Origin of the sequence: Vibrio pomeroyi (assembly GCA_041879425.1) — a bacterium.
GTDB lineage: Bacteria > Pseudomonadota > Gammaproteobacteria > Enterobacterales > Vibrionaceae > Vibrio > Vibrio pomeroyi_A.
This window is the reverse complement of sequence record CP090855.1, coordinates 1,787,812-1,903,154: the sequence shown is the minus strand read 5'-3', so window position 1 is coordinate 1,903,154 and position 115,343 is coordinate 1,787,812. Positions and strand designations below refer to the sequence as shown.

98 protein-coding genes and 4 pseudogenes (2 of these 102 only partly in view) are annotated in these 115,343 nt (G+C 42.7%); 44 read left to right on the top strand and 58 right to left on the bottom strand.

The genetic code is table 11. From position 1 onward, the window contains the following. The 3 genes in view from fruB to fruA are tightly spaced (at most 15 nt apart) and all read left to right on the top strand, a layout consistent with a single transcriptional unit that may run on beyond the window. On the top strand, nt 1-312 hold the 3' portion of the coding sequence (gene fruB, locus L0992_24345) for a fused PTS fructose transporter subunit IIA/HPr protein (protein XGB69503.1). Its footprint begins 822 nt before the window's first position; the window shows 312 of its 1,134 coding nt (coding positions 823-1,134); its start codon lies beyond the left edge, outside the window; the stop codon is at nt 310-312. 9 nt (nt 313-321) lie between these two features. Then, entirely contained in the window at nt 322-1,299 is a 978-nt protein-coding gene (pfkB, locus tag L0992_24340; GenBank protein ID XGB69502.1) for a 1-phosphofructokinase, read from the top strand. 15 nt (nt 1,300-1,314) lie between these two features. Then, on the top strand, nt 1,315-3,075 hold the full coding sequence (fruA, locus tag L0992_24335; protein ID XGB69501.1) for a PTS fructose transporter subunit IIBC: 1,761 nt from the start codon (nt 1,315-1,317) through the stop codon (nt 3,073-3,075). Nucleotides 3,076-3,192: 117 nt separating this feature from the next. On the opposite strand, the gene L0992_24330 is transcribed toward fruA, so the two are convergent. From L0992_24330 to L0992_24315, 4 genes are read right to left on the bottom strand one after another with little or no spacing between them, the layout of a single operon-like run. Further along, nucleotides 3,193-4,227 carry an AraC family transcriptional regulator gene (locus L0992_24330; GenBank protein ID XGB69500.1) on the bottom strand — a complete coding sequence of 345 codons (1,035 nt, stop codon included), beginning with the start codon at nt 4,225-4,227 and terminating at the stop codon, nt 3,193-3,195. Then, entirely contained in the window at nt 4,224-7,415 is a 3,192-nt protein-coding gene (locus L0992_24325) for an efflux RND transporter permease subunit (GenBank protein ID XGB69499.1), read from the bottom strand. Before L0992_24325 ends, L0992_24330 begins: the two co-directional genes overlap by 4 nt. Next, a complete protein-coding gene (locus L0992_24320; protein XGB69498.1) occupies nt 7,412-8,587 on the bottom strand; it encodes an efflux RND transporter periplasmic adaptor subunit in 1,176 nt (391 codons plus the stop codon). The genes L0992_24325 and L0992_24320 overlap by 4 nt, the downstream gene beginning before the upstream one ends. After that, nucleotides 8,577-9,464 carry an ABC transporter six-transmembrane domain-containing protein gene (locus L0992_24315; protein XGB69497.1) on the bottom strand — a complete coding sequence of 296 codons (888 nt, stop codon included), beginning with the start codon at nt 9,462-9,464 and terminating at the stop codon, nt 8,577-8,579. The genes L0992_24320 and L0992_24315 overlap by 11 nt, the downstream gene beginning before the upstream one ends. Before the next feature lie 195 nt (nt 9,465-9,659). Here L0992_24315 and L0992_24310 point away from each other — a divergent pair. Next, nucleotides 9,660-10,046 (top strand): annotated as a pseudogene (locus L0992_24310) (hypothetical protein). A gap of 60 nt (nt 10,047-10,106) precedes the next feature. Here the strand turns inward: L0992_24310 and tnpA (L0992_24305) are convergent. Continuing rightward, the gene (tnpA, locus tag L0992_24305) at nt 10,107-10,544 is read right to left on the bottom strand and encodes an IS200/IS605 family transposase (GenBank protein ID XGB70425.1); all 438 of its coding nucleotides are present in this window, start codon (nt 10,542-10,544) and stop codon (nt 10,107-10,109) included. A gap of 116 nt (nt 10,545-10,660) precedes the next feature. On the opposite strand from tnpA (L0992_24305), the pseudogene L0992_24300 reads away from it, so the two are divergent. From L0992_24300 to L0992_24280, 5 genes and pseudogenes are all read left to right on the top strand, one after another. Then, nucleotides 10,661-10,873, top strand: a pseudogene (locus tag L0992_24300) (hypothetical protein). Between the two features lie 11 nt (nt 10,874-10,884). Continuing rightward, nucleotides 10,885-11,796 (top strand): sterol desaturase family protein, encoded by a 912-nt coding sequence (locus L0992_24295; GenBank protein XGB69496.1) that lies wholly within the window; start codon nt 10,885-10,887, stop codon nt 11,794-11,796. 8 nt (nt 11,797-11,804) lie between these two features. Then, entirely contained in the window at nt 11,805-12,479 is a 675-nt protein-coding gene (locus L0992_24290) for a response regulator transcription factor (GenBank protein ID XGB69495.1), read from the top strand. Beyond that, nucleotides 12,476-13,768, top strand: a complete 1,293-nt coding sequence (locus L0992_24285; GenBank protein ID XGB69494.1) for a HAMP domain-containing histidine kinase — start codon at nt 12,476-12,478, stop codon at nt 13,766-13,768. Before L0992_24290 ends, L0992_24285 begins: the two co-directional genes overlap by 4 nt. 87 nt (nt 13,769-13,855) lie before the next feature. Further along, nucleotides 13,856-14,008, top strand: a complete 153-nt coding sequence (locus tag L0992_24280) for a hypothetical protein (GenBank protein XGB69493.1) — start codon at nt 13,856-13,858, stop codon at nt 14,006-14,008. A gap of 108 nt (nt 14,009-14,116) precedes the next feature. On the opposite strand, the gene L0992_24275 is transcribed toward L0992_24280, so the two are convergent. Next, on the bottom strand, nt 14,117-14,440 hold the full coding sequence (locus tag L0992_24275; protein XGB69492.1) for a DOPA 4,5-dioxygenase family protein: 324 nt from the start codon (nt 14,438-14,440) through the stop codon (nt 14,117-14,119). Between the two features lie 178 nt (nt 14,441-14,618). Continuing rightward, nucleotides 14,619-15,476 (bottom strand): glutathione-dependent disulfide-bond oxidoreductase, encoded by an 858-nt coding sequence (gene yghU, locus L0992_24270; GenBank protein ID XGB69491.1) that lies wholly within the window; start codon nt 15,474-15,476, stop codon nt 14,619-14,621. 286 nt (nt 15,477-15,762) lie between these two features. Here yghU and L0992_24265 point away from each other — a divergent pair, with 286 nt between their 5' ends. Then, nucleotides 15,763-16,107, top strand: coding sequence for a YajD family HNH nuclease (locus L0992_24265; GenBank protein XGB69490.1), 345 nt, complete (start codon nt 15,763-15,765; stop codon nt 16,105-16,107). Between the two features lie 145 nt (nt 16,108-16,252). Here the strand turns inward: L0992_24265 and L0992_24260 are convergent, their stop codons facing one another. Beyond that, nucleotides 16,253-16,633 carry an NADH:ubiquinone oxidoreductase gene (locus tag L0992_24260; protein XGB69489.1) on the bottom strand — a complete coding sequence of 127 codons (381 nt, stop codon included), beginning with the start codon at nt 16,631-16,633 and terminating at the stop codon, nt 16,253-16,255. A gap of 594 nt (nt 16,634-17,227) precedes the next feature. Between L0992_24260 and L0992_24255 the strand changes: the two genes are divergently transcribed. The 3 genes from L0992_24255 (at nt 17,228) to L0992_24245 (ending at nt 22,698) form a co-directional block, all read left to right on the top strand. Next, nucleotides 17,228-18,466 carry an OFA family MFS transporter gene (locus L0992_24255; protein ID XGB69488.1) on the top strand — a complete coding sequence of 413 codons (1,239 nt, stop codon included), beginning with the start codon at nt 17,228-17,230 and terminating at the stop codon, nt 18,464-18,466. Between the two features lie 57 nt (nt 18,467-18,523). Then, on the top strand, nt 18,524-20,188 hold the full coding sequence (locus L0992_24250; protein ID XGB69487.1) for a VRR-NUC domain-containing protein: 1,665 nt from the start codon (nt 18,524-18,526) through the stop codon (nt 20,186-20,188). Nucleotides 20,189-20,343: 155 nt separating this feature from the next. Beyond that, on the top strand, nt 20,344-22,698 hold the full coding sequence (locus L0992_24245; GenBank protein ID XGB69486.1) for a fatty acid cis/trans isomerase: 2,355 nt from the start codon (nt 20,344-20,346) through the stop codon (nt 22,696-22,698). 103 nt (nt 22,699-22,801) lie between these two features. Here the strand turns inward: L0992_24245 and L0992_24240 are convergent. Next, a pseudogene (locus L0992_24240) lies at nt 22,802-22,930 on the bottom strand (LysR family transcriptional regulator). A gap of 27 nt (nt 22,931-22,957) precedes the next feature. After that, complete coding sequence (torS, locus tag L0992_24235; GenBank protein XGB69485.1) at nt 22,958-25,957, bottom strand: TMAO reductase system sensor histidine kinase/response regulator TorS; 3,000 nt, start codon at nt 25,955-25,957, stop codon at nt 22,958-22,960. Between the two features lie 92 nt (nt 25,958-26,049). On the opposite strand from torS, the gene torT reads away from it, so the two are divergent. Further along, nucleotides 26,050-27,183: a TMAO reductase system periplasmic protein TorT gene (gene torT / locus L0992_24230; protein ID XGB69484.1), complete on the top strand. Its 1,134-nt coding sequence runs from the start codon at nt 26,050-26,052 to the stop codon at nt 27,181-27,183. A 61-nt stretch (nt 27,184-27,244) separates the two neighbouring features. Continuing rightward, nucleotides 27,245-27,700, top strand: coding sequence for a methylglyoxal synthase (locus tag L0992_24225; protein ID XGB69483.1), 456 nt, complete (start codon nt 27,245-27,247; stop codon nt 27,698-27,700). 85 nt (nt 27,701-27,785) lie between these two features. Here L0992_24225 and L0992_24220 read toward each other — a convergent pair whose 3' ends face one another. Both L0992_24220 and helD read right to left on the bottom strand, forming a co-directional pair. Beyond that, complete coding sequence (locus L0992_24220; protein XGB69482.1) at nt 27,786-28,136, bottom strand: VOC family protein; 351 nt, start codon at nt 28,134-28,136, stop codon at nt 27,786-27,788. Nucleotides 28,137-28,228: 92 nt separating this feature from the next. Continuing rightward, nucleotides 28,229-30,304, bottom strand: a complete 2,076-nt coding sequence (gene helD / locus L0992_24215; GenBank protein ID XGB69481.1) for a DNA helicase IV — start codon at nt 30,302-30,304, stop codon at nt 28,229-28,231. 177 nt (nt 30,305-30,481) lie between these two features. Here helD and yccS point away from each other — a divergent pair, with 177 nt between their 5' ends. The 5 genes from yccS (at nt 30,482) to L0992_24190 (ending at nt 36,060) form a co-directional block, all read left to right on the top strand. Next, on the top strand, nt 30,482-32,665 hold the full coding sequence (yccS, locus tag L0992_24210) for a YccS family putative transporter (GenBank protein XGB69480.1): 2,184 nt from the start codon (nt 30,482-30,484) through the stop codon (nt 32,663-32,665). 332 nt (nt 32,666-32,997) lie between these two features. Further along, nucleotides 32,998-33,183 (top strand): hypothetical protein, encoded by a 186-nt coding sequence (locus L0992_24205; protein ID XGB69479.1) that lies wholly within the window; start codon nt 32,998-33,000, stop codon nt 33,181-33,183. A 121-nt stretch (nt 33,184-33,304) separates the two neighbouring features. Further along, a complete protein-coding gene (locus L0992_24200) occupies nt 33,305-33,625 on the top strand; it encodes a hypothetical protein (protein XGB69478.1) in 321 nt (106 codons plus the stop codon). Nucleotides 33,626-33,810: 185 nt separating this feature from the next. Further along, nucleotides 33,811-35,073, top strand: a complete 1,263-nt coding sequence (locus L0992_24195; GenBank protein XGB69477.1) for a hydroxymethylglutaryl-CoA reductase — start codon at nt 33,811-33,813, stop codon at nt 35,071-35,073. A 75-nt stretch (nt 35,074-35,148) separates the two neighbouring features. Beyond that, complete coding sequence (locus L0992_24190) at nt 35,149-36,060, top strand: LysR family transcriptional regulator (GenBank protein XGB69476.1); 912 nt, start codon at nt 35,149-35,151, stop codon at nt 36,058-36,060. 58 nt (nt 36,061-36,118) lie between these two features. On the opposite strand, the gene L0992_24185 is transcribed toward L0992_24190, so the two are convergent. The 3 genes from L0992_24185 to L0992_24175 form a co-directional block, all read right to left on the bottom strand. Beyond that, entirely contained in the window at nt 36,119-37,033 is a 915-nt protein-coding gene (locus L0992_24185) for a YjjW family glycine radical enzyme activase (GenBank protein XGB69475.1), read from the bottom strand. A 24-nt stretch (nt 37,034-37,057) separates the two neighbouring features. Further along, on the bottom strand, nt 37,058-38,614 hold the full coding sequence (locus L0992_24180) for a YjjI family glycine radical enzyme (protein XGB69474.1): 1,557 nt from the start codon (nt 38,612-38,614) through the stop codon (nt 37,058-37,060). 274 nt (nt 38,615-38,888) lie between these two features. Beyond that, nucleotides 38,889-39,488: a methyltransferase gene (locus L0992_24175; protein ID XGB69473.1), complete on the bottom strand. Its 600-nt coding sequence runs from the start codon at nt 39,486-39,488 to the stop codon at nt 38,889-38,891. Nucleotides 39,489-39,649: 161 nt separating this feature from the next. Here L0992_24175 and L0992_24170 point away from each other — a divergent pair, with 161 nt between their 5' ends. Next, entirely contained in the window at nt 39,650-40,528 is an 879-nt protein-coding gene (locus L0992_24170; GenBank protein XGB69472.1) for a LysR family transcriptional regulator, read from the top strand. A gap of 141 nt (nt 40,529-40,669) precedes the next feature. Here L0992_24170 and L0992_24165 read toward each other — a convergent pair whose 3' ends face one another. Further along, nucleotides 40,670-41,020 carry a hypothetical protein gene (locus tag L0992_24165; GenBank protein XGB69471.1) on the bottom strand — a complete coding sequence of 117 codons (351 nt, stop codon included), beginning with the start codon at nt 41,018-41,020 and terminating at the stop codon, nt 40,670-40,672. Nucleotides 41,021-41,384: 364 nt separating this feature from the next. On the opposite strand from L0992_24165, the gene L0992_24160 reads away from it, so the two are divergent. Next, entirely contained in the window at nt 41,385-42,281 is an 897-nt protein-coding gene (locus tag L0992_24160) for a cation diffusion facilitator family transporter (protein XGB69470.1), read from the top strand. A 23-nt stretch (nt 42,282-42,304) separates the two neighbouring features. Here the strand turns inward: L0992_24160 and yddG are convergent, their stop codons facing one another. Together yddG and yjjG are read right to left on the bottom strand one after the other, a co-directional pair. Further along, the gene (gene yddG / locus L0992_24155) at nt 42,305-43,237 is read right to left on the bottom strand and encodes an aromatic amino acid DMT transporter YddG (GenBank protein ID XGB69469.1); all 933 of its coding nucleotides are present in this window, start codon (nt 43,235-43,237) and stop codon (nt 42,305-42,307) included. A gap of 180 nt (nt 43,238-43,417) precedes the next feature. After that, nucleotides 43,418-44,092 (bottom strand): pyrimidine 5'-nucleotidase, encoded by a 675-nt coding sequence (gene yjjG / locus L0992_24150; GenBank protein ID XGB69468.1) that lies wholly within the window; start codon nt 44,090-44,092, stop codon nt 43,418-43,420. 234 nt (nt 44,093-44,326) lie between these two features. On the opposite strand from yjjG, the gene L0992_24145 reads away from it, so the two are divergent. The 3 genes from L0992_24145 to L0992_24135 all read left to right on the top strand — a co-directional run bounded on the left by L0992_24145 (nt 44,327) and on the right by L0992_24135 (nt 47,025). Then, nucleotides 44,327-44,512 carry a hypothetical protein gene (locus L0992_24145; protein ID XGB69467.1) on the top strand — a complete coding sequence of 62 codons (186 nt, stop codon included), beginning with the start codon at nt 44,327-44,329 and terminating at the stop codon, nt 44,510-44,512. Between the two features lie 238 nt (nt 44,513-44,750). Beyond that, on the top strand, nt 44,751-45,899 hold the full coding sequence (gene yiaY, locus L0992_24140) for an L-threonine dehydrogenase (GenBank protein ID XGB69466.1): 1,149 nt from the start codon (nt 44,751-44,753) through the stop codon (nt 45,897-45,899). A gap of 202 nt (nt 45,900-46,101) precedes the next feature. Further along, nucleotides 46,102-47,025 carry a hypothetical protein gene (locus tag L0992_24135; protein XGB69465.1) on the top strand — a complete coding sequence of 308 codons (924 nt, stop codon included), beginning with the start codon at nt 46,102-46,104 and terminating at the stop codon, nt 47,023-47,025. A 105-nt stretch (nt 47,026-47,130) separates the two neighbouring features. On the opposite strand, the gene L0992_24130 is transcribed toward L0992_24135, so the two are convergent. Beyond that, the gene (locus L0992_24130; protein XGB69464.1) at nt 47,131-47,565 is read right to left on the bottom strand and encodes a YccF domain-containing protein; all 435 of its coding nucleotides are present in this window, start codon (nt 47,563-47,565) and stop codon (nt 47,131-47,133) included. Nucleotides 47,566-48,059: 494 nt separating this feature from the next. Further along, nucleotides 48,060-49,136, bottom strand: a complete 1,077-nt coding sequence (locus L0992_24125) for a beta-eliminating lyase-related protein (protein ID XGB69463.1) — start codon at nt 49,134-49,136, stop codon at nt 48,060-48,062. A gap of 318 nt (nt 49,137-49,454) precedes the next feature. Between L0992_24125 and L0992_24120 the strand changes: the two genes are divergently transcribed. From L0992_24120 to L0992_24110, 3 genes are all read left to right on the top strand, one after another. Further along, on the top strand, nt 49,455-50,072 hold the full coding sequence (locus L0992_24120) for an NAD(P)H-dependent oxidoreductase (protein ID XGB69462.1): 618 nt from the start codon (nt 49,455-49,457) through the stop codon (nt 50,070-50,072). Next, nucleotides 50,072-51,994 (top strand): monovalent cation:proton antiporter-2 (CPA2) family protein, encoded by a 1,923-nt coding sequence (locus L0992_24115; GenBank protein ID XGB69461.1) that lies wholly within the window; start codon nt 50,072-50,074, stop codon nt 51,992-51,994. Before L0992_24120 ends, L0992_24115 begins: the two co-directional genes overlap by 1 nt. Nucleotides 51,995-52,507: 513 nt before the next feature. Next, on the top strand, nt 52,508-53,731 hold the full coding sequence (locus L0992_24110; GenBank protein ID XGB69460.1) for a DUF819 family protein: 1,224 nt from the start codon (nt 52,508-52,510) through the stop codon (nt 53,729-53,731). A 493-nt stretch (nt 53,732-54,224) separates the two neighbouring features. Here L0992_24110 and tnpA (L0992_24105) read toward each other — a convergent pair whose 3' ends face one another. Next, on the bottom strand, nt 54,225-54,662 hold the full coding sequence (gene tnpA, locus L0992_24105; GenBank protein XGB70424.1) for an IS200/IS605 family transposase: 438 nt from the start codon (nt 54,660-54,662) through the stop codon (nt 54,225-54,227). 191 nt (nt 54,663-54,853) lie between these two features. Between tnpA (L0992_24105) and L0992_24100 the strand changes: the two genes are divergently transcribed. Together L0992_24100 and L0992_24095 are read left to right on the top strand one after the other, a co-directional pair. Then, nucleotides 54,854-55,009 carry a hypothetical protein gene (locus tag L0992_24100; protein ID XGB69459.1) on the top strand — a complete coding sequence of 52 codons (156 nt, stop codon included), beginning with the start codon at nt 54,854-54,856 and terminating at the stop codon, nt 55,007-55,009. 570 nt (nt 55,010-55,579) lie between these two features. Beyond that, nucleotides 55,580-55,741 carry a hypothetical protein gene (locus L0992_24095; GenBank protein ID XGB69458.1) on the top strand — a complete coding sequence of 54 codons (162 nt, stop codon included), beginning with the start codon at nt 55,580-55,582 and terminating at the stop codon, nt 55,739-55,741. Between the two features lie 294 nt (nt 55,742-56,035). Here the strand turns inward: L0992_24095 and L0992_24090 are convergent, their stop codons facing one another. The 8 genes from L0992_24090 to L0992_24055 form a co-directional block, all read right to left on the bottom strand. Then, nucleotides 56,036-56,959: a carbohydrate kinase family protein gene (locus tag L0992_24090; protein XGB69457.1), complete on the bottom strand. Its 924-nt coding sequence runs from the start codon at nt 56,957-56,959 to the stop codon at nt 56,036-56,038. Nucleotides 56,960-56,967: 8 nt separating this feature from the next. After that, nucleotides 56,968-58,032 carry an SIS domain-containing protein gene (locus tag L0992_24085; GenBank protein XGB69456.1) on the bottom strand — a complete coding sequence of 355 codons (1,065 nt, stop codon included), beginning with the start codon at nt 58,030-58,032 and terminating at the stop codon, nt 56,968-56,970. After that, nucleotides 58,019-59,110 carry an ADP-ribosylglycohydrolase family protein gene (locus L0992_24080; protein XGB69455.1) on the bottom strand — a complete coding sequence of 364 codons (1,092 nt, stop codon included), beginning with the start codon at nt 59,108-59,110 and terminating at the stop codon, nt 58,019-58,021. The genes L0992_24085 and L0992_24080 overlap by 14 nt, the downstream gene beginning before the upstream one ends. Beyond that, nucleotides 59,110-60,090 (bottom strand): ABC transporter permease, encoded by a 981-nt coding sequence (locus L0992_24075; protein XGB69454.1) that lies wholly within the window; start codon nt 60,088-60,090, stop codon nt 59,110-59,112. Before L0992_24075 ends, L0992_24080 begins: the two co-directional genes overlap by 1 nt. 7 nt (nt 60,091-60,097) lie before the next feature. Beyond that, nucleotides 60,098-61,243, bottom strand: coding sequence for an ABC transporter permease (locus L0992_24070; GenBank protein ID XGB69453.1), 1,146 nt, complete (start codon nt 61,241-61,243; stop codon nt 60,098-60,100). Between the two features lies 1 nt (nt 61,244). Continuing rightward, a complete protein-coding gene (locus L0992_24065; GenBank protein XGB69452.1) occupies nt 61,245-62,765 on the bottom strand; it encodes an ABC transporter ATP-binding protein in 1,521 nt (506 codons plus the stop codon). 64 nt (nt 62,766-62,829) lie between these two features. Further along, nucleotides 62,830-63,888, bottom strand: coding sequence for a BMP family ABC transporter substrate-binding protein (locus tag L0992_24060; protein ID XGB69451.1), 1,059 nt, complete (start codon nt 63,886-63,888; stop codon nt 62,830-62,832). Nucleotides 63,889-64,432: 544 nt separating this feature from the next. Continuing rightward, nucleotides 64,433-64,630 carry a GntR family transcriptional regulator gene (locus L0992_24055; protein ID XGB69450.1) on the bottom strand — a complete coding sequence of 66 codons (198 nt, stop codon included), beginning with the start codon at nt 64,628-64,630 and terminating at the stop codon, nt 64,433-64,435. Between the two features lie 402 nt (nt 64,631-65,032). Here L0992_24055 and L0992_24050 point away from each other — a divergent pair, with 402 nt between their 5' ends. Beyond that, nucleotides 65,033-65,767 carry a GntR family transcriptional regulator gene (locus L0992_24050; protein ID XGB69449.1) on the top strand — a complete coding sequence of 245 codons (735 nt, stop codon included), beginning with the start codon at nt 65,033-65,035 and terminating at the stop codon, nt 65,765-65,767. 42 nt (nt 65,768-65,809) lie between these two features. Here the strand turns inward: L0992_24050 and L0992_24045 are convergent, their stop codons facing one another. The 11 genes from L0992_24045 to L0992_23995 form a co-directional block, all read right to left on the bottom strand. Further along, complete coding sequence (locus L0992_24045) at nt 65,810-66,616, bottom strand: outer membrane protein OmpK (protein ID XGB69448.1); 807 nt, start codon at nt 66,614-66,616, stop codon at nt 65,810-65,812. Between the two features lie 544 nt (nt 66,617-67,160). Next, on the bottom strand, nt 67,161-68,735 hold the full coding sequence (gene ushA / locus L0992_24040; protein XGB69447.1) for a bifunctional UDP-sugar hydrolase/5'-nucleotidase UshA: 1,575 nt from the start codon (nt 68,733-68,735) through the stop codon (nt 67,161-67,163). Nucleotide 68,736: 1 nt separating this feature from the next. Further along, on the bottom strand, nt 68,737-69,867 hold the full coding sequence (locus tag L0992_24035; protein XGB69446.1) for an esterase-like activity of phytase family protein: 1,131 nt from the start codon (nt 69,865-69,867) through the stop codon (nt 68,737-68,739). A 13-nt stretch (nt 69,868-69,880) separates the two neighbouring features. After that, nucleotides 69,881-70,633: an oligogalacturonate-specific porin KdgM family protein gene (locus L0992_24030; GenBank protein XGB69445.1), complete on the bottom strand. Its 753-nt coding sequence runs from the start codon at nt 70,631-70,633 to the stop codon at nt 69,881-69,883. An 811-nt stretch (nt 70,634-71,444) separates the two neighbouring features. Next, a complete protein-coding gene (tpx, locus tag L0992_24025) occupies nt 71,445-71,957 on the bottom strand; it encodes a thiol peroxidase (protein ID XGB69444.1) in 513 nt (170 codons plus the stop codon). A 656-nt stretch (nt 71,958-72,613) separates the two neighbouring features. Continuing rightward, nucleotides 72,614-73,207: a helix-turn-helix domain-containing protein gene (locus tag L0992_24020; GenBank protein XGB69443.1), complete on the bottom strand. Its 594-nt coding sequence runs from the start codon at nt 73,205-73,207 to the stop codon at nt 72,614-72,616. A gap of 619 nt (nt 73,208-73,826) precedes the next feature. After that, nucleotides 73,827-74,591, bottom strand: coding sequence for an EAL domain-containing protein (locus tag L0992_24015; GenBank protein XGB69442.1), 765 nt, complete (start codon nt 74,589-74,591; stop codon nt 73,827-73,829). Between the two features lie 44 nt (nt 74,592-74,635). Then, entirely contained in the window at nt 74,636-75,748 is a 1,113-nt protein-coding gene (locus L0992_24010; protein XGB69441.1) for a hypothetical protein, read from the bottom strand. Then, nucleotides 75,723-78,359 (bottom strand): TcfC E-set like domain-containing protein, encoded by a 2,637-nt coding sequence (locus L0992_24005; protein ID XGB69440.1) that lies wholly within the window; start codon nt 78,357-78,359, stop codon nt 75,723-75,725. The genes L0992_24010 and L0992_24005 overlap by 26 nt, the downstream gene beginning before the upstream one ends. A 25-nt stretch (nt 78,360-78,384) precedes the next feature. Continuing rightward, the gene (locus L0992_24000; GenBank protein XGB69439.1) at nt 78,385-79,110 is read right to left on the bottom strand and encodes a hypothetical protein; all 726 of its coding nucleotides are present in this window, start codon (nt 79,108-79,110) and stop codon (nt 78,385-78,387) included. Between the two features lie 164 nt (nt 79,111-79,274). Beyond that, on the bottom strand, nt 79,275-79,781 hold the full coding sequence (locus tag L0992_23995) for a fimbrial protein (protein XGB69438.1): 507 nt from the start codon (nt 79,779-79,781) through the stop codon (nt 79,275-79,277). A gap of 2,334 nt (nt 79,782-82,115) precedes the next feature. On the opposite strand from L0992_23995, the gene L0992_23990 reads away from it, so the two are divergent. Both L0992_23990 and L0992_23985 read left to right on the top strand, forming a co-directional pair. Continuing rightward, nucleotides 82,116-82,418 (top strand): hypothetical protein, encoded by a 303-nt coding sequence (locus tag L0992_23990; GenBank protein ID XGB69437.1) that lies wholly within the window; start codon nt 82,116-82,118, stop codon nt 82,416-82,418. Nucleotides 82,419-82,669: 251 nt separating this feature from the next. After that, nucleotides 82,670-83,368, top strand: coding sequence for a hypothetical protein (locus tag L0992_23985; GenBank protein ID XGB69436.1), 699 nt, complete (start codon nt 82,670-82,672; stop codon nt 83,366-83,368). A 358-nt stretch (nt 83,369-83,726) separates the two neighbouring features. Here L0992_23985 and L0992_23980 read toward each other — a convergent pair whose 3' ends face one another. Both L0992_23980 and L0992_23975 read right to left on the bottom strand, forming a co-directional pair. Continuing rightward, nucleotides 83,727-86,204: a helix-turn-helix domain-containing protein gene (locus L0992_23980; protein XGB69435.1), complete on the bottom strand. Its 2,478-nt coding sequence runs from the start codon at nt 86,202-86,204 to the stop codon at nt 83,727-83,729. Nucleotides 86,205-86,302: 98 nt separating this feature from the next. Next, entirely contained in the window at nt 86,303-87,652 is a 1,350-nt protein-coding gene (locus tag L0992_23975; protein ID XGB69434.1) for an MFS transporter, read from the bottom strand. Between the two features lie 401 nt (nt 87,653-88,053). Between L0992_23975 and L0992_23970 the strand changes: the two genes are divergently transcribed. The 4 genes from L0992_23970 (at nt 88,054) to L0992_23955 (ending at nt 92,062) form a co-directional block, all read left to right on the top strand. Next, nucleotides 88,054-89,739 carry a hypothetical protein gene (locus L0992_23970; GenBank protein XGB69433.1) on the top strand — a complete coding sequence of 562 codons (1,686 nt, stop codon included), beginning with the start codon at nt 88,054-88,056 and terminating at the stop codon, nt 89,737-89,739. Between the two features lie 9 nt (nt 89,740-89,748). Next, nucleotides 89,749-90,390: a beta-phosphoglucomutase gene (gene pgmB / locus L0992_23965; GenBank protein XGB69432.1), complete on the top strand. Its 642-nt coding sequence runs from the start codon at nt 89,749-89,751 to the stop codon at nt 90,388-90,390. Between the two features lie 69 nt (nt 90,391-90,459). Next, nucleotides 90,460-91,563, top strand: coding sequence for a hypothetical protein (locus tag L0992_23960; protein ID XGB69431.1), 1,104 nt, complete (start codon nt 90,460-90,462; stop codon nt 91,561-91,563). A 238-nt stretch (nt 91,564-91,801) separates the two neighbouring features. Beyond that, nucleotides 91,802-92,062: a tyrosine-type recombinase/integrase gene (locus tag L0992_23955; protein XGB69430.1), complete on the top strand. Its 261-nt coding sequence runs from the start codon at nt 91,802-91,804 to the stop codon at nt 92,060-92,062. A 102-nt stretch (nt 92,063-92,164) separates the two neighbouring features. On the opposite strand, the pseudogene tdh (L0992_23950) reads toward L0992_23955, so the two are convergent. From tdh (L0992_23950) to L0992_23935, 4 genes and pseudogenes are all read right to left on the bottom strand, one after another. Further along, nucleotides 92,165-92,299 (bottom strand): annotated as a pseudogene (gene tdh, locus L0992_23950) (L-threonine 3-dehydrogenase). 111 nt (nt 92,300-92,410) lie between these two features. Continuing rightward, nucleotides 92,411-92,845 carry an IS200/IS605 family transposase gene (tnpA, locus tag L0992_23945; GenBank protein ID XGB69429.1) on the bottom strand — a complete coding sequence of 145 codons (435 nt, stop codon included), beginning with the start codon at nt 92,843-92,845 and terminating at the stop codon, nt 92,411-92,413. Nucleotides 92,846-93,041: 196 nt separating this feature from the next. Then, entirely contained in the window at nt 93,042-94,073 is a 1,032-nt protein-coding gene (tdh, locus tag L0992_23940; protein ID XGB69428.1) for an L-threonine 3-dehydrogenase, read from the bottom strand. A 110-nt stretch (nt 94,074-94,183) separates the two neighbouring features. Then, nucleotides 94,184-95,377 (bottom strand): glycine C-acetyltransferase, encoded by a 1,194-nt coding sequence (locus L0992_23935; GenBank protein ID XGB69427.1) that lies wholly within the window; start codon nt 95,375-95,377, stop codon nt 94,184-94,186. 378 nt (nt 95,378-95,755) lie between these two features. On the opposite strand from L0992_23935, the gene L0992_23930 reads away from it, so the two are divergent. Continuing rightward, complete coding sequence (locus L0992_23930; GenBank protein ID XGB69426.1) at nt 95,756-96,463, top strand: EAL domain-containing protein; 708 nt, start codon at nt 95,756-95,758, stop codon at nt 96,461-96,463. Between the two features lie 39 nt (nt 96,464-96,502). Here L0992_23930 and L0992_23925 read toward each other — a convergent pair whose 3' ends face one another. After that, entirely contained in the window at nt 96,503-97,315 is an 813-nt protein-coding gene (locus L0992_23925) for a helix-turn-helix domain-containing protein (GenBank protein XGB69425.1), read from the bottom strand. Between the two features lie 174 nt (nt 97,316-97,489). Here L0992_23925 and L0992_23920 point away from each other — a divergent pair, with 174 nt between their 5' ends. Further along, nucleotides 97,490-98,422 (top strand): LysR family transcriptional regulator, encoded by a 933-nt coding sequence (locus L0992_23920; GenBank protein ID XGB69424.1) that lies wholly within the window; start codon nt 97,490-97,492, stop codon nt 98,420-98,422. Continuing rightward, nucleotides 98,422-98,805, top strand: a complete 384-nt coding sequence (locus tag L0992_23915; GenBank protein ID XGB69423.1) for a VOC family protein — start codon at nt 98,422-98,424, stop codon at nt 98,803-98,805. The genes L0992_23920 and L0992_23915 overlap by 1 nt, the downstream gene beginning before the upstream one ends. 89 nt (nt 98,806-98,894) lie before the next feature. On the opposite strand, the gene L0992_23910 is transcribed toward L0992_23915, so the two are convergent. From L0992_23910 to L0992_23895, 4 genes are all read right to left on the bottom strand, one after another. After that, complete coding sequence (locus L0992_23910) at nt 98,895-100,430, bottom strand: PepSY domain-containing protein (GenBank protein ID XGB69422.1); 1,536 nt, start codon at nt 100,428-100,430, stop codon at nt 98,895-98,897. A gap of 104 nt (nt 100,431-100,534) precedes the next feature. Next, a complete protein-coding gene (locus tag L0992_23905) occupies nt 100,535-100,891 on the bottom strand; it encodes a hypothetical protein (protein XGB69421.1) in 357 nt (118 codons plus the stop codon). Nucleotides 100,892-101,171: 280 nt separating this feature from the next. Beyond that, a complete protein-coding gene (locus L0992_23900) occupies nt 101,172-101,567 on the bottom strand; it encodes a cytochrome b562 (protein XGB69420.1) in 396 nt (131 codons plus the stop codon). Nucleotides 101,568-101,711: 144 nt separating this feature from the next. After that, nucleotides 101,712-102,458: a phosphatase gene (locus L0992_23895; GenBank protein ID XGB69419.1), complete on the bottom strand. Its 747-nt coding sequence runs from the start codon at nt 102,456-102,458 to the stop codon at nt 101,712-101,714. 286 nt (nt 102,459-102,744) lie between these two features. Between L0992_23895 and L0992_23890 the strand changes: the two genes are divergently transcribed. Then, nucleotides 102,745-105,759 (top strand): HD domain-containing protein, encoded by a 3,015-nt coding sequence (locus L0992_23890; GenBank protein ID XGB69418.1) that lies wholly within the window; start codon nt 102,745-102,747, stop codon nt 105,757-105,759. Between the two features lie 65 nt (nt 105,760-105,824). Here L0992_23890 and L0992_23885 read toward each other — a convergent pair whose 3' ends face one another. After that, nucleotides 105,825-106,835 (bottom strand): DMT family transporter, encoded by a 1,011-nt coding sequence (locus L0992_23885; protein ID XGB69417.1) that lies wholly within the window; start codon nt 106,833-106,835, stop codon nt 105,825-105,827. 91 nt (nt 106,836-106,926) lie between these two features. On the opposite strand from L0992_23885, the gene L0992_23880 reads away from it, so the two are divergent. Next, nucleotides 106,927-107,853: a LysR substrate-binding domain-containing protein gene (locus L0992_23880; protein ID XGB69416.1), complete on the top strand. Its 927-nt coding sequence runs from the start codon at nt 106,927-106,929 to the stop codon at nt 107,851-107,853. A 72-nt stretch (nt 107,854-107,925) separates the two neighbouring features. Next, nucleotides 107,926-108,246 carry a heavy metal-binding domain-containing protein gene (locus L0992_23875; GenBank protein XGB69415.1) on the top strand — a complete coding sequence of 107 codons (321 nt, stop codon included), beginning with the start codon at nt 107,926-107,928 and terminating at the stop codon, nt 108,244-108,246. A gap of 151 nt (nt 108,247-108,397) precedes the next feature. Here the strand turns inward: L0992_23875 and L0992_23870 are convergent, their stop codons facing one another. Together L0992_23870 and L0992_23865 are read right to left on the bottom strand one after the other, a co-directional pair. Beyond that, on the bottom strand, nt 108,398-109,654 hold the full coding sequence (locus L0992_23870; GenBank protein XGB69414.1) for a peptidoglycan DD-metalloendopeptidase family protein: 1,257 nt from the start codon (nt 109,652-109,654) through the stop codon (nt 108,398-108,400). A gap of 144 nt (nt 109,655-109,798) precedes the next feature. Further along, entirely contained in the window at nt 109,799-110,638 is an 840-nt protein-coding gene (locus L0992_23865; GenBank protein XGB69413.1) for a hypothetical protein, read from the bottom strand. A gap of 325 nt (nt 110,639-110,963) precedes the next feature. Between L0992_23865 and L0992_23860 the strand changes: the two genes are divergently transcribed. Further along, entirely contained in the window at nt 110,964-111,431 is a 468-nt protein-coding gene (locus L0992_23860; protein XGB70423.1) for a cytochrome b/b6 domain-containing protein, read from the top strand. Between the two features lie 105 nt (nt 111,432-111,536). Here L0992_23860 and L0992_23855 read toward each other — a convergent pair whose 3' ends face one another. The 4 genes from L0992_23855 to L0992_23840 form a co-directional block, all read right to left on the bottom strand. Further along, nucleotides 111,537-111,971 (bottom strand): hypothetical protein, encoded by a 435-nt coding sequence (locus L0992_23855; GenBank protein XGB69412.1) that lies wholly within the window; start codon nt 111,969-111,971, stop codon nt 111,537-111,539. Nucleotides 111,972-112,087: 116 nt separating this feature from the next. Beyond that, nucleotides 112,088-112,354, bottom strand: a complete 267-nt coding sequence (locus L0992_23850; GenBank protein XGB69411.1) for a hypothetical protein — start codon at nt 112,352-112,354, stop codon at nt 112,088-112,090. A gap of 235 nt (nt 112,355-112,589) precedes the next feature. Beyond that, nucleotides 112,590-114,374, bottom strand: a complete 1,785-nt coding sequence (locus L0992_23845) for an ABC transporter ATP-binding protein/permease (GenBank protein ID XGB69410.1) — start codon at nt 114,372-114,374, stop codon at nt 112,590-112,592. Then, nucleotides 114,368-115,343, bottom strand: the 3' portion of a protein-coding gene (locus L0992_23840; GenBank protein ID XGB69409.1) for an ABC transporter ATP-binding protein/permease. The gene runs 788 nt beyond the window's last position; the window shows 976 of its 1,764 coding nt (coding positions 789-1,764); its start codon lies beyond the right edge, outside the window; its stop codon occupies nt 114,368-114,370. The genes L0992_23845 and L0992_23840 overlap by 7 nt, the downstream gene beginning before the upstream one ends.

Here is a 115,343-nt window from a genome sequence, read left to right as displayed (position 1 = left end):
AAAGGTGAAGCGGTTTCTACAGCCTCTCAAGACGATGACAACTGCGCCGTATTCAAAATCAAAAACGCACACGGCCTACACGCTCGTCCAGGTGCAATGCTGGTTGCTGAAGCGAAGAAATTCGAATCAACAATCCGCGTTTCAAACCTAGATGGCGACGGAAAAGAAGTGAACGCGAAGAGCTTGATGAAAGTCATCGCACTTGGCGTTAAACACGGCCACCAACTTCAGTTTGTTGCTGAAGGTGACGATGCAGCACAAGCACTTGAATCGATTGGCAAAGCTATCGCTTCAGGCCTTGGTGAAGGTTAAGGAATCGATATGTCTGATAAACAAATCAAAGCCGTTACCGTTACGCTAAACCCTGCTCTCGACCTGACAGGTGCTATCGACGCACTCAATGTAGGTTCAGTTAGCCTTGTAAACAAAGGTTCTCTGCATGCAGCAGGCAAAGGCGTAAACGTAGCAAAAGTGCTTTCAGAGCTTGGCGCTAAAGTAACCGTGACAGGCTTCCTTGGTCGCAATAACGAAGAAGCCTTCTGTCAACTGTTCGAACAAATGGGTGCAACTGACCGCTTTATCCGTGTTGATGGCGCGACTCGTATTAACGTGAAATTGGTAGAGAACTCAGGCCAAGTAAGCGACATCAACTTCCCAGGCGTTCCTGTTGATGCTGACGCTATCAAAGCGTTTGAAGAAACCTTATTAGAGCTTGCAGAAACGCACGATTACTTCGTGATTGCAGGCAGCTTGCCGCAAGGCGTATCACCAGAGCTTTGCGCTTCTTGGGTACAACGCCTGCGTGACCTAGGTAAAAAGGTCTTGTTCGACAGCAGCCGTGACGCACTTAAAGCCGGTATCAATGCACAGCCTTGGTTGATCAAACCAAACGATGAAGAGCTATCTCAGCTGTTCAATGCAGAGCTGACAACTCGTGACCAATGCCAACACGCAGGCCAAGCCCTGAGTGAAAAAGGCATCGATAACATCGTGGTATCACTAGGAGCTGAAGGCGTGATGTGGCTTAACCAAGGTGAGTGGTTACATGCTCAACCGCCGCGTATGCAAGTGGTGAGCACAGTAGGCGCAGGCGACACCTTGGTTGCTGGCCTATGTTGGGGTCACATGCAACAGATGCCAAAACCAGAACTTATTAAATTCGCAACCGCCCTATCTGCTCTAGCAGTTTCACAGGTAGGCGTGGGCATCACCAGCCAACAAGAGCTGGATTCAGTACTACAAAATATCCAATTACAGGCGCTTAGTGCTCCAACTAGCCAGTTAGACACAAGCAAATAGGACAAAAGGTTTATTATGAATATTACCATTATCACAGCTTGCCCAAGTGGCGTAGCAAACAGCATCATCGCCGCAGGCTTGTTAGAGCAAGCGACAAATGCACTGGGTTGGAACGCTACTATTGAATGTCAATCAAGCGTGCTACCTGAATCGCCAGTATCACAAGACGCTATCGACAGCAGCGACGTTGTGGTTATTGCAGCTAACACAAACGTTGATAAAACACGTTTTATCGGTAAGAAAGTGTACCAAGCGGCTATCTCTGAATGCACTGCAGATGCAAAAGCATTCCTAGAGAAAGCGGTAGCAGAAGCAACGGTATTAGACGCTTCTCAAGTTGAGACTGCAGTGGAAGTTACTGGTACATCAGTAAACTCTTCTACAACAGCAAGCACAGGCAGCAAAAAGATCGTAGCGATTACCGCTTGCCCAACGGGTGTTGCACACACCTTTATGGCGGCTGAAGCGCTTGAAGCAGAAGGCAAACGCCTAGGTCACAAAATCAAAGTGGAAACTCGCGGCTCTGTAGGTGCGAAGAACCAACTGACAGACCAAGAAATCGCAGACGCTGACCTTGTTATCATCGCAGCAGACATCGATGTTCCACTGGATCGTTTTAACGGCAAAGCGCTGTACAAAACAACGACAAGTCCTGCTTTGAAGAAAACAAAGCAAGAGATGGAAAAAGCGTTCGCAGAAGCTAAACCATACCAACACACAGCTTCTTCAAATTCAGCACCTGCTGACGAGAAGAAAGGCGTGTACAAGCACCTAATGACAGGTGTATCTCACATGCTTCCTGTGGTGGTTGCGGGTGGTTTGATCATCGCTCTTTCTTTCGTATTCGGTATTGAAGCGTTTAAAGAAGAAGGCACACTGGCAGCAGCACTGATGACTATCGGTGGTGGTTCTGCATTCGCACTGATGATTCCTGTTCTTGCTGGTTTCATCGCATTCTCAATTGCTGACCGTCCGGGTCTGGCTCCAGGCCTAATCGGCGGTATGCTGGCTAGTTCTACAGGTGCTGGTTTCCTAGGTGGTATCGCAGCAGGTTTCATTGCGGGTTACTCTGCTAAGTTCATTGCCGACAAAGTTCAACTTCCACAATCTATGGAAGCGCTTAAGCCAATCCTAATCATTCCGTTTATTGCGAGTTTGTTCACAGGCCTTGTGATGGTTTACATCGTTGGTGGTCCTGTTTCTGGCGTGATGAGCGCGATGACCACTTTCCTAAACAACATGGGCACGTCTAACGCGATTCTTCTGGGTGTAATTCTAGGCGCAATGATGTGTTTCGACCTTGGTGGCCCAGTAAACAAAGCGGCTTACACATTCGGTGTTGGTCTACTGGCTTCGCAAACTTACGCACCAATGGCAGCTATCATGGCAGCAGGTATGGTTCCAGCTCTCGGTATGGGCCTTGCGACTTTCCTAGTGAAAGACAAGTTTGAAGCAGGCGAGCGTGAAGCAGGTAAAGCATCATTCGTTCTTGGCCTATGTTTCATCTCTGAAGGTGCAATTCCATTCGCAGCGAAAGACCCAATGCGTGTTATCCCAGCTTGTATGGCAGGTGGTGCACTAACGGGTGCTCTATCAATGATGTTTGGTGCACAGCTAATGGCTCCACACGGCGGCTTGTTCGTACTACTGATTCCTGGTGCTATCTCACCAGTACTTATGTACCTAGTGGCGATTGCAGCTGGTACAGCGGTAACAGGCTTTGGCTACGCAGCACTTAAAAAGATGAGCAGCTCTAAAGTAACTGCAGAGGCTTAATCCCCCCTGCTCTTTTAACAGCTAAGCCTGATGAACAGAAGCTCTTGGTAAACAAAGGCTCTTGATAAACTGTTCCTTGAAACAGAACAAAGGCTCCTCATTTGAGGAGCCTTTTTATTATTCGTTGTCTTGCGTGGTTAAAACCGGCAACTGAAAGGAGAATGTTACTCCTTCTACATCGTCATCATCTATGTGGCGAATCATCTCCACCAAATAGCCGTTCACGTCTAACTGCAAGCCTTGTTGCTTAACCGCATTAAACAACGCTTCTAAGGCCGTGCTGTAGGCGACATCCGACACCAGATAAACATCGCTACACAAGTAGTATCCTTCTGGAATGGTCATATCGTAACGCTCTTTGGCGACTTGCCAGTTGCCGATTTCAGCGTCTATGTCGTCCCACTTGTTTCTCATCTGCTTTATCGGTGTGGTGCCCATGAGTTGTGTCGATTTCTGACCATACATCTCAAACACCGTATCCCAATCAGGATCGTCCAGTTTAAGCTTCTGCATACCGCGTTCTGGATACCAAACCAGCTCGGTCGGCATCGACTTAACCAGTTCTTTTTCCATGGAAGACTGCACACCCGGATGCGCCAATCTCTGAATGAAATCCGCCGTCTCCTTAGGTGTCGCGTTATAGCCCATTTCTCGAATATGCTTTGCCGTAACCCCTAATTCACGCTTAAGTGCCTTACCTAAAGACTGTGACGATGAAAAGCCACAATACTGAGCTATCTCAATCACGCTCCACGGTTCATCATTAATCAGTAAGCCCACTGCAATTTGCAGCCGAACTCGACTTAGATACTGTCCCGGCGTTTCATTGAACAGCTCAGTAAACTGACGATGAAAGTGATACGGAGAAATTGCGCTTTCGGTCGCTATCTCTTCCCATGTACGACGTTCCCCCCACTCTTCATGCATTAAAGTGAGCGCATGACTAAAACGCTTTTGAAGGTGCTCTGGCAAAGATTCAATCAATGCAATCTCAGGCACCAGTTTAAAACCGGGCACCAATTGATAATCAGGTTTGTTCTCTTGCGTCATACGGTCTTTGTTCTCAGGCATAGAAGATCTTGTCTTTGTCGACTTGATTGAATTTGATCGCTTGGCTTCACTATCATCCTTGTCCTTTATAAAATCAATCACGAGCGCTCCAAAGTGAGCTGTGCCGGTACATGTGGTTCTTGTTCGACCACTCCATTTTCGATTAGATCTTCAACTTGAGGCGCTTTTCGGCAAAACAAACCAAGTAATACAGGTATCAAAATCAGCGTGACCGCAGTGGCGAACAGTTCACCAAACACCAACGACACCGCCGCAGGCTTTAAGTATTGTGCTTGCTCCGCAGTTTCACTTAGCAATGGTAACAAGCCACACACAGTAGTTATCGTGGTTAAGAAAATCGCTCTCAAACGGCTGGTGCCAGCAATCACTAGCGCTTGCTGTAATGGCACACCTTGGCGATATTCAGCATTAAAACGCGTGATCAGCACCAACGAATCGTTGATCACGATCCCCGTCATGGCCATCATTCCGAACATCGAAAGAATGCTGATCGGCAAGTCCATCAAGTAGTGACCAAAAATCGCGCCTGCGAATCCAAACGGGATGACTGCCATGATGATCATTGGCTGCCAGTAGGATTTCAAAGGCACTGCCAACAAGATGTAGATCATCAGCAAGGTAATAATCATCGCTGATTTAAAGCCATCCGACACTTCCCCTATCTCTTCAAACTCACCGCCCGCTTTAATGGTTACACTTGGATATTGTAACTGCAGAGACTCAATCGTATCTTCAAGTTGCTCACGTGTTTTCTCTGGTGATTGCAAGTCGCGATTCTGCTTCCAATACAGGTTAATCACTTGTTCTCGGTCTCGACGGTAAACCACTTGCGGCTCTTGCTCGTGGCGGAACTCAGCAATATCGCCCAACATCACACTGCCACCGTTCGGCAACATAATGATGGCTTGTTCTAGCTGAGCTAAGGTTCTACGCTCATCTCTCGGATATTGAAGCAGTACCTTGGTCTCTTGCCCATTTTCTAACAAGCGATGTACTTCCCTTTCGCCAAACGCTTCTCCGGCAAGTTGAGCCAACGTGGCTTGAGTTAGCCCTAGTTGCTGACCATATTGGTTCAATACCAAGCGAACTTGCGGTAAGCCATCCTGACCATCATCGTAAACATCCGAAACACCTTTTAGCGAAGCGAGAATGTCTGCTAGCTGTTCACTCACTCTTGATGCAAGCTCACGATCGTTAGAAGAGATCGTTAAGAATGTGCCACCAGCAGGTTCCTCTGCTGCGCTGAATTTCACCGAGTAAGCACCTTCAATTTGCCCTGTACTTTCTCGCCATCGCTTCAGCAGTAAGTTACCCGGCAATAAGCTTAAAGATTCATTGGTCAGCTCGGCAGTGACTTCAATTTCACCATAACCATCAGACCACGCGAGTAGATTCACCACGGGCTTTTCTTGTAACGGATAATCGTCCATTAAGCCTTTTTCTACCTGCGTCATTGCTTGCTCAACTTGCAACAAGGCTTGGCGCTGCAGTGGCAACGGCGCACCGTCTTCTAACTCAATCACCGCAGTGATGTAACGCCCCGGAATTTCAGGGAACAGCGCACTGCGAATCGCACCATTCGACCACATGCCATAAGCCAATGAGATAACCGCGACAAACCCAAATAAGGACGCCACTTTGTAGCCAAGTGCAAACTCCAATACCGGCTTGTAGACGTTTAGGTTGAACCACTGCAAACCACCTTGAGCGGTATTCTGAAGCTTGGCAAAAATACTGGTAGATGGCTTTTTCACAGAAAGCTGAGCCAAGTGTGACGGTAGAATAAATTTGCTTTCAATCAACGATAAGATCAAAGCGAAGATCACCACTGCCGAAAACCCAGCAAGCACCTTAGCCAGTTCATTGTTAATCCATAACATGGGAGAAAATGCAGCAATAGTTGTCAGCACACCAAACACGGTTGCCACCGACACGGAATGCACGCCCTGCCACGCAGCTGTCTTTCCGTTTATATTAGAAAGGCCACTTATACTTGAGGAGCCATTTAGCTTTGAGGCACCGGAATGACTAGGATTTCCCGTCCGTTTTTCGTGTATCGCTTCCCCGACGACAACCGCATCATCGACCAACACACCAAGTACCAAGATAAAACCAAACAAGGTGATGTCGTTGATGCTGTAGTTAAAAAACTGCATTGCGGCGAGTGTTCCAGTGAGCGCAATCGGGATCCCCATCGCGACCCAAAAAGCGAGCCTAATCTCAAGAAATATCCCAAGTAGGATCAGTACAATTAGCAAGCCTTGCCATGCATTTTCGCTCAAACGAAATAGCTGCTCTTCAATGTAAGGTGCCATATCAGCCATGGTATTCAGCTCAATATCCGAAGGCAGAATCGCACGTTGCGCATCCAGAGTTTCACTGATCGCTTCGCTGACTTTAAGCAGATTGTCGGTTTGGCTAGTACTCACCAATAAAGCAATGGCGTTAGAGCCATTGTTACGCACGATAGAGCCGCTGTATTGGTAGCCTCGGCTAAGCTTGGCGATGTCTCCCAAGTGTATCTTTCCGTTGCTCCCTGAAATCACAACAAGCTGATTGAGCTTCTGTAGATCATCGGCATAACCGTCACCACGAATCACCATTCGGCCTTTGTCACTAATTAGCTCACCGCTACGAGACTCTAGAGAACGCTGCTCAACTAAACCTGCCAGCTCTTCCAAGCTCAACCCTAACGCTTTCAATTGATCAGGGTCTGGCTCAATCACCAACTGAGGCGTTCGAGCTCCCCAGTTTGAGACCTTGGAAATTTGAGGGTTCTTCTTCAGCGCTTGTTCAAGTTGCTTAGCGATAGGTTGTAATTCGTCATCGGTTCTTGGCCCAGACACCACAACAAACGCAGCTAAGTTGGTAAATTCATTGCGCACCACTTGCGGTCTTTCTGCTTGCACGGGAAAGCCGTTGATGGCGTTAACTTGATTACGAATGTCATCCAACAGCTTGTCTAAATCTGTACTGCTGGCTTTACGTACCACGACTCGTGACACGCCAGCACTCGATTGGCTGGTGATCTGTTTGATGCCTGCAATACCGCTGATCGACTCTTCGATTCGTTGAGTCACACTCTCATCGATCTGTTGTGCGGTACCGCCAGGATAAGCCACAGTAATGCTGATTGAGGATGGTGCAATTTGCGGAAACGACTCGACACGCAGCTGCCCAAACGCCAGTACGCCACTGATCACAATCGCCATCATCAACAAATTGGCAGCGACTGGATTGTTAATGAACCATCTTGTCATCCAACTCATTGGTTTGCTTCCTTAATCTGTGCGGCATCAGATTTACCCGCGAGCATGGCTTCAGAATGGATTCCATTGAATCTAGGCGCGACTTGTTTACCGACAAGCATGGAAGAAAGTGGATACTGCACCACACGACGAGCCTTATCACTTCGATCATTGAAGCGAATATCAAGCTCTTGACTGCCTTGCCCAATAAGCGTTACCGACTCTTTTCGTAAGCGATCTTCTGAGTCTAACGTCCACACATACCCGTCTCTCGTCATCGCGCTCAGAGGTACGCTAACTACTTCACCTTGTAGACCGAGGTTAACCACTGCTTGAACCTGCTGGTTAGGGAAAAGCCTTGGTTTGTTTTGATAAGGTTTTTCAACCGAGAGCACTACTTGCCTTTGACGGGTCACCGAATCCACTTCAGGCGACACATAGCGCACCTTCGCCGGCCATTGGCTCCCAGAACGACTCACGACACGAATGCTCGGCTTAACCAAGGCAGCTTGTACTTGTTGCCAATGCATTTCAGATATTGGAAGCTCGACATCAATCGAATCACTGGCGGCTAACTCAAAGGTCACTTGCCCCGCCTCTACCCACTCTCTCGGGCTAATGTGGCGCTTCATGACGACCGCATCAAAAGGCGCCGTAATCACTGACTCTTCGACTAGCTTCTTCGCACTGATATAAGCTTGTTGGGCTTGTTGCAGGTTGGCTTTTGCAGCAAGCACTTGGGGTTCTCTGCGCGCAAAGGGCGAACTTGTTTTGGGATTGAGCATTTTAAGAGCGACAGTTTGTTCATGTTTAGCCTGTTTCAATTCCAACTCAGCTTGCTTTAACGCACTTAACGCTTGCGCCAAGTTCGCATCAACGGCGCTGGTATCTAACCTCGCCAACACATCGCCCTTAGTCACTAGCTGTCCCGGTTCAATGTTTTCATTCAGCCACTTAAGTTGCGCACTACTCGACGCTTTAAGTTGAATTGGCCAACGAGCAGTGGTTAAGCCAAGTACCGTTAACGTCGATTCGTGCTGCGAAGGTGTCACCTCCAATACAGAAACCGGTGCCAGTACTGCTTGCTTCTTCACAGGTTCCGCTGCCTCAGGTTCCAATTCATCGACAACAATCAAGGCAGCAAAGATAGCCGCACAACCGACTAATACCGAAAGTGGCTTTTTAAACTTCATAAGGCATCTCCTTGGTAGCCTGTTGGACAGAGGTATGATTGAGTCGCTGACTGATTTCAGTAAGACGAGAAAGGGTTTGCAGCGTAATTGGTAGCATCACTGCGGTTTCAACAAACTCCAGTGAATAGGTAACGATAGAGAACACTTGCCCTGCAGTCGGCTGAATAAGCTGGCTCACCATCCACAAATTGCCCACGACTGCGCCAAACAGCACGGTAAAGATCAATCCATAAACAATCGCCTCAGTGTCTGATAGCTTGATTTCACACTGTTTAAGTCGCTCAAAGTGCCAACGAAGCGCAGACAAGCGAACACCGCTCAACAGTTGAACCTGCTGTTCGACTTGATCGTTAAATTGGCCATTAAGCCGCGTGAAGGTCTGGTGGAACAAACCATAAATGACCAGCATCGACAGCCCAGCAAACAACATGCAAAGCGCCAATGAGAAATGGAATGTGGAGAGAATCACCACAGTCGCAACGAGCTGTACCACTGCCGTCATCAGAGCAGGTAAATCGTCTTCTAAGAAATCAACCAGCTCACGCGACATGGTGAGTCGAGCATCTTTGGTTGATACCGATAAGCCACGTAGGTTTCGCTCCACGATATTCGCCAGTTTTACACGAATCGCCCCATAAACACGGGTATCGTAGAAACGGCGAACCACGCCGAGAATGACCAACACAAAGAGGATCAGTGCCAGCATCATCAAAGGCTGGAAGCTTTGGTTTAACACACCGTCGATGGCGTAACCAATAAACAGCGGCAGCAGAATAAGCATCACGTTTTCAGCCAAAACCATTAACCAAGTCGCAGCGATCTTTAATGGGTTAAGCCGAATAATCGTTAGCAGAGAGATGGGATGTTTGAATAGCATTATTGAGCCCATAAATGAATATGGCGTCAGTATTACCAATTCGGCATGGGAAAAAGTGTCCCAAATTGCTGTATTAGAAAATTAGGCAATCTCCCGATTCGCTTTTAACCAACTAAAAGGTCCATTCGGTTACCTTTTGTTTACCTCGGCTCCTTTACTGTCCTTGATAAGAAAAATGAACAACAAGGAAAGAGCATGAAATTATTCGCTTCATTACTCACGACAATTGGTATTACTGGCGTTGTCTGGGGGCTATTACATATTCAACCTGCGATTGCAGATGCATCAACCGAGCAACCAATAGCTCAGTCACCAACGAATAACTCCACAAAGAAACAGTCATCAAAGGAAAAACCACTGACGACTGCAAATACGACTTACCTACAAGGTTTGAGCAAGACTATCCCTTTAGAGGATGTGCCTGAGCTGTGGGTCGACTTCTACCAAAACCTAGAAGCCAATGATGAGGAGATCGCGCAGCAACAGAAAGTCATCGTGATCTATCAGGACATAAGTTCCGACTTCAGCAAGGCTACTGTCACCATTGGCTTCCCGATTCAGCAATCAACATCAAAAAAAAATATCCGCCTTCTTAGAAGGCGGTTTTGCTTTATAACCCCCTAAAAGGGGGCGTCCGCGCTATCAGTTCTTCAATAACTGTAATTGTTGTTCATACTCTATGTCCTGCTTATATTGGTGTCGTACATATCGCCGAATGACTTCTTCATTCACACCGACCGTATCTACAAAATACCCTCTAGCCCAAAAGTGATTTCCCCATAATTTCTTACGTATATGTGGGAATCTATTGAAAAGTCGAATTGCTGTTCGGCCTTTTAAAACTCCTAACAAACTCGATACTGATAACTTGGGAGGAATAATGACAACAAGATGAACATGATCTGGTTGAACGTTTAATTCTAAAACTTCGCAGTCTTTCATATTGCACAAAATATAGATTGAACGATAAAGCTCCTTTCCTACCTTATCTTTCAAAATCTTATATCTGTACTTTGGAGTCCAAACTATATGGTATTTGCAACGCCAATAGACATGTGATGAACTTCTGTAATCGCCCATGTGGTTGTTTCCTCTTACTTGTGGTGAATAAGAGGTTACTTCTAACATGGGCACTTCTTCAGGCTATAGCCTCAAGGAACAATCACCACCGCCCTAGGCGGTGGTTTTGAGGAGCCAATAAAAACAACACCTTAATTAAGGTTCCAAGCAAGCCTGAAGGCACTTTGTTACTAAGCCAAGGTGAGCATACTGAACAGGAACTGGCGTTGGCTTGGGAAGGTATAGCTGTCTTAAAAGAGGTGGATATGGTCATCGAGCACCACCAATTGAATCAGCATGGGTTGCCAGATTCTAGCGAGTTATACGTCTATTATAAGAATGATCAGTAAAGGATTTAGTTATGGATTTCACTATGGGTAGCATTGGGAACTTTCTCTCTCAAACATTCACAGAAACAAGCGTCATCCTGACCGAGACTTGGGTTGATGATAACTTTCTATTGCTTGCTCTGGCTCTGTTTATCTTTGAGCTTATACGCTATGCCTTTAAGAAAAAGCTAAGTTGGAACATGTTGGGAGACAGCGCAACTAACTTAGTCACCTTGTTCTTCTTATTGGTTACCGTTTTCTTTGTCGGGTTAGCTTATGTTGGCGCGTTTGTTTACGCCTACGAGAACTTCAGCCTAACTCAACTGCCGATATCTGGTTGGACAATTCTTGTTTGCTTGATCTTGGCGGATCTCGCTTATTACTGGGAACACAGATTCTTGCACAGCAACGGTTTAGCTTGGGGAACGCATTCGGTTCACCATAGCTCGCCTTACTTTAATATCTCGGTGGCTTACAGGTTTGGGCCTTTGGATTGGTTCTTCCCATTCTTTTTCCATTTACCGTTGATTCTGCTCGGCTTTAATCCGTTTGTTGTGCTGATGTGTGAAACCTTTGTGCAGCTATACCAAACGTTATTGCACACAGAAACGGTTAAGCGGTTGCCACGCCCTATTGAAGCTGTGTTCAATACGCCCTCTCACCACAGAGTGCATCACGCAACCAACAAACAGTATCTTGATAAGAACTACGCTGGGATATTGATCATTTGGGATCGTATGTTCAGTACGTTTGCCAAAGAAGAGGAAGAAATCAAATACGGTGTGTTCCCTAGAATCAACTCTGTGAACCCATTTAAGGTATATTTCCACGGCTACGTTAAACTGTGCCAGCAGTTATGGCACGCGCCAAATTGGAACTACCGACTACAACTTCTTATTCAGCCTCCTATCTGGGCTTGGAAAAGAGAACGAGAAACAAAGTAAGGACACTTATGAGCATTAACGCCCTGTTGATTGAAGACGACAGTGACTTGGCTGAAGCCATTGCAGACTATATGGAACTCGACGGTTTCGAATTCGATTTTGCTTACAATGGCAGCGCTGGGCTCAATCTTGCGTTAGAGGGGCGTTATGACATCATCTTAACGGACATCAACATGCCCAAAATGGACGGACTTAATGTCTGCCAATCTCTTCGCCAGCAAGGCGTGACCACTCCGATTCTCATGCTGACGGCAAGAGACACATTACAAGACAAGATCGCAGGGTTCGAGGTCGGTTCGGATGACTACCTAGTGAAGCCTTTTGCGATGGAAGAACTCAAAGTACGACTAATGGCGCTGATACGTCGCTCTCAAGGTTCGGTGACGTCTCTGTCTGTCGCAGATCTCAAACTGGACTTAGACAAACACCAAGCTGTTAGAAGCGACAAGCTATTGAAGCTCTCTCCGGTCTGTTGGCGAATGCTCGTGATGTTAGTGCGAAACAGCCCTAACGTGGTGAGCAAAGCCAAGCTTGAAGAAGCATGGGAAGATGAAATGCCAAGTTCGGATAGCATGAAAGCGCATTTGTTTAAGCTTCGACAAGTGGTTGATGCGCCCTTTGACTCAAAGCTAATTCACACGGTTCATGGTATTGGTGTGGTCTTGCATGAGGAGCCATCATGAAACACGCGGACATAAATCGAGTCAGTATTAAGCGCGACATCTACCTCTATTTATTTGGCATCGTCGTGCTACTGACTGCCATCTACAGTTTGATGGTTTCACAGAGCTACCACATTGGCCTTAATGAATCGGCAAAATATGGATTCTTGTATGAATTGGAAGTCGCAGAGCAACGTTACATCGAAACCGGGCAATTGCCAGACTATCAAAAACCGACATTCCAAGCCTTTCTAACCTATTCGGAACTGCCCGCTAAATTTCAACAAGCCTTTGATTGGAATGCGTTTGATAACGACGCTATTTATGACCATTATCAGCCTTCGCCTGACAATGAATCAGGGCAATACCTCTACGCAGCCAAGCATCAAATTTCTGGTAAAGACGAAGCCTTGTACATCATTTCTGAGTACGATGAAGCAATCTACTTGAATCTATTCGAGCTCAACCCACCCGATTCCGTGAACCAAATTAACAATGCTTTCATTGCCATCGGCGCCCTTTTACTCTTGGTGTTTTTGATCATTCGCCTGCTGATACACCGAGTCACCAAACCGATTATTACGCTATCAAAATGGTCGGAATCTCTGGATGTAGACAACACTGAAGGGCTTGCTCAGTTTCGATACAAAGAAATCGATCAACTGGCTTCACAACTGGTTAAAAGCGTACAAGGCGAACGCCAAGCCAATGAGCGTGAGAGCTTCTTCTTAAAAACCGCAAGCCACGAACTAAGAACACCGATTGCCACCATTTCAGCCAGTGGCGATATGTTGGTTCGATTGTCTGATAGCATTCCTAATAGTGGTCAACGTGCCGTCGCACGAATCCAGCGCTCAGCCACCAGCATGAAAGCCTTAGTGACGACTCTGCTGTGGATGAGCCGCAATAACGAGATAGAGACCAACTATGAGCAAATCAAGATCGCTCCCCTACTCGACAGCATTATTGAAAGCCAACGTTACCTTTTGAAAAACAAAGAAGTCGATATTCAAATCAAGGTCACTCAAGAAGAACATAACCTTCCCCGAGAACTCACAGAAGTTGTACTCACCAATTTAGTCAGAAACGCATTTCAACACGGCGGTAGCGGAGATATCAGAATCATACTGACAGAACATCAGTTTGAGGTGACCAACCGCTTGGAAGATGAAAACATGGCAAACAACTCTGAACAACAAACCTCTTTTGGTATCGGCCTAGAGCTCATTGAACGCATTTGTCAGAACCAAGGTTGGCAGTTTACTCATGAAACCAACAACAATAAGTTCAACGTTAAAGTCATTCTGTAGCGGTTTTCTAGATGCTTAATTGATGGTGACCAAAAGTTTACCTTGGCTTGGTTATGCTAGTCGCACAATCTAGTTAGGAGTTATGTTATGGGCACTTGGATTTTAGAAACACTATTGTGGGTTGTGGTAACCGTGGCGGTTTGTGTCGCGATTTGGGGACTTTACCTACCCAATATCTTAATCGCATTAGGTGTGTCGGTAGCGGTATCTTTGTTGCTGGGAAACAGCTGGAGAAGCTAGGTATTTAAAAAGGAAATAGTTCGAAAATTAGTGAGCTTTGATACACCCGACAGCAACTATATTTATCAAGTACATTGATTAGATACAAACTGTCGGGCGCGAATTAAATTAGCTACTTAATGTCTCTTCAAAAACACCTAGCTCACGACCAAGCCAAATCGCACGTACTGTGTGATCCAGTGTCTCTTCACCACCCGTTATTGGGTGAATCAGCACCGACATATCACCGCGCTCTTGTTCAAGCCACTCAACAATGCCCGACTCTTTGTTCGCAAAGTGAATCTCAAACATCGGCATTTTATGCGGACCAACCAAACGCTGGATTAGCGGAAAAACCTCTAATACATCTTTACGTTCCGATAGAATTTTCTGACGCAGTGTTTCTGCCTGCTCTGCAAAGCGCAGAGGGAAATAGATATGACCGTGGTACATAGCACCATCCTTTAGAATTATGATGTCGCAAGTTTATACCTAAACCGCATTCAATAGCTAAGTCTTAATGGATGAACTTGATTGGTGAGGGTCGATAAGAAGAAAAAACTAGAGTCTGTTATTCGAGGTAATCAAAAACAAACTCTAGTTATGTACAGTGAGTTAGTGTTTGAAGCGACTAAGGCTTGAGCTTCAACACCGAATCGATATCTTCTGCAGAGTGGCGCTCAGGAAGTTGCTCCCACGCTTCGCCCCATGAGCGGTTGATAATGCGGCCACGTTGAACGCCTTCGCGTGCTTCTAATTGCTTCGCCCAGCGAACTACGTTGGTGTAAGACTCAACTTGTAAGAACTCTGCCGCATCATATAGGTTGCCCAGCACAAGGTTGCCATACCAAGGCCAGATTGCGATATCAGCAATGCTGAACTCTTCGCCCGCAACAAAAGTGCTGTTTGCAAGTTGCTTGTCTAACACGTCTAGCTGACGCTTAGCTTCCATCGCAAAGCGGTTAATTGGGTATTCTTGCTTTTCATCCGCATAAGCGTAGAAGTGACCGAAACCACCGCCTAGGAATGGGGCTGAACCTTGTGCCCAAAACAACCAGTTGATGGTTTGCGTTCGTGCTGCCCCTTCTTTCGGCAAGAAGTGACCAAATTTTTCAGCTAGATGCATCAAGATAGAAGCCGATTCGAATACATTCACATCTTCGTTGCCTGATTTATCAAGCAAAGCTGGGATCTTCGAGTTTGGGTTTACACCAACAAAACCAGAAGAGAATTGGTCTGACTCACCAATATTGATCAAGTACGCATCATATTCAGCTTCTTTAACACCCGCCGCTAACAGCTCTTCTAGCATGATAGTGACTTTCTGACCGTTAGGCGTACCAAGAGAATACAGTTGCAAGGCGTGGTCACCAACAGGAAGCTCTTTATCAAATCGAGCGCCAGATTCAGGACTATTAATGTTTGCCCACTTGTTACCACCAGCAGCATCGTTAACCCAAACTTTTGGCGGTGTGTATTGTTGTGACATGATATTTCCTTATTAATATAGGGTCTCACAAACTGATATTAGGTCACATGTCCTTGGTTAAAACCCCCGAATACGATTTATTTTCAAACTGTTAAGCATGGCTTATTCCAGAAAGACATAACCCGTTTGACGAGATGGTTCATATAAAAGGTAGGCATCTATTCGTGTTCTATTTCGAACCTCATTCAATGTTGGTTAATCTACTGCACCATTTAGCAACGACAGCCCTACCCGTTCCAGAAAGCTGTGATAAAATCGGGGGATTATAATTGATAAGGATTTGGCAATGTCTTCTGATTACACAGGCTCGAGTGCAGCGTACGCTCGCCAAGAGAAAGGCTACCGCGAAAAAGCACTAAAACTGTACCCATGGGTTTGTGGTAAGTGTGCACGTGAATTCGTTTACTCGAACTTAAGAGAGCTGACCGTTCACCACGTGGATCACGACCATACAAATAACCCTGAAGACGGCAGTAACTGGGAACTATTGTGCCTATACTGTCACGATCATGAGCACTCAAAATACACAGACCATGAGCGTTATGGTGTGGATGCGAAAGCACGTTTAGACGATCACCAAACGGCTACGCATAACCCGTTTGCTGATCTCGCGAAGATGATGAAAAAATAGAACGCTTTTCATAGAGACTCAAAAACAAGAAACCCCAGTATGTCGCCATACTGGGGTTTCTTTTATCTACCGTCATAACTAAATAATAGAGTTCAGGTAGACAGGATCAAAAAAGCCTTCCGAAGAAGGCTTTTTAAGAATCAAATTATGCTGCCGCTTGTTTGCGAGATTCTTCTACCTGTTTAGCACGCTTTTTTAGCGTCAATTTATCGCGGTATGCAAACCAAACGTAAGACACAACCACTAAGAAGAACAGGTATGACAATGAGAAAATGAACGGCGATTGAATAATATCGTTCGAGATACCCCAAGAAACACCGATAACAGTCACTGCAATTTTCGCAAAAAAGCCACACATCAATAGCACTAATGCCAATTGTGGGAAACGCGTACTGCGGAATGCAAGCCAGTAGCAACTACCAACAGCTAGAGCCGCAACATAGAAGCCGAATAGGAAAGAGTGAATATGGTCAGCTGCCGCTACACCACCAGAAATTGACATCAATAGAATTAAAAACAGTTTCATAATACTCGCCTCGCAATAGACTGGAAACGCATCCTTTCAAATTTGGAATCTCATTTTGCATACTATTTTCCTTGTTTTTGAGGAGAACACAAGCCCAAAACATGACCAGTTTGTGTGCAAATATTAACCACAAAACCATATTTAACACTGCGTTAACAAGTTGATTTTTGAGAAAGTCCGTTATCACTTGTCCTACATAGAAAAAGTCCCATTTCAATTTATTTTGTTACACAAAATTAACCTTAGAAATTATTTAAAATAATTTGTAACTCTGTGATATCCGCACGGAATACGTGGCTATTAAAAAACCAATACCCAAAAACCCCTGAAATAATAAGGCGACACGTCTAAAAAGAACAAAATAGAAAGGTGTTGAGAACAATTTAAAAACTTACAAAAAACAACTTGTTAACAAAGTGAATTTAATTTACCAAAAATGGAAAAAGAGATTCCAATCACATTTTTATTGGTTATAATCCGCGCTCTTTTGCGGTATCTGTTGATAAACGCAAACTAATTTTGAAGAAACAATGACAATAACCCGTCTTTCGTTGAGTGACTGTTACTAAACAAAAGACAGAACCGAGAATAAAAATGAGCAAGATTGATAAAGCAACACGTATCCTGCTAGCAGGCTTCTGTATCAACCTTTGTCTTGGCATCCTGTATGCTTGGAGTGTATTTAACAAAGCGCTAGTAACTGAAGCTGGTTGGAGTGCTGCTGAAGCATCTTCTCCTTACGCTATTGCAACTATCACATTCTCTGTTTGTCTTCTTGTTGCAGGCATCCTACAAGACCGTATGGGTCCACGTAAGATCCTAATCCTAGGTACAGCTCTAACAGGCCTAGGCATGATTGCTTCTGGTTTCGCTACAACGCCTATGATGCTGAACATCACGTTCGGTATTATGACAGGTGCTGGTATCGGCTTCGGTTACGCATGTCTTTCTCCATCAGCAATGAAGTGGTTCCACTCTTCTAAGAAAGGTATGGTTAACGGTCTAATCGCAGCAGGCTTCGGTCTTGCAGCTATCTACCTAGCACCAGTAACTTCTGCGCTAATCGACAGCATGGGTATCCAAACTAGCTTTATGATTCTTGGTGTTGGTGTACTTGCAATCGCAGTACCTCTAGCAGCAACAATCAACAACCCACCAACGGATTACACGCCAGCTGAGCCTAAAGTAAAAGCAGGCCAAGCACCTAAAGCGGTTAAGAAAACTGAAGACCTAACTTGGAAAGTAATGCTGAAGACTCCTCAGTTCTACTCTCTATGGATCATGTACGCGTTCGCTGCATCTGTTGGTCTAATGATCATTGGTAACATCACTACGATTGCTAGCGTTCAAGCTAACCTGCCAAACGCAGTTTACCTAGCGTCTATCCTTGCAGTATTCAACTCAGGCGGCCGTGTTGCTGCGGGTATGCTTGCAGATAAAATCGGTGGTGTACGTACTCTACTTCTAGCGTTCATCCTTCAAGGCGCGAACATGGCTCTATTTGCTACGTTCAACTCTGAATTCACGCTAATCATTGGTACGGCAATCGCAGCTGTTGGTTACGGTACGCTTCTAGCAGTATTCCCAACACTAACTGCTGAATTCTACGGCCTGAAAAACTACGGTACTAACTACGGCGTGCTTTACACGGCATGGGGTATCGGCGGCGCTATCGGTGCAGCAGTTGTTGGTTTCTCAATGGCAAACGGCGAAGGGTACGGCCTAGCTTACACAATCTCTGCAGTTATGATGGCTGTGTGTATTGTTCTAGCAATCATCACTAAGCCAATCTCTGAAGCGAAAGTTGCTGAACTAAAAGCATCACAAGCTTAATCATCAGAAAAGATTGAATTTGTTACTGAAGAGCTTAACCTTAGGGTTAGGCTCTTTTTGTATCAAGCGACTTCTCCATTGACGATAGAAACCACTCCTCAGCTCTCCCCTACTTATTATCTCGACAACTTCAATCGACTGATTGAACACGCTCAAACGTACTACCCTGACTTGCTGAGCGCCGATGAAACTCGTTGGCTGCAAAATTACAAACTCCTCTCTAAACCTAGCCAGTGTTTAATGGTTCGTTTGCTGTCTCGTAAGGGGTGCTGGTTTCGTAGTGACAAGCTCGCTTATGTTGAGATCGCAGATATCGACACTGCATTACAAGAGCTAAACTCATCACGCTTCATTACGTTAAGTCACCCAACTGACAAGCATGACTTGGAAATCACTCGGTTCGAACTTGGATTGCATCTGCTTACCAAGCCTGAACTGCTGAAAGTATTTCCATCTCTTAAGAGCGACAAAGCTGCTAAAAAAGACCAACTGTTAGCGTTGCTTGAACCACAAGCTTTTGATCAATTCCAAAGCCTATCGTTCGATTGCATTTACGTGGTCGAATCCGAAGTAATTGATGTATTGCTGTTGCTGTTTTTTGCCAATACTTACCAAGACCTAAGCCAGTTCGTATTGAGTGACCTTGGACTCCACACCTTCGAAAACTACCCGTTAAGTAAACAGCGTCGGTTCTTCACCTCTAGAGAGCAGATCAATCAATTGCTTCAGATCCGTGAAATTCAACACCAATATTACGAAGGTGATCGTAAAGACCCTGAGTTTATTGAACACCTTTTACAAGCTATACCCGAAGAATCAGAACACCGAAGCATTGCTAGAAAACGATCGCGATTGATCAACGACCTCGCACGCGATCTAGAAAGGCTTAACCAAAACGACCAAGCTGTCTTTTGGTTCAAGCAATCAGTACTTCCTCCCAGCAGAGAACGACTTGCGCGCATCTATGACAAGCAAGACGAGTTAGACTTGATGTGTGACATTGTCACGAAAATGAAGGCAACACCATCGGATATATCTGAGTTAGAGGTTGCAGCTAAGCTTGAACAGAAGCTACTAAGAAAAGAGGGCAACAAGGTTCTCCGCCCTTCAAAGCCAAATTGTACGCAGATAAAGCTGGAGTTAGACCTTAGCCAAACCAGAGTTGAGCTTGCAGTCAAACAGCACTTTGAAAGCCAAGATTGGGATGTCTATTTCTCTGAGAACAGCTTTCTGTGTGGTTTATTCGGTTTGGCCTTCTGGGATGTCATTTTCTCTGATGTTGAAGGCGCTTTTATCAATCGTTACCAACATCGACCACTGGATTTGTATCACTCAGACTTCGTAGACAAACGAGCCGAGCAAATTGAAGCTGTGTTCCAAACCCTATCCGAGCACGGGCTCAGCCACTTGCTTGATACTTACGATAACAAGCAAGGCATCGCTAATCCTTTTGTTCATTGGAATCATTTCCCTAAGGCACTTATTGAGCACAGTATGGCTTCGATTCCAAACACTTTACTTGTTGATCTCTTCAAGGTGATATTGAGTGACCTAAAGCTATTCCGAACTGGGATGCCAGATTTGATTGCTTTCAAGGGAGATGAGTTTCACTGGATAGAAGTGAAAGGACCGGGAGACAAATTGCAAGACAACCAGTGGCGTTGGATCAAAGAGTTTGAACGCTTGTCTGTTCCTTTTTCGGTGTGTTACGTCAATCAATAAGCCTTAGTTAAGCTTTCCAAACCTTTGTTTAATTATGGATCTGACGCGATAAGTGACTCAGTTCCATCAATATCTTGTCTACAAAATTGTTAGAACATGAGCATTTTCAATCATTTTCGATATAATTAGAAAAAATGCCTAATATCTAAATACGTATGAATTTGAAAAAACTCTTCATCTTAGCTTTTGTTAGCGTCTTCTCAGGTTGTGCCGTCTACGCGGGTTTAAACTTTGACGAACTGTTTGGTGAACAGCAAGTACGCGATCGCCAAGCCCCTATTCTTTCGGCTCAATCACAACACTTCATCAACGAAGTGAAGCCGATCATTGATAACCGATGTGTGGTTTGTCACGCTTGTTATGATGCGCCTTGCCAACTCAAAATGTCTTCCGTTGAAGGCATCGATCGTGGCGCAAGTAAGGCTCTCGTTTATCAAGGTACGCGTTTAACGGCATCCGCCCCTACTCGCCTATTTGAAGATGCATTGACCACTCAAGAGTGGCGTGAAGCCGACTTCCACCCCGTGCTCAACGAGCGTATGCAAAACTCAACCGCTAACCTCGATGCGGGTCTTGTCTCTCGAATGCTGATTCAAAAAGAGAACCATCCGCTTCCAGACCAAAAGCAATTGGAAGGTTTCGACTTTTCGATTGATCGCGACCAACAGTGTCCGACCATCGAAGAGTACGCTCAATACGAAAGAGATTACCCTACTTGGGGCATGCCTTATGGGATGCCTAACCTAGACAAGACCGAGTATGCGACGTTAATGAGCTGGTTGGAAAATGGCGCGTTAATGAATGAACATATTCCGTTGAGCGAAGCCGAGCAAGAGCTGGTTAATGTCTATGAAAGATTCCTGAATAAGAGTTCGAGAAAGAGCCAACTTTCAGCACGTTACATCTACGAACACCTATTTCTATCTCACGTTTATTTTTCTGATTTAGGGCAGCCAACACGCTTCTTCTCGATCGTTCGTTCTGCTACACCTCCTGGCGAAGCAGTACAGCGCATTACGACTCGTCGCCCTTACGACGATCCAAAAGTCTCTCGTGTTTACTACCGATTAATTCCAGAGCAAGGCACTATTGTCGACAAAACACACATGCCTTTCGCGCTCAATGAAGAGCGTCTACAAAAATGGAATACGTGGTTTGTTGATACTGATTACGTGGTAAATAAGCTGCCTAGCTACGACGTTGATGTTGCCGCTAACCCAATGACTTCGTTTGAAGCTCTGCCTGTTAACTCTCGTTTTAACTTCATGTTGGATAACGCGCAGAACACCATCATGGCGTACATTAAAGGGCCAGTGTGTCGTGGGCAACTTGCACTCAATGTAATTAATGACCGCTTCTGGGTGTTCTTTATTGACCCTGAGAAAGCTGATGTGCCTGAGATTAACGACTTCTATGCAAGCCAAAAGAAAAACTTAAAACTGCCAAGCGAATTGGAAAGTAACACTGTCCCTGCAACTAATTGGGTGCGTTACTCTAAGCAACAAGCACGATACCTAAACGCTAAATCAGACTTCACTAACAAATGGTTTGAAAGTGGCGTAAACCTGGATACAGGCATCATTTGGGACGGAAATGGCACCAATCCGAATGCCGCTTTAACGATATTCAGACATTTTGACAGCGCTTCCGTTGTTCAAGGCTTAGTGGGGCCACAACCTAAAACAGCGTGGATCCTAGATTACGCCCTACTCGAGCGTATTCACTACCTACTTGTTGCGGGTTTCGATGTATACGGAAACTTCGGCCACCAGCTGATTACCCGTATGTTCATGGACTTTTTACGACTTGAAGGCGAAAGTAACTTCTTAACCCTTCTGCCTAAAGACGTTCGCCACCTTGAACACTCAAGCTGGTATCAAAACCAGAGTGTACAATTGAGCGATTTCTTGCAGCGCAATATCGCCCCTTTCGATCAACCGACCAGTGTGGTGTACAAAACAGCCGATCCTAAGCGTGAATTGCTGGATATGATCAAACAGAAACTCGAACCAGTTCTGAATAACCGTTTTGATATTGTCGAAACAGGTTTTAGTAAGAAAAATGAAGCGCTACTTAGTCAAGTGAGTTTGATTAAAGGAGAAGGCCTGCGCCACGTTCCTCAGTTAGTAATGATCATGATTGAAGGCGAGAATGGCGAAGAGCAACTGTTTACCATGATTCACAACAACGCTCACAGCAACATTTCGAGCCTGTTTAATGAAGAAGGTAACCGAGATTACGCCAACGATGACTTAACACTCGTCCGTGGCGTTGTAGGCAGCTACCCAGCGGCTTACCTATCACTAACCGAAAGCGACATTCCGGCTCTGGTCAAAACGCTACAGAACTTGAACACGGAAGAAGACTACGTGGCGTTGCTTGATAAGTTTGCTGTACGACGCAGCTCTCCGGAATTCTGGCCGTTCAGTGACCGTGTCCATCGCTGGTATCAAGAAGCGCAACCTATCGAGTTCGGCCTGTTGGATTACAACCGCTTTGAGAACCGCTAGTTTTCACACATAGCGATTAAAAACAAAAATCCTCTGTCTTGGCAGAGGATTTTTAGTATATGGGGGAAAGTATCTTAAGTACTATTGAGAAGCGAGAAGTTCGCTAGATTGAATCCTGACTTTCCTGTGAGTTTAACTCATCAAAAAACGCACGAGCGGCGGGAGAAAGAGAATCCAAAGGCTGCTTCAACACCAGATAAAACTGACTTTTCAGGCTCCACTTGTCCGGCTGTTAGTTTGCTAAATACGAGCGTCTTATCTACAGTTGTTCGCGCAGTGCCGCTAGCGAGTCTCTCACCAATTCAGAGAGTGAATCGGCATTGTCACGATATTGGATCAACGGCTCTTCACTCGCTTCAATGCTCTGGCACAAAGCAAACAAGGCAGATAAACCCAAGCTTCCCGCCGAGCCTTTCAATTTATGAGCCAGCGACTTAATTTCACGAGCGTTCTCAGCTTCGTCCGCTACAGCAAGTTCATCGAGAGTGGCTTGGCTGCTTTGGTCAAACAAACCAACAATCTGCACTATTTTGTCGTGGCCTAAAATGGCTAAGTCATCTTTAATGATTTTCGGATCAATAATCTGCACGATCTGATCTCCTTGGTTAATTTCTGTGTCTTGATTTGCCAGTTGTGCTGAACCTCCAAGTGCCAATGCAGATAAATCTAACTCGGCATCTTGAGGTTTCGAACTGACCTTACAACAAATAGCATCCGATGGATCGGGCTGAGGCAACAATAGAGTGTGACCGTCTAATTGCTCTACAATCAATTCTGACAAGGCTTCTTTCTCTAAAGGTTTAGGCAAGAAACCATCGAAACCCGACGACAAATAGCTTTCGACTTCTTCGTTGAACACGTGAGCCGATACAGCAATCATAGGTGGTAATTTACGTGTTGCAGCTTGTTCATGTTGGCTTGCATCGTCTTTCAGCTGTTGGATCAATTCAACGCCATCGCAATCCGGTAAGTTGATGTCCACCAGCGCAATATCGAACTCTTGTTCACTGAATATAGCTCGTGCTTCTTGCCCTGTTGTTGCGATGACCACATCGTGGCCTAAGTTATTCAAGAAGCCTTCCGCAACTATGCAGTTCACTGGGTTGTCTTCAATCAGAAGCACCTTAGCGCGAATGCAGGCTTCAACAATCGCAACTTTGTTTTCAATCTTCTCGCCCACTTCAAGAGGTAGTGAGAACCAAAACTGGCTACCCTCACCTTCTTCGGAATGAACACCAATATCACCGTTCATGGCATGCATCACGCTCTTACTGATCGCTAATCCAAGCCCCGTACCACCAGTTTTGTTACGACCACTTTCAGTTTGGCTAAACGCATCAAACAGACACTTCTGTTCACTGATATCGATACCGACACCGGTATCTGAAACCTCAAACATCACACGATTTTCATTTTCCAGATCAAGACTAACAAAAATATCTACTGAGCCGCTGTCTGTGAATTTTATGGCGTTACCGACCAAATTATTGAGGATCTGACTGATGCGAGTGACATCTCCGCGCCAGTAACGCTGAACGTCACTCTCAATGAAGTAATGAAAGTCGAGTTTCTTCTCGGATGCTCGCCCTTCCATCAATTGATAGGTGTCTTGAACCATTTGATGCAGATCGAACGACGCGACACGCACTTCTAAATGCCCCGCTTCAATTTTGGAATAATCCAACACATCGTTAAGGATAGCTAATAGGTTCTTACCACTGCGGTTAATGATATCGGCATAACCCGATTGCAGTTGATTCAAGCCGGTGTCTTTCAGTAGTCGAGCCGTACCCAGCACGCCGTTCATCGGCGTTCGGATTTCGTGGCTCATGGTTGCCAAGAAAGCGGATTTCGCTCGGCTTGCTTGTTCCGCAGCACTGCGCGCTTTGGCGTGGTTAGTTACTTCGACATTAAGCTTTTCATTGGTTTGTTGAAGCTGGTAGGTACGCTCGGTAATCAACTCTTCCAGTTGCTCTTTATGTTCTTCAAGCTCACGCTTGGCTTTTGCTTCACCTACCGCCACCACTTGCAGCGCTTGTGCAGTGTTTCTCGCGGTAATGATCGCCTCGCCCATATGAGCAATTTCATCATTACCTCTTACCGAAATATCGATATTCAAACGCCCTTGAGCGATAGACATCAATGCGGTCGAATATTCCGCAAGGCGTTTCACCACCGAGATATACACCACGCGCCACACGATAAACGCTACGATAATAAGACCAATAATCGAAATCACCGACAGTGACCACTGTGCAACACTTAGCGTTGACGTCAGCTCGTCCACCGCCTTCTTAGTGCTCAGGTTTGAATCATCGACCAATTGGTTAACAGTGGTGTTCAATTTGGAGAAAAGCTGCAGCGTATTCTGCATCAAGAATTCAGATTTCTTGGTGTTCTCATACTGCTCAAGCGAGATATCAAACACCACTTGGCGCTTGCGAAGCTCATCGAGCAACAATGACATTTGCTCTGAACGAGTCGGGTCTTCTACCGCTTTAACACGGCGATCCATGATTTTAAGGTTGGCTTCAAACTCTGATTGAATTTGATGAATGCGTTCTACGTTGGTAACGGTTTGCGTTTCTTCAATCTGGTTGAGGATTTTGAATGCAAGAAGATGAAGTTCGTGTAAGCGCTCAGAAAGGTCTAAATCGACTTCAACTAATGCATCAAGAGCTTGATAGGCTTTGTCGGTTTGTTTGGTTTCTAGCAGGTCGTAGATATGGGTTACGTTCGCAATCGCGATGGTTGCGGTGTTCAACACTTGCGTACGCGTGAGTTGTTCTAGCTCTTCAGCCAAGAACTTCATCTCTTCGACGCGTGCCGTCAGCTCTTTGTTGAGCCAAAGCTTACGTTCAACCGATACACCCAGCTCTGCCAGTGTATTGATGACACTTTCAACGTGGGTCTCAAGCTCGTGCAGCAGTTGGGAGTCAAAGCTATCAACACCCAGCTCTTTAATATGAGTAAGAAGAGCCTCAAGTTGGCCGAATAGCACAGTGCCCGCTTCTTTTCTCTCTTGCTCGTTCTTAGCATTGGAGAGAGTTTGAACGGAGGAAATAATGCGGTTACTGAGCTCAGAAACTTGTCGCGCTTCAATCATCGCAGGGAGCGCAGAATCTACGACGTTTCTTTCTGTTTTCGCCACAAAGCTAAATCCAGAGACACCGATCAATGCCGATACAAGAACCAAAAGCGCCATGACCAAAAACGAAGCAAGTAGCTTGCGTCCAATACTTGCTGTGGCTAACAACATATAACTTAAACCTTAAAACGATCTTCTTTACCCACCCAGAATACGCTATATTTTGTAGTGTTTCTTATCTAAAGCCAATAAAACACCAATTCATGCTATCTAAAACGCTCGCGACAACAATCATTTCCTCTTTACTTGGCTTATTTGCGAATTCAGCCTTTGCTGCGACTTCATCAGAAGAACAAATCGCGCCATTGAACTCACTGATGACGGAAAGCTCTGATGTCGTGCTAAGTTCAAAGAAAATATCCAAGCCAACTGATGAAAGCCATGTTGAGCTGCTCCCTGTACCTAAGGCAGAAACATCTGCGGGTGTAGAAAAGATCTGTGCGATCTACCCTCACCTGAAGGACTCTTACTGGCTGTCGGTAAACTACGGCATGATCTCCGAAGCGAAAAAGCAAAATGTAGAGCTTCGCGTACTAGAAGCTGGCGGTTACCCAAACATTTCAAAGCAAGCCTCTCAAATGCAGCTTTGTGTTAAATGGGGCGCAGATGCCATTATCCTAGGCACGGTATCACCGGATGCTTACTACGACACACTAACCAACTGGGTAGGCTCTACCCCGGTTTTTGCAACGGTTAACGAACTGACCTTAAGTGAAAAACAACAAAAAGTATTAAAAGGCGTGGTGGGCGTCGATTGGTATCAAATGGGCTATGACTCAGGAAAATTCCTAAGCGAGCTGCACCCGAAAGGAACCGGTAAAACAGACGTTGCTTTGCTATTAGGCCCTCAAGCAAGTGGCGGCACCAAACCTGTCGCACTTGGCTTCTACGACGCAATAAAATCGAGCGATATTAATATTGCTGTAAGTTACTGGGCAGATAATGACAAAGAGCTACAAAGAAACTTAGTCCAACAGGTCATTGAACAGCCTGAAATCAAATACATCGTTGGCAGTGCGGTCGCGATTGAAGCGGCGATCAGTGAGCTTAGAGCTGCTGATAAATCAGACGAGATTGGATTGGTTTCAGCTTATCTCAGCCATGGTGTGTACCGCGGGTTGCTTCGCCACAAGGTACTGTTTTCACCAACAGACAAAATGGTTGAACAAGGACGCTTGTCCGTAGAGCAAGCCACGAACTACTTGCGTTCAAAGCCTTACGATAAACATGCGGCGCCAGAAATTGAAATTCTGACGCCATCAACACTAAAAGATCAGGTTATTGCCGACTCGCTCTCACCTTCTGAGTTTCGACCTGTATTCAGTGTTCAACCTTAGTGATATATTCGAGAAAGAATTTAGAACAATAAGAATTAGACCAATAATTTAGGGAACATTCATGCAAAAAACAACACGTACAATGCCAACGCATAAGCATATCGCTCTAGTTGCTCACGACCACTTCAAGCCTGAGCTATTAAGATGGGTAACAGAAAACAAAGATAAGCTACAAAGCCACTTCCTTTATGCGACAGGCACAACGGGTTCTCTACTAAGCAAAGAGACAGGCTTAGCAATCAAGAGCATGATCAGTGGCCCTATGGGCGGCGACCAACAACTTGGCGCACTTATCTCTGAAGGCAAAATCGATATGCTGATTTTCTTCTGGGATCCACTAAATGCCGTTCCACACGACCCAGATGTGAAAGCACTGCTTCGTATTGCGAGTGTTTGGAACATTCCAGTAGCAACTAACCGCGCTACTGCAAACTTCCTGTTTAACTCTTCATTGCTTGAAGAAGAAGTGATCATCGAGATCCCAGATTACGAAGCGTACCTAGCTGAGCGTACTTAACGCTTACGTTTAATACGTTACATACTAAAAAGCCTGCTTAATCGCAGGCTTTTTCTTGTCTGAATATAGAAGTGTTGAGTAGAGGCTATTTGTCACTCCACACTGCCATCTCGTTGCCGCTTGGCTCTCGAAAGTGGAAGCGTCGACCACCAGGAAAACTGAATATCTCGCGGTTTACTTCCCCACCAGCCTCAATCACGTCACGTTCGGTCTGCTCAAGGTCTTCACTGTAGAAAACCATCAGCGCTGCACCTTTATCTGCATTGGAGGCCAGATCCGCCAAGTAGAACCCGCCCATTAAGCCTTTACCTTCAAAAGCAGAATACTCAGGCCCGTAATCTTCAAATTTCCAACCGAACACTTGGCTGAAAAACGCCTTGGTTGCCGCGATGTCACGCGCTGCAAATTCAATGTAGTTGATTGAGCCATGTTCCATATCTGCTTCCTTTTGCTTTCAGACTTCAGCCTAATGAGAATCAGGCAAAAATGGCCTGAGAATCTAATCTTAGACGATCACCTCACGTGACATCATTTTTTACGAACCACCGGATAATCCGAACCATGTAGCTCTTGAACGAAACCAGAACCATCTCCGCTGTGCGTGATCCACACCTTCTCTTTCGCACGAGTCATTGCCACGTAGAAAAGACGACGCTCTTCAGCATAAGGGAATACATCTGACGATTCCGTTAACGCACCATCAATATGCAGCTGCTTCTTCTTCGCCGGGAACTGCCCTTCATCGACACAAAGGATGATCACAAAATCGGCTTCTTTGCCTTTACTGGCGTGACAAGTCATGAAGTTGATGTCGATGGAGGTAAAGATCTTCTTCCAGTCTTCCAACAACTCTGGTTTGTGGTAATGGTTACGACCAAGCAACAGCACAGACTTGTTAGTTTTGCCCTTAGAGTGTCGGTTCAATTGGTCGAGGATCTTCTCAACTTCTTTACTTGGCGCACTGTACACCGACTTTTGTTTCTGTTGCTTGAAGCTGTTCAGTTCTTTCGGCAATTGAATCGGGTTTTCTTGTACGAAGCGATTAGCAACCGCACCTAACTGATTGTTAAATCGGTAAGTGGTATCTAGGTGGTGAATCGTCGAACTCTCGAAACGATCTTTAAATCCAGTCGTGAGATCGACATCAGCGCCTGCAAATTGGTAGATTGACTGCCAGTCATCACCCACCGCAAAGATAGAGGCTTGGTGCTGAGCTTTCGACTGATTACAAAGCGCTTCAACCAAAGCAAGACGATCTGGCGAGATATCTTGATACTCATCGATCATGATGAACTTCCAAGGCGAGATAAACTTACCCTTTTCGACGTATTGGGTCGCACGGCTGATCATGGTCGAGAAGTCGATGTGGTTCTCTTCTTTCAGCGCTTTCTGCCATGCCGTCACACAAGGCCAACACAGAGATAGTTCACTGTTAAGGCGCGTGTAATCTCGGTGATCGATAAGCTGCTGCTGAACTTCTTTCTTAGTTAGGCCTGATGCATTCAGCTGTTCAAGTTGCTTCTCTAGCCAGCCAATCAATTTAAGGTTTGAAACATGGCTGCCAAGTTCATCATCACCCGTTAGGTAAGCAATAGGCCATTTAGATAAGTGTTTTTGCCAGCGCTTGAAGTTGGTTGGCGTCATCCAGTGCTTCTTCAACCAATCAATGCACCAAGCTTGGCGTTGATTGTCATCCAAGGCTAATGGAGAGATCACAACACGCTCGGTTTCAACCTGATTCAGGATTTTCAAACCTAATTGGTGAAAAGTACTCACTTGTACCTTCTCGGCGGACAAGCCAATTTTGCTATCCAAACGCTGCTTCATCTCTTCTGCGGCTTCACGGCCAAATGCGAGCAGTAGAAGCTCTTCAGCTTGCGCCTGATGGCTTTGCAGAAGATAAGCGACACGAGCGGTAAGAACACTGGTTTTACCCGAGCCAGCACCTGCAAGAATCAGGTTATGGTCATCGTTCATCAAAACCGCGTATTGCTGCGACAAGTTCAAAGGAGACGACTCACACTGAGCAAACAACACTTCCCAGTTCTTCCTTTCTGTATCTAGCCATTGCTGGTTTCGATCCGCTTGTTTGATCTCGGTTTCAGATAGCCAAGGCTGCATTCGCGCGATGCGATTCGGCATGCGCTGCGCGGCTTCTTCTAAAGTCATGGTCATGCTTTCTAAACCAGCGTTGACCATGTCGACCCAAGTGTTGACTTTAGAATGAGGTAAGAAGGCAGGAAGCTGCTCTAGACGCGTTAATTCAGCTTCCCATTTAGGAACGTGCTCAGCCAACTGTTCACACTGTGTGTCGTGCCATTTTTGATAAGCGGCAACCGATGTGCGTGCAAACTGACGACATTGATCCCATGGCAAACCTTGAACTAACCAACTGCGCTGTTTACCGTCTTGTTGGTTAGCAAAAAACTGTAACGATCCCCAAAACAATCCGCGCTTTATCGCGATCTTGCCACTCCAAATAGTAAACGGGATACGTTCTTCACTGCCTACTGAAGATAACAGCAGACGTGAACCATCAAGTTCAACCTGATGATATTCATTTTGAATAAAAAACTGTGCAGTCTTGTTAGCGCTTAGCTGCATTGGAGTGTGCTCTTAATTAGGAATATTGAATTTATATCATGATGCAATGAGAATTAATAATATCTCATATCTTATCGACGCTTTCATGACCACCTACGGGCAATTATGGATAAGTATCAAATTCTTGTGCTTGATTTCTGTTAGGATTATGGTTTTTAGTGTGTCAAGTGAGCGACTGTGGACTTTTCAGCCAAATTACGCCTCTATTGGGCGAATAAAACCATAAATTACAGCGTATTAATTCTCATCACTCTGCTCGGTGTTGTCGTTCCTGCTTGGTATTATGGGCAAAACACACTCATCACTCCATTGATCTTAGGTGTCATCGCCGCTGCACTAGCAGAAAGTGATGACAGCTTTACGGGACGCTTGAAAGCGCTCACCCTGACCTTTATCTGTTTTGCGATCGCCGCCTTTTCTATTGAACTGCTGTTCGACACACCTTGGCTATTCGCATTAGGTCTTTTCGCATCCACATTCTCGTTCATCATGCTCGGCGCAATTGGGCCGAAATACGCCAGTATCGCCTTTGGTTCTCTGCTGGTTGCTATCTACACCATGCTCGGCGCTCATGAGAGCATCAACTTATGGTTCCAACCTTTATTGCTCTTAACAGGCGCGGCTTGGTACTACTTCATGTCGATGATCTGGCAGATTGTGTGGCCGATGCAACCCGTCCAGCAGAACCTTGCTAACGTGTTTGATCAGATTGGCACCTACATGGGATCCAAGGCTGAGCTATTCTACCCAGTGTCTGATCTTATCCCTCAGCCACACCGCATTATTGAAGCGAAATTAAATGCGAGTACCGTCAATGCACTCAACATGTGTAAAGCAACCCTGCTTAACCGCTCTAAACGCGGACACATTGACGGACCCAGTGACCGATTCCTAAATACTTACTTCATCGCGCAAGACATTCACGAGCGTGTAAGTTCGACCCACTATCGTTATCAAGAACTGGCTAAACACTTTGAGCGTTCTGATGTGCTGTTCCGTTTTAAATATCTGCTGGAAGCGCAAGCAACCGCATGTAAAGAAGTAGCGAGCTCTCTAAAGGTTGGCGCAGAGTACCAACATGGTGACAAATCAGTATTGGCGCTTGATGAACTGATGTCTTCGCTGAATCATCTGCATCAGAAAAACAAACCAGAATGGAAGCCGTTGCTGAGCCAATTGGATTATCTATTCAATAACCTTGCAACGGTTGAAAAGCAACTATCGAACATCAGTAACCCAGATGCAGAAAAACTAGAAGAAGATGTCCTAGACGATACCAACCCACACACCTTGACTGCGATGTGGCAAAAGATAAAAGCCAACCTGCATACAGATTCGATGTTGTTTCGTCACGCGATTCGTATGGCGATCACGCTGACGCTCGGTTACGGCATTATTCAAGGTTTTGATATTGAACGCGGCTACTGGATTCTACTGACAACGCTATTTGTGTGTCAGCCAAACTACAGCGCCACTCGTCAAAAGCTGACTGCGCGTGTCATTGGCACCGTTGCAGGCTTATTAATTGGCGTTCCGCTACTGACCTTCTTCCCTTCTCAAGAGAGCCAGTTGGTCTTCATTGTGATAAGTGGCGTGATGTTCTTTGCGTTCCGTATCAACAACTACGGCTTCGCAACTGGCTTTATCACCCTATTGGTACTGTTCTGCTTTAACCAACTTGGCGAAGGCTACGCCGTGGTGTTACCAAGACTGGCAGATACCTTCATAGGCTGTGCTCTCGCTGTACTGGCGGTGGTTTATGTATTGCCTGACTGGCAATCAAAACGACTACACAAGGTGATGGCTGATGCTCTTGATTCAAACAAGAACTACCTCGCGCAGATCATTGGCCAATATCGTGTAGGTAAGAAAGACACGCTGAATTACCGCATTGCCCGCCGCAGCGCGCACAATAACGATGCGAACCTGACTGGTGCTATCAGTAGCATGTTGGTCGAGCCGGGCAAATATCGAACCTCTGAGGATGAGAGCTTTCGCTTTCTAACGTTGAATCACGCCCTACTTAGCTATATTTCGGCACTAGGCGCGCACAGAACGCGTATTGACGACGAATCCACACACAAGCTCGTTCTGGATGCACACCGTGTGATACACGAGCACCTTGATGCTCTGAATGATCAACTCTATTCACATCGTGAACAGTGTGAGGTTAAAAATGCATACGACCCTGAACTTGATAAACGTCTAAGTGAGTGGCGAGAAGAGGATGAAAGCTCTGTCAGAATGGTCTTACAACAGCTCCATTTGATTTATCGAATGCTTCCAGAACTGCATACTCTAGCGACCAAGTTTGCGGTTAAGGTGAAGATTGATAAACCGCTCGATAAAGCAGATTCTTAATAGACAAACAAAATACTGTAAAAACAAAAAGATAGCATTAACCGTACACCTTTTGATCATTTGTTACAGTTATATGTTGCTCTACCAATACCTCTAATTGAGTAGAGCAACTGCTTACCTACCCTTACCCCATAAGGGTTAAGACGATTTTTACACTGTAGGAATTTTCTGACTTTGATTGACCAAGCCTTAACTTTGCCTAACATTTCTCGGACAAAAAACGACCAGAGGAATTTATAGTTGTCTTAGTTCTAGGAAATTACAAATTTCGTTTAATATTCACTTAATCTTGTTTGATTTCCTGCACCAGTAGTCTATGCTCAATTGAGCATATGGATTTGCACCAAGGTCACATTATGAATACACAACAATTTGAAGCATTCAAACAACAGATTCAGCTTCTTAGCCCACAGCAATTAAAAGCGTTGCAGGGCGAGATTGACGGTAATCTTGAAACGGAACAACAAACTCTTCTTACTGATGAAGAGCTAAGTGCATTGAACGATCTGTTCAGTTAATAGACAGACGTCACTATTTTAGCTTAAGTATATTGTTTCACTGTAAATTTTACCCCTTCACCATTGCGCTCAAAATATCGTCCACCTAGACTTATTCAACACGTCAATTAAAGGTTCTGCTATGTCGATATCTGGTATTCAATCTGGTTACGCCATTATTCAGCAGTCAAACAACATGGCTGAAGAAGCCGCGCTCGAACTCAATCAAGCCTCTAAACATACTCCAGAATCCGATGATGCTTTCAAAAGCAGTGATCTCAGCTTCAATCAAGTAGAACCTGAACAATCCATTTCGTTTAAAGACAAAGATCCAGAACCTGTTTCATCCTCAACCGATTCACTATTAAAGCTAACCCAAAGTGCCAGTTATAACCGTGTGGGTGCGAGTGTGGTTGATCGTCAAAACGAAGCAATCGGTAGTCTTCTGGACATCCACATCTAAGCTATACTTACTGTTCGCACTTGTTTTCGATGTTCTAAATCAACTTGATTCAACCACTTTGGAAGCTTTTTGACGCAATAAGCACACAAACTGTAACTCATTATATCTGACGCTTGTTTCTGGTTTATTACTCGGTAGAATCAGCGCAAACCAATTTGCTGCACAAACTTTACTTCATACTATTTATGCCAAAACTAAATCTGCATCGCCGTGACTATGTTTCTATTTTAGGAGGCGACATCTCCGCAGACGAATTAGAAAAAAAGCTTCAACCTCACTTTGAAAAGCCAGTAAACAAGCTGACACCTAGCCCCTACCTGACAGAAAAGAATCTCACACGCCGTTGGACTGCTCTCGATAACGCAGAATCGCAAAAAGAGCTACTCGACTCGCATACCGAAAGTCAGATTCAAGCTTATGAGAAAAACATCGAACACTTCATTGGAACAGTGAAAGTGCCTGTCGGTGTCTCAGGCCCATTAAGAGTCAATGGTCTGTTTGCTGAGGGGGATTACTTAGTACCACTTGCTACCACAGAGGCAGCGCTTGTCGCGTCTTACAACCGTGGTTCAAAGCTCATTACAGCTTGTGGTGGCGCAAGTGCGATGTTGCTCAATGAAGGCGTAACACGTACTCCCGGTTTTGCATTCCAAGGTTTAGTAGAAGCAGGACAATTTGTGGCTTGGGCAGTAACCCAATATGAGCAATTTAAAGCGTTAGCTGAATCAACCACATCACACGGCAAGCTTACCGACATCAATATCAACATCGAAGGCAACCATGTCTACTTGGTATTTGAATTTCTAACTGGAGACGCTTCTGGTCAGAACATGGTAACCATCGCAACCAATGCCGTGTTTGAATACATTATCGAAAATACGCCAGTTAAGCCTGACCATGCTTTCCTTGATGGCAACTTATCGGGCGACAAAAAAGCCAATACACAAACCTTACGCAGTGTTCGTGGCAAAAAGGTAACAGCCGAAGTAAACATTCCTGCTGAGCTTGTTGCTAAGTACTTGCACACCACACCTGAGAAGATGGTGCAGTTTGGCCAGATGACAACCGTTGGTGGCGCTTTGAGTGGCACGATTGGTATCAATGCCCACTACGCAAATGCATTGGCTGCTCTTTACATTGCTTGCGGCCAAGACGCGGCGTGTGTAGCTGAGTCTGCGATTGGTATGACTCGCATGGAACTGAACAAAGAAGGCGGTTTGTACGCGAGCGTAACCCTACCTAATCTGATGCTAGGAACTGTCGGTGGCGGTACTGGGTTACCAAGCCAAAAAGCGTGTCTCGATTTGTTAGGACTGCACGGTAACGGTAAATCACAAGCCTTAGCTGAAGTCTGTGCGGCGCTGTGTTTGGCGGGCGAGTTATCGATTGTCGGCGCATTCTGTGCAGGGCACTTTTCGCGAGCTCACCACAAGCTGGCTCGTAAATAACCTTAATCCAATTTGGCTTGTTCGGTTTTGTCGTTCATGCAAAATCACAAGCCAATCTGAATACGTGAGTTACACATGGATTACTTACACTTATCGAGAGTGAGCCTTAAGCATCTCACTGCGCTGCATATTATGCTGAACACCCACAGCGTGACTCAAACGTCTGAACAACTTTGTGTGAGCCCTTCGAGTGTAAGTAAAACACTCTCGCAGCTGCGTGACATCCTAAACGATGAACTCTTCTATCGAGACGGCACCAAGCTAATCCCAACACCTTTCGCCTTAAAGATAGCTCCAACCGTTCACGCCATTCTTTCTAGTATGAATGGACTCCTTCATCAGAAGAGTTTTACTCCAGAGGAGTACCAAGGCAGCTTTTCGCTCTCTATGCGTGAAAGTACCTTTGAAGTGTTCGCCTCCAAGATCAGCAAAATCACCACAGAACTTGCGCCCAAAGCTAAACTCAATATCTATTCGAAACAGCAACTTGGCTTCGATGCTTTGCTTAGCGGCAAGGTGAATTTGATCTTATTGCCTCACGATATATCCCAACCACCGACCGATAACAAAGAGCTGGTATGGGAAACAATTCTTCCCGATGAGATGGTGTGTTTGATGGGTGCCCACCACCCGCTCGCTCAACAAGAGCTGACGGTCGAGGGCTATTTGGATTACAAGCACATTGGTATTTTAGATAATGAACTGTCTCAGCCTTACTTTGAGCAAAACTTAGTTCAGTGCCACCAGCCGCGAGAAATGGCGATATCGGTAGCGGACTTTGGTGCTGCAGCCGTGCTTTGTCATCACACGCCTTTCTTGTTCACCTGTTCTAAGCAATGGGCTGAGCATGCAAAACAAGCACAAGGTTTGGTGAGTAAGCCACTTCCCTTCGATTACGGTAAAGTGGCGTACAGCCTAGTGTGGAACAAGCCAAACATGAATGATCAAGCGATCAAATGGCTATGTGACTTGTTCTTAGAAGCTTAATCCTTTTAAAGACTTAACGTTCTTTGAAGCCTGACTGAGCATCTCAACAATTTAAAAGCTAGGTATAAACCTCTGGCGTTTGCATCGGTCTTTGAACTATCGCGTAGAGCTTGTCGTGAAAGCTCTGCATTTGTTGCTCTGTGCACTTTGGCCAATTTAGCGCTTCGCCGATCACACCGTGATGTTGAAACGCATTGAGCCGAATCCGGACGTCACTTGGCAATCCTTTCAAGTAATAGCTAACTTGCTCTATCTCGTCCTCAAGGTCACTTTTGTCCGGAATATGCAGTAACCGAACTTCATGTAACTTACCTTGTTCAGCCAAATAGTTAATGGTTTCAATCACTCGATGATTGCCTCTACCGACTAACCATTGGTGTGTTTCTGATTGCCACGATTTTAAGTCAATCATCGCGCCATCAAGGTAAGGCAATACTCTCTCCCAGCCTTGTCTAGACAGCGAACCGTTACTATCAATAAAACACGTTAAGTGTGCCAACTGCGAATCGCTTTTGATTGCTTGAAACAGTTCAATGATAAACGGCAGTTGCATGGTTGCTTCGCCACCCGAGACAGTAATACCGCTCAGGAAGAATTGGTTATGCCTAACGAGTTCAAGTACCTCCGAGACCGTCATAGATGTGATTTTCGGGCTCGATTTATGGTTACAGATGTCAATGCACTGATCGCAGTGGGTGCAAGCCACCGGATCCCACTTCACTTTGCCATCAACGGTGCTCAACGCACCGCTTAGACACCCGCTGACGCAGTCTCCGCAGTGGTTACAGTGATTAATGGTGTGTGGGTTGTGACAGGTTATACAATCGAAATTACACCCCTGCAGGAACAGCACTAGGCGATTTCCCGGTCCATCAACACAAGAAAAGGTCAGCACACGGCTGACCTTCGCTTGTTTTTCTGTCTTATTGTTATTAACCCTAGCCATTTGAGTTGTTAGATCAGAAATTTTCATAATTAATGTGATTCGATTGCAACGCTATTCGTACGTTGGCGACATTTCTAAGCTCGCGACGCGCGGTTTACGTTCTAAAATGCCCGTGTTCTTCGCAGCCTCGGCTCCCAAGAAAGTCGTGTTAGTACGCGAACCTTCCTCGTCGTATTTAGCAATGTCTGAAAGCTTAATCATGTAGCCCGTCACACGAACCAAGTCGTTCGATGCAACGTTAGCGGTAAACTCACGATAACCCGCTTGAATAGCACCTTTACATAGGTTAAACATCGCTTCAGGGTTAGATTTCACGGTTTCGTCTATGGTCAGAATGTCGCTGATACCTGAGGTATAGAACTTGTGATGACCCGCAGTAGCACGAACGTAAGAGACAGGATCTGGTTCTGTTCCGTAAGGAATACGCACACCTGGGGTTACGTCTTCATCTAAGCTGATGCCACCTTGAGCGTGTAATAGAGCCTTGCCTTGCAACCCATACTTCACACCAGAGCTTTCAACGATCTCAGCCAGCTTTTCAGAAATACGGTGCCCAAGTTGGTTGGCTTGTTCGTCATGACCATAACGCCCTGCTTTGCCCTCTTTTTCCATCAAGATGTTCACAGCTTCAGCCATGCCGTAAATGCCAAACATTGGCGCGAAGCGATCTTCTTCGATCAAACCTTCTTTGGTTAAGAAGCCTTCGAAGAAATTAGACTCTTCATGTAAGAAACGGCTACGCGCGTTCATCAGCTCGACCATGATACCGCTGTAGTTTGGTAGCACTTGTTGTAAGAAATCGGCACTGTCCTCAGACTTCAACGCCACTTGCTTCAGGTTCATACGTACTAGCGTATTTGAACCACCCGCTAAAGGTAGCGAGTTGTAGCAGCTCACGATACCAAAACGCTTGTCACCATACGCTGCAGCATGTGCAGGATAATTGGCAATATGTGGCTTGCTGCATTCACAGATGTTGCTCGCTGCATGACGCAACAGATCATCAGGTGTTACTGCTGGGTCGTACATAAAAGTTAGGTTAGGTGCGATCTGCTTAAGTTCAGCATCGACACGTAAAATAGTGCGACAGATGATGTTATCTGTTGGGCCGATATTCACATGCATGAAGGCATCTGGCAGCGTGCGATCCAACATAATCCAGAACAGCTTAAGCTTTTGATAAACCTGCTCTTCCGTTAAGTCGCCAACGAAAGGCATCAACACATCGTCCAGTTGACCTAGGTAAACCGGAATAGAAGTTACCGACGGAACGTGATGATAAAGGATAGTCAGCATGTTCAATGCTTCGTCGAAATTAGTTGCCGCGCTAAGCTCTAAATACTTTGAGCCTTGATGTAAGTATTTAGAATAATCGGGAAGCACATAGCGCGGCTTAAATGGGGCGTGACCTTCAAACATGTCACACAGCACACCTTGTTGTAAGGCTTGCTCTACTTCATTGCTTACCGGCATATACGGCAGGCTTGCTTCAGCTTCTAAGGCAAGATAGCTCGATTTCTGTTTTGGAGACAGATTGGCATCTGAAATGATATTGCTAAAGCGTTGTTGTTGCTCTGAAAGTTGTGGAGAAGCAGATTGGTGGCTCATGATTAAACCCTTAAAATTGTTATGGGCTTATTTTATCTCTCACCGTTAAATTTCCACTAATGAAATGTATGCAAGGCTATTTTTCCAAAATGGAAATTAGATATTGCGAATTAACCGTCAATAAGAAAATAGGGATAGTCCGTTTAAAACACGAAGCCGTAAAAATAGAAAAACCCACATAACTGGCTTTAAGGCCGTTGATGTGGGTTTCGTTATTTAGGTTCGCTCTGTCAGAGTTGGCTAAAAGCGATCTCTTTACAGATAAGGGAAGCAATTACAGATGAGGAAGCACTTGTTTACGTCCAACGCCCATCAGTACTTTTAACTCACCTTGTGGTGTATCAACCGAGAACGGTGTCGACACTTCAACAACTGAGAAACCTGCTGCACTCAACACATTCTCCGAGCGCTGCTGGCTTACGCCATAATCTTCACTGTCGTTTTCTAGGTACCAATCCCAGTGGACAAACGTGCCGTCGTTTTCAAGCAATGTGTAAATCAGACTGACTGTGTCTTGTAGGTTCGGGATAAAACCACACACCGAAGAAGCGACCACTAGGTCAAACTGGTTTCTGAATGCTGGATGCTGCGCTGCTAGTCCGCGCGATAAAATATCAACAACCGGTTCAACGTTTGGTAACTCTTTCTTATCTAACTCTTCAATCATCCCTTCGGAGATGTCGAGTGCGATGATCTCTTTTGCTAAAGGAGATATTTTCTGGCTGAGTAGTCCTGTACCACAACCAAAATCAAGGACACGGGTTCCGTTTAAATCAACGAGCTGTGTCAACTGGTCAAATACGGACTGTGCGAATACTGCGGTCGCGGGATCTTTATCCCAATCAACGGCGTACTCGTCCCATTGTTTCGCCATCATGGCCTCCATCTTTACTTCTTGTAGGTTCGGAACTTCCCCAGAGTAAACCAAATTAGTCAATTCGTCATAGAGTTATCATGCAAAGATGGACTATTTCTAAGATAGTCAGCACAATATTCAGATAATATGCACCGACACCCGCTCAATATGGAAATGAAATGAACCTTTCTCAAGTCCAAGCCTTTTGTTCTGTTGCTGATTTAGGATCAGTCTCTGAAGCTGCACGCCAGCTAGAATGCAACCGAACCAAACTCAGCATGTCGATTAAAGCCTTGGAAAAAGAGTTAGATGTAGAACTGTTCGTGCGTAGCGGAAATCACGTCGAGCTGTCTGAGGCAGGCAAAGCCATCTATAAAGACTGCGAAGGCATGTTGGTTACAGCAGCACGCATTAAACAAACTTGCTTGCATGTGTCTGGCGAATTCAACGCCGAGATATGGATTGCCCGCGACGACTCATTACCCGATGAGATGTGGCAGGATTTATCTCACGCCCTCAATAACAAGTACCCTTCTACCTCATTCAACTTTGTTCTCGCTTCGAGTGGCGACTTAGCCAACTTGGTTGAAACTCAGCAAGTGGATTTCGCTTTTGGTGTCGATTATGAACGTGTCGATGACCCACGCATTATCTACAACCCACTTGGCAAGATTCGAATGATGTCAGTGTGCAAGAAAGGACATGACCTGAGTGCGATGCGACGTGTTTCTGATGAGGTGTTAAGAAATTCGATGCAAGCGACCATGGTTTATCTCAATGAAAAGGATAACCCAGAGCTTGAGCCCTTCTCGCGCCGTTACATCGGCTTTTCTAGCTTTGACTTTATGTTGGATACGATTTTGCGTGAAGAAGCCTGGGGCGTAATGCCAGAACCACTGATTCGTCACTTGCTACGTGAACAAGAGTTAGCGGTGATCAAACACACTTATGGCCTGACTCAAGAAGATTACTGCATGTTTACCGCGGCAGGCATGGCGGAACACCCTGGTATGAACTGGCTCGCGGATCAGCTTAGCGATTACTTGTTCGATTTCTAATTTCGACTTCGCAATATCTAATTTTAGCTTCCCAACGTAAGAGCGGCGCGTGCTATTGCCTACGCCGCCTTTTGCGATCTAAGTCTTATGCAGCCTAATACTTATGTAACCTAATACAGATACAACCTAAGACTGAACCGCTTAGAAAACCATGACGTGATCTACCGAGTAACGCCCTTCTTCCTCAACCAGTACCATTTCAGCCACAAACTCGCCTTTCGCAATGGTATACGCTTGCTTCCACACAAAGGCGATGGAATCAGAACGTCTGAATAGCGCCACAGGCTCACGTTCAGCAAAGAAGCCGTTACTGTGCTGATAATGATGACACACCTTCTCCAAGTACTCGGGCGTAACGATATCCTTCATTCGCTGTGTAAAGTCTCGACAGTGTTGTGCATGGTTAACCTTGGTTGAACCTTCCATCAAGTTATCCATTATTGGGATAGCAATCGCCCATAACTCGCTGTCATTGAGGTTATCAAACTTCATATTTATCCACTCCTTGACCCAGATGTCATACAGTTACAACTGAACGATTTACGCAACGTACTCGAATGCTAGCGTTCCCTTTATCGATATGCTTAAGTTTATGTAAACATTGAGCTCACAAAGCTGTGCGACACTGATGACTGATATATTTCATTAATCATAAACCATCTGTTCTCAGTTGCACACATCCCCTAGAAAACAGTCATCGTCAACTTTATTGACACCTAAAAATCAACCTAAACCACTGAATTATAATGATTTAAATGAACCAATTAAATAGTACATATAAACGTCATCAGATAAGGTTTGTAAAGTTAGCTCATTATTAGAACAATGAAGTTATCAAAAACATCTGGAAAATATTATGTGTGACAGGAAAAGCCAAAACGAAAATCGAGTACTATTGTTCTCAGCCCTTTTAGCATCAGGCTTCGCTATTGGCGGATTGGTGTTGGGTCTTATCGTTGGCTCTCTGGTCATAGTATTTGACGGTGTCTATTCTCTTATCAGCTTACTGTTAACTTTATTGTCACTAGCTGCTTCAAAATACATTAACCGCCCTTCAGATAGAGAGTTTCCGTTCGGTCGAGCTATCATCGAACCGATTGTGATTGCGATTAAAGCCGTTGTGATTTTACTTGTGGTTGGTTATTCGCTTTACTCTGCGATTGGTGCCTTGATGACAGGTGGTCGTGAAGTCGATGCTTCTATCGCAACTCTGTTTGGTATTTTCAACGTGTTGGGTTGTGGTTACGCTTGGTGGTACATCGCTAACAAGAGCAAACGTATCTCTTCAGGTTTGATTCAAGCGGAATCTAAACAGTGGCAGATGGATACACTATTGAGTGTCGCGGTAACGGCTGGTTTCGTCGTAGCGTGGGCAATGACATTCTCACCTCTTGCGTCATTCGCTGTATATGCCGACCCAATGATGATGTTGCTGATGTCTTTTTACTTCATCAAAGTACCATTCGACATGTTACGAGAAGCGATGCGTGAACTGCTGATGATGTCGGCAACCAAAGACATTTGTGATGCGGTAGATAAAAACGTGGTCGCTGTAGACAAAGAAGCGGATCAAGATTTGGAGTTAATGGGCGTGACTAAGGTTGGTCCTGAGTTAAGAATCAACGTTGATATTCATACCAATGACCAAGATGCGATTGCGGTTGATGATATTGAACGTACGCGCCGCCAACTTAAGCGACGCTTATCGAAGATGCCTTATGAGCTTCAATTGAATCTCAATATCGCGAGTTAAGAGTCAAGAAAGCCTCTTACGAGCTAAGGCTCTGATTGAACCTTTTTAGAAGCCGACGCCGTAACCGTCGGCTTTTTGTCTCTGGTTACCCACCAGCAAGCTAAAGAGCCAATCGTCACCATACAAACGCCCTGCCAAAACGTCATGCTCAATGACAAACCCAAAATCATAGAAGACAGTAAGGTCGCAAAAATAGGCGTGAAATAAGACATGGTCGCCAGGAAGACCATATTCCCGCCAAGTATCGCTGTATTCCAAAGCGCGTAACCTGCCCCCATACACACACCGGCTAACACTAAGTCGATTGCAGCGCTGGTTGTCATCACCATGCCGGTTTCGTTACTCAATGCGTATTTGATCCACAAGGTGATTGCCGTCGCGATAAAGAACAACACGATCGCATTCTGCCCTTTCGCCACTTTCTGAGTGTAATTACAGTAAACCGCCCAAATAATCGCGCCGAAAAACGCCATTGAGTAAGTTTTAGGGTTAGTAGCAACATTGGCAGCGATTTGTTCAACAGAAAGTCCCTGATCGCCGCTGATACTCCAAGCCACACCAAAGAAGGCTAAGAAGATGCTTGGGTAAACCAACCAGTTAATCTTTTTATCGCTGAGCAGGACTGCGAACAACACCGTCAATGCTGGCCATAAGTAGTTGATGACGGCCATTTCCAAAGCTTGATGTCGGTTGTTTGCCATCCCTAAAGCCAGAGCTAGGAAGATCTCATAACAAACGAACAGAGCACCACCAATCAGCAGATACGACTTGGAGAAGCGCGACAGTTTAGGTAAACCCATAACACAGACCAACAACAGCGAGCTCACGGTATAAAGGCTGGCTGCGCCACCGATTGGGCCCAGTTGTTCTGATACGCTACGAGACAGCGCGATTAAGCAGCTCCAAAGTAAAATGGCAGCCATGCCGTAGCAACTATGGTGATGAGATTTCAGCACGCCTCTTCCTTTTATTTATTGTTATTGGGTAATCGAAGCGAGCTTAAAACAAAGATAGGCTTAAGCACCACTATCGATAACTTGCAGTAGGTAAAAATAAGTAGCCGAGCACATAACTGCACTCGGCTATCAATCATTCACTCAAAAATCTAAAAGCAATTAGCAATTAGCAATTAGCAATTATGCCAATAGGAGTGCTTGTAGGTCAGCTAAAGACTTCACTTGATAATGAGGGTTAATACCTGCTGGCGCGGCTTTCTCTTGGCTGTTCAACCAACACGTCTCAATCCCAAAATCCAAGCCGCCTAGAATATCTGAATGCGGGTTATCTCCGACCATCAATACGCGTTGCTTTGCAGGTAAGCCAACAAGCTTGTGTGCATGTTCAAAGATTTCAGCGTCTGGTTTCGCGACACCGACTTCTTCAGAGATGATCACATGGTCAAAGTAGTCTGTCATTCCAGTGCGTTCTAAACGGATAGATTGCAGCTCGGTAAAACCATTGGTGATGATGCCCATGTTCACTTTGCCTTTTAAAGACTCCATCAACTCTTTTGCACCAGGGAGCAGTGAACAGATATCCGCCATTGCGGTCAAAAATGCACTGTTTAGTTCTGTTGTTGTTGTCTCTAACTTTGTTGCCCAGCTTTCAAAACGCGCGTGCTTCAGTTGAGCTGCCGTAATGCGACCATCTTGGTAATCTACCCAAAGTGGTAAATTCACCTCTTGGTAAACCGAATAATCCTGCTCGCTAAAGTCCACACCAAAACGGGAGAACATCAGCTTCATTCCTTGAAAAGCGTCAAAGTGGAACAAGGTTTCATCCGCATCAAAGAATATCCAATCGTACTTCATTTTCTGTCCTGTTATTCGCGCTGTTGAGCAGTGCTGTGTCTGTTTTTATCGTAGTTTTGCTTAATTTTTCTCTTCGCCTTTTAGGCTGGCAATCACTTTACTCGCAAATCTGTGAGCGTGTATATAAATCTAACAATTTATAGAAAACAAGCAGCAAGTCATGATGTATCGCAAATTTTGCCACATATTAAACCAATACCATACAAGAAATACATTTAAGTACCGGGAGGTATTATGAAGCACTTCTTACCGTCATCTGTCATGCTCACCCCATTTCTTGTTAAATATTATGATGAAGAATCACAAGACACCTCTGATTCTTTAAGTTCCGATGAGCCTCAACAACCTCAAGTTACATGCAGCGATGACTCAATTGAGATATCGGAAAAAGATGAATTAGAAGCAACTTTGACTGAATAGCCGTTATTTTTCATGGTTATAGAGTGCCATTATGCGCTTAAATCAATCAATAGCTTGCCATCCATTACTGACAATAAACATATCTGAAAACCATAAAAACGATTGCTATATGAGCCCTATCACAACGCATAGCCACAAAGTGGTAGTTCGGGATCAAAGTTGTTCCAGATCAATGGTCGACCAGTTGATTGCCGACACCATGTAGGAAATTAAAAATCATAATTAACGGAGTTTTCCAATGTCTACTGCATTTTACATCCCTACAATCAACTTCATGGGTACTGGCTGTCTGAAGGATGCTGCTGATAGCATTCAGTCTCAAGGCTTTAAAAAAGGTCTGATCGTGACAGATAAGATCCTTAACCAAATTGGCGTAGTTAAGCAGGTACAAGACCTTCTTAGCCAGCGCGGCGTAGACGCAGTTGTATTCGATGGCACTCAACCAAACCCAACCATCACTAACGTTAACGATGGCCTTGAATTGCTGACTGACAACGACTGTGATTTCGTTGTTTCACTAGGCGGTGGTTCTCCACACGACTGTGCAAAAGGTATCGCACTAGTTGCTTCTAACGGTGGCAAAATTGCAGACTACGAAGGTGTCGATCAGTCTGAAAAACCAATGATGCCTCTTATTGCTATCAACACAACAGCAGGTACAGCATCTGAAATGACACGTTTCTGCATCATCACTGATGAAGAGCGTCACATTAAGATGGCTATCGTTGATAAGCACACAACACCGCTTATCTCTGTAAACGACCCTGAGTTGATGCTTGCGAAACCTGCACCACTGACTGCAGCAACGGGTATGGACGCACTAACTCACGCAATCGAAGCTTACGTTTCTATCGCAGCAACGCCAATCACAGATGCAGTAGCGATTAAAGCGATTGAACTTGTGCAAGCGCACCTAAGAACAGCAGTATCGCACGGCGAAGACATTGAAGCGCGTGAGCAAATGGCTTACGCACAGTTCATGGCGGGTATGGCATTCAACAATGCTTCTCTTGGCTATGTTCACGCAATGGCGCACCAACTAGGTGGTTTCTACGACCTTCCACACGGTGTATGTAACGCTATCTTGTTACCACACGTTCAACGCTACAACGCGCAAGTTTGCCCTGAGCGTCTACGTGATGTTGCAAAAGCAATGAGCGTGAATGTTGAAGGCATGACACCAGAGCAAGGTGCAGAAGCGGCTATCAACGCGATTGTTCAACTAGCAAACGACGTGAACATCCCAACAGGTATCGCACAGCTTGGTGCTAAGCTTGAAGACATCCCAACTCTGTCTGACAACGCACTTAAAGATGCTTGTGGTTTCACTAACCCTAAACAAGCAACTCACGAAGAAATCTCAGCGATCTTCGAAGCGGCAATGTAATCTAGGTTCTAGAAACCAATCAATACAAACGGGCTCATCTTCTGAGCCCGTTTTCTTTTATCTGTCCAATCCCTTTCAAATATTTACCTTCCCCACTCCCTAGAGCCTTTAATCAATAGCGACTCACCACGAAAAAGTCGCATTGTTGCGATCGCTTGGTTATAGTCAAACTATTGATATATAGAATGACAAACAGGTTCCATTGAGTCGTTGGATAGTTAGCACCTCATTATTAGCTTCACTCGTTGCCCACTCCGCCAAAGCAGAGGAACAAAATGAGTGTCACAGTCAGCCGTTAGAAGACGCCCCTGTCGAAAAGGCTTACCACTACCTAAACAGTAAATTTTGCCAACCCGCGTTGTGGTTTGACAGCTTCTTTGTCGATGACCGCATTACCGAAGATGCTCGAGCTGGCACATCTGTCCGTTGGTACAACGATTTTATCTATTCTGAAGGTGGTGATGTTGATTACTCGACTAAGCTCAACGCACGCCTGCACCTGCCCTTTGTCAGTAAGCGCTTGAAGTTAATCTATGAATCGGTTGGCGATGAAGAGTTCTTGGATTTCTTTCCGCAAGATTCAGATGAATTAGAGAGTGCACTCGGCCTACGTTACGATGCTTATGCCAAGGGTTATAGTAGCTTCAATATTAAAGCGACACTGCGCCCGCGCATCGAAGCTCGTTATCGCTTTACCTACCCTCTCACCACCGATGCAGTATTCAGGCTGACCCAACGTGTGTATCAAGAGAAACAAGAAACCGGAGAGATCACCGATATCGATTTTGATCTTTCTTTAAGTGATGACTTCTTAGCGCGATGGTCGAACTTTGCAGGTTATAACGACGATCTTAAAGGCTGGGACTACGGTACGGGGCTAACTTTGTATCACTATCTTTCTCAAGACCAAGCTCTGCAATACAGCGCTACTATCACAGCAACCAGCGAACCGTATAACCATTACGAATATTCACAGGTGTCGATAACCTACCGAGAAAACGTTTGGAAAGAGTGGCTGTTCTACGAATTGATTCCACGCTATCAATGGGAACGAGAGCCCTATGAGAAACATACCGAAGAAGCCAACATCACCCTTAGGCTTGAAGTCTTGTTCAACAATGTCTAGTTAATGTTTGTGAGATTGGGGCATCGTTAGGTAGGAACCGAGGCACAAAAAAAGCACATCATGTGATGTGCTTTTTCAGTTCTACCTAAGGCTTAAATTATAGACTTAACCTTTGTAGTTTCTTACTCGTGCCGCTTCTGCTTCACGCTTGTCGACAACGGTTTTACCGATTGGCGCCAATGAGATAACCGCAAGCTTAAGGTGCTGAATCGCAAACGGAATACCAATGATGGTAATGAAACACGCCACTGCTGACATGATGTGGCCAATCGCCAACCAGATTCCTGCAAATAAGAACCAAATGATGTTACCAATCATACCGAGCGGGCTGGTACCGATGTCAGTTTCATTGGTCAGTTCATCACGTGAAATCGCTTCTTGGCCGAATGGGAAGAATGAGAAATTACCCATTACAAAACACGCTCTACCCCATGGAATACCAACGATGGTGAGGAATGCGAGCAGTCCGAAGAACCACCAAGCCAGTCCCATAAATACGCCACCAAGTAGAAACCAAATGATGTTTCCTATTGTTCTCATGTTGTCTTCTCCAAATCTTTGAATGCTGTTTATTTGATATGCCGAGTAAGGCAATACTTGTTCTAATAGGTTCATTATTATTGAGTCTTTATGAACCGCTTATGAATCGCCTACATTTTCTGTGATTGATACACACCACGAAACGCCAAATCCGCATAGGGATCATCGATTTTATTTGATACCATACTCGTAGATTTTTAGTATCACAAAGCTAAACAGCTACAACAACTAATTTAAGGCCGAACTTATGAACAACACTGAGCAACCTAAAAAGAAAATGAAAAACTGGGTGCCAATCGTCTTCTTCGGACTTCTCAGCACGGTGCCTGTATTTATGTTTTTAGTCGATGTGTACATCAACCAATACATGTAACAAACTCCGCCACCCTCTCGGCGTAAATGAATACAGGAAGCATGTCCTGTATTCATCTCAATTAACCCACTTCCGCTGTAATTAATTCAACTCTTATGCGATCAAATCAACTCTTCGTTAATTAAATCAGCTCTTCGCTAATAAAATCCAATATGTCGATCAGCTCATGATCAGGTAAGCTCAATAAATTATCACCCACATACCACTCAATTTTACATTGATTTGGTAGCTCGCTGATCGCTGGGTTTCCTATCCAAACCTTATGCTTCTTAGCAATATTGTCTCGCGCAATAATGCCGTCTTCATAGCTCACAGGTAAATATAGGTGAAGCATGTTGACCTGCGGTTGCTGCGGATTAACCGTGAATTGCGGGTAATCTTGTAATATCTGGTACACCTGTTTGGTGCGTTCATACAGAACAGGCATCAGTTCTAATCGCTCATCAAACTGCATTGCTGCCGAAACCACATAAGGCGTGCGATGATAAACATTCCCGCCTTGACGCTTCATCCATGCCGATGCTTTTGCTACGAACGCCTTATCACCTAATAGTAAAGAACCACCAAGGCCGTTTAACCCTTTATAGAGCGAAACATAAGCGGTATCGAAACCTTGAGCAATCTCGCTATATGACTTTTGGTAATACGCGCCGCACTCCCATAAACGAGCCCCATCCATGTGCAGATGAATCGATTGTTCTTTGCAGTACTGCTTAATCGCTTCGAGCTCTTCCCACTCTGGCAATTGACCACCAATCTCGCGCATCGGCAGTTCATACAATGCCGCGGCAATCTCATCAGGCCAAGCCTTTAAGTCGTCGACATTCCAAGTACGAAACACATGACCAACCGGAAGTACGTTGAAACGGTTCTGGAGCTGATACCCTTGGCGTTCATGGCGCATAATATGGCTGGATTCATGCATCGCCACTAAAGGGTTTCTTTTTTCTTGGCAAGCAATCTCTAGTGCTGTTGGTTGGTTCATGGTGCCAGTAATAACAAACACCGCCGCTTCATAGCCAAGCAGCTCTGCAACTTTGGCTTCAAAGCCTTCGATGAACTCACCATCACCGTAAGTATCATGATGTACGTTGTGCTCTTCACACCATTCAGCCATCTGAGCAAATGTTTGTGCCGGAGTCGGTTCAAAGTGACCAGAAAGCAACAAATTACATTGTTGACGCAAGTCCGTGCTCATATCTTTTCCTTTATTCATTGTAGTTCTATGTAGGGTGATTGAATTATTTACGTTAGACGTCAACGGTGACATAAAATGCACCAGTTCGCTGTTATTATTCGCGAATAATTAGTTTTACTTAGTCATAGTCTGGATCTGCCAGAAATACACAAGCTGACGAGTGTTTGATACCCGGTTCCAGAGAGTAAGTACGACACTCCTAAAACATACATCTAAGTAGATAAGTATGGGCTAATTCATTGTTCTTCAATCATTCATCTATTATTGTATATCTATAATTCCAATAAGCATTATTCGTTAATGGACAAAGAGGGCTATATGTCGAAAAATCGAGTCTTGGTGCTATTCGCCCACCCTTCTCAGCATCGCTCTGAAGCGAACAAACCCTTATTTGAGCAAGCCAAGCGCATTGATGGGGTAACCTGTGTCGATCTCTATGCTGAGTATCCGACATTCAAAATTAACATCGATCGTGAACAGAAACGCCTGTTGGACCATGACATCATCATTTTTCAGTTCCCACTATATTGGTACTCAACACCGGCAATTCTAAAAGAGTGGCAAGATCTGGTTCTTGAATATGGTTTCGCTTACGGCGCCGATGGCAATGAGCTACAAGGTAAAAACTTGTTATGCAGCATCACTGCCGGTGGTAAAAAAGACGCCTATCAAAGTGATGGCTACAACCATTTCACTATCCGAGAGCTGCTTCATCCAATTGAACAGACCGCCTCTTTATGTGGGATGACCTACCTCGCACCATTTGCTCTGTTTGGTTCACGTACCGCTTTGGAAGAAAACCGCATTCAAGAGCATGTCGATAGCTATAAAGTGCTGTTAGAGGCGTTGGTTGCTGGCGACATTAACATCAAAAAAGCCAGCAAGGCAGAAAAGCTAAACCACTACGTAGAAGAACTAATGGCAGAGGTTAAATAATGACGGGATATTTTCTACAAGCATTTATCTACTTAGTTGCTGCTGTTATCGCAGTACCTATTGCGAAGCGACTCGGGTTAGGCTCAGTGTTAGGGTACTTGATTGCAGGTGTTGTGATTGGCCCAATCATTGGCTTAGTCGGTGAAGAAACCACGACCATTCAGCACTTTGCCGAGTTTGGTGTGGTTATGATGCTGTTCTTAGTCGGCCTTGAGCTTGAACCTAAGATGCTTTGGGCGATGAGAAACCGCCTGATGGGTCTTGGTGGTCTGCAAGTTGGCGGCACTACTGCGATTGTGATGGGTATTGCCCTCACCTTTGGTCAGCCTTGGACGATCGCTCTCACTATCGGTTTGATCTTCGCACTTTCATCGACAGCGATTGTTCTGCAAACGTTCAATGAAAAAGGGCTATCTAAGACAGAAGGCGGCAAGAATGCTTTCTCGGTTCTGCTGTTCCAAGATATTGCCGTTATTCCAATGTTGGCGTTCATTCCTTTACTTGCGCTTCCTGAACTGGTCGCCTTGGCTGAGAGTGCAGCAGAAACCGCAGCGCACCACGATGAACTAAGTTTAGTTGCAGGCCTTCCTAGCTGGGCATACGGTCTTGTTATCACCGCTTCAATCGCCATCGTGGTTGTTGGCGGGCACTTCCTAAGTCGCCCACTGTTCCGTTTTGTTGCGAGCTCTGGCCTTCGTGAGATCTTCACTGCAACAGCACTAATGCTTGTTATCGGTATTGCAGCGTTAATGAGCCTTGTTGGCTTATCTCCCGCGCTTGGTACTTTCCTCGCAGGTGTCGTTCTAGCAAACAGTGAATTCAGACACGAACTTGAATCGAACATCGACCCATTCAAGGGGCTATTGCTTGGTCTGTTCTTTATTACGGTTGGTGCAGGTATCGACTTCGGGGTTCTATTCAACGACTTCGCACTCATCATTGGCTTAACCATCGGCGTAATGGCGCTTAAAGCATTAGTCCTATTTACGTTGGCACTGATCTTTAAAATCAAAAACAGTGACCGTTGGTTATTTACTCTGAGCTTGGCACAAGCTGGTGAATTCGGATTCGTATTATTGAGCTTCTCGGCACAAAACCACGTGTTACCTGCCGACCTTGTTCAAACACTGTCGCTAGTGGTTGCTCTGTCGATGTTCTTAACTCCGGGCCTGTTTATCCTATTTGATAAAGTGATTCTGCCTCGTTACGAACAAAAATCTAACGACCGCGAAGAAGACACCATCGAAGAGAAAGGCACGGTAATCATTGCAGGTATTGGTCGATTCGGTCAGATCGTTAACCGCTTATTGGTATCGAATGATGTCAAAACAGTCGTTCTGGATCATCAAGCGAACCAAGTAGACGTTCTGCGCTCTATTAACATCAAATCTTACTTTGGTGATGCGACTCGTCACGACCTATTGCATACCGCTGGTATTGAAGAAGCCGCCATGCTTGTTGTAGCAATCGACAACCAAGACTCGAGCGTCGAGTTAGTGAAGTACGTAAAACACACTTACCCAAAAGTGAAAGTACTAGCGCGTGCATTCGACCGTGGTCATAGCTACCGCCTAAGAGAAGCAGGTGCAGACTTTGTCGAATCAGAAACGTACCATTCGGCACTTGAAATGGGCGCGGAAGCCTTACGTTCTTTAGGCCACCACCCTTTCTTCGTCGAACAGCAAAAATCAACGTACCAACGTGTTGAAAGCCGTAAGTCTGAAAAGCTATACCAAGCTTGGTCTGAGGCTGAAGACAACCCACGCTACGACAATAACTACCGACAAATCTTCATTCACCTAGAAGAAGCAATGAAAGAAGATATGAAGAAAGACCGTTCAGACAAGCACTCTCGATCGGAACGTGGTTGGACACCACCACCGAAAGGCTATGCCGACGGTTTTGAGGAAGAAGAATCCTAATCAAAGATTCTAACTACTAAAAAGCGGCCCTTGAGCCGCTTTTTCTTTATTTATAGACAGCCAAAGTGAGTAATGAAGCCTAAACACTGTCTCTAAACCAGATGAACCACATGGTTTATGTGATCCAGTTATAATTTTTAATCTCAGTCCACCTTACAAAAATGGATTCATTTTTTACATTTTTGAAACATCCCCCACCCTGCATAAACCACACCTTAAACGTGGTTATATATGCACTCATTTTAGTCGTGCTATTCTCGACTAAAATTATGTTCACCAGTTTTAGGGGTTTGAACAGTATTGCATATATTAAAATCGAGCTTACCAGTCCTAGTGTAAACATTCATAAAACCAATAAATTAACCTTCAAACTCACAAATTAAGCTCATTTGAATTAACATAAATATTTCAAAATATGTCTCCCGTTACAATTTGTAACGAATGGAAGTTGTCGGTATAGTCCTGCAATCAAAAAAGTGAGACCTTTGCGCTCACCTTAAAGGAGATATAATAATGATTACTAATGATGCTGTAATAATGGGCATGTTAGCTGTTATTCTTGGCGGTGTATTTATCACGGAAAGTAGCCAAAATAGCGCACTGAAAAAATTCTACTCGTTCGTTCCGGGTCTATTGCTCTGTTACTTTGTTCCTTCGCTATTGAACAGCTTCGGCATCATCGATGCGTCAAACTCTAAACTGTATTTCGTAGCAAGCCGTTACCTACTTCCAAGTGCATTAGTTCTTCTGATCATCTCAGCAGACCTTCGTAAAATCTTTGGTCTTGGCTCTAAAGCCGTCATCATGTTCTTAACGGGTACAGCTGGCATCATCATCGGTGGCCCATTAGCGATTCTGATTATCGATCAAGTTAACCCTGATCTTGTTTCGGGCGACGTATGGCGTGGCCTAACGACTGTTGCGGGTTCTTGGATCGGTGGTGGCGCCAACCAAGCGGCAATGAAAGAAGTGTTTGAGGTTGATGACCAACTGTTCTCTGCGATGATTACGGTAGACGTTATCTGTGCAAACATTTGGATGGCCGTGTTACTTATCATGGCAGGTCGTCAGAAGAAGATTGATGCTTGGCTTAAAGCCGACACTTCATCAATCGAAGAGCTAAAAGAGACAGTATCTAAATACCAAGAAGAGAACGCTCGCCCAACGACGACAACCGATCTAATGAAGATCACTGCGATTGCATTTGGCTTAACTGGCCTAGCTCACTTATTCAGTGACCTTATCGCACCTTGGATCTCGACCAACGCTCCAGAACTTGCGAAATACAGCCTGACATCTGGCTTCTTCTGGTTAATCGTTATGGTAACGACTTTCGCTCTCATCGCTTCATGCTTTAAGTCGACACGCAGCCTTGAGCACAGTGGCGCGTCTAAAGTAGGTTCTGCGTTCATCTACATCCTAGTTGCGACTATCGGTATGCAAATGGACGTTACCGCTATCTTGGACAACCCAGGTTACTTCTTCATTGGTATCACATGGTTAACTATCCACGCTCTACTTATGATTGCGATGGCGAAGCTAATCCGTGCTCCACTGTTCTTCATGGCAGTAGGTAGCCAAGCTAACGTAGGTGGCGCGGCATCAGCTCCTATCGTAGCGGCGGCATTTCACCCAGCATTGGCACCAGTAGGTATCCTGATGGCAGTATTGGGTTACGCGCTCGGTACATACGGTGCTTACATCTGCGGCCTTATCATGCAAGCTGCTGCGGGTTAATTGTTCTAACTTAGCTAAAAACAACCATTAAACATCAAAGTCCGATATTGGTACGCCAATATCGGACTTTTTCATGCCTACAAATTAGTCATGATGTAGTGAAAACACGAAATCAAGATCATCTGTAGCCCCAAAAATGCCAACAAGTATTGAAGTGTTTCATTTTTGGACTTTTCAATCTTCTTGTTCACATACGATTGAGATACTGGGTCGATTTCGTTAATTGAATCTTTGAATGCTTTGGCAAGTAACACCGCCCTCTTCTCTGGAACGCCTGCATTGCTCAGTGTGTTAGATAACTTTCTAACGTCTACTCGTACAATTTGATACACCAATAATTAGATTAAGTGCTTGAAATCTATCATGGAGAATTGGTCGCATCTCGATTCAAAACGAATCATCGTTCAGACTGACTAAACGCCTGTTAAAAAATATCCGCCTTCTTAGAAGGCGGTTTTGCTTTATAACCCCCTAAAGGGGGGCGTCCGCGCTATCAGTTCTTCAATAACTGTAATTGTTGTTCATACTCTATGTCCTGCTTATCTTGGTGTCGTACATATCGCCGAATGACTTCTTCATTCACACCGACCGTATCTACAAAATACCCTCTAGCCCAAAAGTGATTTCCCCATAATTTCTTACGTATATGTGGGAATCTATTGAAAAGTCGAATTGCTGTTCGGCCTTTTAAAACTCCTAACAAACTCGATACTGATAACTTGGGAGGAATAATGACAACAAGATGAACATGATCTGGTTGAACGTTTAATTCTAAAACTTCGCAGTCTTTCATATTGCACAAAATATAGATTGAACGATAAAGCTCCTTTCCTACCTTATCTTTCAAAATCTTATATCTGTACTTTGGAGTCCAAACTATATGGTATTTGCAACGCCAATAGACATGTGATGAACTTCTGTAATCGCCCATGTGGTTGTTTCCTCTTACTTGTGGTGAATAAGAGGTTACTTCTAACATGGGCACTTCTTCAGGCTATAGCCTCAAGGAACAATCACCACCGCCCTAGGCGGTGGTTTTGAGGAGCCAATAAAATCCTTGATTTATACGAACACACCTATCCAGTTATATTGATTATTGAAGTGATTGAAGAGGTGATGACGATGAAAGAACTCGATAGATACTGTGAACAGATAAACCTAGAACTGACAGAGCAAGATGTAGTTAAGCTTGGCTGGAACAAGCCAATGTTTAGCAAGAGCGTTGCTCTGTTATCAGCTATGTCTTTATTTGCTTTATGGTTAACCTTTTGGCTTTAATAAAACAGGCTAAACGACCATCGTTCAGCCCATCTAATTGAGTCATACTAAACCAAGATTAATCGAATAAAGACGTCAGTTTATTTTCCACTACAGGGCTAATGTTGAAACTCAACATAAAGTCCGGACGCGTGTTTTCATCTTTCTCGATATAGTAATTAGCTTCAATGCCAAACTTCCAAGGCCGACCATTCAAAACGGTCGTTTTACTCACGCTAATATTCAACGGAATCTCCCCCTGATCTTTATTCCAATCGTAGGAGAGTGTTGGCGTTGAACCTACCGTCCAACCATCTTCTAATAACTCCCACCAAGAAACAGCTTCGATAAATTTTCAAGCAGAAGGTGTTTTGTCTCAGGCAGAGAACTTGCGTAACAAAACTCGTAAAAGATTAAACAAAGCTAAAGGTGACTCATACGAGAAAGAGATTCTTGCGATGCGTAATACCATTGAAGGCTATAAAGATGACTATATCATCCCAAATCGAGCTGTCCTAGATGACCTCGCCGAAGAGTACAGATATAAAGAAGCAGGGGAAGAACTAAAAGCAGCCCGTAAACGAGTAAACTATGGTCAAAGAAGCTCATGCCGGCGCGTATGATTATGTTCAAGCTCACCGTAAAACTTATGCAATTCATTTTGCCGTTGATGCTTTCAATGGAAAGGTCGATAGTACTCTATCCTATCTAAAACAAAGCATGATAACTTCGGGAAGATCCAACAAGAAATAGTCGACACTTTTGCTTTGATAAGTAGGTAACTGTCAGATCAGGTCTGAATTACTACACATATCAATAACTCCACTTGTATATACAACGTCATTAGTCAATAACTAAGCACTCGGATACTATCCAGTATCAGAAAAAGAAAAATCAGAGTAAATCTACACAGCTCAATATTAAATATGACGTGGTCAACAATCTCGAACACTTCCTTACCACAGTTTTATTCCATATGCACTATCTTGCCGAATATTTCCTTTATAATAACTATACTAATCTTTTAGTTACGGTAAAAATACATATTTAGCGACTGGTAGTTACTAACAAAAACTCTGTCACACATTCTATTGTTGGCACAGCTCCTTTTGGACCTAAACCACCGATACTGTAAGCTGCAGCGGCACAGGAAAATTCAAGACTTTTATCCAATTGATAACCATTTATTTTACTAAATAAAAAAGAAGCATTAAATGTATCACCCGCACCAGTGGTATCGATAACCTCTACCTCGAAACCTGAATGCCTTTCTATTTCCCCTTTATTATTTGCTGCTAACACTCCATTTGCCCCCAAAGTAACGATAATAGTATCAAGGTTATACTGTTCAATCAGTATATGTAGTATCTCTTCGGTTAAGTCCTGTTCGATCGCTTTGGTAAAACCTTCTTCGTTAAAAAATACAATGTCTGAATGAGTTAGAATCGCATGGGTATCTTCTTTAGACGCTACGATAGTCGACTCAATATCAACCACCACTTTTGTCTCATACTTATAAGCAAGCGCTGCTATTTCAACAAATTTGCAAATATCACCAGGCATAGTGTAAAGATATTCAGCCTGAGAAACAGCGAGTATCGCCCTACTTTTCGAATACTCATAATGACATGCTGGAACAAATATGAGTGACTTCTCTCCTGTGTCATCAAGCATAATGATCGCTTGGTTCGCCTCAAAACCTTCGATCTGCTCTACAAAGCTAGTATCTATATTGTACTTAGCATACTCATTGAGAATTTCTGCACCGTGACCATCGGTACCTACCTTTGCGAGTGCAGTAACCTTCACACCTAAACTACCAAGAACACAGGCACTATTGGCTACGGTCCCACCGATCTGCGATGAAACTTTTTCACCTAATACTTTGTCGTCATGTTTAGGTAGGTGATCTACCTTAATAGTGGTATCGATATTGGCGTCGCCGACCGCTAAAACCTCAAATAGCTTCATAAAACCCTCTAAATTTCAGCTCTTACATAGCCACACTCTGTTGCGTAAATAGCCATATAAAAAGTAATGTGTTGAATTATATTAAGTAAAAATAGAGATTTCACTTCTTGAGAACACTTACCTCTTCTTAATAAACTGATTGCCGTAAAATTTTCATCTTTACTAAAACTATACTGGGATACATCATAAGTACAAATTAATACAACTCGAGCTGACTTAACCAATAATTCGTCTATCGTGTCATGGACAAAAGGATCTAAATTTTCTGAATCACAGGTAATAAAAATGACCTTCTCTCTTTGAGGAATAAACATTCTTAGAGAATGATGATACTCCTCTATCTCCATAAAATTTGCTTCAACTTCAGGACCACAAACTAATAGGTTTGCAAATGACTCAGACAGTATGGCTCCAAATCCAGTTCCGACACACGAATACCTGTACTTAGAATCGTAAAAAGTTTCAATTTTATTGCGATGTGTTGCCAAAATTTCAACAATTTCAGTATCAAACCCAAGAACATAGTCAAAGAGATCCAAAGAATAGAAGCGCTTAACTGCAGGCATTAACTGTTGTGCTACCAGCAACAAAGCTACAAAAGTAGCAACTGTACTTTGTGTTGGCATTCCTTTCTTAGAAGCAAAAGTAGAATAAAATAAATCTGGTACATCTTCAGCCCTCCAAACTTTTGCATTATTTGTCAATACAATTGAAGTAGCAGGCGAATCGATAACCGACTTGAGTACATCTATCACTAGCGAAGGACGACCGCTCGATGAAACAACCAAAACACACGTTTCACTATCTAACCGTGAAGAATATCGCTTGAAAAAATCAAAAGACTGCACTGCCGTAACATATTTATCAGTAAATTTAAAGATCTCCTCAAAGTACCTTGCTGCCACAAATGACTCACCGCTTCCAACAACAAATAAACGTTTAGATTGCTTTATAACTTCAACCACTCTGTCAATCTGCTTTCGATTACTAATCAAAAAGTGCAAACTTTCCCATGTAGACGCCAATTCAGCCTCTGTATGATCTAGGGGCATAATAGTCTTAGCTGACTGCATGAGCATCATCCAATGCTTTAATTGCTAGAGTGGTTAATCCTTCAGCAATCTGATCAATATTGAAGTCCTTGCTGTTCACTTCCGACCATTGAGCGTACATATCTGCTGGAATCGACTCAAAGCCATTCCATGCACCTGAAATTGAACCAACCATAGTAGCAATACTATCCGTATCATTACCTACATTTGCTGAAGCAATAATTCCTTGCATAATGTTACCTTTAGTAAATGCAAAGATACCTATCGCGCATGGTATAGACTCATGTGCTGTAACCGAGTTGCCGATATAACCTTCAATTTTGCGAAGAAATTCAATCAGCTCTCCTCCCTCATTTGCAATATCAATCGCCAGTTCTATCTTCATGTGAATACTAGGGCCAGCTACCACACGAGCATGTTTACGTGCATAGGCTTCACCGTAGCGAGCTCCTTTTAGAGAAGCTTCAAGAATACTTACAACAGTGGCATCTTCAACCATAGCCTCTGATACTGCGGCAGCAATCGCACAAGCGGAAGCAATCGCAATGTTAGTATCATGGGACGGGATACAAGTTAAAGCAGCCAGCTCACAAGCTTTATCTACATTACCTGGATAAACTAATCCGGCAGGGGCAACACGCATGCCTGCACCGTTAGTTACACCAACTTGCGGAGCTTGTCGCTTTGACGTGCCAATACGACCAATCGTATTTGTTGGCACCCCTTCTCTCAAAGCTTTAACTACTAGTTCAGTAGTTGGACCTTTGTAGTTAGCATATGGCTCCATTTCAGCCCAACGAAGAAGACACTCAACCCAATCTTCATTTGTAAATTTTCCATAGCCTGCTTTGATAATACCTTCCGCTAAAACATACATCTGACTAGCATCATCTGTAATTAGCCCGGAAACACCATTTAAATCACCTGCAAACGTATCTTTAGGTGGCTCGACAAATTTAGTCAGCAAGCCATTATGAGCTTCTAGGATCTCATCGATCGAGTACAGTTCGGTTGGCGCGCCTAGAGCGTCACCCATCCCCGCAGCGGCCAAAGCACCTTTAATCTTATTAAATACAGTCGCGTTTTGTTGAGTAGTCATTATGCATTTCCTTTTAGATTATAAATTGCTTTCGCTAGTTTTTTCTTCTTGCGCTCTTTGTAGACGCTATGAATGATAAGAGCGGAAATCGTTACAATTGCAGGAATCATAGCAACGATTTCACTAGGGATTTCGAACAGAGCTAAACGAGGCTCTAAAGCTGTGCTTGCACCAAAGATTAGAGCAGCGAACATGGCACCAACTGGGTGCTTAGCACCAAGGTAGATAGCCGCTAGTGCAGTGAATCCACGACCTGCGGTCATGTTGGCTTGGAAGAACGATAGGTACCCCATCGATAAGTACACACCACCTAAACCAGCAAGCAACCCACTTAACAGTATGGCTTGATATTTCACTCGCTTAACATCAATACCAACTGAACGAGCCGCGTCTTCATTTTCACCGACTGCTCGTAGGTTCTTACCTAAACGAGTCTTGTAAAGCAGCGTACTTACAGCAACGACACTTAGGAATGCGATGAACGTCAGGAAATTATAGCCGCGACCAGAGTCTGAATTAATTAACTCACCAAGCACTGGAATATGATTAACCAAAGGGATCTGAATTTCAGGTAATGTCGGACTCACTAGCGTACTCGTTGAACCTTTATCACCAGTTAGAGCGAACATCAGAAAGACTGTTAAACCACCGGCAAGCACGTTAATACCAATACCAGAGAGGATGAGATCCGAACCAAGTTCAAGGTGGAAAAAAGCAAGTAACCAAGCCAAAGCAACAGAAGACAACAAACCTACTCCCATACCAAACCACGGAGCAAACCAAGACATTTCCGGAACCCACATCAACCAATAAGCACCTGATAACACACCAAAAAACGCCGCGATTAACATTAGGCCCTCCAAAGCAATGTTGATAACGCCACACAGCTCAGTTAACAAACCACCCATCGTTGCGAGGAGCAGTGGTGTTGCAGCACGTAAAGTTGCCGCTAAAAAGGCAAACGAAAAAATTGTTTCCATTGACATTTCAAACATCTTTAGCGACCCCATTAGAATTAGTTAGTTGGGAAGAATCAGACGCTTTCTTTCCATACTTAACTTTTATGCGATTTAAGAAAGGTTTCAGTTGATCAACCATCACAAATAGGATGATCAAGGCTTGGATAATTAGCACTAACTCACGAGGTACATCAGTACTGCGTTCCATAATTTGCGAACCCACCCGAAGGTAGCTGTAAAGCAAAGCACACAATGGAATTAATCGTGGGTCATTTCTTGCAAGTAAAGCGACTACAATACCTTCAAAGCCAATTCCTGGCGCCAGATAAAGATTAAGTCGGCTTGTTACCCCCAATGCCAAATGTGCACCTGCTAAGCCAGCAAATACACCACTTACTGCAAACGTCAGCATGACAACTCTCTTAGTTGCAATACCGCCATAACGAGCAAACTTTTCATTAACACCAAGAATATTAAGCTGATACCCAAACTTCGAACGGTAAATAAGCAATACAACAAATGCAGACGCTGCAAGCATAATGTAGAACATTGACGTCAATTTAGTGCCTGGAAGAATTCGGTCTAAACGCATATCCACTGGAATAGTTTCTGATGCAATAAAACCTGCTGTTGGATCATTCATATAGTACACAAGGATGTAGCGATACAATTGCACAGCAATGATATTCAACATCAAAGTACTAACGATTTCATTCGCGCCAAGATATGCTTTTAGGTAACCCGGAATCATCCCCCAAAGAAATCCAATTGTCGCTGCTGAAAACAGCGCTAGCGGCACAACAAAAAAGCTAGGGCCATCAATGTAGATAACAACAGCCGCTGAAGCGATGGCACCTAAGAAAAGTTGCCCCTCTGCTGCCATACTAAATTGGCGCGCTCGAAATGCTAAACAAACGGATAAACCAAGTAAAACAAGAGTTGTAAAATCAATAAGCCATGAACCCGTGCGGCTTAAGCCACGAAGTTTTATTCCCGTATCCGAAATATCGACTATCGGGAACGGACCAGTTAACAGAACCTTGAATGCACCAACAGCATCTTCGCTAACAAACAGTGTAATGATAAAGCCAATTGTGATGGCCGCGGTAACAACTGATAAGATACGTAACAGCTCACCAAAGATATTACCTTTGTTTAAAGTAAGACTACTCATGTTATGACTGCCTCTTTAGCCCAAGCATGTAAAGACCGAGGGCCTTTTCATCAATGTTTTCATTCTTAAACACACCGACAATCTCACCTTTATAGATAACAGCGATGCGATCAGAGATTGACAAAATCTCATCTAAATCTGCAGAGAGTAAAAGCACACCTTTTTTGTTATCTCGGAGTGTAATTAATTCATTCCTAATCAGTTGAGCAGCACCAATATCGACGCCTCTAGTGGGTTGGGCTGCAATCAGAAATTTAGGCTCTGCAGAAACTTCCCGAGCAATTACAACTTTTTGCATATTACCGCCAGACAGGGAACCAATTGCGGTTTCCTGGCTCTTGCAGCGAATATCAAATCGGGCGATAAGGTGGTCTAGGTGCTCTTTTATGTACCCCATCTTTAGAAGTCCCATATCACCGAAGCTTTTCTGGTGATAACGATCAACTATTACGTTATCACGAATGGACGCTTCCCCAGCTGTACCATCCCCTTTTCGGTCTTCAGATACATGGGCAACTTTAAGATCACGAATTTGACGTGGAGTCTTCCCTTGGATGGCCTGGCCGTAAAACTCAATATCCCCAGAAGTTGGTTTATCTAGACCAGAAATCAGTCGCGCTAACTCTGTTTGACCGTTTCCTTCAACACCTGCAATCCCAAGCACTTCCCCCTCATAAACATCGATTGAAAGGTTGTTAATTCGCTGGATACCAGCACTATCTTTATAGTTAAGACCTTTGATTTCTAGGGCTTTAATACCAATATCTTGTGATTTTCTGTAGTAAGTGTTATCGACTTCTCGACCAACCATACTATTCGCGAGTTGCTCTACCGACACGCTATCAGTATCAAAATTGCCTGTTACTTTGCCATGTTGGATAACGGTAATTTTGTCTGAAGCAAATTTCACTTCTTTCAGCTTATGAGTAATAAATATGACTGATTTATTTTGCTCTCTTACAAGCCTTTTAAGAGAAACAAATAACTCTTCGCTTTCTTGAGGGGTCAATACAGCCGTGGGTTCATCAAGAATAAGAAGGTCGGCACCTCGGTATAATGCTTTTAAAATTTCAACACGTTGACGCATACCAACAGGAATGGACTCAACAGTTGCTTCCGCGTCAATATCAAATTTGTACGTTTCAGCAAGGGCTCTAGTGACGCGAATTGCATCTTCTTTATCAAGAAAACCACCTTTTAACACGTCTGCACCGAGTGTGATATTTTCCGCCACTGTAAATGAAGGGACAAGCATAAACTCTTGATGAACCATACCAATACCCAACTCAATCGCTTCTTTAGGGCTGTCTAAATCCAGTTTGTCACCTTTGTAATAAATATCTCCTGATGTTGGTTTTACCAAACCATATAGCATTTTCATCAGCGTACTTTTACCTGCACCATTCTCGCCGCAGATGGCATGCATAATCCCTTGTTGCACATTGAAACTGATATCAGTATTTGCAACTACGCCATTATCATAAGTCTTGGAAATTCCATCGACTCTTAAAAAATCAGTCATTATATCGAGGCCTCGGTCAGTGAGCAGAGTAATAAAGGCTTATCCCTGCTCCAACATGCTTGTATTAGCGGTTGAATACGGAATTAGCTACAAGAGACTTATTAATAAGCTTTAACTCAATAGACTTGATATTTTCTTGCACTGGGTAAGGTGTCACCGATTTGTATACTTCATTCTTAGCCAAACCAACGGCACCTTCCTTGACACCTATAAACTCTGACTGGCCGTAGTTAAGCTCACCTTTTTTGGCTTTTTCAAGCACAAGAAGTAAGCCAGTATCTACATTCTTCAATACAGAAGTAATAATAAGGCTCGCTTGAGTTGGGTTAGACGCTTTAAGAATTTCAGATTGGTCAGCATCAACACCAATTGCGTAACGATTTTCTTCTTGTGCTGCCTCAAACACACCTTGCCCCGTACCACCGGCTACAGCAAAAACGATGTCTGCACCTTGATCATATAGTGCTTTTGCAATCTCTTTACCTTTAGCAGGGTCAGTCCACGAATTCGCGTACTGCACAAGTACTTTCACGTCTTTATCAACAAATTCAACACCTTGCTCGAAACCTACAACAAAGTCTTGAATTACAGGGACTTCTTGACCACCAACAATACCTACGACCATTTTGTCTTTATTTGCTTGCGGTGCCTCTGACTTAGTCATGCTTGCAGCATAAGCACCGGCTAATAACGAGGCTTCACTTTGCTTGAACAATAGTGAGTAAACGTTGTCACATTTATTACTACATGCGCTGTAGTCAACTTCAGCATCAATAAGTACGAATTTCTTATCTGGATACTCTTGAGCAAGCTCTTGAACAACACTTGCCATTGGGTAAGTCACAGCGACATAAACATCGTAGTCCTCGAACTCTACAACATCACGAAACGCTGGTTCCCACTGGGTGCTATCTAAGCCTGCTTCAACCGTCCTAGAGCGCATATTGAGTTTTTCTTTGGCCATCTCCATACCGCGCTGCGCAGAATCCATGAATGACTTATCTCCTAACGTGCCATGCACGAAGTAAACAGCACTAAAGTCGTCAGCAGCTTTCACGGTAGATGAAAGACCTGCAACAAGAGCTAAACTACTCACTAATGTTATACCGATAAATTTTTTCATATTATTATTCTCCGCAGGATTTAAACTTGTAAATATTTCCTATTGATTCTTACGGTGTAGTCGTAACAACTTGATATATAAACCATCTCAACATGTTCTAATGGTTGTAAGGGGAGCTGAATACGTCACACGACATCAGGTCAAAACAGCTTCACTCGTTGATATTTCTAGAACCTTGCTTTCAGCGAGAGAGGGAAACCTTGCAGTTAAAAACTCGATCACTTCAATAGGTTTTAATCCCCATTGGTCTCCTATCAATAGATAAAGACTCGCTTTTGACTGAGCTCACACTCAATAACCAAGCTCCTTTAATAATAGGTAAATAAACCGTGTGAACACCAATTGCCATCGAACCATCACATCTCAAACAACATATTTTTTAATCTTGTCTAACTAGGGCTCTAACCCTAATCGATTCCGAATGTAGTCACTCGGCGTAACTACACTCACTTCCAATATGGACTGATTAGCAGATTTTCCTTCTAGAGCTATAACCTCACTAAAAAAATGAAGAGAACGAAAACTATCTCTTAAACTTAAAAACTTAACGGACGTGCAACGCAACGGTGCCACTCCCATGTTCACTGCGTAAGTAACCTTCCTCCGTCATCATTTGAATTGCTTTGCGAACAGTTGAACGACTGACTGAATACTCAAGGCTAATTTTGCGTTCTACAGGTATTGCATTGTTCTCTTGCCAAATACCATCATTACCTTTAAACGTGTAAAAAGAGTCTTGCACTTCGGCTCGTTGCCCATCATTCACTATCCCATTACTGTAGCTTACATAATAACAATACACAATTGGTACGAACCAAACAATAAAAAATGAGCAAAAAACCTATTAATGTGATGTCAATCATTATTAAACCATAACAAAAACGATTGCCCAAACCAAATAAACACCAACAAAAACAAAGAATTATATAAATTCAGGAATAAAAACCCAGAGCAAAGCACCAGTAAAAGGTTCGTACCAAAATAAAATTCAAAACTCAAATAATCTTACTCGTCTTGTATGTGATACTGTTGATATTAGTTGTAGAGACAAGGACATTAGATATAGTATCTCTCAGAAATGGATTTAATTATTGGGCTAGGGTGGAGTCTTTGGCCAATCTAATTTGACGATAGTGAAGTACGCATGAAAAAGATAAGAAAATACGTAGAGTTGGCAAATCGCTTAAAGGAGCAGATCGAGGCGGGGTTATGGAAAGAAAATACAGCAACCCCAACAGAACGTCAGATCAGCGAATCTTATGACGTCAGCCGTTCAACTGTCCGCAAAGCAATTCAAATGATGACGGAGGAAGGTTACTTACGCAGTGAGCAAGGAAGCGGCACTTTCGTTCGTCCTTCAAACTCCCGAGATAATCAGCGCTCATTACATAGTCTTAGTGACGATTTGGAGTCCAAAGGGCTCTCTATTGGTCAAATAATTCTCGACTTGGAGGTCATTGAACCGAATAAGTTTATTAGAGATAAACTATCTATACATGGTACTGATGACCGCGTACAAAAAATAAGGCGTGTGCGTCTATCAGGAACTACACCTATCGGCATTCATACAGCGTACATCCCTTTAAATGGCCACAAACCGATAACTGAAGTCGAATTAATGAATAGTCAGAGTCTTTATAGACTACTCAACCAGAACTGGGGAATTAAGCCAGTCGAAGCTGTTGAATCGTTAAGCGCAAGGCTTCCCTCACCTCAAGAAAGTCAGTACCTTGAAATTACGATGAACGAAGCTGTTCTAATATGCAATCGAATAAGTTATTCTTCGAAAGATCAGCCTATTGAGTATGTTGAAATGGTTTACCCTTCAAGTCGGTTTGACTACACAATTCGAATTAATAGTCGATCTTATTATCAATAAAAAAGCGGTTGCACCGCTTTTTTATTGATATGAAATTATTAATTAGAACGAGTAGCCGACGCTAAAGTAATGCGCTACACCTGTTGTTTTACCAGCAAAACCCTCATCTTTTAGACCATAAATATCTTTAAAAAATTTCAAACCGTAGCCTACTGAAACTTTATCGTTATGCCAGTAAAAACCGTTAAACATAGCAAAACCAGTCGATGATAGGTTATCAGGATCGGAATCATCCATTCCCCAAGTAAAATCACCATAACCTTGAAAAGCTAAGAACGAACCATTATCGAAATAAATTAGCGGATTAAACCAACCAGTAGAAATCTGATATCCATTCCATTCTCGAGTATTAACATCATACTGGCGTAATATACTCCAACCCATAACTCCCATAATTGGAACTTCTATATCCGCTCCAATACCAATCAACCCGCCATTAGTAGAAATATTGTTACCTGAATGACCAGCTCCCCCAGTAGAGTAAACTCCCGACACGTATAATTCTTTAACTGGCCCAAATGAAAAGTCCTTCCTAAGCAGACCGTCAATAGACATACGAGGTGCAATTTTCATAAATAGCTTTTCTTGGTCATATTTGTCGCTATCTTCGGAATCAAATGGATTAAATAAATCCACATATCCGTACATATCAAAGATACCCGAACGGCCACCAAACTCCAACTCAACATAATCGTGGTCTGACTCTCCAGGTAACTCATCTACAGCAAACATATAGTTAAACTTAAACCATCGATGGTCATTCTTGCTCACGTCGTCAAAGTAGTCTAAAGCCAGCGCTTGACCGCTAAACATAAATGTTAAAGTAATAGTTATAATTCTTCTCTTCATAGCCATGCCTTAATATTGGTAAGTACCAACCAACGCTACCACATCAGCAAAACGTTAAAAAGCTCAATAAAACTGCTATCTGGAACTAAAAACACATTAAAACAATAAGTAATCCGAAAAATAAAACAAATTGGTACTAACCTTACTTCTTTATCCCACCACACACAAAAAAAGAAAGAGTGTCATATTCAAAAGGAAGTTGCTTAGTCTAATTCGATTTAAAGGTGGGCCTTATTTAGTTCAACGTTAATATTTCAATTAAGAGCATTCCTGCTTTTCCCGATTCCTGACATAACCGTCAAATACTTTCTTCATTAATCCCTATGCAATCGACAAATCCAAAATACGTGGGAAGCTTGATTGTATCTACTTATGTTATTTGTCCTCTTTGACTTCGCTAAAAATCAAGGGAGCATTTAACATGGGTAGAACTACAGGCAAAGCCCAACTGAATGATAACCACCTACTGAAGTAGGTGGTTTAGGGCTGAAAATAAAAAAGCGGCTAAATAGCCGCTTAGAATTATTACAACTTCTCCGTGTTGTTAGTTATTTTGGATTAGGAACTCCTTTAATACATCTGCATCTAAATATCCAGTATCAACATAAGTTGGATGTTTGTTGAGTTTTGGGTATCCATCGCCGCCACGAGAAGCATAGCTAGAAAGCGCTAACTTGTATGTATTGGTAGGACTAAGCTTCTTACCATCTATGGTAACTTCTCCATCGACCAAGTTGAAGTTAGTACTTCTCTGCACATAACCACCAGAGCCTGGAGTTTTCTTTAATACCTCAGAAAGATAAGTCTTAAGTTCACTACCAGATAGTTCAACAGTAACTATGCTGTTGCCCCAAGGCAGTACTTTCAAAATATTTCTATACGTTACTTCGCCTTCATCAATACTGTCGCGAATACCTCCTGAATTCATGATGGCTAAATCAGCTCCAGTTTTAACCATCATAGAATCAGAAATAACATTACCTAAATTGGTTTGCTGAGACCTCACAACCTTTCTATCACCTTCAAGTCTTTGAGCAATATTCGTGATTCGATAATTGATTAAATTGTTCCCTTTCTCATAATAAGGTTTGAGTAACGATATTATATCTTCGTCTTGATCAATCTCATTTTGATAAAGAACATACTTTTTATTACCGTCCAATTTAACCTTTTTCTTCAAGTTAACAGGGATGAGTTGGTAATTAATCAGTTCCACTACGCCTTCTTTAATGATGAAATCTGCTCTCCCAACAAACCTCCCCCACTCTTGCGCCTGCATGATCCAAGTGCCATTGTGCCTATCAGGCCAACAGGCATCACCAGGTTCAAAGACTTCTTTCTTTCGAGAGTTTTTCTGATAACAAACAGCATTTTGAGAGTGCCCACCAATGATTGCATCAAGCGTACCATTTGGAAGGTTGTTCGCTAGTGTAACGTCACCGTAAGCATTGGATCCATGTTCACCATTTACATAGTGCCCCATATGAGTTAAAGCAATTACAACATCAGGACTCTTGGCATCGAGTTCTTTGGTCAGTTTTAACACCTCTTGGCTAGGATCATTGATAATGTATTTCTGTTTGAGTGTCGAAGAGCCAACTTTAAGTGTATCCGTAGTTGTTAAACCAAGCACGGCAACTCTTAAACCATCAAAGTCAAACAGCTTATATGGGGCAAATGAGCGTTCATTTGTGGATTTGTCATAAATATTGGCCGATAGAAATGGCACTTGCGACCAAACCTGTTGCATATTCATGATACCATATGAAACGTCAAATTCGTGATTCCCAACCGCCATGGCATCATAACCAAGATATTTCATGCCGATAAAATCAGGCTTAGCATATTGCATGTCTGATTCAGGAACACCTGTGTTTATGTCACCACCGGACAGTAATAAGGTTTGACCTCCTTTAGAAGCCACCTCATCTCGAATCGAATCAATCAACGTCTTACGAGCAGCCATGCCAGCTTGATCACGTTCATCCTTCCAGAAGCGACCATGGTGGTCGTTAGTATGAAGAACAGTAAGGTATTGCTCTTGGTTCATAACTTCTTCGGCGTCACTTGCACTACTAAAAGCCAAAACAAGGGTTATTAGAGTTAGTCTAATTTTCATACTAACGTTGCTCCAAGTCGGGCGCCGAAATCAATACCAACTGACTTTTTTGATGTGGTTGAAAATTATTATCCGCACTGAATAGCAATGTTGATTTTCCATCAACCAACGGACCATAAGTTAAACCTTCATAATTTTGCTGGTCTGAGACAAGGTCAGAAAATTTAAAGTATAATGACTTATAAGCTGGTAGTATCGGATTTGGTGCATCAACATCACTTACTGAATGTGTCCCTTTTAAGTTTGTTGCATTTGTGAGATTCACTTTAAAAACACGAACATCAAAGTCGAAACAGCAATACCCTTCTTTTACTGAATACCCATTTCGTTCGACTACTAATAACCTATTGTTATCGATTGCTAATATGTCAGAAACGCCATTGTCATGAACACCATATTTACTCTGAACATTTATTCGATCGACCACATAGCCATATTCACCAACCAATTTCAACTGAGAGGATTTATCGACTTCAAACTTTAATATTCGAGATAGAGAAGGGGTCGTCGGGGTGGAAACGGAACCATCTTGAATCAAAGCAGATTCAGTTGCTACAAACAATGTAGTACCATCAGGAGATAGACTCATACCTTCCAAGGACTGGTTCTTCCTAAGACCAATTGTTTTATTATCCCCCTTATAATAAGCAGGCAGCAGGTATGAAACATCACTAATTTGATTCCCATCAAGGTCAGAAACTATCAAAGTGTGACTAGCTTCTGAACCCCATAAGATATTACCACTAGGCAGTAATACCAATGATTCTGGGTCTTTCTCATTCGGACCGAAAGGTTTACCTTGTTTGTTCTTCAATACAACTACGTCGTCAATTTTAAACTGGTTATAATTGTCGGAGAACGACCCTTTGTAAAACCGAGTTAACCCTTTCGATGGACGGGAACGAGCATCCGATAATGCAACAAACTTTTTTGAAGAAACCATGGCTATTGCGGACAATCCACCAATTTCTTGAGTTTTACGTGCAAGCTTATCACTTCCTGATGACTTGTAATTTTCAACAAGAGTACCAGTTTCCAAATCCATGATACGAACAACTGAAACTTCAGATGCCATAACCGAAGTACACAGACTCATCAACGCAAATATTGCTGTAATTCTAGTAGTTTTCATTGTGAAATCCCCTCTACCAAGAGTAAGTTAGACCAGCGCGATATCGGACTTGACGCTCGTTGGTGGTTTTACTGGCACGCTTATCACCAATACGAAAGTATGGTTCCCACGAACCAAGTTTGTAGCCAACTTTTAGATCAAGTGCGTAATCCTTCTTACCATTGTTCCAGGTGATGTAGTCGTTATCGTAATAAACACCGTTAAAAGTCAATCTGAGGTTTGTACCATCCGGATTATATTTGACCCATAAATCGTATCGCTTGTTGTTACGATCTGAATTATTATAGTTTTTAGAGTCGCTCGTAGCTTTATCCATATCATATCGAAATCTACCAGATAGCTTCCATTCTTTCGAGAAATCATATCCACTACTCAAACCGTATTCATAGGTCGACCACCACTTGCTACTATCAAGCCAAAACATTGGTTCCAGCCAAAACTTTTTATTGTCTAGTGGCTTAAACTTATAAACAGCACTTAACCCCATGCCGTTATTTGTGAAGTCAGAAGGGTTCCATACATCTTGGTCCGAACCTTCTTCTGTTGCATAGCGCAACTCTGCCAATATACCTAACCCGTTACTAAAAAAGTTACCGAACATAACACGATCATAGTGCTTACGAGATTCGGATAGATATTCATGTCTATAATCGGTAAACCCATGGGGACCACCGTCTGCTAAAGCAGGCAAGCTCGCAGAGAGACAGCTAAACGCCAAACCAAATATTAGTAGGTTTTTTTTGGATATAAGTTGATTTTTTTTCATTGTATTGACCTCTATTGTCAGTGATATCACCTTTTTTATAGACGCACCAACCCAAGGTGTCAATTGGTACCTACCAATAAAGTGTATCTTGTTCACAAATTTAAAAACAAGATGTAAAAACAATTAAAAAACTAAATAAAGATCGACTTTTCACGAAAATGTGTAAAAAAATTCAACTTAGGTTCGTACCAATGTGTAATAAAAGTGAAACTTATATACCATTCGTATCCGATATCAGTTAATTAACTGATTTTTATTACTTATCTAGATTATGTACTGTAGATACAGTACCTAAAAACGTTCGCATAATTAGCACATAGAATTAGCACATAGAAGTCAAATTTTACGCTAACAAAGAGTAGAGTAGACTTAAAAGAAAGATAGGAAGTGAGGCTTGATTTTTTGCCTTCAATAAAACAGTTAGTTTGGCGGGAGATAATTCTGAAGAACCAGAGAAACGTCACGCTAAAAGCGTCCTCCGAGCCATAGAGAAGAACGTTCTGTTAGCGTGCAAAGCGAAGAACAAAGAAAGGATATTTTTTACGACTTACAAGCAACAACCTGTATGTAAAACAGGCTATCAAAAGTACATTAACAATACCAAAATTACACTGCCTAGTGTGTCACTCAAAGGCAGTGTAATATAATAGGTGCAAAACTGAACAAGTGTTAAAGATTGATTGAATATGATCTCAAATCACGTGTTTGATACTCTTATGATAATATACAACGCCAAAGGCCACATTAGAATTCAGTTTTAAACGGATCTCCCCCACAAAACCAATTAAGTGTCTATGTTGTATACAGTGGTTCAATTTTTACATGCCAAAATAGCCGCCTTATAATTAGGTTCATCGGTTATTTCTTGAACCAGCTCATTATATTTAACCAATCCATCTTTCCCAACCACTATAATTGATCTAGCAGCTAGACCTCTGAGTAGCCCACTACTTATTTCAACACCGTAATCTTGCATAAAGTTAGTTGAGCGAAAGCATGACCCAACAATACAATTAGATATACCCTCAGCGTCAAAAAACCTCTTCATAGCAAATGGCAAATCCTTAGATATACAAACAATCAGAACATCTTGCAAATCATTCTCACCTCTAGACTTCATATGATTTAAAATACGCACACTAGAAGCACAAACATCTGTGTCCAAACTTGGAAAAATATTTAATATCAATTTTTTTCCTTTCATTGCCGCTAGAGTAAGAGCATTCAAATCTGATGAACACAGCTCGAAGTCCGGAGCACGCTCGCCTACTATAGGTATTGAACCTTTTATCGAAATTGGTTTTTTTTGAAATGTTACTAACACAAGCAACTCCTCATTCATTGTCTTTAATTAGATAAAACCACACATAATAATGTATTTTTCCTTGTACATGATTTTTTAATATTCAACTATTTATATAAAAATCCCCTTTAATTTAATCGACTAATCCCAAAAAAATAAATAACTAAAACCACCCACCAGAAACGCCGATGAACTCAATACCAAAATCAATATAAAAGATAGTACTATATCATTTTTTAGATTAAGGCTTGCTTTAGAGGACACACATAACCTTAATGATTTTATATCATCCTCTAAAACGTTGCACTTATACTTTAGCTCTTCGATATCGGTGCTTGAATCTTTAATACACATAACCAACCTCCCTGCTGTTTAAAATCTTTGTTACTCTTACAACAAAACATTCTCACACGAGAATGCGTTTTGCAGTATGTTTAACATTAAATAATATCAATAAACATATAACATAAAATTCAAATAGGAAAAGGTAGATTCACGTAGAAAGGAAAAGGGGGGAGAAGAAATAGATCCAAGGATAATGTTACTAGTGATTAGTATTTTATTCCATCTGACCAAGCAAGTTTTTTAAGTTAAAAGTAAGACTGTTCTTTGACAAAGGATATTCTAAAGAACCGTACAACAAAAAACAATCTTACTTCTGAAACCTATCAAAAATATTAGAAGTGACTTTTCATTATAATAAAAGTATCAATAATCAAAAACAATAATATTACACTTAATAAAATATAGATCAATTTTGAAAAATTAAATTTACCTTCTTCGGCTCCCTCAAACTTTTCAAACCCTGTGGATTTTGAGACTTTTTTAATGGGAGTTCGTAAAAGTGAAGAATAATTTTCTTCATTTATAGGAACCGCTAAAAATTCTTTGTTGATTGAATAACCAACTCTTGGGTGAGTGATAATAAACTCTTCATTTATAATATTCTTGATTTTTTTACTTAAGGTACACTTCAACTGGTTTAAATTGGTACCTTTATCTATATAATCAGACTCAACACCCCAAATATATTCTATCAATGCTAACCTTCCGACCACAGGAGGCTCATCACTCAAAGCCTGATTTTTATTACTTTCTTCTATCAAAATCTGCAAAAATCTGAGTTCCGGGGTAGATAGGCTTACAGCAAAATCCTTAAGATAAGAAAAGTCATTGTAATCTCTCATATTAGGGGCAAGTGGAAACAACTTAGAATCTCCAATGACGAATATATCACCTACACTTTCGCTTTCGACTTTGAATTTTTTCAAAATTTTACCATTCACGTTACAAACACGCCACTATAATTAACATTAACACCAAGAAAGCACAATCTGAATTAAACAACACCTTAAAGGTCATAAGTTATAAGTTATAAGAAAAGAGCTTAACGCTAGTTTATTGTCTTGAACCTTCTAAAGTTTATCTCTAAACAAAAAGGAATTAATCCTCTGGCCGATCGCGATTTTTGATCTATTCACTAGCCAGTGAATGTAATCATTATCATAGATATAGCTATTTCGAAGGCCAGAAAATAGGACTGAATGATAAAACTCCTTTCACCTTATCTTTCAAAATCTTATCTCTGTACTTTTAATTCCATACTAATATGGTATTTACAACGCCAATAGACATGTAATGAACTTCGTAACCGCCCATGTGGTTGTTTCTTACTCGTGGTGAATAAGAGATTACTTCTAACATGGACACTTCTTCAGACTACAGCCTCAAGCAACAATGGCCACCGCTCTAGGCGGTGGTTTTAGGAGCAAATGAATACACATGTGTACATTATTATAGGGCGGTAATTTTTGAAGTCGTACACCTTTATATGTTAGAAAATTGAGCGGCTTACTTCAAGCTGACAGTTTTACTATTTAGCTCACTGGATTATTGATTGTTCAAATTTCTGGAGTTTAAATGTAACCAATCATCATAATATAAACAAGCTGAGTACAAATAGCCTTGTAAAAACACTCGATCGTTACCTTTGAACAACGCTGCCTGAGAAAGATGTTCTACCCCTTCAACGACTACTGCCTCATAATCAAGTAGTAACCTGTTTACCAACCTTACTAGTTCACCTGGATAACATTCATCGAGCAAGAACAAGGATTTATCAATTTTAACAACATCCCATTTAATTGAATCTAATATGCGGACATTACATGAATCGCTTAAAGAAAAGTAATCATCTAACCAAACCTCATGTCCTCTAGCTCGTAGTTTATTAATATTACCAACTGCTAGTTCGCTCAAGGAACTAGCTAGGCTTCCGTTGACTTCCAAAGCGAAGACTGAAACATCCAACTTAGTTAACTTTTCAATAAATTCGGTATCTTCCAAGCATGATGCGTTAACATTAAAGGTGAAAAGGCTTTTATTAAAACTGGTTCGTTCACCTTCATAACTAAAGGTGATTTGATGTATAATCAAATCTTTTACAATACTGTCATCAACCAATCTAAAAAAAACCTCACTTGATACTTCTTTACCATCAGCAAACTTGACTCTAGAGAGAACTTCAGTAGCAACTGTATCTCCATTAAAAGATACTATATCTTGATATTTATTATGAAACGTAGCATAAACCTTGTTAGAGTCTGACTCTAATAACAAAAATTTCCCTCTCGACAGATTTTTTATTTTTAGCATAATTTGTCATCCCTTATCGAAGTAATTAGCAATCCAATAATTCGTTAAAAGTCTCGCTCAACAATCATAGTTACTTGATCGCTATATAAGCCAGGCTCCACACCTCTGCCAACATCGACCTTTATTTCCAAAGATCCTGCCTGCATCCCAAAGCCGTCGCTTTTTGCTACAACTAACTCACCACCCGCCCCTGTAAATCTTTGGCGTATATCAGATCCATTTAAACCAGCACCTTCAAGAAAGATGCTCGTCGCTATCGGCATAAGTGAGTTATTTGCGAAATATCCATTCGAATTTGAATGTTGGACTTTAATTCTATAATCATCATTAGTATTTATAGTAAAAGGCAAAGAACCCGAAAAAGTTCTGATGGCGTTATCATAATCTAGGTTTAAACTTGTTGATGGCATAGAGAAACTAAATACAGGGTCCACCGTAATTGAAAGTGTCATATCAACATCGGAAAGCGTCAACGAACCAGGGCCAACGACCCTTTTAATCCCTACATTATTAGTAACCTTAGTATAAACACCAGGTGGTAAATCTCGTCCATTTAACACCTCAAACCTCCAAAGGCCACCAACCCCTTGATTATGTGTTGTAGGTACAGAAACAGAACTAATGGCAAATGATCTAGTTGAGCTGTTAGAATTTCCCGCACCAAGCGGAAATTCAAGGTATGCGTCTGAAGCTAAAAATCGTGCATAGCAATAATCCCTCAATGTAGGACTGATTGACATACCATTAAAAAGGGTATTACGAATACCAAAAAAGACTCTTGATACTCCTAACGGGTGTATTTTTATTCTCATTATGTCACCACTCGAATTAGTTAATGTTTCTTCGATTGGATTTGTATTTATCGTCACCTCATTTCTTGCTCTATCGACAATCGTCGCATTTTCTCCAAATATCTGATAATAATTCAACCCAGCATTTTGAGAACAACGACTCCTTTTCCCCAGAAAAATTTGTCCTGTTTTATATTCGTCTGCATATTGAGGGCCACTTTGACTCGAATCATATCTATACCCTAAACCAATTGACAACCTCGCATTAGCGTTTACGGTGGTACTGGTAGCAAGGCCAAATAAAATAGATAACATAACAAAAAAACGAGAAAATCTAACTCTATTGACAGGTGGTCTGACCAACATACATATATCCTTCTTTGATTGCTTTTTTAGTCACATTTATATCATCAATTTCAAGTTGACAAACTTTTTTCATATCCTTATCAACTACTTGAATATTATTTGAAATTATATTTTCTGAACCTAATATTAGCATTGAGTCAAAATAGAGAACATTCTCACCTTTGCTACCTTGATACATACGTCTAATCTCGCTCCCGTTGTCTACAAAGTATTGCTCTCCGTCTTCCCCAGTACTATTTAGTGCATTATTTTTTATATAACCTGTTATCCCTACTCTTTTCATGATATCGATGTTCTCATAGGCGAAATTCCCAGGGAAAAAGCTATAACTTAAGGTGTCATTACTAGCAAATGAATTTGTACCATTAATCAAAACGTTCCCTTCGCTAAAAGGCCGAACTGGAATCAGAGTCTTCCCTATACCATTTAACTTAACAGTTTTTTCATTTTGACTACTCGCATATAATTCAGAGTCATAATCCTCTTTCTCACTATTATTTGTCTCTAATAAAATTCCTGCATCATATTGTTCACTATCGAATAAAAATTCATTTCCAGAAAAGTAAACATTGCCACTCAAGTTTAAAGATTCATTACCTGACCAACCTGCCTCACCTTTCCTATTAGACCTGTATAATCCAAAACTACTTTTGAACGCGCTATTGTCTACAGAACCATTTAACCCAAACGTTTTAGTGTCTTTCCCTACTTGCCCAATGGCAGAGTAATCGTACCCATCACCTTTTACTCGTCCACTTACATCTACTGTGTTAGCATTCTCGTTGGAATAAGAGTAACCACCATTAAAATAATATGTCTGTTTTTGCTTATTAGCCTTTGAAGCAAGTGCCAATGAAAGAGAAAGGTTCCCGCGCAAATCATCACTAGAAGATGTACCTATTGAAAAAGACAGATTTAATGGCAGATTAAATATATTTAGGTGACTAGAAGAAACGAAGTTTAATTCCTTATATGAGTCGTTATTTTTAATATTTCCATTTGAATTACCATATATATTATAGACTCCATTCAAGCCCACAGTATTAAGCCAATCGACATTCCTTACAGACATTAACGTATTCGCTAATAATGACGCAGAGTATCGATCGTTCTTTTTTATATTTCTAAAATATACACTAGAACTTAAATCATTCCCCGCTATGTTTGGTAAGGTAAAGTTAGTTCGTGTCTGTGTGGCCCAATCTAGATTCTTTGGATCAAACTCAACTGTAAGTCCTAGCCCAAACCTTGGGGTTACAGCATACTTAATATTAGAAAGTAAACTCGTCTCACCTCCAAGGACATTAGCAGTAACAATACCATCTAATTTTTTTGATAATCTTTTTGAGTAATTGACGCCAAAATAAGGCTCTGTCGACGAGAAATCTTTCCCAAAAACATTGCTGGAACTATATTCTTTACTGCCTAAACCAATGGCCAATGAAAAATTCTCACCCAACTGACTGCTCTTGTTTACCGTATCGAAAAGTGGTTCTATTTTGATCCCATCAACTGATTTTCTATCTATCCTTACATCATAGTTCCCTAAAGGTAGTTCTTCTAACGATATGACTTGTCTTCCAGCACTAGTTTGTTTGGTATAAATTAATCGGTCCTTCATAAACACTTCTATAGTTCCTTGAAAAGGCATATAAACGACCAAAGGTTCACCATATCCGAAGTTATTATTTGATTTTATTTTCAAAGCGCTGTCAGTATTTGAGAACCATCCTCCAATTACACCCACATTATCTAATAGTCCCAACCCCAAATTAGTTACGTTGTTATTCGAATTTGATTTGAAACCAAATTCATATTTAAAATTGTCACTTACATTGCTTGTATTCAACTGGTCTAATGCAAACTTACTATTATATTTATCTTTTTGAAGTGTTGGTTGAAATAGTAGTTGTGTATTTTTGTAAGAAAATATACTGGGAAAACTAACAGAAGACACAACGTTATCCTGATCATCATGAGAAGCAGTTGCCCTGTAGCCTATACGACCACTAATGCTAGTAGCGTTGCTTGTTAGATACTGGTTATTCGTTGTATAATTAGATAGTCGGTATTTTTCATCTAAAATCGGATTATTTTTTTCCTTAAGATAATTCTCTAATATCCAGTCATCTGCTAGCAAAACTAAATATTTACCTCTAGATATTTCGTATTGCTGAACTAACTTTAACTCTGCTCCTTCAGAGTTACGAGAGTACGCGCAAAGATCATATATCAATGAATTTTTTATATCATTGATGCCTTTACAGCTTATAGACTCACCAACGTCAAGTTCGAGTTGACTCAAACTCATCGACTCAAATGTTTTTGAATTGTCATTATTGACAATCAAATAACCACTATCCAACGGTTCCCCCAGAAAATAAACAACTACCGGACTCTTTACTTGTGATTCATTAACTAATTCAAATCCTTTAGGAACTTTAATTTGATAGTCTCCTGCTAATGTTAATTCCTCATTACTAGCAAAAATTTCGCCTGAAAAAAAAGTCGTTAATATACAGATGATTGCTATTCTATACGTAAAACTTACTGGAGGCATTATTTTACAATGCCACTTAACTTCGGTTGATTCGCTTATATTAAAAAACATTGTTCACTCCCTAAACTATTTAAATCTAGTTGTTGCCGACCTTATTAACAGAAACATTTGGCTTTACAAGGTCACAATTCCATTTAACATTTGCACCTTCAATCGAGTTAAACTTATCTGCAAAATCATACTCTCTGCCACTTGGTAGTCTAATTTCCGTATATACCTTCCTATTTACGCCATTGGAAACTATACAATTTTTCAATAAAATCAGTGTGTTGCCATCATTCTTTATTTTTGTATCATGTATAAAATAGTTGTATTTAGGTTCTGAGCTCTTTACGCTAACAAAAGACGTTGAAGACACTGAAAAGAATATATTAGCCTCTTTCGTTTTTTTCTTAATCCCTTTATATTCATATTCAGCAATCGGGATAAACCTAACTTTAAAATGCCTATCTTTTTTCGTTTTTTTTCCGGTAAATATAACTCTTACGTTCATAGTTGAATGAGCTGGAACTGCCAGGCGAGGAGGAGTAGCTATCAAACCATCCTGTTTCCCCTTGCCTCTAACAAGCGTTAAACGTTCTTTTCCTGAATTGATCAAACTTGAGTCTATTTCATATATATCAATACGAGCATATATAACTCTTGAACTATCGTTTCTAACATTAATTATTTCACTAGATTTCATTTGGTCTAAGACAATTACATCACTAAGCACATCAAGCTTATATGCTTCTGTTGCGTAAACGTTACTTGAAATCATCACCAACAGGACTGTAGTAAATATACTTGTAATTAAATTCATTATTTGGCACCTATTATTCATTACCCACCAACCGTTACAGATATGCATACTTTATATACATTTAAGAAAAGGTAACTACTGTAACTAAAGAAAATAAGGGCGATAATGTTCCTTCTCGCCCTTATATCGCTAATGTTTAATTTAAGACTTTAATAAGTTACAAATTAGAATGAGTCTTCGAAAACTAAGGAAACCGTGCCGTTATAAATCCCAGCAACATTTGTGGTCGTGGTACCAGTTCCAATCTCCAACAACAAGTCTCTAGTTTCTGAGGTGCCAGCAGTAGTATTTTGAACTACCTTCTCGTTACTCGTAGATAACGTTTTACCTCCTAATTTGACAATAAGAGGAATGTTAGATCCGCTGCCATTTGTTAGCTCTGCGGCATTTGATAGATATGCAGAAACACCCACATCTGATTTAGCGGACAGTACAAGTTTATAATCGTCAAATCCTGTGCTATTGCGATTTAAGCCAACAACTTGAGGCCACGTGCCTGTTTTTGGCATAACAGTAAAAGTTGTAGATGGAACGGTAGCGGTAACATTAATTACTTGGTTAATCTGATCTCCCTGCGCAGCAAAAGCAGCTCCTGACGATACTGCTAATACTCCAGCCACAATTGATGCTGATGCGATACTCTTAACCATATTGAACGGCTTGATTTTCATGTTATATTCCTTATAAATCTAAAAATTTAGACTAACTAATAAAAATAATTTAGATGCTAAATGAGTCTCCACCGTAACAATATAAATCACCACGACGCCAACTCACTTGGCTAACTCTTTTACCTGTCAAAATTTCTTCTGTTCGACAATGGTAAAAATCATCATCGCAATCAAAATATAGTTATATGGACGGCTATAAAAAAACAAAAATACGAATAACCCATTTACCATATAAATCCTTTTTTTTGCGACGTAAACAGTATTGACAGTTTGCGGGAGATATAAGAAATTAAATTTTATTAATTAACATATTTAACAATAAGAAATAAGAGGTTAAACCTCATACTCTAACTTAGAGACATTCAGTAATATTCCATATTTACAACAACTTAAGTGCCAACATCACCACGTCAGACAATATTAGTCAACTTGTACAAGTTTACCGATTAATTTAACATCACCTTTAAAATTAATACTTCAACCAACTGTTAGATATATTAAATAGTGATCACACCGACGATTATTGTTAAGCTATTTACACATTTAGAATTCCAGGTTATTCTCTGTTTGATTTTTTGCTTTTCATTAACCCAGTTTTTATTGGATAAACACTATAGAAAGAGCTTCGTTCCCTATATCAGGAAATAACCCTTCAATTTTCGGTCCGTTCAGATAAGTTAACTCAAAGACTAAAATTAAAAACCAAGCCTTAGTATAAAAATCTAACTAATAGTAATATGATCAATCTTTAGCACTGACATTTTCATTTAATGAAATAACCATCGTGGCAATAAACAAGGCACGATTTTCATGAACGAGAGGTCTACAAGAGGTGCCGTCGTCACACCGTCATTATTCATGTATTAGCAAGCGAGCCAAACGGTCAACGTTGCGTTCAAAAGCAAGAGCAGACCAAAGTAAAGGGCGAAACCTGCGTGCGCTAAAGATCAAAAACCAGAGTAAACGTGAGTTGAAGATAAAAGCATGACACTGATGGGAAGCACCTGATATGGCGAAAATTTCATTTAGCGGTCGATGTACAAACGAATAAGTGATTACCGCTAAATTTATCAAATGTGGACGGCAGTGAAGCGCCTCTATGGCTTAGGCAGATCTGCCAAAAAAGTCATAAAGATACCTGGTGATGATGCTCATGACACAACGTATGCTACGAAACAATTCACGTCAAACAAACAGTTCCGCTTATTGCGATGAGGGAAGACGAAACATTCCGGTAGCAAGTTCTTCCCCGCAATCTAGCAATCGGTTGTTAAAAAAGCTATGTAGCTCGAATAGCATTAGAAAAGAGTACGGCTACCCATAAAAGTTCGTTCTCAGAGACAGCGATTTCCCTTTTAAAGAGACCACTCAGCGGTATATTAATCTTAATAAATTACAATACACAAGTGTGTCAAAATTCCGCGATGCAAAAAGCATTGAACAAGCTTACTGGGTTAGGTATACCTGAAAATTGTCTTATTGAAAAAACATGCGAAGCGGGGTGAATCTATCTCTAAATTTAATTACACCCCAAGCCCTTGATGTCACTTGGGGATCTGTCATACATCCAATCTCAATGTGAGCCAATCCAATTAAAATTTCTTGTGGACTAACTAGCCTTCCCGTTGGTAACACTAATTCATCGTCAATAAAGCAGAAACCATTTCAATTACCTACAACTTCTAGTTCTCTATTACAGTAGAGCCTCTTCTACTCTGGCTAGTAAAATTTAAATAGAGAATCTAGGAAACCATCAAATGATTACTTTCTCTGAAATTGAGCAAATGTTTCACCTTTTAACGAGTGGCCAGTTTAAACGCCTTTCATATCGGGGCGTTTATGGCTAAGGCTCGCGACTTGCTATCAGTTTTGCTTGTCCTATTCGCGATTATTGCCGCTTGGTGATGTCCGCAGCATCAGAGTGATTTAATTATATTTAATGTTAAATGATTTTAATTAACAGTTTATTTTATTTACTGTTGGCCGGAATCTATTTTACTAATGTACGAAATGGTTAAAGAGACTAAAACCATCATCTGCCGAACATCCACCAAAAGCATTGGTATAACTTATAACTAGAGATGAGGATGTGACCGCGGAAGCCATAGAAAAACAGCCGACCAATCCGAGCAAAAAACTGTCGGCAAGGCTTAAATCATAGGTTCGTCACTTAAATAATCGATTCGTTGTAGCAGTTGCTTACCTTCCCCATTCGAATAAACAACAAGAAAATGAAAATCATCGTAGAACAAAAGAAACTTGGATTTTGTAAGAAGTCTATTTGTTGCATGCTCGGCATCGATTACAAAGAATTAATAATATTAGAAACGACCGATGAAAAAACTAATCATACTTACTGCGATTACCCTTTCAGTTTCAGCTAACGCACAGGCCCGTACGGATGCCGTATCCGACATTGCACTTGTAAAGGAATGCATGTTGCTAACGGAGCTAAAGGCGCAGACCCGACGTTTTTTTAAATTTCTAGATGGTGAAATGAGAAACTTGGCTGGTGATGATTATCCATCTAATCATGAGATCACCATTAAACAGAAAGAGTGGCGAGCATTAGAAAACAGAGCCTCGTCAAGATATAAAACATGGGAATCATTTCAGCGCGACGCCTTGAGGGGATAGTTAATGGCTAACATAACAGATGCAAATTATTGCAATCGAAGGGTCAGCATCGATGAGGCGCTAGAACTCATATCAAAAAGAAGGGCCATCAAACCCCTTTTTATCTGCATAGGCTGCAAGCAGCTGCTTAGGCCAGTACGGAAGACACCAACGGCCCATGCGCATTTCTCGCATTATCGCGGATCTGGCGTATGCACTTACAACACACCACAAAACAACAACCTTTTGGGTTCTTAATAGGAAAAGCAACAATGAAAAAATTGACACTATCTATACTTATTACAGCTTCACTGGCTGGTTGCCAAGATGATGCAACCACCAGCGCTAGTGGCGTGGTATCTGATGGTTCTAGAGCTTCCGACACAATAGGCCGTAGTGACGAAAGCCATAAAAACGGTGGTTCTAAAGGGGCAGTAATTGGTGACGGTGATATGGTCAAGTTTGAGCAAGCTATAGAGCTTTCACAAATTAACGGTGCTAGTAACCTATCAATAGACGGTAAGAAGGGCGCAGTATCTGGCTTTGCCGACGAAAAACAGGTTTGGATATACGAGCCAGCATCAACACTAGTTCAAGGCGCTACTCTGTCAGATTACGACTTCTCAAAAGTGTCTGTTGATGCGGACAACTTCCCTGATGCGTGGATCAACGCGTACACGATCAACACAGAGACAGGTAAGAAAACGACCGTAAACTATCTGATTCACAATAATTTCGTTGAGATTCTAGGAGATGAAATTTACATGCCTTATGCCGATTTCATGGCAACAGAGGCTCAAAAATACCAAGTTCGCACAGACTACATGGAAAGCGATTTTAAACACGGCGTGATTTTCGGTAATTTCATTACGCGACTAGGTGGTAAGAAATCAAAGCAAACCGATGCTTTCACGGTTACTGGTTGGGACATCGCATTCAACGGCCAAAAAGAAACAGCAATTAGCTTGTAAAAATTCACAAACCTTTAAAACCAGTAGAAGTGCTGGTTTTTTTGTATTAATTACACTGCCCTATTTAGATATCTTTACCGTAATCGGCTTAACATCAACCTAGGGTACCCCTTATTCGAATGATTATTGTGAAGAGAAGCCATTAGTTAGTAATTCGATATCGGTATAGCTTTTGAGACCTCATTACGATATGAAGAAGCAACAATAAGAAAGACTAATTCCTGAAAACTCTGGCGCAACTCGGAACTACTCTAAAGTAAACTAGCTACCGTTTAACCTGACATCATTCGAGCATTATTTATCTACGTAGCACGTTGAGCCGAGAGTGTGCCATTTGGAGATCAGTGAATTATCGTTTTCAATTATTCTTTTTTATAGTAACTAGTTCTATACCATGTGGTGGAAGTGTTATGTCTATGCTAATACAGTTATCTAACACATCAATCTGTCTAACGTTTCTGTTCGGTGCCGAACTGTGTTTTAGGTAGTTTAAATCTTGTTCATCGAGAAGGTTTGGCCCCCCCATGTTTTTCCAATTATCAAATACGGAACCAGAGCTGCGATTGAGTTGAGTCCGAGTGACCTTCCATGTTCCATTGCCGATTTGGAAATTGAAGCGGGTGTTTTCTGAGTCCCCTTGAACGAACACATTATAGGGGTTATTTTTATCGATAACAGACACATCACCTTGACTATAAAGTTGGTTAAAGTGTACGTAATTGACGCAGAGTATTTGGTAATGGTCCTTAGTACTGCAAGTTACGATGTGATGTGTACTTATGTCTAAGATTTCTGTCCCCAGTTCATTGAGTAAACTAATCGCATGATAGCTTGGTTTCTTGAGACCTTCTTTGGTTTGTAAGCCAAAACCACCGTGAAACGTCTCGAGTACCGGCCCTCGCTCTTCAAACAAGTCACTAAAGGTCCAGACACCCAATGAATTCACTTGATCTAACATCGAAATCGCATTGTATACAATAAAACTGCTTGAAAAAACGGTGTCCAAGATAGGGTTTCCCCAACACGCACTCAGATTCCATTCTGAAATATGGTACTCCCGTGTTTTCAAAGGCGTTAATATCTGCTGAATTCTACTGTTAAGCTCTTGGGTACCATTTTCTCCCATTGGCCGCCAACACATCTTGGAATTGGCGAGCGTTTCTAATTGTAGCCACTGCTCCGGATAAATATGGTAAGAAAAAAAATCGGGTTCTAACTGGTTATCTAGGCAAAAGTCGACAAACTTAGTTAACCATTTATCCGCGCTTGAAAGTGCGTGACTCACCGAAGGTCCACCCACTTTTATTAAAGGTGATACGTCTTTAATCGTGCGATAAGTTGCCAAATAGAGTTGGTGATATTGCTGTTGTGTACCTGACCAAAATACCGGTTCTAAATCAGGTTCATTCCACACTTCAAATCGCCACGCTGACACTTCATCCTCACCATATTTGCTGACAACATGCTCCATAAAGCAACGGCATAAGTGAGTCCATAGATTGATGTCTTTCGCCGGTGATACATTGCCGTTCCAGTAAGCGACTGTTTGATTGGAGGTCGCGTATTCATCTGGCATATAACCTAAGCAGAAAAAAGGCTTAAATTTATGGGCGAGAAGGAAGTCAATTAACTGGTCAACTAGATCCCAGTTAAATACATCGTTAGCACAGAGGATTTGCATCTGACGGTTAAAGATACCTTGGAACCTAGCATAATGGTACTTATGTTCTTTCTGTGTGTTGGTTATTTGCAGTTGTACGTCTTTACGTAGTATTTCGTGGGCACAACCGAAGGTCATCATCTTCTGCCAAGGCTTTGCCATCAGAGTGGTATCACCCTGATAGATATCAATACTGTTGAAGTCACAGGCAGTTTCTTCAATTGGCGAAACTTCATCATGTGTAATGTATTTATCAAGGTATGAATATAAAGATGTGAATATTTTTTTATGAGATATAGTTAAATAGTTGCATACAATAGCATGATTACTATCGTACTCCTGTTGGTAATTCCCCCTAAACTCGGTTGGCGTGCAATGGTACTTGTTTTTGAACTTCTTATAAAAAACCTTTAAGTCATTAAATCCGCAATTATATGCGATCTCACCAATCATCCTGTCGCTTTCACACAGCAATACGGATGCTTTATGCAGCCGATAGTTAAACAGATACTCCATAAAGGATATGCCCATTTTCTCCTTGAAAAAGCGAGATAGATGGAACTGACTTACGTATTCATGTTCTGCGATATCTTTAAGTTGAATCTTGCTGGCATAGTTCTGTTCTACTTGGGCAATGATGCGAGTTAAACGCTCTAGATCTCGTGCTTTTATAGTGAATTGCTGTGAATCGTTGTCCACTTTATCAATTCCCACTTCTAGCAATAATTTAATAATCTCAAACGCTTCCTTCTCCATGGTAAGTTTAAACCACTTACATTGAGTGGTGAATGCTCGCGCTATCTGTGCAATATGGTAGCGAATTTCGTCAAGTTGACTGGCTTTCCATCGTCCTGGAGCGGTTGAATCACAATTAAAAGTGACTCCGTTAAACTCAGGGTAAATATCTGAAATCAGGTTTTCTTGAAATTGAATCGCGACAACAATATTGTTATCAGACGCGCTGAGGCTATGAAGTTCATTCGAGTTGACTAACACCACATCGGATGGACCTAAATCGACTTGTTTGTTCTCTCTCTTTAATGTGACGTTACCATTCAGAATCATCAGTAATTCATATTCTTGGTGCCAATGAGGAATAACATCTAGCACTGAATGGACGAAAACTTTGATATTCAGTCCTTTATCAAAGGCTACTAACTCTCGGCGATACTGCATATCTCTACCTTATATAACCAAGCAACTCGTGGTTACTGGCGAATAGTATTTATTAAAACTAAATCTGATTTAAATATCAAAGTTAGGCCTTCAATTGATTAGATACTTTCTAAAGCTTTTCTGCGCCTTTCAAGCTCAATATTCATATCCTGGCATATTGCTTTGTTAATCGGAAACTGGCTGAGAATGAGTCCATTTAAGACACCGCCAACGGCAGGAAGAATACTCATCATCAAAATAATGCCATACAGGGCATCTGGAGTTTGTGACTCACCAGCGGCATAGCCAAAGTAGGTCAATATCAGGCCAGTGATCATTCCGCTAAGACCCATACCAAACTTATGCGAGAAAGTAACGGAGCTTGTAGTTAAGCCAATGACGCGTTTGTGCGACTTCCACTCTGAGTAATCAGCAGTATCTGCTGTCATTGACCATAGCAGGGGCACACCTGCCCCCATTGCCGCCATCACCAATCCCATCAAACCATAAACCAGTGCAAGGTTAGTAATATCAATCCAATAAAAGTTCACAACTAGCAGGGCAAATACAAACTGTGTCACCATCAAGGTTTTAACTTTGCAAAAGCGTTTGTTAAGAACAGTACCTGTAAGGAGGGCACCAGCAATCATGCCGACATTTCCTGAGACAAAGAAGCCAGTGGCTAAATCAACATTGCCCACGTTGTAGCGGAAAAAATACATACCGACAGCAAAAGGCAACGTGATTACGCTAAAGATAAGCATCCCAACGATAAGCAAGATCCACCATGCTTTATTTCTAATTACTACAGAGAAGTCTTCCTTAAGCGATGAGTTGCTCTTGAGAGGTTTGACTCTCTCCTTTGTAAAAAAGAAGGTGACGAGAAATAACACCAATGACAGACAAGCAAACATGGTCATGACCATTTGGAAGCCTTTTTGCTCGTTTCCAGCACCGAAATAGTTAACCAGAGGTAGGGTAATGCCCGAGACAATCAGGCCCGATAGAAATGCAAAGAACATTCTCCAACTGGCGAGTTCTGTTCTTTCTTCTGAATTGGACGACATCAGAGTTGGTAACGAGGAATAAGGAATATTTACGATGGTATAGCAAATCATGAGGGCGGTATAGGTTGCATAGGCGTAAATGATTTTGCTGTTTGCGGATAGGTCGGGGGTGGTAAAGGTCAAAATAGCAAGTATTGCCATCGGTAACGATCCAAATAGGATATATGGACGAAATCGCCCCCACCGTGTTTTGGTGCGGTCAGCGATGATGCCCATCAGTGGGTCGGTAATGGCATCGATCATCCTCGCTGCAAACAATAGTGTCCCCACCACGGCAGCACTTAAACCGAATACATCGGTGTAGTAATACATAAGAAAGCTGGTGACCACGGCAAAAATGAAAGAGCTCGCCATATCACCAAGCCCATAGGCGATTTTCTCACTAAGCTGAATTATTTTCATATTTTCATATTCTCTTGTTATTCGGGTACAGCTCATTGTCGCCTATCTAATCCCACACAGATAATAGGAATAATGACATTAGATATGGGTGGTTTTTGTTACATTGTTGATAAAGTTATGTTGATCACAGTTAGGGCTTTGTAAATAGAGCATCTCGCCGAGCCTAGGGTCTTAGCTTACAAACTGTTCATATTTCAAGAGTGTAGCGGAAACTTCAGCTATAGCTAGAGACAAGAGCAGAGCGACAATATCGCCATAACGTTAAGATCACACTTTTTTGTCCACATCAAAATCTCCCCCCTAAGCTCAGTAAATACCCCCCAAGTACGATCATCTCATGTCACTTACCATTAGTCCTCAACGTAACTATTCACGTAAACGAGGTTTATAAGATGAACTTGATGAACTTAAAGTCTTCTCCCTTCTTTCTAAATAATGAAGATATCCAATGGGTTAGTGAAACGCTTGGAAATATGACACTTGAAGAAAAAATTGGTCACCTGTTTTGTCCAATTGGCTTCAGCTCTGATTATCAAGATTTGGACAATTTGATAAATAAATATAAGCCTGCAGGGATCATGTTTCGCCCTGGAACCACTGACGAAGTTCGTTCAGTACACACATACCTTCAGGAAATAAGCAGAATACCAATGCTCATTGCTGCTAACTTAGAAAGTGGTGGTAATGGAACAACAGTTGAAGGTACTGACTTTGCAAGTCAAATGCAGGTAGCTGCGACTGATGACCTACAGATGGCGAAAAACCTCGGCTATGTCGTGGCAAAGGAAGGGGCAGCCGCTGGATGTAACTGGGCATTTGCCCCAGTGATCGATCTCGATATTAATCCTCATAACCCGATTACTAATATCCGCACTTACGGTAATGATGTTAACCGAGTTGCAAAAATGGGTGCAGCTTACGTAAGTCAAGTTCAAAAATTAGGTTTGGCCACGTCAATTAAGCATTTCCCTGGAGATGGTGTCGACTATCGTGACCAGCACTTAGTCCTGTCTTCAAACACACTATCTCCACAGGAATGGGATGAAAGCTTCGGTTATGTGTACCAAAAAGCCATTGATGCGGGTGCGTTAACCGTCATGGCGGGTCATATCGCGATGCCTAAGTATTCAAAACAGCTCAACCCTGACTTATCTGACAATCAAATCATGCCAGCCTCATTATCGAAAGAACTGCTTAATGATCTGCTGCGCGACAAGTTGGGCTTCAATGGAATGGTGGTCTCAGATGCAACAAACATGGTTGGTTTTACCAGTGTAATGAAGCGTGAATATGCCGTGCCGTTAGCCATTGAAGCAGGGTGTGACCTGTTCTTGTTTAATAAAGATCTCGACGAAGATTATGGCTACATGCGCAAGGGGATTGAATCGGGCTTACTGTCTATGCAGCGAGTTGATGAAGCCATCATGCGCACATTGGCGACCAAAGCTTCACTGAAATTGCACATTAAGACGCCTAGACAATTACCAGAGAAAGAGGTCATTGGTTGTGAACTGCATAAGCAAATGGCGAAAGAATGTGCTGATTTAAGTATCACACTGGCAAAAGACCTTTCTACAACCCTACCACTCTCTCTGGAAAAACACCGTCGCATTTTATTAATCGCCTTAGGTGGTGAAGGTGACATGTTTGGTTTGCAAAAAGGAGCTGCTACTAACTTAAAGTCCAGATTAGAAAATGAAGGCTTTGATATCACTGTCTATGACACGTCGGAGTTTACTATGCGTGACATCATGCAACCTGTGTCATCGTTCACAGATCACTATGATTTGATTCTCTATGCAGCAGAATTAAAAACAGCTAGTAACCGCACGACATTACGAATTAACTGGGCTCGTCCAATGGGAATTAATGCTCCGTGGTTCTCGCAGGAGACTCCGACGATGTTTATCTCATTTGGTAGCCCTTACCACTTAATGGATGTTCCACGCATACCTACATTAATTAACGCTTACACCGCCAATGATTCAACGGTCGAAGCTGTGGTTAACAAAATTCTTGGCCGATCAGAGTTTAAGGGTATTAGCCCTGTCGACGTTCATGTTGGTCAATGGGATACGTATTTGTAGGGTGCGAAGATGGAATTAAATAATCGTATAAAAGCGTTAATTTTTGACCTTGATGGTGTATTAGTTGATACCGCTCATTTTCATTATTTAGCGTGGAAAGAGATTTGTTCGAAATACGGTATGGATCTTTCTTTGAATGACAATCTGCGACTGAAAGGTGTGAGTAGAACTGAGTCTTTAAATATTATTTTAAATATAAATAACAAGTCTATTTCTCAAGGTGAAAAACAACAAATATTAGTTGAAAAGAATCAATGTTATTTGAAATTAATTGAAACCTTGAACTCTAACGACCTTTTACCTGGAGCGTTAGAGCTACTGAAGTCAGGCAAAGAACATGGGTTAAAAATCGGACTTGGTTCAGCTAGTAAAAATGCTACAGCTATCCTTGAACGCACCAAAATCGTTGAATACTTCGATTATGTTGTCGATGGCAACATGGTTAAAAACTCCAAGCCTGCTCCTGAAGTGTTTAAACTATGTGCAAACAAACTAGCAATTGAACCTGAGTATTGCCTTGTTTTTGAAGACTCTATCGCGGGTGTTCAAGCGGCCAAAACAGCCAATATGTCTTCCGTTGGTGTTGGTTTTCCAGCCGATATTGTTGTGGCAGATAAACATGTAGATACCTTACTTAATATAAAAATATAACTCTATATCCAATACTAACTTAACTGTGACTTTTGGAATTTTAACTTAATTAATGATTGTGAGAAAAATATGAAAAATACAACTTCTTTATTAGCCTTGTCTGCTTTAGTTACTTCCTTTGGTTCATATTCTCAAGAGCAATGGATATCACACATATTAGATTACCCAATCTCTGATGAAATGGTTATTCCAAACTTTAGTGATTATGGTCGATGGATGTTTACTGTCGATACAGAAATATACTACCGTGATAATGATTGGATGGGTAATGAGATAGACAGTGTCTATGTTGATTTTAAACCACGACTACTTGGCTATTATGAAATCAATGATCAACTTAGAGTGACTGCAGACCTTTGGATGAAGTATAGCTCTACAACTGAAACATTCAGGCCCACAGGCGATGTAACTTCATCAAGCTCTGGTTACAGTGGCAATTGGGATCATGCTGTTATTGGCTTAGAGCATGAAACATTTGGGGGCATTAGCTATGGTGCTCATACGACAACTATGGCGATCACAGTCATGGATCGCCACAATCAGCTGGGACTAGTTGATCAGCAAACTAACCCTAAGCAGGGCAACAAATTCTTCTATACCAACACATTTGGCAGCGAAAATGATTTGTATGTTAGAGCAATGTATAAACCAAATAGTGGCGAAGAAGAGGATGAATGGGGTACTACGTTAGGACTGCAAAACATGATTGCTTATGCGTCGAATGCGGTTCCATTTGCGACATATGGTATTTACTTGGACGTGACAAATGAGCAATACATGTCGCAATCGGCTGACTTTGGAGGTGGCAACCTCCATAACACAAATAATGAGCCTGTGTATTCCCTAGCATCTTATTATGGTAATGGTAAGGGCACTTATGTTGCGGGTCACATTGCGTATAGTGATAACAATGGTATCGACTATGAAGATCAACCAATAGGCTTTAATGGAAATAATCCAAATGGGCAAGGGGTAAGCGCCGGTCTTCTTTTACAACATTCTTTTAGTAACGGATTGATTCCTACAGTTTCTGTTGGCTATGCTGAAGATGGTAATTGGGCTATTTTGGATCTTGGTTATCAAATAAATCGTAATGTTGAGTTGTTTGCTATTGCTAAGCTGAGCTCTGACGATGAAACTCAAAATGCGGTGGGAGTCAAGTTTTCAATGTAAAATACTTATACATCGCTAAGTATTGGGGAATGAGATGTTCCCCTAAAAATCAATAAGTTAAAATATTGGTGTGCAATATTTTCCGAATCGTCATGTTACCCCCAATTACATCACGTAATGGCAAGAAACCTACACCGACCGCAATCAAAGTAAAAATGAAGCTATCGAGACAATCAAAACCAGCGAGAAAGACCTGGTATATCTAGCCAAGCCACAAATTGAAGAGTTCATAGTTAACTTGAAAAATTGCAACGGAGTTATTACAGTCTCGATTCCACAGCTTATTGTAATCTCTAAGATTTGCTTGGCCACCGGAGCTCGTATAAGTGAAGCTCTAACTCTTACCCGTTCACAGATATCTGAATTCAAGCTGACTTACACCGAGACAAAAGGTAAGAGAAATCGAAGTGTGCCCATCTCACCTGCTTTATATCAAGAGATCTTAGATATCGCGGTGAGCAAACATGAAATTTTCAACACGACTTACAAGGATGCCTAGCGTTACATTAAAAAGGACTTTACCTAGCCACGTTCCGAGTGGACAAGCGACGCATGTTTTACGGCATACTCTCGCCTTTTGCTATTTAGAGCCTAATGTTATCTATTCCCAATCAAGAATAACCTTGCCAGAAAGCCTACTACGCATAACATTGAAGCCAGCTTGGAAATCATCAATTTTAAAGTGATGAGTAATGATTGGTGATAGGTCTAACCCTGACTGAATCAAACTAGCCACTATATCCGAAAAAATAACCAATAAATATCAACTGGTTAAATCATTTATTAGTAAATTACCACCTTCTAAAGAAGGTGGCTTTGTGTGAGCCCCCTAAAAGGGGGCCTTTGTTTAGTCCAACGCCAGTTGCTGCTGCTCCACGCGCTCTTTTTTCTCTTGATGTCTTACATAGCGTCGAATGATTTCTTCATTAACCCCTACGCTATCGACAAAATAGCCCCTTTGCCAAAAGTGGTTACCCCAGAGTTTGTTTCTCCTTAAATATGGAAATTTACTAAAGAGTTTTAAAGCTATTTTGCCTTTCAATACGCCCATCAACTTGGATATCGATAACTTAGGCGGAACTTTTACTACCAAGTGCACGTGGTCAACTTGAACGTTTAATTCAACGACTTCACATCCAAGTTGATTACAGTAAACGTTTATACATCGATAAACTTCTTTACCTACATTGTTTTTCAAAATCCTAAATCGATACTTTGGTGTCCAAACTATGTGATATTGACATCTCCAAAATACGTGGGAAGCTTGATTATATCTGCTCATGTTATTTGTCCTCTTTGACTTCGCTAAAAATCAAGGGAGCATTTAACATGGGTAGAACTACAGGCAAAGCCAAACTGAATGATAACCACCTACTGAAGTAGGTGGTTTAGGGCTGAAAATTAAAAATGGCTACAGAGTGGCGAAAAAAGGCAACAGTTTTACCTGTTGCCTTCTAATATTCAAAACCGGTAGTAACCTACTCCCAGTCTAAAATTACCTTACCTGACATACCAGAGCGCATCATGTCGAAGCCTGCTTGGAAGTCGTCCACTTTGTAGTGGTGAGTGATGATTGGTGTTAGATCTAGGCCAGACTGGATTAGTGAAGCCATTTTGTACCAAGTTTCGAACATCTCACGGCCGTAGATACCTTTGATAACCAAGCCTTTGAAGATTACTTGGTTCCAGTCTACTGCCATGTCTGATGGTGGAATACCTAGTAGAGAGATCTTACCGCCGTGGTTCATGTTAGTCAGCATGCTGTTGAACGCAGATGGGTTACCAGACATTTCTAGGCCTACATCGAAGCCTTCAGTCATGCCAAGATCAGACATTACGTCTTCTAGCTTCTCTTCCATCACGTTTACTGCGCGAGTCACACCCATTTTCTTAGCAAGATCTAGGCGGTATTCGTTTACATCAGTAATTACAACGTGACGAGCACCAACGTGCTTAGCAACAGCTGCAGCCATGATACCGATTGGACCAGCACCAGTGATTAGCACGTCTTCGCCTACTAGGTCGAAAGAAAGCGCTGTGTGTACTGCGTTACCGAACGGGTCAAAGATTGATGCTAGGTCATCAGAGATTTCTGCAGGGATCTTAAATGCGTTGAACGCAGGGATCACAAGGAACTCAGAGAATGCACCAGTGCGGTTAACACCAACACCTGTTGTGTTACGACAAAGGTGAGTACGGCCGCCACGACAGTTACGACAGTGACCACATGTGATGTGACCCTCGCCAGATACACGGTCGCCGATTTCAAAACCACGAACTTCTTGCCCGATGCCAACAACTTCACCCACGTATTCGTGACCTACTACCATAGGTACTGGAATTGTGTTTTGTGACCACTCATCCCAGTTGTAGATATGTACGTCTGTACCACAAATTGCGGTTTTCTTAATACGGATAAGAAGATCATTATGACCCATTTCAGGTTTTTCAACCTCGGTCATCCAAATGCCTTCTTCAGGCTTAAGCTTAGAAAGTGCTTTAATTTTCATAATGTTACCTAGTTCATCTCGCCTAACTGTAAGGCGAGAATCAAAAATCTATATGTTCTATTGGGTGTTGCTCTATCTAACAAAAGGATGCTCGTGGCACCCCTTTAAAATTAGATGATACCCATATCTTTACCAACTTGGATGAACGCATCGATTGCACGGTCTAGTTGCTCACGAGAGTGTGCAGCAGACATTTGCGTACGGATACGAGCTTGGCCTTTTGGTACTACTGGGAATGAGAAACCTACAACGTAGATGCCTTTCTCTAGAGCGCGCTCTGCGAATTCAGCCGCTACTTTTGCATCACCAAGCATGATTGGGATGATAGCGTGGTCAGCACCACCCATTGTGAAACCCGCTTCTTCCATGCGAGTACGGAAGTGAGCAGAGTTTTCCCATAGTTGGGTACGTAGGTCGCCAGATTCCGCTAGAAGATCTAAAACGCGGATAGACGCCGATACGATTGCAGGTGCAACAGAGTTAGAGAATAGGTATGGACGAGAACGCTGACGTAACCAGTCGATTACTTCTTTCTTACCAGACGTGTAACCGCCTGAAGCGCCACCCATTGCTTTACCAAGCGTACCCGTGATGATGTCGATACGGTCTACAACTTTGTGGAACTCGTGAGTACCCGCGCCGTTTTCGCCCATGAAACCTACTGCGTGAGAATCATCAACCATTACTAGTGCACCGTACTTATCAGCAAGGTCACAAATAGCAGGAAGGTTAGCCACTACGCCGTCCATAGAGAACACGCCGTCGGTTACGATAAGTGTGTGACGAGCGCCAGCTTCTTTAGCTGCGATAAGTTGTTGCTCTAGCTCTTCCATGTTGTTGTTCGCGTAGCGGAAGCGCATTGCTTTACACAGACGAACACCATCGATGATAGATGCGTGGTTTAGAGCATCAGAAATGATTGCGTCTTCCTTGCCTAGAATCGTTTCGAATAGGCCAGCGTTCGCATCAAAACAAGATGTGTATAGGATTGTGTCTTCTTTACCAAGGAACGTAGATAGCTTTTGCTCTAGTTCTTTGTGAGAGTCTTGAGTACCACAGATGAAACGTACTGAAGCCATACCAAAACCGTGTTGATCCATACCGCCTTTAGCAGCTTCGATCAGATCAGGGTGGTTAGCAAGGCCTAAGTAGTTGTTTGCACAGAAGTTTAATACTTCTTCACCAGTCGAGATAGAAACCGCTGCTTTTTGAGCAGAAGTGATAATGCGCTCAGACTTGTAAAGACCTTCTTCTTTAACTTCTTCGATTTGAGTTTGAATCTGTTGGTAAAATGCAGAAGACATTGTTCATTCCTTCCTAATTATTATTCAGCAGCATCACGCGCCGCTTTATGTAGGGATATAAACGATCTCAAAACGATCATTTACACTGTAAAACTAATGCCTATATTCTAGTTGAACATCCGCATTCCGATTATCCCTTTAGTTGGAAAAACATTAGTGAACCTGAGGCACGAATAATAGTTCATCCCAGTGACACAGGGCACATAAACGCGTCTTACCTGTTCTTTTTTGCGTCAAATCGCCCTCCACTTCGGTCTAATTTCGCTTTCATATCAAATATCGATTTTTCACCTCAAAACGATATAGTGGTTAATTACCGTTTCTCTCAGAATGTGCGGCCGTTACACAGATGCCCAAGATAAGATGAGAAACAAGCCCATGACACTATCCGATCACATCATTCAAGAAGCCTTCGAAAACGACTGGTACACCTGCTTTTATCAGCCAAAGGTTGAGCCGAGTATCGAGAAAGTGACTGGGGTTGAAGCACTGTTTCGCCTAGATATCCCAGAGGAAGGCATTTTCTCTCCAGGTGTGTTTATCGACCGTGCATTTGCATTAGGTTATGAAGAAGAGATCTTCTTTAGTGTGCTTGAGCAATCTCTCACTGAGATGAAGTCACTCTCTGTTCACCTCAACTTGGCAGTGAATATCAGCAAGAAAGTATTAGCGAACCCAGATAACGTTGAGAAAGTTCGTGAGCTGCTGTGGAATGCATCTTTCAAAGCGGAGCAACTGACTTTTGAGCTAAGTGAAAATGATCAGCTGGACGAAAAATTGTGTGAACAGATTCAGCGTTTTAAATCTCTGGGCATAAAAATCTCTATCGATGATTTTGGCATTGGTCATTCAGACATGAATAAGGTGAAGAGCCTCAATGTCGACGAAGTAAAATTTGACAAGTCGATTGTGAATAGCGCTGAACCAGCACGCTCTGAGTTGGTTAAACAAACATTAGCGTACTGCAAAGAATCTGGCATTGAGACTGTGGCGGAGGCGTTGAAGATTCAGATACACATCAACGAATCCACCAGCTTGGTTTTGATCAATACCAAGGCTTCTTATATTCGAAACCCCTGCCCTTAACAGATCTTAGATTGGTTATGTAGAACACATTAACTGGCTCTAACTTAATACAAATTCGACGCTTTTTTTCTTCTGCTTAAGGTCGTGGTAACGGATGTACTTGAAGTAGATATCGTGTTTATTTTGGATGTTCTGAGAAAAGGGATTTTTCACTATCTTCTTTATGTCTGCCTTGAAGAACGGCATGCCGAGCTTACTCATATAAGGTTCTAGATAGAGGTCATACAGGAACTGACTCATAGCAGGATCAAGAGTAGGAAAGCGAAATTCAGTACCCGATAAATTGTCCGCCATGTAATCGAATATCTTACGACGAATAACAATACTAACGGCACCAACACTGCAAAGCATCTTACTTAATCCGTCATACACCACATGTCCAATAATGACGCCTTCAAAAAGAAAGCACAGCACCTGCATATCTTCTTTTATCACACCCAGATGTTTAGAAACCTCAATAAAATCTTTGCCATAGGTTTTTTGATGCATGATTTGAATGGATTTGAGCCTTTTCGCTGGCAGTGTCCCCATGCTGTATGACTCAACGCTCGTCACCTCATAGTCATAACCCATATCAACACTAAATGGACGCTCTGCATTCTTAGTAGCGGCTTTCACTTGCACCATTTCTTCAACGGAGAAATCGTAATCGACCTGAAAGAAGCTCGCGATACCCAGACGACGCACAAAACTCGGCAATGTTTTTGCCCTTTCCCACTGGCTCACCATTACCTGATTCACACCTGAAAATGCTCGATGAGAATGGGACAATAACTCTGCGAATTCTTCCTGAGAAATAGATGCAGCTTCGCGAAGTCGTTTTAACTCTTCTGAGAAATTCTCTTTATTCATCGGTCACTTACCTAGCTTTTTTTAACAGTGTAGTTCACTTATCTCAGTTATTACATGGTACTTGCCACATAAGCAAAACACGCGACTTAATTAATGAAATTGATTCACAAATTACACGTAATCACTCACAATTGCTATTACGTTCATCGTTGAAACTTGTTTAACTGGATACTTATGATTAATCCTAAGCTCATTGCTCTCCTTCCTGATCTCGCCTCGTTCATTTTAGTGGTAAATGAAGGGAGCTTTACCGCGGCAGCAAAACAGTTAGGGGTGACACCCTCAGCGTTGAGTAAACTAATCACTCGCTTAGAAAAAGCGCTCTCAGTGAAGCTGTTTGAACGTACAACTCGTACATTGATTATCACGCAAGCCGGCCAACTGGTTTACGACCAAAGCGTAGTCATGATCAATGCGGCGCAGCAAGCGGTTGAACTGTCTACCTCTGATCACACTGAACCTGCGGGCTCTATAACGGTAGCGGCACCAGAAGCCTTCTTGAACTCGGTTCTACAGCCTTTCGTTGTTCCATTTTTAAATCAGTATCCAAAGATTCAACTCAAGTTAAGGGCTGCTGATGGCGACATCGACATATTGCGCCAAGGCATCGACATTGCCTTTCGCCTTACCGATAAGCCCGACGAGAGCTTGGTTTTGAAAGAGCTTGGAAAGACAAACCTCGTGTTATGTGCAAGCCCTGACTATCTGAAAGCCAAAGGGGTTCCTAGCCACCCTACCGACCTTTCGGAACATGACTGTTTATACCTTGCAGAGACAGACAAAGACCACATTTGGGATTTCTTGAAAGACGATGAATTCCACACTGTATCCGTCAGTGGCCGTTACGCAGTGAACCACTCTCAGATGCGACTCAAAGGTGTGAAAGAAGGCCTTGGCGTAGGTATTTTCCACGACTTTGTTATTCAAGATGCATTGACTGAAGGCTCTGTGGTGCAAGTATTAGAAGATTGGACGATTAAGAGTAATTACCACGGCGCTATCGCTATGCAGTTCGCTCAAACCAAGTACATGCCCGCACGATTACGTGTATTCATTGATTACGCGATGGAGCACTTAGGTGACAAGTTGGCAGGAGAAATAAACTGATGCTGAAAGGAATACACCACGCCGCCATTATTTGCTCAGACTACCAAGCCTCAAAACGCTTTTACACTGAGATTTTAAAGCTGGAAATTATTGCAGAGAATTACCGCGAAACACGCCAGTCGTACAAGCTCGACTTAGCACTACCTAATGGCGCTCAAATAGAGTTATTTAGCTTCCCTAATGCACCTGAAAGACCAAGCTTTCCAGAAGCTCAAGGGCTGAGACATTTAGCCTTTTGTGTTGATGACGTTCAACAAGTTAAAAGCTATTTGGAAGGACAAAGAATCGAAGTCGAACCGATTCGAGTGGATGAGTTTACGGGGAAATCATTTACGTTTTTCGCAGACCCAGACGGCCTGCCGCTCGAGCTTTATCAATTCTAGTGCAGTCTAAAGTCTTCCTCACAGAAGAAGCACTTGCCTGATTAATAAAACGGACCTTCTCAAGTCGAGAAAGTCCGTTTGTGTATCAATTAACTCAATGCCGTCTTGAATTTCTCAACACGTGAGAACAGCAGCCGATCCAATAGCATGGCTGTCACAATCGTTGCTCCCGCAAGTGGAAACAGTACTGAAATAACCACAACGCTTACCAAGCCGGCTTTCCATAAGCCTGCATCACCAAACTTAGGTGGTGCTCCAAGCTTGCGTTGGCCGGAAGGTCTGCGCATCCACCACATAACACCGCCAGTCACCGATACAACAATGAACGCAAAACAGAACAGAGCGTTTAGAAGTTTGTTGATGATGCTGATGTCACCTTGGTGTAGAGAAATACCGACCGCCAGTGTCTTGGCGATAAAGTTGTAATCCTGCCAGGTCACCTCACCCAGAATACGACCTGAGTATTGGTCTAGGTGCGTGGTACGATCCTGAGTTGGGTCGATGATATCACCGCCCATAGTATTCGCTGTCACTGTGTAAACACCCGTTTCTGAGCGTGGGAAGTTCACCTTGTATTGCGTGAAGCCGAGAGAACGGGCTTTTTCGATGACTTCATCAATACCAAAGCTGCTTGCTGCCATCACATGTTGAGAGTGATCTTCCCCCGTCTTGGAATGATCATGAGGTTCAGGCGCCTCTTCCACATGATGTACATGTTCTGCAGGCTTATCCTGAGACAACGGAAGTGGTGTTTGTTCTAAGTTCCACGGAAGTTCTTCTTCCGAGCCATGGTTAAGCGATGCATGTGTCTTATCAGACAGCGGGATATCATCCCACATTTGAGCAGGGAAAGTGCTCCATGCTTGAACTAACTTACCGCCCCAGAAACCTGTCCATGATAACCCCGATAGAATAAACAACAGAAGAATGAATGACAGTGTTCCACCGATGTTCGCATGCAAATCACGCATTAAAACACGCGTTCCTGAACCAAATCTAAGCTTCAGAAAACCAGCGCGGCTCGCGTTGTCTCGAGGAAGCCATAAATAGATTCCACTCACTAACAGTAGAATCGACAAGCTGATTGCAACCTCAATCAGGTAATCACCCCAATCGCCAATCAGTAATGTTCCGTGAATATCATTCGCGAGCTGGTAAAGGCTATCGCTGCGCGGGATTTCTCCTACCACTTCGCCCGTGTATTGATTCACCGTGGCGAAAGCGGACGTCCCATCTTCAAGTGCTACCGAAAAACGGTTGGCCAGATCAGGCGCTTTACTCGGTACAAATTGTGTCACCGAATCTTGTGGGTATTGATTTTGTACGGCAGATAATTGTTGTGACACCTTGATAGGTTCGCCCGATGCAACAATCTCAATCGCATCGTGATGGAAAGCGAGTTCGATTACATCATCAAACAGCATCACCAAGCCTGTAATGCTTAGCATTAACATAAACGGGATAACGAATAGCCCAGCATAGAAGTGCCAGCGCCATGTGAGGAAGTAGAGAGTTTTATTGCGGTTTTTTCTTTTTATATTGCTTTTCGAACCGGTTGTTGCACTGCTTTTAGGTTGCGAAGTCGCTTGTGCTTTCGCAAGGGTTTGAGATTCATTTCTCAACATTATAATTTCCTTTGACACACGCAAATGTACCTTCTGAAAAATCAGAAAGTCACTAAGGCATGTTTAACTTTACTTAATACTTGTTTTTTAATTATTTTAATGGGTTAGGTATAAGCAGCAACAAAGGGAGGGCCGCGCGGGGCTTGCCTCGTGTAGCGTTCGCTTAGAGCCAAAAAAGCGTAGCTGTCTGAGACAATAGAACTCAGTCGAGTTGTCAGTAGTGTAGTTGGAAGTTCATCTTGGTGAAATGTGGAAAAATGACTAAACGGACACGGCTTACCTTTGTGAGTATTCGGTTCGCCTTCTTCAATTTGAACCAGTTCAAAGCCGTTGACCGTACACAACGACGCCCACACTCCCGCACTGTTACCATGAGCATTGATAACAGGCATTAATGTTACTAAAGCCCAACTTAACGCTGTAGCAAGTAACATGGAGAGGTTGAACGAGGTTCGGCGCATTATTCCAAATCTTTATAAATTTCCCTTATTATGAGGCACTTGCTATATAGGTAAACGTAAAGATTAACATCAGGTTAAAAAATTGAAGCTAACGCACACTCTATTTGGTTAAAAACTGGTTACAACAGAAGCGCTAATAAAATATCACGCACCTCAGTGCATCAAACTGATTAGAAAAAAGACAATAAAAAGCGCCGCTTATATTTTCCTAAAAAAGGAAATATAAGCGGCGCTTTAAAAGTTAAACTTTGTTATCTGGTCACTCTAGTGAACAAGCGAATTAACCGAAGATCTTGCTCCAAATGCTTGGGTTACGCTTCTCGTGGTACTCTTCGCGAAGACCATCAATCGTGCGCAGTTCTTGCTGCGCAGCTTCAAAGTCACCTTGGTCTAGCTTCTGTTCAATGCTATCAATTGAAGCACTGATTTTTTTGAAGCCTTCCATGAAGTTGTCTTCTTTTTCTACTGGGTAAACACCCGTTTTCAGCTCTGCCACTAACGTATCTAAGCGAACGATAGGTTTCTGCATCTCTTCGATGTTTTGAGCTTCTGCCGCTTGTTTAAACGCAAGCTTCATTTCTTGCATGTTTTTCTTAAGGTCAACATTAGCAAATGCGTTGCCAGACATTACTGCAGCAGCGATTAAGCCAGATAAAAGGATTGAGCGAGTTTTCATTGTTTCTCCAAGTGAAACTGTGACTTTGAAGATAGCGCCATCATGATTGTGGCACTTCGACTTTATTATTTTCGGCTAGTGTATACAAAAATCTGACAGGCACAAAAATTGATTGTGTCGAAATGCAAACCCACCGACATTCTCTTAAGCAAGAACTGAGTATTCTGGGATTTCATTACGACCGCGCAACGCCAAAAATGACAGGAATTGCTTTGGCGAGTGGGTAATAACCTTACTCGAATCCACGCCCACCTCATCAAGCAGTGAAGACACTAGATCCAGCCCGCCCACATCTTGGCAGAAATGCGCATCACTCCCGGTAGTAATGAACGCCCCTTTCGCTTTCGCAATTCTTGCGATCTCGAAACAGCGGTCGACACTACCCACTCGGCTATTGCCTTTAAGTGTGGTGTTGTTGATTTCGATTGCGACGTTATGTTGGACTGCGCATTCAATCACAGCTTCGAAATCGAAATCAAAATTTGGGTTACCTAAGTGGCCAAGTGCATCGATTCGACCGCCCTTAATCACATTCAACAACGCTTCTGTATGAGTTGCGACATCCGATGGACGAAATACTGGCTCGTGGAAGCTGGCAATCACCCAATCTAGGTTCTTATCCACACTCGGATGAATATCGATTTCACCCTGTGTGTTCATAATATTTGATTCCACGCCGCGGATAATCGCAACGTCTTCGATAAAGCGAGGAAGCACACGCTGATTACTGAAGAACCAATAGTGTGGCGCGCCCGGCATCGACTCTGAATGGTCAGTAGTGCAAAACATGTCTAAGCCATTTTGTTTTGCCGACTTGGCATTCTCGATAAGCGTGCTGTAAGCATGACCACTTGCGTATGTGTGGGTATGAGTATCTACTTTGAGTTCCATGAAACAATGCCCTCTAGCTTGGTCTCTAAACGTTTTTCAAAAAGGTATCCCTGAACCGCTTTCTGAAAAGGAGTGCCTCGTGGCAACAATTTAATCAGTTTATCAGTTGAAAGTGACAATTAGCACCAAAACGTGAGGCTTTATTGTTACTCGTTTGCTTTGCACGATAGAACGGATAGACCGCCTCTCCTGCACGTATTCCATGCAAACCCGGTAATTGAGCCAATTTTTTGCAACCTACTCAAGTTCGTCAATACTTAAACCAATTCACAAGTTGGAGTGTTTGATGAGACGAAGACGATATCCGCTGAGTATCCACATCACTAGCCTTTTCTTAATTTTGACAACCTTTGTCGGTGCGGTATTGATATCAATAAGCTATCGGCATTCTCAAGAGTTGTTGTTAGGCACAGTTCGCGAGGTCAGTAATGAACATCGCGATAAGTTGGAATCGGTATTTAAACAAGCCATTGCCCCTGTCATCACAACCTTAAACGTAATGGCAGTCAGCCCGTTTGTCGCTCAACAAACCTCTTCGGTTGAAAAAGAGTCTTGGTTAGCTTCGGTCGATATCATCTTCAAACAAAATACTAACTTGGTCGCACTGTTCTACGGCTCCGAGGATGGCGAATTTAGAATTTTTCGCCCATTAAGCACCAACAAACAACGAGCCGACAACAATGCACCGGCCAAAACGACCATGATGGTCAGCAGTACCAATCTAGATGGCGAAAACTTCATTACCTTTTTAGATGGTGCGCACCAAGTGATCAGCACCATGCAAGCCAAGAGCAAGTTTAATCCAACCACTCGACCTTGGTTTCGTAACGCCAAGCCAGACGGCTCAATACAACTCTCTGAGCCCTATCTGTTCTATTTCCTGCAAACCAACGGTATTACGCTTTCTAGGCGCTCGGCAGATGGCAAGCATGTGGTAGGTGCCGACTTCACCTTAAAATCACTCTCGTCTCAAATCAGTGAACTCGCTTATTCTCCACAAACTCGACTGGCACTGTTCGATCAACACTTTAATCTTCTCGGTCAGCATCAACTTTATTTATCGGTATCTAACTTAAAACTACGTCCTGAAAGTAAAGACAGCAATGATGGTCAAGGCGTAGGAAAAGTGTCGGGAAGTGAACAAGACCAAAGTTTTTTTAACGTGCCAAAACGAGAACAAATAGAGGCGTTAAAGTCCTCCGTTTTAGGGCCGCTAATCTCAGATGAAGAGAAGTTTAATCTCAACCTGAAAAACGTTGAGTACAACCTAAACACATGGGCATTAACCTTAACGCCTGTAGAACTGACACAGAATGTGACTCTCTACCTAGCTGAAGCAACACCGCACAATGAACTGCTTTCTGATCTTATCTCAATGCGTGACAAGCAAGTAGCCGTTGCGATTGGAATGTTGTTCATCTGTTTCGGTATCGTGTGGTTGGTTGCCAATCGCTTATCTAAACCGCTCAATACCTTGATGCAACTGACGGATAACATCGCTCGGTTTGATTTCAGACGCACCCATTATCCCAAGAGTATGATCAAAGAAGTAGCTAACCTCGCCCACTCTATCGAGCTAATGGAGCACACGCTTCATGATCTGATAGCACTACTTCGGGACACCGCGGGTAATCAGGAGTTCTCGATTTTAGCTAAGAACATTGCGCATCAAAGCTACTTGATCACCAAAGCAGAAACCATCGTGCTGTTTACCCAATCTGAAGAAAAGGATGTGTTTGATACGGCAGCCAACCTAGCGATTTTACCTTTCAAAGCCGACATCAATGACTTCATCAAGCATACACCGTGGTTGCTGTGTCAGCTTAAATCTGGAGAGACGATCCACCTTAATCGAGAAGATAACGTTCTTAACTATTATCAGGATTCTATCTTCAATTCAGACCTGTATCTGTTCCCGTTATTAAACCGTGAAAAGCTGTTGGTGGGCATTGTGGCGATTGGCTATGAAAGACCGATTACCAAGATGCAGGCAGACAAACACGCCTTTTTACGCGAGCTGCTGAGCTTTGCCGAAATCGCTAAAGACAACATCGACCAAATGCAGCAACAAAAAGACATGCTCAACGCGTTTATTGAGTTGATAGCCTCTGCGATAGATACCAAGTCGCCATACACTGGCGGACATTGCCAACGAGTGCCTGAACTCACCAAATGGCTGACTCAAGCAACCATTGATGATGACCGTTACTACCCTCAGTTTTCACTCGATAGTAAGCAATGGGAAGAGTTGATGTTAGCTGCGTGGCTGCACGATTGTGGCAAGGTCACCACACCAGAATATGTGGTAGATAAAGCGACCAAATTAGAAACGATTTATGACCGAATCCACGAAGTTCGCATGCGATTTGAGTTGCTAAAACAACAAGCGGAGACCGACTACTGGAAAGCGATGGCGAACGGTGGACTTCAAGAAGAACAACTTAAAATACTCGAACAAAGCCTGTCTGAGCTGGATGAAGAGTTTGCCTTCGTTGCACAGTGCAACCTCGGTGGCGAATCGATGACAGAAGAGCAACTCGAACGCTTGGATCAAATCGCTAAACGTCAATGGAAGCGCACACTGGACGACCAACTCGGATTATCTTGGTCTGAAAAAGAGAGATTCCGTACACAACAAGACACGACAGAGAAAGGTCAAACTAAGCCAGAAAATACAGAACAGACTTTGCCAATCATGGAGCCTCTACTTGCTGACAAACCCGAGCACAAAATACCTTGGGACAATGGCTTTAACCCTGCAGATTTGTGGCAAGAAGCGTTTGTGCTCAAGCCGGGAGAGGTCAAATACAATCAAGGTGAACTGCACAATTTGAAAGTACGTCGTGGCACGTTAAACGATGAAGAACGCTTTATGATCAACGACCATATTATTCAAACCTTCACCATGCTGAACAAACTCCCTTACCCTTCTTACCTCAAGAACATCCCAGATATCGCGAGCGGGCATCACGAACGCATTGATGGTAAAGGCTACCCAAGAGGCTTGAACGAAGACCAACTGCCTCTGCCGTCTAGAGCGATGGCGATTGCTGATGTGTTTGAAGCGCTCACGTCCAGTGATCGCCCATACAAAAAAGGCAAGCTGCTCAGTGAATCACTCAACATCATGACCGACATGGCCACCAGCGGTCATATCGATCCAAAACTGTATCTACTGTTCTTAGAAAACAAAATCTATGACAAATACGCTGAGCGATTCCTTGAAGCTAACCAACGCTGTGAGATTGATCAGAACCAGCACATTGAACGAGTGAAAGAGTACATACGCTCTTTATTCTAGATTTTAGGCTTAAGGTTCTATGTTCTTTGTTCTTTGTTCTAGTTTTTAGGTCATAAGCTCAACGTTTAGCTTTTCGCGGCAGAATCCAACGCTGTAGCGTTCGCTACCGTCATTGCAGCTCGCGGTGCCTGCTTGGCTTTCGCTCTGCTGTGTCTTTTGGCCAATAACGTATTGCTAATGCTCGCAACCACAATGAGGTTAATGCCAATCATCTGTTGAGTAGAAAACACGTCATCAAAGAACAAGCCCTGCCATAATGCGCTAAACAGCATGTTAGTAAAAATTAACGGAGCCAATTGAGATCCACTGTCTGCCAACTTGTATGCTTTCGAACGGAAGATCTGCGTATTGATGGTGAATAGCGCCAACCCAAGTGCACCCAACCCTATCCAACGTAAGTCATCAAAAGACAACAACGCCGATAAGCTGCCTGTGCTTTCAATTACCTCAGGAGCCTCTGATATTGAAGTAAACACAACCATAGGAATCACAATGATTGCCGCAACTAAAAACGTCCACGCGTTTAACTCTGCTGGTGAAAGGCTTGTCTTGGATGCTCGATATAAGCTGACTTGTGAGCCTGAGTTAAACATGCCTGCCAATAAGCCCAGCAACAGGGCCGGTCTAAAGAACTCTGAGCCAAATTCAAACTGCGACCAATCCCCTGCCATCAGCACTACGCCAACAAAGGTTATCGCCAAACAAACAATGGTCGTTGTATGAATCTTAGTTCCGAATATTAATTTTTCTAACAACGGAATAAACAAAGGCCCTGTACTGAATAACACCACGCCTTCAACTAAAGTTAAGGTTTGCAATGACGTGAGAAAACACCACTGACATGCCACCATAAAGATTGCACGCATCACCAAAGGCTTCCACATATCTCCCGATGGTTTGGTCACTTTGTAAAACATCAAGAATAAGAATAAAAACAGACTGGGTAGGAAAAAGCGCACAAAACTCAACAACGAAATGGGCATCGCTTCAGATAGATACTTAGCCATTAAGCCACTTAAAGACAAACTGAACGTCGACAACAACATGAAAGTCGTTGCCTTGGTAATATCAGACATAATTATCACCTCCTATGACACCCATTGTAGAGGCGTGACGTGATGAAAAATAGCGAGTAATATTAACTATAACTGTAAGGAAAACTTACCAATGAAGAAACTCGTTCCTCTTAAATCCGTTTATGCTTTCATTGCTGTAGCTGAAACTGGCAGCATGACCGATGCCGCTCGGGTGTTGTACGTCAGTCACTCTGCGGTAAGCCAAGCTATCAAGTCACTGGAGCAACTGGTCAACAAGCCATTGTTTCAACGTGTAGGTCGCCGTGTTGTGCTTAATGCTGCAGGTAAGCGATATTATCGAAAGGTCGCTCCCGCGCTCGAACAAGTAATCGAAGCCACAGAAGAATTGGCAAAAACGCCTAACGATCATCGCATCACTCTCAACATGGTGAACTCACTCGCAATGCACTGGTGGATTCCCCGTGTCCCCGATTTCCAAGCTTTTGCACCCTCACTCGACATTCGTATTTCCACCTTGACCGGCCCTTTTGATATCGAGCAGGAAGGCGTCGATATTGCCCTTGTGCACGGCAAACCGAATGAATGGGATCAGTATTACAGCGAAAAGCTCGGCGATGATGATCTGGTTTTAGTCTGCAGCCCTGCACTATTGAAAAACCAAATGGGATTAAGCGTTGAACAACTCGTGAAACAAAACCCAACCATTGGTGTCTTTAACCCTAGGCGAAAGCATGACTGGCAAGTGTGGTGCGACCATTACCAAATCCCTATGCCCATCTTCCACAGTAACTTGACATTCGATGTTTCGATTCAAGCTGTGCAAGGAGCAATTCGGTCACTTGGTGTATTGGTCACTCACCGCTTGTTTGTGAAAGATGACATTAGCCACGGCATGCTGGTAGAGCTAGGCGATCCAGTGGCTAACCCACACCAAGATTTCTATTTTGTTTGCCCAAAAAACAAATTAAAACAAGAAAGTGTGCTAAAACTGAGAACATGGTTGAGACATGAATTCACACGCTCAGAGACAAAACTCAGCGGTGGTATGCAAGAATAAAAATGTTCCACCCAACAATACAACTAGTAATAAATAAGCTAATAACAAAGCATCTAACATACAGAGGCCATTATGATTATTACCACTACACAATCTGTCGAAGGTAAACGCATTGTCGACTACAAAGGGGTTATTGCAGGAGAAGCTATCTTAGGGGTGAACGTATTCAAGGATATGTTTTCTGGTATTCGTGATTTTGTTGGTGGACGTTCTGGCACCTACGAAAAGGAACTCGAGAAAGCACGCAACTATGCATTCAAAGAGTTAGAGCAGAAAGCCATTGAAGCCGGAGCAAACGCCGTCGTGGGTGTCGACATCGATTATGAAGTGCTTGGCACAGGTAACGGCATGCTAATGGTGTCTGCAAGCGGTACTGCGGTGGTTGTTGCTTAATTGATTATTGGTTGATTCTGAGTCCAGCTAACCACCAAGCCTTGCGGTCTGGAAACCAATAATGTGATTCTCTATAAAAAAACGCCCCTTAGCTAAATCGCTAGCTAAGGGGCGTGATTGTATGCGTTGGCCAAGTTAGATTTGAATATATCTAGCTCGCCCGTTCAACTGGCGTAGAAAGCATGGCATCAAAAGAGGCCATTCGAGCCAAAAACTCTTTCCTATCTTTAGGCATAATCGAGCTTGCCATCGGTAAGTTAGCCTTCATCGCATCGACCGCTCGACCACGAACCAAGACTTCAAAGTGCAAATGAGGACCTGTAATACGGCCAGTTGCACCCGATAACGCGATTTTCTGACCTCGCTTAATTTGCTGACCTTTCTTAACGAGGAAGCGGCTCAAGTGAAGATAACGTGTCGTGTATACGCTGTTATGTTCAATCACCAAATATTTCCCGGCATAAGGGTGGTCACGAAGCGCTACAACACGGCCATCACCGGTTGAGTATACAGGGGCGCCCACAGGCGTCGCAAAGTCAGTACCATTGTGTGGCGAGATTCGCCCTGTCACTGGGTGTCTTCGTTTAGGGTTAAACGATGAGGTAATTCTTCGGAATTTTCTGTCTACAGGGTATCTATCGAACGCTTGCTCTAGGCTATTACCCTCTCGGTCATAGAAGAGGCCATCAGGTGCCAAAAACGCCGCCACTTCTCGGTTTCTCAATTGAATAGAGATGCCTTGAATTTCTGTTTTTCCCGTTAAGTGATCGTTCGTGTACTGCTCTTTAACCAGTACATTGAAGTTATCACCTGCTCTTAGCTCACGAGCAAAGTTAACTTTATCTTTCAACGTGCGAGTAATATTAGCTATCTGAGCAGTGGTAAGTCCTGCTTTGTATGCAGATGTTGAAAAGCTACCATGGACACTGCCCGCATAGAGTTTTTCCTTCCATTCACCTGGTATCTCGTGGAACTGATAGCTGAAGCTTCCATCATCATTTCGGGAAAAAGCAGCTTGCTCAACCAGGCTTTCGTGGAAAACCAACTCTACGAGCTGTTTGGACTCACCATCGACAAGTAACTCTAAGTGGTCACCAGGTTTTATCGTATCGAGCTTCAAAGATTCAAGATCCGCTTCCATGATCTTATGAACCGTTTCATAAGGCAGATTCCATGACTCGAATATATTACTGAGGGTATCCCCGACCTTCACAAAGTAGTGAATTTTGATCATTGGATTCGAATTGGTTTGTGGGGGTGCCTGTTCCTCAGCGTCCGTGTGCAGTTCTTGATAAGGCGTGACTTTTATTACAATTTCTTTTTCTGGTTCAGGATGAAAAGAGAGTAAAGCAGCAAGTGAAAATGCACTGATAGCAACAACAATCAGGCTAATACGGAGGTACTTCATAAATACTTAACGGTTATAACAAGGAACTTATAAGGTGTTATAACATAACAATCAGCTCAAAAAAACAAACGAAATGTAAGAAACCGTTCCGTATAAAGCATAAAAATATGGTGGGCTTAAGAAACCCACCACGTCACCAAACGTTTATTCTTCGCGAAGCGCCTCAAAACGCTCTAGGCCACGTAACATCTCAAAGTCAGGTTCATCGGCCAATAGCTCTCGCATTGAACCACTGGCTTCGACAGAGCGCTCTAAGTCGTCTATCGCCTGACCTTCAGCACCTAGCCTTGCATAAGCACAAGCTCGTTGATACAAAGCGTGGGCGTTCTGATCATCCACTTCTAACACACGGTTACATAAGCTCATCGCCCAGTGGTATTCCTGCATGTCCATGGCCGCATCGGCTTTGTATGTAAGTGCTTCCAAATCACCCGGACGAACTTTTAAAATCTCATCGTAGATTTCAATTTTTTGCTCTGCGGTTTGAGCATTTTGAGCTCTCAACCACAAGTTGTGGATCTCATTGATGATTTCAATTTCTCGGTTGTTCTCTGAAATGATTCTAGTCTTACGTTTAAGGTCCCTCTCTAGAACATTAAACTTCTTCTCATAATCTTGGGCAATGTCGTTGAGTCGTCGATCTGCCATCTCTTTAGTAGTGTGTTTCAACTCTTTGAGTGATTGCCAGCCCACCAGCGCGATAAGAGAGGCCACACCAGCAATGATGTAGAAGAAATACGTCACGGTAACATTGGCGTAGTTCAGCGATTTGTCCGCTACAGCCAATTCACGATCTGTCATCTGAATGGTAAGACGCCTTTCAAGATCCTGCTGTTCCATTCGCAGTTGCTTCAACTCATCCAAGATATAGCGTTCCATCAGCGGTCTATCCAAATACTCCTGTTCAGAGTATTTATCCTCTTCGCTTGCAAAACTCATCGAGCTGAACACCGAGATAACTGCAATCAATAAGATTCGAAGCATTATACATTCCTTATATATTTACTTTTAAAACTAACTGTATCTCGTAATAGGCATACAAGCTAGGAAGTCGACAAGTTTGCTTTGTCCGTATTGGAATTAACACTCTAAAACATCATTGATAATTATAAAACACCTGAAGCAACATCATTAATTTCTAAATTATAAAAATACCGAGTAATACTGTTCTATATAATTAATTCGCGATGCGAATATAGCGAAATTTGATTTATTGCATCGAGTTGAATCTTATATTAATAACGATCAGAGCGAGGTTAATTTGAATAATCCACGATACGATTTGGTAAGCCGTGTACTGCACTGGGTAATGGCTTCCGTCATCATCTATGCAACCGTTGCAGGGTATGTGATGCACTATGTCACCAGTAATCCTGAGCTGTTTTCTTTTCTGTCGATACTCAATATGTCATTGGCGACGATTGCAACGCCATTGCTCGTGGTCCGTTATATCTGGAGTCACTTTCGGTCTTCGCCAGCTATGCCTATCTCAATACCCGAAGGACAGAAATGCATTGCTAAGCTTGCACACTCTTTGATGTACTTAGTCATGTTCATGGTGTTCAGTACCGGTTATTTGATGCTAAAAGAGCCTTATTCGTTATTTTGGCTAACCACCGTCGATAATCTAATAACCGATCCTGCAATCAACGGTTTCTTTTTCTATTTACACCGTGCCAGTTGTATTGCCCTAGCCTGTTTAATTGTGCTGCATATTAGCGCAGCCCTTAAGCACCACTTTATCTCTAAGAACTATGTATTAAAGATGATGCTCTAGCTTTGAAACCCTCTCATTAAAGCTTAATTCTTAACGCTCGAGTTTCCTACACACAAAAAAAAGCCACAGCATGGTTGTTGCTATGGCTTTCTTCTTTCAATTTGATTACTTGCTGTGAGTATCTATCATCACTTGCCAATATTCGCATTTGGCTAAGAACTCTTTTAAATAAAGCTCTGGGTTAGCAAGCTTCTCACCACCTTTCACATCAGCGCCAGTCACTCGCCAAAAGCCACGAGTCACAAGATTTCTGTGGTAGATAAAATCGTTAAGTTCGTTTGTTTTTAACGGAAGCTGCTCACCAAAGGTTTGTTCATATAAGCTCAACGTAGAGGCTTGCTCACTTGGTTTCTCTCTTAGAAAGGTATCTAAGTCCAAATCCAGTGACTGCTGTGCTTCTTTCGGTAACGCTTTAGCCAATTTAGAGATAACACTGAACAGAGCCAACTCAACTTTTTGAGACGCTAATAACGATGCACCTAAGAGCGCATGCTCATTGGAAATGTGTTGCTCTGTTGATGAAACGGTTGCTGTTGTCACTGTGTTAACCTCAAATAATCATAACGGGTGTTACTGAACTGGATAGAGTCTTTTCACTAAGCTGAATCTTATTCTTGTCATTAAGAAGAATCTTGCGGCTAAGCAGAATCTTTCAACTAAGCAGAATCTTTTAGTAGAACGCGGTCAGCATCAATAATGGTGAAGCCTGATGCGTCTTCATTCTTTTCGACTTGTACTAAACCTTTAAAACCAATTTGCGACAGTTTCTTCGCAAGCTGATTTGGTGCGGTTTCGAACACAACGTTCATAAAAGGCAAAGACTCAGCATCAACAAAACCATGCTCGTTAAACAGCTCCATTGCTTGAGATAAATGGTCTGAGTCGGTTAATTCAATAATTTCTACAACTTCTTCCAACAACATTTTCGATTCCATATTCGCCAGAAAGTGACTGACACAAGCCGGTTCTTCTTGCTTGCATACATCCCGATGCCCGTAGACACCCCTTTAGTAGTAGGGAGATCATAACATATTAATGATCGTAAAATATGTTTTATTTTCCCTAAGCTACTGGGAATACTAGAAAAGAATAGAAATTGGTGAAACATAAGTAACACCAATCCATATTATCGATAACGCTAGACCTGACTTGAGGTGATCAGGCAACCGTTACTTGAGAGTCTCTCGTTTCCACAATTGATTCCTTCAACAAGCCGGCATAAATGCCATTATGTGCGACCAACTGTTGATGATTACCTTGTTCAACAATTTCACCCTTTTCCAATACCAGAATAGTGTCAGAGTGGCGAACAGTGCTGAGGCGGTGGGCAATTGCAATCACGGTTTTTTCTTTGAACAGGCGCTGCATCGCTTTTTGAATCAAGTCTTCGGTGATGGAATCTACCGAACTGGTTGCCTCATCAAGCATCATCAGTTGTCCACCTTGTGCGACTGCTCGTGCAAAGGAGATAAGCTGCGTTTGCCCTACAGATAGGTTGGCACCATTCTTCTCTAAACGGAAATCATAGCCTTGTGGCAACTGCTCGATAAACTTATCCGCATAAACATAACGCGCAGCTTGCTCAACCTCGTTTCTTGAGAGATGTTCCTTACCCAGTGCAATATTGAACTGAATCGTCTCTTCAAATAGATGCACATCTTGCATCATCATCGAGAACAAGTGAGCAGAGTCTTCACTTGAAATCTGCGACAACTCGATACCATTAAGCAGAATACTGCCTTCATAGTCTTGATAGGTTTTAGATATTAAACGCAGAATCGTAGACTTACCTGAGCCAGTCGAACCCACAAGCGCGATTTGATGCCCTTTCTCCAATACAAACGAAACATTATTTAGAACGTACGGAGCGTCGTCTTTATAGCGGAAGCTTACGTTCTTAAATTCTAAGGTCACAAACTGTTCGAGCTGTTTTTGAACCTTGTTAGATGGCAGTAAGTTGCGACCTTCTTCTTCCGTCGGCTCAACAAACAGCTCTTCGATGTGGTCGAACGCAGCAAATGAGCTCTGAATCGAAGCAATTTGTGAGGTGAAATCACGAATCGGAACAAACACTTTCTCTAAGGTGTTGATGAACGCAATCAGCACACCCAAGGTGAGTGCCCCTTCGATCACTTGTCCAGAACCGTACCAAATCATGATCGCGATAGTGATTGAGGTAATGCCAGAGATAAACGAAAACAGAATCGCATCGTACTTATTGATCTTTTTCTGCGCTTTCAAAAACTCATCGGTATAGCCTTGGTAACGCTGCTCGACTTGTTCTTCCGCTCGGTACATCTGAACCGTTTTCATGCCAAACAGAACTTCTTGTAGAAAGCCAATACCGCGAGCAAGTGAAGAACGCGTGACTTTATACAGAGCACGAAGTCGGTTTCGCACGTACACCGTTAAGTACATCACGGGCGGCATGATGATCAATACTATCAACGTCAGCTGCCAATCAATGAAGAACATCATCACCAACAAAGCAATGGTGTTGATACTGTCTTTCACTAAACCGACAACCGATTGAACAAAGGTCTCGCCGATGGTCTCTAAATCACTCGTCAAGCGCGAAAGCGTGACACCTATTGGCGTATTGTCAAAATAGCTACGCGGCAGTTTAAGCACGCGAGCAAACAACACAGAGCGCATGTCAGTTATCGTGTATTGACCTGTTTTACGCAAGTTATACGAATAAGTGGTATCCACCACGTAACTCGCCACCAGCACGGCAACTAAGTAGAAAACGTACTCGAGCAACCCATCCATATCACCATGACTTAGATGGACGTCGATCACTTGAATGATCAGCCAAGGAAACAACAAGCTCGTGATGACCGACAGCGGAAGCATCGCAATACCCAGAATGGCAGAGCCTTTGTATTTCTTAGCAAACTTAAAAAAGTGCTTGAGGTACTTGAGATCAACACCCTTTAACATGCTGCGGCCTCCGTTTCATTCTGTTGTAGCTGCCATGTCTCATAGTAGTAAGGACAGGTTTTGAGTAGCGTGGCATGGTCGCCCTTGGCAATTACCTTACCTTCATTCAACACAATAATTTCATCCATATATTCAAGGGCATTGACGCGATGTGACACTACCAGAACCGACTGATTTTCCAGTCGTTTAAACAAGCCTTCTAAGATCTTTCTTTCTGTCTCATAGTCGACCGCAGACAGCACATTATCCATGATGATTAAGTCGGTTGGTTGCAGCAGAGCACGCGCAATACTCAAGCGCTGCTTCTGACCACCGGACAACATGATGCCCTTCTCACCAACCAAGGTTTGGTCGCCATGTTCAAAGCGAGTCACATCACTGGCCAATTGGCTAAGCTCTAATACTTCATCAACTTGACTCTTGGCCAAATCAGTATCCAAGCTACCAAAACGGATATTATCTTCGACAGTCGCTGAGAACAGGTAAGGGTCTTGAGTAACGGTTTTCACATAACGACGTAAATCACTGCGCGAGAAACTAGTGACATCTTTTTCACCAAGGAACACTGAGCCTTCTGGAACGTCTAGGTGATGATTCAAACAGTTCACTAATGTCGTTTTACCTGCTCCGATTCCGCCTAGCACACCCACTTTTTTACCCGCAGGAATATCAAAGCTGATGTCATCAAGGATCAAGCGTTCTTCACCCGTGTAACTAAAGCTAAGATTGCGAACAGAGAACGTTTTTCCCTTCAGCGATTCAACATCTAATTCAGAGAGCTTTTCTTCATCTAGCTCTGGTACTTTGGCGTTAAGAATGGTTTGCGCACTCTGAATTCCGACCATGCCACGCTGATAAATCGTCGCGATTCGACCAAGTTGCATCAATGGCATTGCGAGCAAAACCGAGTAAGTTAGAAAAGCGGTTATCTCACCCAGTGTGAGCTCCTGTCTCATCAACATGAAACCA

What these genes read in the sequence shown, in the direction of transcription:
- L0992_24075 (XGB69454.1), bottom strand. Translation starts at nt 60,090, where the DNA reads ATGGAAACAATTTTTTCGTTTGCCTTTTTAGCGGCAACTTTACGTGCT.
- helD (XGB69481.1), bottom strand. Translation starts at nt 30,304, where the DNA reads ATGCAGCTAAGCGCTAACAAGACTGCACAGTTTTTTATTCAAAATGAA.
- L0992_24280 (XGB69493.1), top strand. Translation starts at nt 13,856, where the DNA reads ATGGGCACTTGGATTTTAGAAACACTATTGTGGGTTGTGGTAACCGTG.
- L0992_23985 (XGB69436.1), top strand. Translation starts at nt 82,670, where the DNA reads ATGAAAAAATTGACACTATCTATACTTATTACAGCTTCACTGGCTGGT.
- L0992_23990 (XGB69437.1), top strand. Translation starts at nt 82,116, where the DNA reads ATGAAAAAACTAATCATACTTACTGCGATTACCCTTTCAGTTTCAGCT.
- L0992_24095 (XGB69458.1), top strand. Translation starts at nt 55,580, where the DNA reads ATGGTCAAAGAAGCTCATGCCGGCGCGTATGATTATGTTCAAGCTCAC.
- L0992_24070 (XGB69453.1), bottom strand. Translation starts at nt 61,243, where the DNA reads ATGAGTAGTCTTACTTTAAACAAAGGTAATATCTTTGGTGAGCTGTTA.
- L0992_24050 (XGB69449.1), top strand. Translation starts at nt 65,033, where the DNA reads ATGAAAAAGATAAGAAAATACGTAGAGTTGGCAAATCGCTTAAAGGAG.
- L0992_24195 (XGB69477.1), top strand. Translation starts at nt 33,811, where the DNA reads ATGCCAAAACTAAATCTGCATCGCCGTGACTATGTTTCTATTTTAGGA.
- L0992_23905 (XGB69421.1), bottom strand. Translation starts at nt 100,891, where the DNA reads ATGCGCCGAACCTCGTTCAACCTCTCCATGTTACTTGCTACAGCGTTA.
- L0992_23880 (XGB69416.1), top strand. Translation starts at nt 106,927, where the DNA reads ATGAAGAAACTCGTTCCTCTTAAATCCGTTTATGCTTTCATTGCTGTA.
- L0992_24085 (XGB69456.1), bottom strand. Translation starts at nt 58,032, where the DNA reads ATGCAGTCAGCTAAGACTATTATGCCCCTAGATCATACAGAGGCTGAA.
- torS (XGB69485.1), bottom strand. Translation starts at nt 25,957, where the DNA reads ATGTTGTTAGCCACAGCAAGTATTGGACGCAAGCTACTTGCTTCGTTT.
- L0992_24315 (XGB69497.1), bottom strand. Translation starts at nt 9,464, where the DNA reads ATGCTATTCAAACATCCCATCTCTCTGCTAACGATTATTCGGCTTAAC.
- L0992_24320 (XGB69498.1), bottom strand. Translation starts at nt 8,587, where the DNA reads ATGAAGTTTAAAAAGCCACTTTCGGTATTAGTCGGTTGTGCGGCTATC.
- L0992_23935 (XGB69427.1), bottom strand. Translation starts at nt 95,377, where the DNA reads ATGTCTTCTGCATTTTACCAACAGATTCAAACTCAAATCGAAGAAGTT.
- L0992_23865 (XGB69413.1), bottom strand. Translation starts at nt 110,638, where the DNA reads ATGCTTCGAATCTTATTGATTGCAGTTATCTCGGTGTTCAGCTCGATG.
- L0992_24100 (XGB69459.1), top strand. Translation starts at nt 54,854, where the DNA reads ATGAAAGAACTCGATAGATACTGTGAACAGATAAACCTAGAACTGACA.
- L0992_24120 (XGB69462.1), top strand. Translation starts at nt 49,455, where the DNA reads ATGTCGAAAAATCGAGTCTTGGTGCTATTCGCCCACCCTTCTCAGCAT.
- fruA (XGB69501.1), top strand. Translation starts at nt 1,315, where the DNA reads ATGAATATTACCATTATCACAGCTTGCCCAAGTGGCGTAGCAAACAGC.
- L0992_23925 (XGB69425.1), bottom strand. Translation starts at nt 97,315, where the DNA reads ATGAATAAAGAGAATTTCTCAGAAGAGTTAAAACGACTTCGCGAAGCT.
- L0992_24125 (XGB69463.1), bottom strand. Translation starts at nt 49,136, where the DNA reads ATGAGCACGGACTTGCGTCAACAATGTAATTTGTTGCTTTCTGGTCAC.
- pfkB (XGB69502.1), top strand. Translation starts at nt 322, where the DNA reads ATGTCTGATAAACAAATCAAAGCCGTTACCGTTACGCTAAACCCTGCT.
- L0992_24265 (XGB69490.1), top strand. Translation starts at nt 15,763, where the DNA reads ATGTCTTCTGATTACACAGGCTCGAGTGCAGCGTACGCTCGCCAAGAG.
- L0992_24180 (XGB69474.1), bottom strand. Translation starts at nt 38,614, where the DNA reads ATGAGCCACCAATCTGCTTCTCCACAACTTTCAGAGCAACAACAACGC.
- L0992_24290 (XGB69495.1), top strand. Translation starts at nt 11,805, where the DNA reads ATGAGCATTAACGCCCTGTTGATTGAAGACGACAGTGACTTGGCTGAA.
- L0992_24110 (XGB69460.1), top strand. Translation starts at nt 52,508, where the DNA reads ATGATTACTAATGATGCTGTAATAATGGGCATGTTAGCTGTTATTCTT.
- L0992_24205 (XGB69479.1), top strand. Translation starts at nt 32,998, where the DNA reads ATGGATTTGCACCAAGGTCACATTATGAATACACAACAATTTGAAGCA.
- L0992_23920 (XGB69424.1), top strand. Translation starts at nt 97,490, where the DNA reads ATGATTAATCCTAAGCTCATTGCTCTCCTTCCTGATCTCGCCTCGTTC.
- L0992_24325 (XGB69499.1), bottom strand. Translation starts at nt 7,415, where the DNA reads ATGAGTTGGATGACAAGATGGTTCATTAACAATCCAGTCGCTGCCAAT.
- L0992_24260 (XGB69489.1), bottom strand. Translation starts at nt 16,633, where the DNA reads ATGAAACTGTTTTTAATTCTATTGATGTCAATTTCTGGTGGTGTAGCG.
- tnpA (XGB70425.1), bottom strand. Translation starts at nt 10,544, where the DNA reads ATGGGCGATTACAGAAGTTCATCACATGTCTATTGGCGTTGCAAATAC.
- L0992_23915 (XGB69423.1), top strand. Translation starts at nt 98,422, where the DNA reads ATGCTGAAAGGAATACACCACGCCGCCATTATTTGCTCAGACTACCAA.
- L0992_23885 (XGB69417.1), bottom strand. Translation starts at nt 106,835, where the DNA reads ATGTCTGATATTACCAAGGCAACGACTTTCATGTTGTTGTCGACGTTC.
- L0992_23975 (XGB69434.1), bottom strand. Translation starts at nt 87,652, where the DNA reads ATGAAAATAATTCAGCTTAGTGAGAAAATCGCCTATGGGCTTGGTGAT.
- L0992_24255 (XGB69488.1), top strand. Translation starts at nt 17,228, where the DNA reads ATGAGCAAGATTGATAAAGCAACACGTATCCTGCTAGCAGGCTTCTGT.
- L0992_23910 (XGB69422.1), bottom strand. Translation starts at nt 100,430, where the DNA reads ATGTTGAGAAATGAATCTCAAACCCTTGCGAAAGCACAAGCGACTTCG.
- L0992_24005 (XGB69440.1), bottom strand. Translation starts at nt 78,359, where the DNA reads ATGTTTTTTAATATAAGCGAATCAACCGAAGTTAAGTGGCATTGTAAA.
- tnpA (XGB70424.1), bottom strand. Translation starts at nt 54,662, where the DNA reads ATGGGCGATTACAGAAGTTCATCACATGTCTATTGGCGTTGCAAATAC.
- L0992_23980 (XGB69435.1), bottom strand. Translation starts at nt 86,204, where the DNA reads ATGCAGTATCGCCGAGAGTTAGTAGCCTTTGATAAAGGACTGAATATC.
- L0992_23850 (XGB69411.1), bottom strand. Translation starts at nt 112,354, where the DNA reads ATGTTGTTGGAAGAAGTTGTAGAAATTATTGAATTAACCGACTCAGAC.
- L0992_23930 (XGB69426.1), top strand. Translation starts at nt 95,756, where the DNA reads ATGACACTATCCGATCACATCATTCAAGAAGCCTTCGAAAACGACTGG.
- L0992_24130 (XGB69464.1), bottom strand. Translation starts at nt 47,565, where the DNA reads ATGAGAACAATAGGAAACATCATTTGGTTTCTACTTGGTGGCGTATTT.
- L0992_24035 (XGB69446.1), bottom strand. Translation starts at nt 69,867, where the DNA reads ATGAAAACTACTAGAATTACAGCAATATTTGCGTTGATGAGTCTGTGT.
- L0992_24220 (XGB69482.1), bottom strand. Translation starts at nt 28,136, where the DNA reads ATGGAACATGGCTCAATCAACTACATTGAATTTGCAGCGCGTGACATC.
- L0992_23860 (XGB70423.1), top strand. Translation starts at nt 110,964, where the DNA reads ATGGCTTCCGTCATCATCTATGCAACCGTTGCAGGGTATGTGATGCAC.
- L0992_24175 (XGB69473.1), bottom strand. Translation starts at nt 39,488, where the DNA reads ATGGCGAAACAATGGGACGAGTACGCCGTTGATTGGGATAAAGATCCC.
- L0992_23970 (XGB69433.1), top strand. Translation starts at nt 88,054, where the DNA reads ATGAACTTAAAGTCTTCTCCCTTCTTTCTAAATAATGAAGATATCCAA.
- yjjG (XGB69468.1), bottom strand. Translation starts at nt 44,092, where the DNA reads ATGAAGTACGATTGGATATTCTTTGATGCGGATGAAACCTTGTTCCAC.
- L0992_24160 (XGB69470.1), top strand. Translation starts at nt 41,385, where the DNA reads ATGTGTGACAGGAAAAGCCAAAACGAAAATCGAGTACTATTGTTCTCA.
- L0992_24165 (XGB69471.1), bottom strand. Translation starts at nt 41,020, where the DNA reads ATGAAGTTTGATAACCTCAATGACAGCGAGTTATGGGCGATTGCTATC.
- L0992_24045 (XGB69448.1), bottom strand. Translation starts at nt 66,616, where the DNA reads ATGAAGAGAAGAATTATAACTATTACTTTAACATTTATGTTTAGCGGT.
- pgmB (XGB69432.1), top strand. Translation starts at nt 89,749, where the DNA reads ATGGAATTAAATAATCGTATAAAAGCGTTAATTTTTGACCTTGATGGT.
- yiaY (XGB69466.1), top strand. Translation starts at nt 44,751, where the DNA reads ATGTCTACTGCATTTTACATCCCTACAATCAACTTCATGGGTACTGGC.
- L0992_24000 (XGB69439.1), bottom strand. Translation starts at nt 79,110, where the DNA reads ATGAATTTAATTACAAGTATATTTACTACAGTCCTGTTGGTGATGATT.
- L0992_23995 (XGB69438.1), bottom strand. Translation starts at nt 79,781, where the DNA reads ATGAAAATCAAGCCGTTCAATATGGTTAAGAGTATCGCATCAGCATCA.
- L0992_24065 (XGB69452.1), bottom strand. Translation starts at nt 62,765, where the DNA reads ATGACTGATTTTTTAAGAGTCGATGGAATTTCCAAGACTTATGATAAT.
- L0992_24225 (XGB69483.1), top strand. Translation starts at nt 27,245, where the DNA reads ATGCAAAAAACAACACGTACAATGCCAACGCATAAGCATATCGCTCTA.
- L0992_23870 (XGB69414.1), bottom strand. Translation starts at nt 109,654, where the DNA reads ATGAAGTACCTCCGTATTAGCCTGATTGTTGTTGCTATCAGTGCATTT.
- L0992_23960 (XGB69431.1), top strand. Translation starts at nt 90,460, where the DNA reads ATGAAAAATACAACTTCTTTATTAGCCTTGTCTGCTTTAGTTACTTCC.
- L0992_24275 (XGB69492.1), bottom strand. Translation starts at nt 14,440, where the DNA reads ATGTACCACGGTCATATCTATTTCCCTCTGCGCTTTGCAGAGCAGGCA.
- L0992_24080 (XGB69455.1), bottom strand. Translation starts at nt 59,110, where the DNA reads ATGACTACTCAACAAAACGCGACTGTATTTAATAAGATTAAAGGTGCT.
- L0992_24190 (XGB69476.1), top strand. Translation starts at nt 35,149, where the DNA reads ATGGATTACTTACACTTATCGAGAGTGAGCCTTAAGCATCTCACTGCG.
- L0992_24170 (XGB69472.1), top strand. Translation starts at nt 39,650, where the DNA reads ATGAACCTTTCTCAAGTCCAAGCCTTTTGTTCTGTTGCTGATTTAGGA.
- yghU (XGB69491.1), bottom strand. Translation starts at nt 15,476, where the DNA reads ATGTCACAACAATACACACCGCCAAAAGTTTGGGTTAACGATGCTGCT.
- L0992_24115 (XGB69461.1), top strand. Translation starts at nt 50,072, where the DNA reads ATGACGGGATATTTTCTACAAGCATTTATCTACTTAGTTGCTGCTGTT.
- L0992_24090 (XGB69457.1), bottom strand. Translation starts at nt 56,959, where the DNA reads ATGAAGCTATTTGAGGTTTTAGCGGTCGGCGACGCCAATATCGATACC.
- L0992_24010 (XGB69441.1), bottom strand. Translation starts at nt 75,748, where the DNA reads ATGTTGGTCAGACCACCTGTCAATAGAGTTAGATTTTCTCGTTTTTTT.
- L0992_24145 (XGB69467.1), top strand. Translation starts at nt 44,327, where the DNA reads ATGAAGCACTTCTTACCGTCATCTGTCATGCTCACCCCATTTCTTGTT.
- L0992_23900 (XGB69420.1), bottom strand. Translation starts at nt 101,567, where the DNA reads ATGAAAACTCGCTCAATCCTTTTATCTGGCTTAATCGCTGCTGCAGTA.
- tnpA (XGB69429.1), bottom strand. Translation starts at nt 92,845, where the DNA reads ATGAGCAGATATAATCAAGCTTCCCACGTATTTTGGAGATGTCAATAT.
- L0992_24200 (XGB69478.1), top strand. Translation starts at nt 33,305, where the DNA reads ATGTCGATATCTGGTATTCAATCTGGTTACGCCATTATTCAGCAGTCA.
- L0992_23895 (XGB69419.1), bottom strand. Translation starts at nt 102,458, where the DNA reads ATGGAACTCAAAGTAGATACTCATACCCACACATACGCAAGTGGTCAT.
- ushA (XGB69447.1), bottom strand. Translation starts at nt 68,735, where the DNA reads ATGAAAATTAGACTAACTCTAATAACCCTTGTTTTGGCTTTTAGTAGT.
- L0992_24185 (XGB69475.1), bottom strand. Translation starts at nt 37,033, where the DNA reads ATGAAAATTTCTGATCTAACAACTCAAATGGCTAGGGTTAATAACAAT.
- L0992_24285 (XGB69494.1), top strand. Translation starts at nt 12,476, where the DNA reads ATGAAACACGCGGACATAAATCGAGTCAGTATTAAGCGCGACATCTAC.
- L0992_23875 (XGB69415.1), top strand. Translation starts at nt 107,926, where the DNA reads ATGATTATTACCACTACACAATCTGTCGAAGGTAAACGCATTGTCGAC.
- L0992_24030 (XGB69445.1), bottom strand. Translation starts at nt 70,633, where the DNA reads ATGAAAAAAAATCAACTTATATCCAAAAAAAACCTACTAATATTTGGT.
- L0992_24295 (XGB69496.1), top strand. Translation starts at nt 10,885, where the DNA reads ATGGATTTCACTATGGGTAGCATTGGGAACTTTCTCTCTCAAACATTC.
- L0992_24015 (XGB69442.1), bottom strand. Translation starts at nt 74,591, where the DNA reads ATGCTAAAAATAAAAAATCTGTCGAGAGGGAAATTTTTGTTATTAGAG.
- torT (XGB69484.1), top strand. Translation starts at nt 26,050, where the DNA reads ATGCTATCTAAAACGCTCGCGACAACAATCATTTCCTCTTTACTTGGC.
- tdh (XGB69428.1), bottom strand. Translation starts at nt 94,073, where the DNA reads ATGAAAATTAAAGCACTTTCTAAGCTTAAGCCTGAAGAAGGCATTTGG.
- L0992_24060 (XGB69451.1), bottom strand. Translation starts at nt 63,888, where the DNA reads ATGAAAAAATTTATCGGTATAACATTAGTGAGTAGTTTAGCTCTTGTT.
- L0992_24245 (XGB69486.1), top strand. Translation starts at nt 20,344, where the DNA reads ATGAATTTGAAAAAACTCTTCATCTTAGCTTTTGTTAGCGTCTTCTCA.
- L0992_23890 (XGB69418.1), top strand. Translation starts at nt 102,745, where the DNA reads ATGAGACGAAGACGATATCCGCTGAGTATCCACATCACTAGCCTTTTC.
- L0992_23845 (XGB69410.1), bottom strand. Translation starts at nt 114,374, where the DNA reads ATGTTAAAGGGTGTTGATCTCAAGTACCTCAAGCACTTTTTTAAGTTT.